Below are 115343 nucleotides of genomic sequence, written 5' to 3'. Positions count from 1 at the left end.
TAATGCGCTGGGCTTGGCGAAAGTCCAGCATACCGACGTTTTCTATACGCGGCTGGATAAAGTAATCCACCATCTCACGATTCGCCTTCTGCCGCTGAGCGCTGGCCAACATGGAAGAACGCAGTAAGGTATGCAGTATTGATGGCACCTTGGGCTGTTCTCTGCCTAGCAATTTATTAACCAGCAATTGCCAAGGCGACGGCACCTCACTGAGTTGGGTCAGATAATCCTCTTCTGGACTAACGTCAATGGCGGCGATTGGCCCGCGATTGCGCTGGCGCATCAAATCACAGGGAAGATTGTTAAACAGGCCACCATCAACCAGATAATGGCCGCCGTCAATTACCGGGGCAATAACCCCAGGAATAGACACACTGGCGCGAATCGCACGCCACAATACCCCTCGCTCATGATCACGTTCTTCAGCGGTACTCATATCCGACGACACACAGAAAAACGGCAACGGCAGTTCTTCAATTTGAATGTCGCCAAACCCTTCATGCAATAGCTTATCCAGACGCTGACTTTTCGATAGCGAAATCATCGGTAAGGTGTAATCCCCGAGCGGGTTGACCGACACAAAGAAACGCCTTATGGCGGCAATAATTTGCTCACTGTTCCAGCCCATGGCAATCCAGCCGCCCATAATAGAGCCCATACTGGTGCCTCCCACCCAATCCACATTAACACCAGCTTCCTGCATAGCTTTAAAAATGCCAATCTGAGCAAAACCTCGGGCACCACCGCCGCCTAACACTAAACCCAGCGACTGGTCAGTCAGATAGCGACTTAGTCGTTCCACATCCAGGCGGCTGTCCTGCTGCAGATGAAAATGCTGACGAATGCCCAGAACATCCAGCCATTGGCTGGTTGCACTGATATGGGCAACCCGAGGGTGGATAAGCACCAGATGTTTTCGCTGCTTTTGCCAGGAAAACATTTGGCTGAATTTAGACAGCCAGGCCTGTAGATTCTGAACCCCATGACTTTCTTCGGCTAGTAACCATACCTCATCGGCCCGTTCGAGGCAGATCTTGGTCCAGTCATCAGCATCCAGGCTGGAAAAATACAGATTGATAGCATTGTCTTGTTCGCGAGCATCCAGATGATCAATCAAGGTTGCATGGTTGATATCGCTAATCTGACGGTATGCAAATTTTCTGCACACCTCTTCTTCGCTGAATACGCCAAAGGCACTTTGCCATAAAATGGACTTAAGCTGCTTGGCTGTGTCGTGTGCGCCATCCCGGCCACATTCCAATACCAGGCGGTTAACCGGTTTTACCTTGCGACTGTTTTTCTCACTTTGCTTTTTGATGCGGTCAATCAAACTGGAGACGATGTAAGTACTGAGCCAGGGAAACTCCACAGACAGCCGATCAAACTGCTGTCTGTCCAGACTAATCAAAGCACAGGAACGTGTTGCCACCAAACGGACAGTTCGCACCTGGTTGCTGAACAGTGACATTTCGCCAAAGGCTTCACCATGGAAAATCTCCCCTACACGTCTCAGACTGTCCTTGTCACCGGCATAGACGTCTATTTTTCCGCTCAGTAAAAAATACATCACCTGAGCAGAATCGCCCGGCTCAAACAGGGTTTGATTTTCTTTTAGATGAGAAAAATGCGCACTTTGAATCAGCTCCTGCAGAAACTCGGCAGACACATTCGGGTAACTGCGCAAGAAGGTCTGCAGCACTAATCTGATGGTATGTAGCCTATGATGCAGAGGCTCAAAGTGGACGGCCACCTCATCCAGCTTGGCTTTGTCGATTAACGACCAATCAACAGATTCAAACAGGCACGAAGAGGTACATAGCAGGCTAAAACCGAGATTCTCTTCGCCTGCCAAAATGGCTTGGCCTACCCACTGTCCTGGTTGTAAATCCAGGGCATTCACTGTGGTGTCCTGCTGGCGCAACTGCAAAACTGCCGAACCACTCACCAGACGATACAAGGTGGTATTCAGATCGCCTTGGGCAAACAAATGATGCGCTTTCTCACAATTAACCATCACCCCATGAAGGGATGCGGATTGCTCGAGTAACTCGATGCCCTGCCCTTGCAACAACATAGCCTGACCCTGCTAAAAACTGGAACCTAGAGTATAGAATAAAACGTTAAATATTCAGCAACTTAACGCAAGCAGCGTAATTATGCCCTGAGTTACTCTTATTATTCTGATTTTCGCACAGACGCACTATCCATACGCCGACGGCTAAGCACTTGTGCCAGTTTCTTCATGCTCACGGCTTTGTCTTTTTCATCCACAATTTCAAGACCCAGCATAGCTTCAAGTAAGTCTTCCAGTGTCAGGATCCCTTCAAGCCCACCATATTCATCCACGACCAGCAGCATGTGCGCACGATTATTCAAAAAATGGTCGAAGGTCTGCACCAGTGGCATGCTGCTGAGCATTGTCACCATATCTTTGCGATACTCACCCAACGTACGCTGCCCATTGCCACGCGCCTGAGCCAACAACAGATCAGACTTGAGCACAAAGCCGGTAACCTGCTCCGGTTCATTTTCATACACAGGAATACGGGAAAAGGTGACATCGTCATGCTTATGAAAGAAGGTTTCCACCGTCATAACTTCCGGCAATGAAAACACCACGGTGCGATGGGTCATGGCTTCTTTGATTTTCATTTGATGCAAGTTAAGCAGGTTCTGCAGAATATGCGCCTCACGCGACGCCAGTTGCCCTTCATCCCGGGATAACTCAGCCATTGCCAAAAGCTCGGCGCGATTCAAACCTCGCTGAGAATTATCCGGCGATATATGTTTGGTTAGCCAGTTAGACATCACCACAAAGGGATACATGCCCCAGATCAGGTACTTCAGCAAGTAGGCTGTTATGGGCGCCAACTGGCGCCAATACGTCGCGCCCAAGGTTTTGGGAATAATCTCCGAAAAAATCAGGATCAGTAACGTCAACACCGCAGACGCAAGTCCCAGATAGGCATCACCAAATACAACGGCCGCCTGCGCACCAGCACCGGCGGCACCAAAGGTATGGGCAAAGGTGTTTAACGTCAGAATTGCCGACAAAGGCCGATTAATATCATCGGTTTGACTTCTCAGCAATTGGCCGGCCGGACGACCTTCCCCCTCCAGAACAGAGATGTAGGCGGAAGAGACACTCAGGATCACTGCCTCGGCGATAGAGCACAGAAACGAAAAACCCAGGGCAACCAACACATAAACTATAAGCAAAATCATTGGGCTTTTGGCTCCTGGCTGCCCCGATACTTATCAAACCACCATAGAATATACTGCACTTTGGTCATCAGGTTACTGGGGCGTTTGTAAATGCCGTGCGGTGCGTCTGGAACTCTGACCATGGCGGTGTCCACGCCTTGCAGTTTGAGTGCCTGATAATATTGCTCCGTTTCGGAAATAGGCGTTCTATGATCAGCCTCACCTGTCAATAACATGGTTGGCGTTTTTACATTACCCACATAGCTAATGGGTGAACGTTTCAGATAATGCTCAGGATCTTCCCAGGGTTTCTTAGCAAACCAATACTGGGTAAAAAATGGATACATATCTGCTGTTAAAACAAAGCTGTACCAATTAATAACGGGTTTAGCCACCACCGCGGCTTTAAAGCGGTCCGTATGACCCACAATCCAGGCGGTTAGCACGCCGCCACCAGAACCACCAGTCACAAAGAGCTGCTCAGCATCAATGAAGCCTTTGCCAATGAGCGTGTCCACACCACTCATAAGGTCATCATAATCCTGGCTGGGATAATTGTGGTGAATAGTCTGGGCGAATTGCTGACCATAACTGGAGCTGCCACGGGGATTGGTATACAGCACCACATAACCCGCGGCTGCAAACAGCTGAACTTCGGCAGAAAAGTGCGGGCCATAGGCGGTTGTCGGCCCACCATGGATCTCAAGTAGTAACGGATACTTCTTACTGGCGTCGAAATCTGGCGGATACACCACCCAGCCTTGAATATCCAAACCATCAGCTTGTGATTTGTACCAAATTTCCTCGACCTTCCCCAAGGTCTTATGGCCTAGGGCATCGTCATTTAAATGAGTTAATAACTGCGGTTCACCCTTTTTCAATACCGCGATATCTGCTGGTCTGTCAGGGCTAGAATAGGTAAACACCAGGGCGCCGTCTTCTGCTACATCAAACTCAGCACCGGTGTAGGGCCGCCCGTAGGACTGTCCGCCCAAACTGTCCGTCAGAACTTGGCGTTTACCATTAAGTCCCTGAAATGCCAGTAAGGTTTTACCTTGATTATCATATTGAATATATAAGCCTCGCCCTTTGGCATCCCACTTAAAATCACTGATGCTGCGATCCAAGTCAGCACTGATTGAACGGCTGTTACCACTTGCCAGCTCCAGGATATAGAGCTGGTTGTTCTCATAGTTAGTACGCTTGTCATCATAGCCAAGGTAAGCAAGATATTTACCGTCCGGCGATACCTGAGGGTTATTATCTGGCCCGTTTCTCTCGGTAATCGCCTGAATTTTTCCGGACGCCACGTCCAGTTGATAAATTTCGGTATTCACCGGTGCCGTGCGGAAGTCTTCATGCAGATTGGCGGAAAAATACAAAGACTCGCCATCCTTACTCCAACTCAAACCGCCACTGTGGTTGTAGTCGCCAAAGGTCAGCTGACGAGGACTCCCCCCCTGCGCATCAAGCACAAAGATCTGCACATACCCAGGTTCGGCATAGCCGCCACCGTCGTTTCGGTAAATAACGTCGTCAATAAATACCGCCGGTTCTGCCCATTTTGCACCAACAGGCATACCGCTCAGGGCCACTGGAGACTTGGCTTTTCCTTTGACAAACATCTTAAAGGCCAACTTACTGCCATCAGGTGACCACGTCAATCCACTGGGGGATGAGGTCAAATGGCTAATCTGCCCACTGACTTTCTTATCCAACCACTGCAGATGAATCTGCGGCTTTCCTGACTGAGTCGACACATAAGCTAAGCGCTTTTGATCCGGCGCCAAGGCTAACCCATAATCCTGATGAGCCCCGCTGGTTACCGGTAACATTTGCCCTTGTTTATCCACCTGCCAGATGTTGCCAAGCTTCTTATCTTGGTAGATGTCCATGTAATTACGAATAAAAAACACACTGCCAGACTCAGCACCAGCCGTGATCCCGGAGGCGTACTCCAAACTAAAAATGTCACTGGGAACTAGCATTGATTGAGGCTCAGCCTGGATAGCACCAGCGCCCAGCAGCAAAGATACGGCCAGAGATTTATAGGAATTCATATTATTTCCCTGAGTTAACAGACTGATATTCCCTTGGATTGTTGCACCTCCAGCACAGCCTGTCATCTGCCATTCAACGTAAAAACCGGAAAAATCTGCTCATTTATTAATCAAATGTGTCGATATAAGAGGTGGAGGTGAGTCATTATGAACATGTCCATTGCAATCGCATTTTCCCCCAACCAATCCTTGGTGGGGGACGTAAAGCCTGTCCAGCAAAGGCAAGATTCAGCTAACGGTTTGCTAGACGCGAAGGAACAGCGCTTGCCCAAGGAAAACAGCAGGCAAACGCTAAACACACTGGATGAGAATTACCGGATAACGCTGAAAATTGAACGAGAGTTACAACACTACAATCTGGAAACAGAGTTGAAGTACTATAAATACAATCATAGTGAACAGGGTCAGTTACTCGATACCCTTGTTTAAGCTGGATTTTACGCTCTACTCAAAACCACTGGCGGGTAAATACCTTGTCTAGTTCATCAAATGCTTTACGCAATAATCCCGCCAGTTCCATATATTTAGGTCTACGTTGAATATCCTGGAGCTGGCAACCTTGCTGGCGCATTTTAGAATGGATCTCCTGATACCAGGAAAAAATAGCCGGCGGTAGTGACTGGTTTGCCCTATGGCCAAGCCACAATAACCCCTGCAATGGCAGACTCAAAAAGAAAGCTGCCATAGCCAGCGCCTGAGGCAAGGCTTCATGGCCTAAAGTGCTTACATGGGCAAAGGCGACAATCACGGCCAGCGGGGGCATAAAGCGAATGGAAAAACGCGTAGCTGCGATAACACGACACTCAGGGAAAAGCCCGTACAGTTCAGGCTGCATTGGCCACAGTTGCATATAAGCCTGGCCATCTTTGAACATGCTGGTGATGGATTGCGCCATAACTGCCCCTCGGTTTAAAACACTACGTTTTAACTATATCAGCATTTACCCCAGTTAGCGGCAAAGATTTCTGTCATTCGCCGCCCCGCAATACCAGTAAGCTTATCTTATCGGTATAACACCAAGGTGCTGGTTAACCTGTCTCTACCGAAGGAGGCCATTTTGATAAATTCTTCACGGCTCACAGGCACATTGGTAAAGTCCATTTCCGTCTGCCAGCTTTCATAGTCTCGCTCGGGATCGGTAATAGAGACACAATTCTGGTCAGCGCCGGTCACTAACACCCAATGTGGAGCCTTGTCGCGCGTTAACCGCCACATGCTGATCAAACTCACTAACACGGCGCCTTGTTGCAGATATTCATCCAACTTGGCTAAGGTCAGTGGCGTATACTGAATATCAACTTGCGTTTCTTGCAACTGTTGAAGGAAGTGCTTGTGAACCTCTTCGATCACCACCTTTTTTTGTGGATCACGAACACTGTTGATAAATGGCACATTAGTCTGATTCACATACAAATGCACCTTGTAGTCACGGCGCCAGGCACTTAATGCCAAACCAAAGCCGCTGCATCCGCCATGACCGGACGTCATAAAGATAGTGGTCGCCTCACGCCAAATCTGAATCTCTTCGGCCATGGACATTTGATAGCGTGTATCGAGTTTATGCATAGCCATCATCAAACTCGCCGGGCCGCAGGTAAAGTCCGTCGTTTGTTGGTAGCGAATGCTGGGCTGTTTGCCTAGGGAAGTGGGACGCAAAGTACGCTCCATCTGCAGCGCATCGCCACCGTCTTCGTAATACCCTTCAACCCTGCCAATCGGACGGTACTTGAGTTTTTGATAGAGGTTGATGGCAGCCTGATTATCGACCCGAACCTCAAGACGCATAAACAAGCACAACTCTTCTGAAGCGCGCTGCTCGACGTCATTGAGCAACTGCTGAGCTACGCCTTTTCCGCGGCTAGCATCAGATACGGCAATGGAGTATAGCCTGGCGAGCTGAGTGCCATTGCGGTAGAGCACCAGCGCATAACCCGCCAGATGCTGACCATCGTAGGCAACTATCAGTGAGCAATGCCCTTTACGAATAAAATAGGTAAAACTGCGACGGGAAATTCTGTCCGTCGTAAAGCTGGCTTTTTCCAACGTGACTAAATCGGAGATATCAGTCAGTTGAGCAGGTCGAATAACAAGTGTGTTCAACAACATAGACTCGCAAAAATGCGTCGCGATAGTTTAGGCTTAAACGCAGAAACTGCAATATGCAAATACAAGACAAGCCAATCGTTTAAAACTATTATTCCAACACTTGTTTTAGTGTATTTTAGCGGTCTGCGTGATGTCCTTGTTGGGCACAATAAGCAGACGAATTTGTTATACCTCTTAATCTGACGCTAGTAGGCGTCTAAGGCATTAGTCAGCATGTCTGGATACTTTGTGGTCGTGGACGACCTGGACGATTGGGCTCCCTACTTCCCCAGTCGAGAAGTTATCTCCTTTGATCAATATCTGGCCAAAACCGATATCCCCGCCGATCAAACTGTACGGATCCTCAATTTCTGTCGCAACAAGCGGGCGCTGGGACGCGGTTACTACTGCTCTTTGCTAGCGGAGGCCAGGGGACATAAAGTGATCCCCAATATCAGCGTACTTAACGATTTGCGTCGTAAGAAGCTTTACACACTAAAGCTCGAAGAAGTCGCAAAATCCATTGCTAAGTTAAAGCCAGCGGGTAATGACACCCAGACCACGTTCCGCATCTTTTTAGGCGAATGTTTGCAAACCGAGTTTGCCGAACTGGCCAAAAACATTTTTGAACGCTTTGCCGCTCCGGTGTTGGAAGTCACGCTGGAATATGACGGCCAATGGAGCCTGGAAAAGGTTCATACTCTGTCATTAAAAGAAATCACCGATGAAGCCGAGCAGGAATTCTTAGCCAACACACTGGAGAAATTCAGTAACCGCCTGTGGCGTAAGCCTAAGACACGCAAACACTATCGATATGATGTGGCGATGTTGGTCAACGCTGAAGAAAGCATGCCTCCCAGCGACAAGAAAGCGCTGAACAATTTTATTAAGGCTGCAGATAAGCTGGGTATCAATCTGGAAACCATCGGCAAGCGTGATTATGTGCGCCTGGCGGAATACGACGGACTCTTTATCCGCGAAACCACCTCTATTGACCACCACACCTATCGATTCGCCAAAAAGGCTGAAGCAGAAGGCATGGTCGTTATAGACGATCCAACCTCTATTCTACGTTGTACCAATAAGGTTTATTTGGCCGATCTGTTGCGAACCAATAAGGTTCCCACGCCAAAAACCTTGTTGTTAAGTCGCACTGACAAGGAAAGTCTACAGCACGCCATTGATTATTTAGGCTTTCCAATCGTGCTGAAAATACCAGATGGGGCCTTTTCGCGCGGCATGTTTAAAGCCACCAACATGGATGAGTTGGTGGATGCCATGAAAAAATTAAGCAAGACTTCGGCCTTGGTTTTAGCGCAGGAGTTCCTATATACCGAGTACGACTGGCGTATCGGCGTGCTGAACAACAAGCCGCTTTACGCCTGCAGATACTTTATGGTGAAAGGACACTGGCAGATTTACCGCCATGATGACGGTAAAAAAGCTGCTACGGGCGGCTTTGAAACCATGCCAACCTATGAAGTACCACAGCCGGTCCTCGAAGCGTCCTTGAAAGCCTGTCGACTGATCGGTGATGGATTTTACGGGGTAGATGTCAAACAGACCAAAGACGGCCGGGTGGCGGTAATTGAAGTCAATGACAACCCTAGTATCGATTCGAGCGTTGAAGACAAGTTTTTAGGGCAAGCCCTTTATTACGAAGTGATGGCGGAATTTTTGCGCCGGCTTGAATCTCAATAGCAGGGGCACCGGTCCCTTGCATGAATTATGTAGTACAACTTTTTAGCTGGAGAATTTATGGCTGAAGCAAGACATAGCCGCCTGATGATTTTAGGATCAGGCCCCGCGGGCTACACGGCGGCCGTTTACGCGGCCCGTGCCAACCTTAACCCTGTATTGATCACCGGTATTCAACAGGGCGGCCAATTAACTACAACCACTGAGGTTGAAAACTGGCCAGGTGATCCAGAGGGCCTGACAGGTCCAGATTTGATGGTGCGCATGCAAAAGCACGCCGAGAAGTTTGATACCGAAATCATCTTCGATCACATCAACGAAGTAGACTTTTCTAAACGTCCATACACCCTCAAAGGTGACAGCGGCAGCTATACCTGTGACGCGCTGATTATCGCTACCGGTGCTTCAGCTAAGTATCTGGGCTTACCCTCTGAGCAAGCCTTTATGGGTAAAGGCGTTTCCGCCTGTGCAACATGCGACGGTTTCTTCTACCGCAATCAAAAAGTAGCGGTGATCGGTGGTGGTAACACCGCGGTTGAAGAAGCGCTGTACTTATCCAACATTGCCTCAGAAGTTCATGTAATTCACCGACGCGACAGCTTCCGCAGTGAAAAAATCCTGGCTGACCGCCTGATGGAAAAAGCCAAGAATGGTAACGTTGTATTGCACCTGAACAAAACCCTGGACGAAGTGCTGGGTGATGAGATGGGTGTGACAAAAGTACGCATTCGCGATACGCAAAACGACAGTACCGAAGAATTGGACGTGATGGGCTTATTTGTGGCTATTGGCCATAAACCTAATACCGATATTTTTGCCGGCCAACTAGATATGAATGATGGTTACATCAAGATTAACAGTGGTCTGAATGGCAATGCCACCGCAACCAGCGTACCTGGTGTTTTTGCTGCCGGGGATGTGTGTGACCACGTTTACCGTCAGGCCATTACTTCGGCCGGTACCGGCTGTATGGCCGCACTGGATGCAGAGAAGTATCTGGACGGTCTGGAATAAGCCTCGAAGGCAGGCATAAGCCTGCCTCTTTCCCGCCTATGAGCGAACATTTCTATAAACTTGACCAGCGCCTGCAGTTTCCTGATCCGACCCTGGCATTACTGGACCCGAATGGCTTACTGGCTTTTGGTGGTGATTTAACTGTCGCTCGCCTCTTGTTGGCCTATAGCAATGGCATTTTCCCTTGGTTCAGCCAGGGCGAGCCCATCTTATGGTGGTCCCCTGATCCAAGGGGTATTTTGGAACTGGATGAATTCATTTGCAGTAAAAGTCTGGCCAAACTGGCCAGGTCGAAACGTTATCAAGTCACCCTGAATAGGGATTTTGACGCAGTCATCCGCCACTGTGCCTCGGTACCAAGAGATATTAACGGTACCTGGATCACTGAGCAGATGATTCAGGCCTATATGGCCATGCATCGGGCAGGACACGCACACTCAGTGGAAGTGTGGGACAAACAGGAACTAGTTGGGGGATTATACGGCGTTAGTATCGGCAAAATATTTTGTGGTGAGTCAATGTTTCATTTGCGAAGCAACACCTCCAAACTGGCATTTTTTCACTTAGTTCACTATCTAAAAGGGATGGCATTTGACTTGATAGATTGTCAGTTGCAAAACTCTCATTTAGCTAGCTTAGGCGTGAAAGAAATACCCCGTTCACAATTTCTAAGCAGACTCAAACCAGCCATTGCTTCGTCGGTTAGCAGCGATTGCTGGCAGAAAAAATGCCTTAACGAATAAGTGCAAGAATGAAGTTTGCTCTCACCCATCCCTTTACCTGTAGTTACCTGCCAGAGGAAGACGAGCAGCTTATCGTCCTGACCGATGCCGATCCGGTGAGTGTAGAACATTATCAATATCTGCTCGGCGCAGGATTCAGACGTAGCGGTGAGCATGTCTATCGTCCCCACTGCCCGCAATGCAATGCCTGCCAATCTTTACGCATTCCCGTTGCGCAATTCAAACCCAGCCGTGGACAACGAAAACTAATAAAAGCCACGCAGCACATAGAACACCGGTTGTCGGAAACGAACAAAACCGAGTATTACCCTATGTACGCCCGTTATATTGCGGCGCGCCATCAAGACGGCAGCATGTACCCGCCTTCACAAGAGCAATATCATACCTTTACCCAAGCGCCCTGGGGTAATCCTCAGTATCTTGAGCTATGGTTGGATTCGCAGTTAGTCGGCCTGGCCATTACGGATGTTACCGAGCAGGCATTGTCGGCCTTATACACTTTCTTTGAACCCGACCTGTCAACACTTTCATTGGGCACGCTTGCCATATTGCGACAGATTGAGGTGGCGAAAAGCTTGGGTAAGGCACATCTTTATCTGGGCTACCAAATAGATCAATGTGACAAAATGAACTACAAATCCCGCTTCCACCCTCACGAGAAATTTATCCGTGGTAACTGGTACCGAGAGCAAGATCAGGGCTGAAAAAGTAAAAAAATCCAGAGTACGCTTTACAGTGGCGGTATATTTGGGCAAAATCTGCGCGGCATTTCTCTGGGTACCAGATAGGATAAATTTCCCTGGTAATAAGGAAACTTCAGGTAAACACGACTTTGCCCCCTGGGAACGACAATATTCATCACATTCTGCTTGGGAAATCTCCCAAACTGGAAAGTAACTAGCGATAAACAAAGGTAATTTTTTTAGATGGCGAAAGAAGACTGTATTGAAATGGAAGGCACGGTATTGGACACCCTTCCAAATACTATGTTTCGTGTTGAGCTTGAAAACGGTCACGTGGTTACCGCGCACATCTCTGGCAAAATGCGCAAAAACTATATCCGTATTCTCACCGGCGACAAAGTCACAGTCGAGATGACCCCATACGATCTGACTAAAGGACGTATCATCTACCGCGCTCGTTAATTTTTTCGCGGAAAGATAAAAAAAGGCCCGTTATACGGGCCTTTTACATTTTTCAGGCTTCTGCCTTTGAGCTATTCATACTGTAATCAAAGCTCAGTTTGTCATCCTTCACATCAATTTTTACGCTGCCGCCTTCAGACAGCTCACCAAACAGCAACTGATTGGCCAGCTCTTTCTTCACGTGCTCCTGCAGAACCCTGGCCATTGGCCTGGCTCCCATCGCCTTGTCATAGCCTTTTTCAGCCAGCCAAGCGCGTGCATCAGAAGTAATTTCCAGCGATACGCCCTTAGCATCCAGCTGCACCTGCAGTTCAACAATGAACTTATCGACCACCTGCAGAATAATGTCAGCCTCAAGATGATTAAACCAAATGATGCCGTCGAGACGGTTTCGGAATTCAGGGCTGAATATGCGGTTAATCTCGGCTAGAGCATCATGACTGTGATCTTGCTGTTTAAAGCCAATAGATTTTCTCACCGTCTCATGCACGCCTGCGTTGGTGGTCATCACCAACACCACGTTACGAAAATCTACCTTACGTCCGTTGTTGTCGGTCAGGGTACCGTGATCCATCACCTGCAGCAGGATGTTATAGATATCACTATGTGCTTTTTCTATTTCATCCAACAGCACCACTGAATACGGATGCTTAATCACGGCATCAGTTAACAAACCGCCCTGATCAAAGCCCACATAACCAGGAGGGGCACCAATTAACCGGCTTACCGCATGACGCTCCATATACTCAGACATATCAAAACGTACCAGCTCCACCCCCATAATTTTCGCAAGCTGCTGGGTTACCTCGGTTTTACCTACCCCGGTGGGGCCAGCAAACAAGAAGTTACCAATGGGTTTGGTTTCGCTGCCAAGGCCACTGCGAGACAAGCGAATAGCGTTTGTAAGCGTCTCTATGGCATTGTCCTGGCCAAATACTACCATTTTGAGGTTGCGGTCCAGGTTCTTAAGCGTTTCTTTGTCAGAAGCCGACACCGACTTCTCAGGGATACGCGCCATTTTGGCAATAATCTGCTCGATCTCCGCCACGCCAATGGTTTTCTTGCGCTTTGACACAGGCAATAAACGCTGACTGGCACCGGCTTCATCTATGACATCAATAGCCTTATCCGGCAAATGACGCTCATTGATATACTTTGCAGAAAGCTCCGCAGCGGCGCGCACAGCCTTGTGTGTGTAGCGCACGCCATGGTGCTCTTCATAACGAGATTTCAATCCCATCAAGATCTTGGTGGTGTCATCCACACTAGGTTCTATCACATCAATTTTCTGGAAACGCCTGGCCAGCGCCCGGTCTTTCTCAAAAATACCCTGATATTCCTGATACGTAGTTGAACCAATACAGCGCAACTCACCACTGGAAAGCTTAGGTTTAAGCAGGTTGGATGCATCCATGACCCCACCAGACGCAGCGCCAGCACCAATAATGGTGTGGATCTCATCAATAAACAAAATAGCGTGCTCGTCACGCTCCAACTCTTTCAAGATGGCTTTCAAACGCTTTTCAAAATCACCACGGTATTTGGTACCCGCCAGTAATCCGCCCAAATCCAGGGAGTAAACGGTAGCGTCGGCAATCACTTCCGGTACTTCTTTTTGAACTATACGGTATGCCAAGCCCTCAGCAATGGCCGTCTTACCCACCCCCGCTTCACCAACCAGTAACGGATTGTTCTTACGGCGACGGCATAGGATCTGAATTGTACGCTCCAGCTCCATATCACGGCCGATTAACGGGTCAACCTTACCTTCCTTCACCATCACATTGAGGTTGGTGGAATACTTATCCAAGGTAGATGTGCCCTCTTCTACTTCACCCGGTTCGTCTTCACGTTCAACCTGAGAGGGACGATCTTCTTCCGATTTCGATACACCATGGGAAATAAAATTCACCACGTCCAAACGGGTCACATCCGACTTTTTCAGAATGTAAACCGCCTGGGATTCCTGTTCACTAAAAATGGCAACCAATACATTGGCCCCAGTCACTTCATCTTTTCCGGAAGATTGCACATGGAAAACCGCGCGTTGCAATACGCGTTGAAAACCTAAGGTTGGTTGGGTTTCACGATCAGATTCAGGTCCATCAAGAATCAATGGCGTGGTGTCTTTTACAAAATCGGTTAACTCAGCACGAATAACATCGATATTGGCACCACAGGCTTTGAGTGCCTCTCGAGCCGCTTTATTGTCGAGCAGTGCCAGTAGCAAATGCTCGACCGTCATAAATTCATGGCGATGCTCACGAGCGAAAATAAACGCCTGATTTAACGTTTGCTCTAAATCTTTATTCAACATACGCGACCCCTTACTACTGCGCTCGACGATTCAAGCTGGCTCCATGGAACACATTAATGGATGTTGATGCTTCCTGGAGTACTGATTGACTTGCATAACCTTGGTTTCAGCGATTTCCGCAGTGTAAATACCGCATACCGCTCGTCCCTCGTAGTGCACCGTCAACATCAATTGGTTTGCTTTGTCCGCTGTCATATTAAAAAAACGCATCAACACTTCTACTACAAAGTCCATCGGCGTGTAGTCATCGTTGTTCAGCAATACTTTATACATCGGAGGCGGCTGAACTTTGCGTTTTACCGCCTCGAGTTGCTTGTCATGACTAATGATGCTGTCTTTACTCATACTTCAAATAATAGCCGTTCAATTAAAATGCTAAATGGGAATTTCTGACTTTTTAGTAAAATGTTAAATTTACCCTTGACATATTCAGGTTAAAAAATCTACATTTTTTAGGTTCCCTTAATTTGCAGTAGTCAGGGAACCGTAATCCCTAAGTCTCATTGTGGGGATTATCACAGGACAGTTCAAGGGCTCTAGAGGAAGCAGAAGTATGGCAGTTGGCAAGGTTAAGTGGTTCAACAACGCTAAGGGTTTCGGTTTTATCGTACCGGAAGACGGCGGTGAGGATGTTTTCGCTCACTATTCTACGATCCAGATGGAGGGTTACCGCTCTCTTAAAGCGGGTCAGGAAGTTAAGTATGAAGTGCAACAGGGTCCTAAGGGACTACACGCTGAGAACATCGAGTTAGCTATCGAGCCGGAAAGATAAATCCGGCTTGGCAAAATAAAAAAAGCAGATACAGATTATCTGCTTTTTTTATTTCTGCTGTTTATGACTGCCCAGAATATAGACTAATTAAATCTGATTTATAGCTTATATTTATATTCTTTAGTCCATGATTGATTTGCTATTTAATTCAATTAGTTGGTGTTTTGTCTTATGAACCATAAAATAAATTATTCAGCATAATCTCACTATACTGAATAGGTTCTAGCAAGTTCAGCCAAGCATAAAAAAGCCCGGTCAATGCCGGGCTTCAATCATTTGCTTTTCAATTACAAGGTAGCCAGGACGCTCTTAAACACGTCACTTGGGAACATGGCTTTACTCACCTTAGCTTCTTCAGGGAGGTAGTAACCACCGATATCCAGCGGATTGCCTTGAGTCGCATCAATCTCAGCCAAAATCTTGGCTTCATTAGCTTGCAGGGCTTCAAACAGAGGTTTGAACTTAGCCGCCAGCTCAGCATCTTTGCTTTGGTTAGCCAAGGCTTCAGCCCAGTACATGGCCAGATAGAAATGGCTGCCACGGTTGTCCAGTTCACCGGCACGACGCAGCGGTGATTTATTCTCGTTCAGCAGCTTTTCAGTGGCCTGATCAAGGGTCTTAGCGAGTAGTTCCGCTTTGGCATTTTTCTGCTTAATAGACAGGTCTTCCAGCGATACAGCCAGGGCCAGGAACTCGCCCAGGGAATCCCAGCGTAAGTGCCCTTCCTCAACAAACTGTTGTACGTGCTTAGGCGCAGAACCGCCAGCGCCCGTTTCAAACAGGCCGCCACCGGCCATCAGTGGCACGATAGACAACATCTTGGCACTGGTACCCAGTTCAAGAATCGGGAACAAGTCTGTCAGATAGTCACGCAGCACGTTACCGGTTACGGAAATAGTATCCAGACCACGGATACAACGCTCCATGCTGTAACGAATTGCGCGAACCGGAGACATGATTTGAATATCCAAACCTTCGGTATCGTGCTCTTGCAGATAGGTATTTACTTTTTTGATCAACTGAATGTCATGGGCACGCTCATCGTCCAGCCAGAACACGGCCGGCATACCGGATTGACGGGCACGAGTTACCGCCAGTTTCACCCAGTCGCGGATTGGCGCGTCTTTGGTCTGACACATACGCCAGATGTCGCCTTCTTCCACATCATGCTCGATCAGTACATTTTCGTCTTGATCAATGATACGCACAGTGCCGTCAGCCTTAATTTCAAAGGTCTTGTCGTGCGAACCGTACTCTTCGGCTTTTTGCGCCATCAAACCCACGTTAGGTACAGTACCCATTGTGGTTGGGTCGAAAGCACCGTGAGTCTTACAGAAATTGATCACTTCCTGATAGATAGTGGCGTAAGTACTTTCAGGGATCACGGCTTTGGTGTCATAAGGCTTGCCGTCAGGTCCCCACATTTGACCAGAGCTTCGGATCATAGCAGGCATAGAGGCATCAACAATCACGTCACTAGGCACGTGCAGGTTGGAAATACCTTTGTCTGAGTTCACCATGGCAATAGGTGGGCGGTCAGCATAACAGGCGTTGATATCGCGTTCGATTTCGCTGCGCTGAGACTCCGGCAGGCTGGCAATCTTATCGTAAACACTGCCCAAACCATCATTAGCGTTCACACCTAGTTCGGCAAACAGGTCAGCATATTTCTCGAACAAATCTTTGTAGAACACTTTTACGCAGTGGCCAAACACAATGGGGTGCGACACCTTCATCATGGTTGCCTTAACATGCAGCGAGAACAAAATGCCCGTTTGCTTGGCATCTTCAATTTGTTCTTCGAAGAACTTGCACAGGGCTTTTTTGCTCATGTACATGCCATCAATCACTTCACCTGCCAACAGGTCAATACGAGGCTTAAGTACTGTCTTGTTGCCCTGCTTGTCGGTGTGCTCGATACGAACAAAGCCAGCTTTGTCCACTGTCACTGACTTCTCACGAGAGTAAAAATCACCACCGCGCATGTGCGCTACGTGCGTGCGTGAAGCCTGGCTCCAAGCTCCCATGGAGTGTGGATGGGTTTTGGCGTAGTTCTTAACCGCAGTCGGTGCACGACGGTCTGAGTTACCTTCACGCAGCACAGGGTTTACCGCACTACCCAAAATCTTACCGTAGCGAGCCTTGATGCTTTTCTCTTCATCGTTTTTCGGCTCTTCCGGATACTCAGGCAACATAAAGCCTTTGCTGCGCAATTCTTTAATGGCAGCTTTAAGCTGAGGAATAGACGCACTGATGTTGGGCAACTTAATGATATTGGCATCAGCGTGCTGAGTCAGCTCGCCCAATTCTGCCAGCGCGTCTTGCACTTTCTGATCATCAGTTAAAAATTCTGGGAAAGCAGCCAACATACGGCCAGCCAAAGAAATATCGCTTAACTCAACTTCAATATCCGCCGTTGACGCGAATGCCTTAATGATAGGCAGCAAAGAGTACGTAGCAAGAGCCGGCGCTTCATCGGTCTTGGTGTAAATAATTTTTGACTTGCTTGTCATGTGATACCTCTGTTGTTACGGCTGGATGCGGCCGGTTGGAACATTCCGGGGCAACAGGGGCCACTCACTATCTCCTGCTGAAAAACCCGGTTCCAACGTGACCGGGCCACATCCCCACCATGGCATCGGGAAGCATGCTTCCCGCAAAAAAGTGTCTGAATCATATATGGCCGAAACCGCCAAGTACAAGTGCTACTTGGGTATATACCCGCTAAAAGACTCAATCCAAACGCCTGTTTTAATTAGCTAAAGGCTTAGTTGACTGGCCGCTGGGCACCCGGATAATAAAGCCAATCACGCCAAGCAAAAGAAATCTTTCCTTATAGGTTATGCATACTCGAACTCTGTTACTTAATAAACCGTACGGCGTACTTTGCCAATTTACCGACCAGGAAGGCCGTCAAACCCTGAAAGATTATGTCGATATTCCAGGGGTGTATGCAGCAGGAAGGCTGGATATGGACAGCGAAGGCCTGCTGGTACTGACCAATGACGGCAAACTTCAGCATAAGCTGGCTCACCCCAAAAGCAAAACCAGCAAAACCTATTGGGTGCAGGTAGAAGGCATACCTGAAGAAAAGGCCTTGCAAGCTCTGCGTGACGGCGTGCAGTTAAAAGACGGCTTGACACTGCCGGCGAAAGTGTCGTTAATGCCGGAACCTGAGGTGTGGCCGCGCAATCCACCCGTGCGTTTTCGCCAGTCCATTCCTACCAGTTGGCTGTCCATTAGCATCAGTGAAGGACGTAATCGCCAGGTTCGACGCATGACAGCCCACATCGGTTACCCTACCCTGCGCCTGATCCGCTATCGGGTGGGCAGCTGGACCTTAGATGGCATTGCCCCTGGTCAGTTTCTGGAGATTTAAGTGTTTAAACCTAATGTCACCGTGGCCTGTGTCGTAGAAGCCCAAGGCAAATACCTACTGGTTGAAGAAAACATTAACGGCAAGCTGGTATTCAATCAGCCAGCCGGTCATTTAGAGGCTGGGGAATCGATTCCAGATGCTGCTCGCCGTGAACTGCGTGAAGAAACCGGTCTGGATTTCCTACCCACGGGTCTGGTAGGTACCTACCTGTATCCGGTGGAACGAGAGGGTTTGACGTTTTTACGTTTTTGCTTTGCCCTCAAGCTCGATACGCCTGTGGCAACGGCCCCACAAGACCGACAAATTCTGGCCTGTCATTGGTTAAGCCTGGATGACATCAAACAGCGTCAATCCCAACTGCGCTCCCCTATGGTACTGCGCTGTATCGAGGACTACCGGCAAGGGAAAATCACGCCCCTTAATCAATTCCACTATCTGCCCTAAGCCGTCCATAGCAGATGCGTCCGCCAGACAAGTCTGCTAGAATTCGCGCTCCGTAATTTAAGCGCAGTGTCAAGTTAATCAAGCCCATGCAGCAGAACAGTCAAATTAAAGTCATCGTCGGTATGTCCGGTGGTGTGGATTCCTCCGTTTCAGCCTATTTGCTTAAACAGCAAGGCTACCAGGTGGAAGGGCTGTTTATGAAAAACTGGGAAGAAGATGACGATGCAGAATACTGCGCTGCTGCCGAAGACCTGAAAGACGCCCAGGCCGTTGCCGACAAATTGGGCATCAAGTTACGTACTATCAATTTTGCCGCCGAATATTGGGATAACGTTTTTGAATATTTCCTGGCCGAATACAAAGCCGGTCGCACACCGAACCCGGATATTATGTGCAACAAGGAAATTAAGTTTAAAGCCTTTCTGGAGTTCGCCTTAGAAGATCTGGGCGCTGACTATATTGCGACCGGTCACTATGTGCGTCGTCGCGAGCAGGATGGTCATTGGCAGCTGTTGCGCGGCCTGGATGACAACAAAGACCAGAGCTATTTCCTGTATACCCTTAACGAGCAGCAGGTCGGCCATACCTTGTTCCCTATCGGTGATATCGAAAAGCCCCGAGTGCGTGAAATCGCTGCTAAGCAAGGCCTTATTACTCACGATAAAAAAGACAGTACCGGTATTTGCTTTATAGGTGAGCGGAAATTCAAAGATTTTCTGGGTCGCTACCTGCCTGCTCAGCCGGGCAAAATTGAAACTACAGAAGGTGAAGTTATTGGCGATCATGAAGGGCTGATGTATCACACCCTGGGTCAACGCAAAGGCTTGCATATAGGTGGTCTGAAAGACCACGGCGAACAACCCTGGTATGTGGTGGACAAAGACGTCGCCCGTAATGTGCTTATCGTCGGTCAGGGCGATGACCATCCACGCCTTTATTCCAAAGGGCTAATCGCCAAGCAACTGGACTGGGTTGACAGACAAGGCCCCACCGCGCCTCTTCGCTGTGTGGTCAAAACCCGTTATCGCCAGCAGGACATCCCCTGTGAAGTAACCCCCTTGGCAAACGGCCAGTTGCAGGTGCTGTTTGACCAGCCGCAAAAAGCCGTAACACCAGGGCAGTCAGCCGTATTTTACCTGAACGAAGTCTGTCTGGGCGGCGGCATTATCGAGAGCTACATTCGCTAATATGAACGACAGAGAATTTGACAAAAGTCTGGCCCTGGCCGCGGTTTGCCAATCAGCCGCCCTGGTGCAACAATTTGCCCGTAAAGGCAATGGCGATGAGGGTGCCTTCGTTGCCAGTATTCAAAGCTTGGTAGTTACTGATCCCCAAAGCACCGAAGAGATCTATGGTAATCTGGCCAATCTAAGGCTGGGATTTGTCACCCTTGAGGGCCAGCTATCCAATAAACCGGTAGCCAAAGACGCAGAAATCACCCGCTATATTGCCAGCATCCTGGGACTGGAACGTAAACTGGCTAAGCAACCAAATAAGCTGGCCGAACTGGGTGAGCGTATAGACCATATCAAGCGTCAGCAAAGCCTGTATGCCCTTACCGATGAACCCATGCTCGCCAATATGGCGCGCATTTATTCTGATGTTATCAGTCCCATCGGACCACGTATTCAGGTCGCCGGCGATCCCAATCTGTTAAAACAAACCGCCATTCAGCACAGAGTCAGAGCTTTGTTGCTGGCCGGTATTCGTTCCGCGGTGCTTTGGCGTCAGTTAGGTGGCAAACGTCGCCATATCCTGCTCAGCCGTCGCAACGTATTGGAAAACGCCGAGAAGGCGCTCAAACGCATTAACCACTAATCAGGAGCCACAGCATGGAACTCTCTGCATTGTCAGCTATTTCCCCGGTAGACGGGCGATATGGCAGCAAAACCCAAGAACTTCGCGGTATTTTCAGCGAGTTCGGTCTGATCAAATACCGGGTTCAGGTAGAAGTGCGCTGGTTGCAAAAGCTTGCCAGCATTGACGCCTTACAGGAAGTTCCTGCTTTTAGCGCCAAAGCTCACGCATTATTAGATGCTATCGTTGCCGATTTCAGCGAAGCCGATGCGGCCCGCGTGAAAGACATAGAGCGTACGACTAACCATGACGTAAAAGCCGTTGAGTATTTCTTAAAAGAAAAAGTCGCCGACAACGCAGAGCTCAGTGCAGTTAGCGAATTTATTCACTTTGCTTGTACCTCAGAAGATATCAACAACCTGTCTCATGCTCTGATGCTAAGCGAAGCACGTAGCCAGGTGATTCTGCCTTACTGTGACAAGCTGATTAGTGAATTGCGTCGTTTAGCACTGGAATACAAAACCATTCCCATGATGGCCCGTACTCATGGCCAGCCAGCCTCCCCTACCACTATGGGCAAGGAAATGGCTAACGTTTTAGTGCGTCTGCAGCGTCAACGTGAACAGATTGCCGGTGTGGAGCTGCTTGGTAAGTTAAATGGTGCGGTTGGCAACTATAACGCGCACCTGTCAGCTTATCCGGCGCTGGATTGGCCTGGCATTTCCCGCGAGTTTGTAGAAAGTCTGGGTATTGTTTGGAACGCATACACCACACAGATCGAACCCCACGATTACATTGCTGAGCTATTTGATGCGGTAGCGCGCTTTAATACCATACTGATCGATTTTGACCGGGATGTATGGGGCTATATTGCACTGGGTCACTTTAAGCAAAAAACCGTGGCAGGCGAGATTGGTTCTTCCACCATGCCACACAAAGTAAACCCCATTGACTTTGAAAACTCCGAAGGCAACCTGGGACTGGCCAATGCCATTTTTGACCACCTGGCCGCCAAACTTCCTGTTTCCCGCTGGCAGCGCGACTTAACTGACTCCACTGTGCTGCGCAATTTAGGTGTAGGCATGGGCTACAGCCTGATTGCTTACCAAGCCACCTTAAAAGGTATCAGCAAGCTGGAAGTGAACGAGCAAAGCCTGCTCAGCGAGCTTGATGCTAACTGGGAGCTGCTGGCCGAACCCATTCAAACCGTGATGCGTCGTTATGGTATTGAAAAGCCCTATGAAAAGCTCAAAGAACTGACCCGTGGCAAAAGGGTAAACCAACAGATGATGGCCGAGTTTATTGACGGCCTGGCATTGCCCGAAGAGGTAAAAGCCGAGCTTAAACAATGGACACCAGCGGGTTACATTGGCCGCGCGGTTGAACTGGTTGAGCAGCTGGTTGGCTAACCATCAAGGCTTTTAACAGCTATACTTAAACGCCCGGGGAACCGGGCGTTTTTATTTTTGATAAGGGGTACAGTTTTCCACGCAGTTTACGGAACGAACAGCCATAAGGAGCTTGGCATGATCACCGCGCTGTTGAAGACCTGGATTTGGGCCGGTATTCAAAAAAACGGCTGTAAAAATATCAGTCCTGCCCGCTTAACCAATCTCATTTCCCTGGTATTGTTTTGTGTCATGTTGCTGCATTTGCCTTTGCATTTGTTTTATTGGGCAGAGGGCGGTGATGTGCAAATTTTGATATTGCTGTTCCACGCTATGCTCTGCCCGTTGGTGCCGCTTTTCAGTAATATAGGCCAAACCAGATTAGCGCGCCGGGTGCTTATTGGTGGCTATGCCAGCTTTATTTCCCTGACCAGCCTTCACCTGGGTTATCAAAGTGCCAGCCACTGGTTTCTGATATTGGGCTTTCTGACCGTACCTTTTCTGTTTTACCGCGAAGAAACTGTGCTCCTGCTATTCGCAGCAGGCAGTTTTGCTCTGGGTTTTTATCTGCTCGAGCATTTTGAAGTGGCACCTCTGCTCGGATTAGCGGAAAACTACCAACAAAGGGTCAAGCAGATCACCAATCTCACCTTCCCACTAACTTGCATGCTATGTACCTATCACATCTTTTTGGATCACGCTAAAAGTTGGACACGCATTGCTAACGAACAACGCCGTTCAGAAAACCTGCTTTTGAACCTGCTGCCTGATCCTATTGCCGAACGCCTAAAGGATTCAAATAAACCCGTGGCCGAGCACTTTGCCAGTGCCACAGTGTTATTCGCTGACATTGAGGGATTCAGTGACATTGTCAACAACAGGGCACCGGAAGCCGTGGTGAATTATCTTAACGATTTGTACAGCGAGTTTGACCAGTTACTCAAGCGCTATGACATGGAAAAGATCAAAACCAATGGTGATGAGTATATGGCGGTATCCGGCGTGCCCGTTCATCACCCCAATCACGCCCAACGTGCCTGCGCTTGCGCCTTACAAATGTTACTCACCTTTGAACAGGTTAATCAGCGCCATCATATCAATAAGGGATTGCGAATAGGCCTGAATAGCGGTCAGTTAATTGCTGGTGTCATAGGTAAACATAAGTTCAGTTATGACCTATGGGGAGATAGTGTAAATCTGGCCTCCCGGATGGAAAGCCAAGGTCAAAGCCATAAGATTCAAGTGTCAGAGCACACTTATAGACTCAGCCGACATGACTTTATCTTTGAACCTCGTGGCAAACTCAGCGTACGGGGCATGCAAGAATGTGAAACCTATTGGCTTATTGGCCCAATAAAGACATCAGACCAAACAGGAGATTGACTATTTTTTGCTCAAATCATAGACTGAGGTTTCGGCACAATGAGGTGCCGATTTTGGAGGCAATACAGATGACGTTTACCGTTAAAAACGTCGACTGGAGAAGCGCCAAAGACAAGCTCACAAAGCTGAGAGAAAAGGTATTCGTTTACGAATGGCGAATTCCCAAAGATGTGGAGTTTGATCGCCAGGACAGTGCGGCCTGTCATGTTTTACTGTTGGATGACGCAGGCATAGAAATAGCAACCGGACGTATCACCGCCGACGGTGAAATAGGACGGATTGCTGTATTGAACAACTGCCGTAAACCTGAGGTATATCAACAACTGCTGACCGCTTTGCTGGCGATTGCTAAGCAACAAGGTATGCAGACTGTCTCAGTGCAGTGCGAGTTGGAAGGTGTCAACTACTACCAACAACAAGGATTTCGTCCTGTCGGTGCAGTTTATATGGATGCAGGCATAGCTCGTCAGAGATTAGCTTGTAACATAGAACAGTTCTCACTCCCGAAAGTGGAGTTTACCCACTAGGGTGCCCCAAAAGGGCGCCCTAGGGCGTATTTTCAGCCGGCTTGCCAGAGATCAGAGCGTTCAGCTAAGTCGTATATTCCTTCTGCACGACTAATCAATATATTTACAAAGTCCCGCTGTGTTTGGTCAGGATTTTCTGCTCGTGACAGATTCTCTGCTTTCAACTGCCAGTGCAGCGAAAAATGCTTAAGTACCGCTCTGGCGTCTTCTGCCACACTGGCTGGTGCGACATCGGAGGGTAAATCGCCACCAATGGCCCAATACTGTTTGCCATCGATGGCTTTCACTTTCCATACGGTTAAAAGTGGCTCCAATACCCTGCTTTGTTCCAATAGAACGCTGTCGATAATCACCCCTTTCTCAGCGAGAAATTTGGCCACCTTTTGGTACTGATCCCTTACCCAGGTCGAAGATTGTTGTTCTGTCATTGTTATTTTTCCTCTAGTAGCGCAACCAGAGCCTGCAGCGGGTGCTTAGGTTTAACCCCTTGCATTCTGGCCGTTTGGCTGCGACAAGAATAGCCGGTGGCCAATACCTGTTCAGCTTTAAAACCTGCCAACGCTGGCTGCCAGCTCAGCTCAAATATTCCTTTGGAGTGCTCCAAATGCGACGTCTCGTGTCCATAAGTGCCGGCCATGCCACAGCAACCTACCGATACCGGGGTCAAATCCGCCCCCATTCGTTTAAAAATTTGCTGCCATTGCTTTTCCGCAGAAGGCAATGCAGTTTTTTCCGTGCAATGGCCAAACAAAGCAAATGACCGTAAAGGTTGAGCAGTAGCTTCAGGCAACTCCACGCTTTCCAGCCACTCATGAATCAGTTGCACGTTGAAATCGCCACGGTCGCTGCCCAGGGCTTTTTTATATTCATCCCGATAACAAAGCACCAAAGACGGATCCACGCCAACCATTGGGATGTTAAGTGCCGCGAGCTGGTTAAAAAATGCGGCAGCATTTTTAGCGGTAGAGGCAAATTCGGCTAAAAACCCTTTCACATGCTGAGGTTTACCATTGGGTTTAAAAGGCAGTAGCACTGGGTGCAAACCAAGCTTGCGTATCAGCTTGACTAAATCTTCAATCAGTTCAGCTTCATAAAAACTGGTAAAGGGATCTTGTACGATCAGCACCCTTTTGCTTAGTTGCTCGGGATTAAGGGATCTCAGCACGGACAAGTCAAAAGCCTGCACTTCTTTGTCGAGTCGCCCGGCCAACGTGGGATAAGAGAGCTTTGGTGCATCCACATAGCCCACCCACTTACGCAAAGGCCACTCGCCTATCACCAGCGCTGCGTTAATCAGGCGCGGGGCCTTGGACAATAGTGGCGCCATCTTCTCAACATTAGCCACCAGATAATCTTTGAACGGTCTGGCATAGCGGCCGTAATACATATGCAAAAAACGCGCTCTGAAGCTGGGCACATCGACATTCACCGGACATTGGTTGGCACAGGCTTTACAAGCCAGACAGCCATCCATCGCTTCCATCACCTGATGAGAGAAGTCCGCCTTGTTGTCCTGCTTATAGGTGTTGTACATGCGGCTGAACCAGTTTTGCTTTGTGCCCACTTTATCCAGCTTGGCAACATCAACCCCTTGCTTGCTTAGCAATCTCAGCCATTCACGCATTAAACCCGCACGTCCCTTAGGACTATGGCGCCTATCTTTGGTAATTTTGCTGGAGGGGCACATGGGTGAGGTGCTGTCATAATTAAAGCACAAGCCGTTACCGTTACAGCTCATGGCTGGCTCAAAGGCCTCTCGCACCTTCAGTGGGATTTGGCGGTCATAGGAACCGCGTTTGGTATCCGATACTTTTACCAGCACTTCATCTGACTCATAAGGCGTACAAATTTTGCCTGGGTTCATGCGGTTAAAGGGATCAAACGCCGCTTTAATTTTACGTAGCTCAGTAAAGAGTTCTTCCCCGAAGAACGCCGGACCATATTCGCTCCGATAGCCCTTACCATGCTCGCCCCACATCAGGCCACCATACTTGGCCACCAATGCCACGACTTGATCGGACACCTCGGCCATCAGCATTTCCTGCAATGGGTCAATCAAATCCAATGCCGGACGCACATGCAACACACCGGCATCTACGTGACCAAACATGCCATATTGCAAACCTTTGGCATCCAGCAGCGCTCGAAACTCCATAATAAAATCGGCCAGTTTCTCAGGCGGCACAGCCGTGTCTTCGGCAAAGGCGATGGGCTTCTTACTGCCTTTGGTTTTACCCAGCAGGCCCACCGCTTTTTTGCGCATGGCATAAATTTTACCGATATCTGCGTTATCAGAGGTAAGCTGATAACCAATCACCCCAGACTTGCCGGTGGCTATGCAATCATCCAACATTGCCACTAAGCCCGTGATTTTATCCTGCATATCCTGCTCGGCTTCGGCGTTGTACTCCACCATATTCAGGCCTTGCAGGTCCTTACCCGGCACATCCTCAATCAGCGCTTTTACCGAGTGCCAGATAATATCTTCCCGGGCCAAATTCAGGACTTTGCTATCAACAGTCTCCACCGAGGTTGCCTGGGCCGCCACCATCGCCGGGGCATGGCGAAGGGCTGATTCAAAAGAATCGTATTTGACGTTTATCAGCGTTTTATAGCGCGCAATGGGCGTGACATTCAGCTTAGCTTCGGCCACAAACACCAGTGAGCCTTCTGAGCCGGTAATAATGCGACTGAGATCAAAGTGCTGCATATCAGCATCGAACACATGCTCAAGGTCGTAGCCGGTCAAAAAGCGATTCAGTCGCGGAAATTTCGCCAGGATCTGTTCACGCTTTTGCTCACAGCTTTGCAACACCTGTGCTACCACTTGGCCGATAACACCGCCCTGCCCCGCTAGTTCCCGTGCTTCATCAAGCCCCATGGGCGCGGTATCCAGCAGGCTGCCATCAGCAAGCACCGATCGAAGCGCCAACACATGGTCGCTGGTTTTACCGTATACCAAGGAGCCTTGCCCTGATGCATCAGTGTTGATCATGCCGCCAATGGTGGCCCGGTTACTGGTGGACAAGTCCGGGGCAAAGAAAAAGCCATGGGGACGCAGAAAATCGTTAAGCTGATCCTTTATTACACCAGCCTGCACCCGAACCCAACGTTCCTCAGCATTAAACTCGAGGATGTCGCGCATATGCCGGGACAAATCCACCACTAAACCATCAGTTAGGGACTGACCATTAGTGCCCGTACCGCCGCCGCGGGCCGAGAAGCGCACCTTGTTGTGGCTTTGCGTTAACTGCCCAATCAATTGCAGGTCCGCGACATCCCTTGGAAAAACCACCGCCTGAGGCAGGCGCTGATACACGGAATTATCCGTGGCTACCGCCAAGCGGCTGGCATAGCTGGTTTCTATTTCACCTTTAAATTGGGAAGTGCGTAAAGCATCCAGGTAATCAAGGTAATCCTGTTCAATACTGGCTTTGGAATCGACTAGCGGTAACATCCGAACAGACTGGCTGGAAAAATGTGCCGCTAGTATACACAAGGGTGCAACCTCCTGTAACAACTTGGCAGCTGAATATCTATTCCCTTTCTCTATACTTGATAGCCATATGCTGAATAAGGTCACAGGAGCTGAAATATGAAAAGTCTGCGAATTGGTTTGGGTGTGACCTTTACCCTGATAGGCACTGTGCTGTTTATTCTGCCAGGTTCCATCTTGTTCCTGCTGGCGGGTTTAGTGCTGTTAAGTGTGGACTTTCCGGTTGCCCGCCAGTGGTTGAAACGCTGCCAACGTGGCATGCATAAAGGCGCTAGCAGATTAGACAGTGCATTACTGAATCGTAAATTAAGTCGCTAGACGCTTTAATCCTTGCTGAATACAAAATCAGCAGTCAGACATAAAAGCCGAAAAAGCAGTTGCGCCGGGAATTAGGCGTCGTTATTATACGCGCCGTTCTCAGATGCGTAGCAAATCTGAAACAAATCATCAAAGTGCGTCCGTAGCTCAGTTGGTTAGAGCACCACCTTGACATGGTGGGGGTCGGTAGTTCGAGTCTACTCGGACGCACCATTCTTCTGATTGATTCCATATCGTTTCTATCAAGCTGGTGCAAGCACCACCGCTCTCTATGACCCGGTCCGATGGTCGACTGTTCGAACTTACTCAAAAGCACCCTTTTTCCGATTTATCCCAAAACGTTTCTATCAAGTCGGTGCAAGCACCACCGCTCTCTATGACCCGGTCCGATGGTCGACAGTTCGAACTTAGTCAAAAGCACCCTTTTCCGTTTTATCCCCAAAATGTTTTCGTCAAGCTGGTGCTGATATCGCCGCTCCGTATAACCGGGTTTAGATCTGATAACGCTTTTTTCAGTCCACAGCAGGATGTTCAGCAACTAGATTTTAACTATCCGCCAGTGGGCTCATCACGCCTGGGTTACTTCATACCCAGGCGTTTTGCCAATTTGTGCAGATTACTGGGATCCACTTCAAGCAACTTAGCGGTTTGCGCCCAGTTTTGTCCATTGGCATCTAATGCCGCCTGAATGGCATTTCGCTGGGTCTGGTCCAACAGTGTTTTTAAGGGCATCAGCAGTGACCCTGGTTGCGTATCGCCAATATGGGTTGTTGGGCGGCTATGCTCAATATCCAAATCCATCAGTTCCGGAACCAGCGTAGAGATATCACCACGAGCGGGATTACGCCCCAGGCATTTTATGGCGGCTCGACTTATGACATGTTCAAGCTCGCGAATATTACCCGGCCACTGATAGGCAAGTAAGGCGGATTCTGACTCTGATGAAAGACGCAAACTACGAAGTCCAAGTCGAGCCCGGTTTTGCTCCAGAAAATGGCCAGCCAGCAGCAACACATCATTGCCCCGCTCCCGAAGGGGCGGAATAGGCACAGGGTACACGGACAAACGATGATACAGATCTGCGCGAAAATCTCCCTGCTTAACGCTGTCTTTTAGCTGGCGATTGGTGGCAGCAATGATGCGTACATCCACCTTGCGTGGTTTATCCGCCCCCAGTCGCTGTATTTCACCGTTTTGCAGGGCGCGCAGTAATTTAGCCTGAACCGCTAGCGGCAACTCCCCAACCTCATCTAAAAACAAGGTACCGCCATTGGCCGCCTCAAATTTGCCAGCGCGCTCCTGATGCGCACCGGAAAACGCCCCTTTGACATGGCCAAATAGCTCACTTTCAGCTAAGGACTCAGGTAGTGCTGCACAATTGACATGAATAAGGGGTTTGTTGGCCCGGCGCGAGTGTTGGTGCAGACGCCGGGCAAACAGCTCTTTGCCGACCCCGGTTTCCCCCAGCAATAACACGGGTAATTCCGAATCTGCTACCGTATCCAACTCCCCTAACAACTGTTGAAGAACCTGGCTACGTCCAACAATTTCAGCATCTTCTGTGGCGCTTCCTTCCTGTCGCACAGCCGCATTGATCCGTGACTGACGTAAGCTGCGGTTCTCCATCTCCAGTCTGGTAGTGCGTACCGCTGCTTCCAGCAACAGTTTTTGTTGCTTGAGGACACTTTGGGCTGAGGTGGAAAAAGTACCAGGAAGCAGGCTGTCGAAGGTGATCACGCCCCAGACCTTACCGTCCTGCTCCAAACGCATTCCCATGCAGTCATGCACGGGTAAAGGTTGCCCTTCTATCTGATCCAATAAACCGTCGTAGGGATCCGGTAAGGCGCTGCTGTGTTCGAAGCACACCGGCTGGTGCTCGCTGGTCAGAATCGCGGCCAAACGAGGATGTTGAGCTGGCAGAAAACGTCGTCCCAGGGTTTCCTTGACCAGGCCTGTTACTGCCAAGGGTTTCAGTACCTCACCTTCCAACTTCAGTAGGGCTACGGCGCCACACTGAAATTCGGCCTTAAGGGTTTTTACCAGTCGTTCAAGGCGCAGTAAGTCGGGCAGCTCAACGGCTAAATCAGCCACAAGAAATTCATTCATCATGGTATTAATTACCATAAAAAAGGTTAATTACACCCTATCACGATAAGGTAAAAACAACCACACCAAAAATTACCTCTTTTTATTCAATTGGTTATGTTGTGGCATAGGGTTTGCGAAGACGGGTTGCACATTAAACAACAGGAAGGAGTTATTCCATGCAAATTCACTGTGCTCTCAGGGTTTTGCTTTATCCACTTTATCGTTATCCAAAGGGGAAAAACCATGGCTAATTATCGTCGCTTATGGTTTTTACTGATTGGTATTCTCGCCATCACCTTTGCCCTACTCGGCTATTTTGGCCGGGAAGTTTATCGACAGGCGCCGCCTATCCCAGAACAAGTTATCACGCCAACCGGCGAGGTACTCATGAAGGCCTCAGATATTCTCGATGGTCAAACCGCCTGGCAGTCCATTGGTGGTATGCAACTGGGATCGATCTGGGGGCATGGTGCCTATCAAGCTCCAGACTGGAGCGCAGATTGGTTACACCGGGAACTGATTGCCTGGCTGACGTTAGCAGCCGATGCAATCTATGGTCTCGACTACAATGCGCTTAACCCAGAGCAGCAAGCTTTACTGACCTTTCGACTCAAGCAGGAATATCGTAGCAATGGCCCGGACGCAGGAAATATTCTGGTGGTAAGCGAGCGTCGCGCCCAAGCCATGGCTTTGGTTGCCAGCTACTACGATAAACTGTTCAGTGACCATCCAGAGTTCCAAAGCAGTCGTGAAAGCTTTGCCATGAAGGAAAATACCCTGCCAGATGCCAGCAAGCGTGAACGCATGGCAAATTTCTTCTTCTGGACAGCTTGGGCCGCCGCCACCGAACGTCCTGATTCAGACGCAACCTATACCAACAACTGGCCCCATGAACCTTTAATAGGTAACCAACCTACCGGTGAGAACATATTGTGGTCGGTGGTGTCAGTAGTGCTATTGATTGCCGGTGTCGGCGGATTGGTCTGGGCCTGGGCATTTCTGCGACGGGAAGAGGCCGAACCTCATGCGCCGCCGCGAGACCCGCTGAGCCTGGTAACACTGACCCCGTCGCAAAAAGCCTTGGGCAAATATGTTTTTCTGGTTGTCGCCCTTTTTACCTTTCAAGTGTTTCTGGGCGGCTTTACCGCGCACTACACAGTGGAAGGCCAGCAATTCTATGGTCTGGATGTATCTCAGTATTTTCCCTACTCCTTGGTCAGAACCTGGCATATTCAGTCGGCTTTGTTTTGGATTGCCACGGGTTTTCTCACCGCCGGCTTGTTCCTGGCGCCTATAATCAACGGTGGCAAGGATCCTAAGTTTCAGAAACTCGGTGTAGATATTCTATTCTGGGCGCTCGTAGTCGTAGTGGCCGGGTCCTTTATCGGGAATTATTTAGCCATTGCGCAGATTATGCCATCTGAGTGGAATTTCTGGCTCGGTCACCAGGGCTATGAATTTGTTGATCTGGGCAGACTATGGCAAATCGGTAAGTTCACCGGCATTGTATTCTGGTTATGCCTGATGCTGCGCGGTATCGTGCCAGCCCTGCGCCAGCCCGGTGATCGCAACTTGCTAGCCCTGCTTACCGCTTCAGTCGTGGCTATCGGCCTGTTCTACGGTGCAGGCTTTTTCTATGGCGAACGCACCCACCTTTCCATCATGGAATACTGGCGTTGGTGGATAGTCCACCTGTGGGTAGAAGGTTTCTTTGAGGTATTCGCCACCACCGCATTGGCCTTTATCTTCTGCAGCCTGGGGCTGGTATCGCGCAAAATGGCCACCACGGCCAGCCTGGCTTCAGCTTCCCTGTTTATGCTTGGTGGTGTCCCTGGCACCTTCCATCATCTGTATTTCTCCGGTACCACCACCCCAGTGATGGCAGTCGGTGCCACCTTTAGCGCATTGGAAGTGGTCCCTCTGGTTGTACTGGGTTATGAAGCCTTTGAAAACTGGCGATTGAAACAGCGAGCCCCTTGGATGCAACAAATAAAATGGCCGCTACTGTGTTTTGTGGCCGTGTCGTTCTGGAACATGCTGGGGGCCGGGGTATTCGGTTTTATGATTAACCCGCCAATCTCTCTTTACTATGTGCAAGGTTTAAACACCACCGCCACCCATGCCCATGCCGCCCTGTTTGGTGTTTACGGCTTTCTGGCTCTGGGCTTTGCCTTGTTAGTCCTTCGCTATATCCGTCCTGATATGCAATTCAACGAACGATTGATGAAAGTCGGTTTTTGGTGGTTAAACGCCGGATTAGTACTGATGCTGTTTACCAGCTTACTGCCCATTGGCGTACTGCAATTTTATGCCAGTGTTTCACAAGGTTTCTGGTACGCACGCAGTGAAACCTTTATGCAAATGCCGCTGCTGGAAACGCTACGCTGGGTAAGAACCCTTGGTGACGTCATTTTCATTGTAGGCGCATTGGCCGTCGGTTGGCAGGTAGTTAAAGGCTTATTGGGCATAGGTGAAAAACCGGCGCTAACGACGGCGGTAACCGCTGAAGATTAATCAACCTATGGGCGGGGCAACCCGCCCTTTGGAGAGCACCATATGTTGAACTTTCCCCATCTCACCAGACTCGCCGAAGTGCTACTTATATTCGCTGTTGGCTTTTTGCTACTGACTATCTGGGTGGGATACCTGGATGCAGAACGCTTTAGCATCGCGGTACAAATCAGTGCCCATATCGGCCTTATCCTAGCCGCCACCCTGGTTAAAGTTGCTTATGTACTCAGATGTATTGGCCGGCATGGTCAACAATTGGAGGTTTAAGCCAGAAAAAGTTGGTGGCCATATGGACACCAACTTTTTACGTCTATGGGTACAGATTTCCCTCGACAGTAGCTTTGACTGTAGACACTTTAGCTCTCGCTAACACAACCTCGATTTTGCAACATAATGGCATTCAGAGAGAGGTGAAATGCCGGTCACACCGGCTTGAAAGAACGACTGAGAAATCTAGAGCGGGTTTGCATATTCAAAAAAATCGGGTGGCCAATACGACCAGACCACCCGATTGCTGGAAAGCCGTGTTTAGTGACAACTACCGCAACAGCTTCCTTCGCCGCTGCTACGATCAACAAACAGAATGTTATTTTCCAGATGAATGTGATCCATCAAGTCTTCTTTGAGTTCACGCAATCCCAGATATAGGGCCGTCCAGGTATTGCAGGCACCGGGCGGTAATTCCAGTTCATGGGCCAGTACCAGCATTTGCTCCAAGGCTTCCCCATGCTCAAGATGTTCCTCCTGCATCACAGTGATGGGGCCAGATGGCCGCATACCGCTCGACAACATAGGGAAGAGGATCTGCTCTTCTTTCATCATGTGGTTTTCCAGCTCCAACTGCATTTTTTCCAGATGCTCGGCCAAGCCGGTTGGGCAATCCAGTGATTCTCCATGTACCTGCTCAACCCGTCTGGCCAAACGAATAAGTTCAGGCAACTGTATTCTGTGCTTAGCATGGAATCGTTCCAGAATATGGGCAATTAACGCCTGATTACTGGCTGTTGCCCAATTTTGACCCGTCTCGCTTTTTTCTGAAAGGCGGGTCAGCTCCTCAACAATGGGCTGTGCGTCCAAACCTTTTTTATGCGCCGCCTCCGCCAAAGTGCGATGTCCTCCGCAGCAAAAATCCAGTTTATAGTGGTGAAAAACCCGTGTTGCCCCAGCAATTTGCGTGGCAAGATTTCCCAGAGATTGGTACAGCATTTCCATAATGTCTCCTGTTGGCTGTGTACTGGTCTACGTAACCAGTAAAGCAAACCCCAGGCCAAATATAACCCACTGTTTAATATAAGCATTTTGAAAATGCGGTAGTTTTCACCCTATTTTCAACAGGGTAAAAATCACCAATAGGGTAAAAAACACCACTAATCAAAAATTCGCACTAATCGGCTGGGGTCTGGGGCTACCAAACTGCGGCATTTCAGGATCTCAATATTGTCGGTATTTACCGGCAGCCCCTCACTTAGCCCATATTCCAGGCGTTCACGCAGCGCCTTGTCATTGTGCAAGTAAATAGGCAATGAATAATCACGGTAATGGCAGCTGCGCTTGGCAATCCGACCGGATACCAGCAGCCAGCGGATGAGTTCAACCGACAGGCCGGGCATATCCGGCGGAACACAAATCACATGGGAGTGTGTTTGATAAAAAAGTGCCGCGTGCAATGCCGATAGCACTCCTTGCTGAGGGTAAATATCCGGTACGTGACCGGCCGTAAAGCAGTTGCGACTGATCTTGATATCTTTGATACCACATTGGTTCAGTATGCTCTTAACTCTGCACAGTGCCTTATCAAATGCCTTAGACGCCAGCCAGACATCGCTGCATTGGTGGGTAACTACCATCCCTACCGTATTCATGCCTACCTCCGAGTTTTTGATTACCAGTTCACCAGTTAGTTATGCAGGACGCCATACTTCCAAATAGGTAGTAACCAAAGCCAAGTTGGTATTGCCAGCGCTGACGGGCAAGGTTAAAAAGAACAAAACCTACGGAGTATTTCAATGCATGACAGTCTCACCCGCCAGCAAGCACTGCGCTATAACCGGCAAATTTTGTTACCCGGTTTTGATCTGGAAGGCCAGGAAAAGCTGTTGGCAGGCAGTGCACTGATTATAGGCGTTGGCGGTTTAGGCAATGCGGCGGCGCAATACCTGGCAGCATCTGGCGTTGGCACGCTGACCTTATGCGACGATGACAAAGTGGAGCTGAGTAATCTGCAGCGTCAGGTACTTTTCGCACAAAGTGATATTGGCAAAAACAAAGTCGATGCCGCAGCAGCACGCTTGCAAGCCTGTAACGCAGAGACCAGGATTGTGCCGTTAGACCGTCGTGCTACGTCAGAAGAACTGGCAGAGCTGGTTATTCGGCATGATGTGGTACTGGATTGCACCGACAATCTGGACAGTCGTAACCTGATAAACAGGTTATGTGTAGCGCATAGTACCGCCCTTATATCCGGTGCCGCCATCCGCATGGAAGGACAAGTATTTTGCTACCTCCCCAGCGCAAATTTCCCTTGTTATCACTGCCTTTCCCACAGGTTCGGTGAACAAAGGCTCAGCTGTGTGGAGTCCGGCATTCTCTCACCTGTAGTAGGCATCATTGGCGCCATGCAGGCGCTGGAAGCAGTAAAGTATTTAGCCGGGCTGACAATCCAGGCCGGGGTGCTGAATCTGTTTGATGCCAAAACCACCCAATGGCAGCAGTTTCGACTGGCCGCCAGACCCGATTGCCCGACTTGTGGTCAAGCTACCCCGTAGCCGCCAACCAAGCTGCCCTGGCCTGCTCGTCGCCATTCTGACTGCGGATATATAGATTTAGCAGGGTTATCTCTCGACACTGATACTGACTTTCTAAACTGGCCTGAACAGAAATCAAGGTTATCCCCTGATTGTTTGTTGCCGCCTCAGCAAAGGCCTGGCAAAACTGTCCGACATCATAACAATGACTAACCCTGCCGCCATAAGCCGAAATCAGCTTATCAACATCAAAGGCTGGATCATTACAATAATATATTGGCGCATCACTGCTTTTGCCCAGGTGGAACAGGTTGTTGCGCATATAAATGATAATGACCGCAGTCTGGTCTTTTTGCAGCTCAATCAACTCATTGAGCTGAAAATGCAGCCCACCGTCTCCCACTATAACAACCACCCGTTCATCACCTTGCTTGCCCTTGATACAACGAGCAGCCTCACGGGCATAAGGTAGACAGGTGCCCATCGCACCATACCAGGGATTGGTCAGCCAACCGCGGCCGACAGTACCAAGCCGGTTACGCAATCCATAGCTGGCAAAATAACTATTGCCGACCTCTGGAAGATAAAGATAAGGGTGAGGATCCCGAGCTTGCAGGTAATTAAGGGTCTGGGCCAGATTGTGAAAGTCCAACTTCGCTTGTGGCTCCACTGCAGGCGCTGCCCAGTTTGGCAGAGTAAAGTCAAAAGATGGCAAGGGACAGGCTGTCAGGCAATCAAACAGCTCAATCAAGTCCCCCTCGCCAACCGACGTGCCTTTTAATACTGTTTTGTTCTGCATGGCGTGGATAAAATGGCTGCCGGTGGAAAACGCGGTGTTGGTGTCCTGACTGAAGATACTGCTGCCAACATCCAGCACATAGTCTGCCTGCTGCTCTATATAGACACGGCTGGGATTATCAGAAAATACCCCATTGTAAGCGCCCAGACAAAGGGGATGAAATTCGTCAAACAAGCCTTTAGCAAACCAACTGGTGGCAAAAGGAATAGACAAGCGCTCACAAAATGCCAGTAACTGCGCCCTGAGTCGCGGGTTATGCTTGACCGCATCACCAATAAAAAGCACAGGGTATTTACAGTCGCGTAAACGCCGGGCAATTTCCTCAGCAATAAGGCCTGCACCTGACAGCACTTGTTCGACTGGTCGTAATAACCCGGGATGCGCAGGCAGCGATAAGGCCTGAGTCAGGGCGAACACCTGATCGCGTGGCACCTCAACAAACACAGGTTGGCGATGCTGCCAGGCGTGATTCACTAACTGTAAAAAATGCTCGCCAGCCATATTCGGCTGGCCGCTGTTTCGCTGCCCTTGCAAGCGCTCTGCACGCATTCCCAGCCCGGCGAAGGCCTGCAACGCAGCATCCAGTCTGGTTTGCCAGGCACTGCGGCCATGTACCGTATGATGAATTGCCACATCACCGATTTCGCTCTCCCCCGGCGCACCAGAAATAAAGACCAGGGGTAGGTTCTCCGCCATGGCCAGCGCCGCCGCTGACATACAAGGTAAGCTGCCCACCGTATAGGTCGTCAAACAGACGCCCAGCCCCTCCAACTCTGCCTGGGCACAGGCACTGAAAGCGGCATGCATTTCATTGCTGGAAGGACATAGCTCCAGACTGGTTTCAAAAGCACTAATCAGGTTGGCGGCAAAATCGCCGCCTACACCATAGATGCGCTTTACACCAAAAAAGCCTAAAACCTCGGCCATAGATTGCCCAAGGGTCGGTAAACGCGCAGCGTAGGCTTTACCTAAATTTTGCTCGTAACAATACATAGTTACACCCAAAGAGAGGTTAGGATCTCAGGTCAGCTTGCTCCGATTTTCATACCTACCAGACAGCAAATCTTCAACCAGGCTTGCCATCGACACGCGGTCTTGTCAGCACCGGCCAATAAACAAAAGTAAAAATGGCAAAGCCCAAACACCACAAAATACTGGCCAGCACGAATACGGTCAGGATCTGCTGGTGCAACAACCAACTGCCCAGTGTCCGTACCAGAGCGGCCATAAAGATCAGCGCAAACGCCAGGCTCATAATGGGGCGAGGTTGCAGCGGGCGGCCGGAATGTCCAAGCGACACCCTGGCCATCATTGCCATAATCATTCCGCCCATGCCACCAACAGTGAGCAGATGTGCAGCAGTGCTTTGGGGCAACCAATCACCCAGGTAGTGACCGGCCAGTGCAAGCAGACCAAGGGGAATAAACAAATAAGCGATATGCAATGACCACAAGAGGGGCACTGCCAAGGTCAACCATACCCGCCAGCGCCACCAACGACACAGATGCAAACTGCCAGCAAGCAGGCAGAGTAAGCCCTGCACATTGGCAGGCAGCAGGTTGCCAAACAGTACATTCAGCACCAACAACCAGATACAGAGTAAAGCCGCTTTATCAAGCCAGGCAATGGGCAGTACTTTCGTTGTGCCTGTGCCATTGGCGGTAAACATGGGAATAACCCGACCACCTATCACTGCCATTAGCAGCGTAACCAGCATCAACATTAAGTAACTGCCCTGTTTAAACCAATGCGCCTCGCCACTTATGACGCTCAGGTGAGTAAGGAAGTTAGCCAGGGTCATCAGCGCCAGCACAGGAACAAAGAACAGATTACGCCATTGGCTGACCTTAATCAGTGGATAGGCCATAAACCCGGCTACCATGGGTAAGAACAACAGATCCAGCGAGGCCACCAGCCAATGTGGCCAGCCGGGTCCCCACCACATCAATACCCTACCCACCACCCAGACCAATACCAGCAGGGCTAATGGCTTGCCCTTAACGCCCGGTACCCCTGTCCAATTTTGCACCGCGGTGAGCAAAAAGCCGGTTACCACGGCCGCGACAAAGCCAAACAACATTTCATGGGCATGCCAGAAATAACTGCCGCCATAAGGGGTCAGCCCCCACCATCCGGCGAAGGTCCCTCCCCAGGCACCGATTGCCACTATGGCAAACAGCGCCGCTACCAGAAACATCGGCCTGAACCCCAGTCTGAATAGAGGTGCAGGTAATCCATGAGGAGCAGAAACCGTCATATCAAAACTCCATTAACAAGGGATGGGAGCCTGCTTCCTGGCGTAGTACCACCAGGTAATCAGCACACAGCTGATATAAAACACCACAAACCCGTATAAGGCCATGGCCACCGAACCTGTGGCAGCGATAGATGAACCGTACGCCTTGGGGATAAAGAATCCACCGTAGGCCGCAATGGCCGAGATAAAGCCCAATACCGCCGCACTCTCACGATTGCCTTCCACTTCCGCCTGTTTTGCGCCGCTGGCGCCCAGGGCGCGGCTTCGCAACGTCAGAAAAATCAGTGGAACCATCCTGAAGGTCGAGCCATTACCTATACCGCTGGCAATAAACAGCACAATGAAAGAGGCAAAGAAGCCCACAAAGCTGCCGCTTTGCTGCGCATCGGGTAAGAAATGCAGCACCGCCATCACCCCTAACGCCATGATGGCAAAGGTCCACAAGGTCACTTTAGCACCACCCAAGCGGTCGGAGATGATGCCACCAAATGGCCTGGCCAATGCACCCGCCAAAGGGCCGATAAAGGCGTACTTAACAGGGTCTACATCAGGGAACAACAAGCCACACAGCAGGGGAAAACCGGCCGCAAAGCCGATAAAGCTGCCAAAGGTGCCCAGATATAACCAGCACATGATCCAGGTATCAGAGCGCTTAAACACCACCGCTTGTTCTTTGAAGGACGCCTTGGCATCAGCAATATCATTCATGCCAAACCAGGCCGCGATAGCGCCAAACAGGATAAAAGGGATCCAGATAAAGGCCGCATTCTGCAGCCACAGCGAATGGCTGGCACCGGTACTGTCTAGCAATACCAGCGGCTCGCCGCCCATCTCACCAAACAGACTGGCAGAAATCGCCAACGGCCCGATCAGCTGCATGGCAGACACCCCAAGGTTGCCCAATCCGGCATTCAACCCCAGTGCGGCGCCCTTCTCCGCCTTGGGATAGAAAAAGCTGATATTGGCCATACTGGATGAGAAGTTTCCACCACCTAAACCGCACAGCAGTGCCAGGATCAACATGACCAGATAAGGGGTATCGGTATCTTGTAAGGCGATCCCCATCCACAAACAAGGCAGGATAAGTGACGCTGTGGAAATAGCGGTCCAGCGCCGACCGCCGAATATAGGCACCATAAACCCATAGAAAATGCGCAAGGTGGCACCCGATAACGCGGGCAAAGCCGCCAGCCAGAACAATTGATTGGGGCTGTAGGTAAAGCCCAGCTTGGGCATTTTCACGACCATAATGCTCCAGATGGACCATACCGCGAAGGCCAGGAACAGGTTGGGAATGGAAATCCACAAATTACGGGTCGCAATACCTCGCCCTTTGTCCTGCCAGAAGCCTTTGTCCTCTGGCCGCCAGTCTTCCAGCAGCCAGCTGTCTGTGGTCATTTCAGGCAGGTCAGTCACTTCCTCACCGGCCAGCCACTCACGACGTTCAGCGCGACGAATGGCGAAATGCATCCACCACAAGGCCAGCGCGCAAACCAGGAACAACAGCATAAAGCTGCTCTGCCAGATACCCACCACGTCGTTTAACATGCCAAAGGTCAGTGGCAGGAAGAATCCTCCCAAGCCACCGACCATGCCGACGGCACCACCAACTACCCCGACATGCTTGGGATAATAAACCGGGATATGTTTAAACACGGCGGCCTTACCCAAGGACATAAAAAAGCCCAGTATAAAAGTCAGCAGAACAAACATCGGCAGACTGGTATGCAAGGAAAAGCTCAACTCACCGCGGATCCCCTGCACTTGATACTCAGTAGGTGGATAGCTAAGTAAAAAGGTACAAATGACGGAGGCGATCAGCGTCCAGTACATGACCTTCCTTGCCCCGTATCGGTCAGACAGCCAACCACCTAAGATGCGAAACAATGAGGCGGGAATAGTATATAGCGCCGCCAATATACCGGCCGTAGCCAGATCCAGATGGTAAACTTCCATCAGGTAGTGAGGCAGCCATAGCGCCAGGGCCACAAATGCACCAAACACAAAAAAGTAATACAAGGAGAAGCGCCAGACCCGCAGTTCGGTCAGCGGCATCAATTGCGCCGTCAGACTGGTTGCGCTTTGTTGACGCTGATTGTGGCTGGGATCGGCCTTGGCAAACAGAATAAAGCCAAGCCCCATGGCAGCCATCACCGCAGCATACACCTGTGCGGTACTTTGCCAGCCCACCGCCAACAGCAAAAATGGTGCGGCAAAGTTAGTCAGCGCCGCCCCCACATTGCCCGCCCCGAAAATACCAAGGGCCGTACCTTGTTTACCTTCCTCATACCAGTTGGAAAGGTAGGCAACACCGACGATAAAACCGCCGCCAGCTAATCCAATGCCGAGTGCTCCCAACAGCAGTAGCACATAGCTATCCGCCAGACTGAGCATAAATACCGCTGCCGCGGTGGTGAGCATTAACAGCCCAAATACCCAGCGACCGCCGAATCTGTCGGTCAACAGCCCTAGAAACAAGCGACTGATAGAGCCTGTCAAAATGGGGGTTGCCATCAGCAATCCCAGTTCAGTATCGGTCAGGCCAAGTTCATCCTTGATCTTAATGCCAAGAATGGAAAACAGCGTCCAGACCGCAAAACAAAGGGTAAAGGCCAACGTGGTCAGCCACAGGGCGTGACGTTGGTCTTTGGGGGAAACCGTACCTGCCTCAATCATGTTATTACTCCCGGTTATCTCTTCTTGATCATAGAGATAGGGAGCCCGCGGCACTATACAGACAAAGGGGCAGCAAGCAGGCTACCCCCTACCCCGCAAGGAGTAGCCCGGTTAGGTCAGGAGGCGCTGCTGGACGTTGTGTGCATACCGGCTATGGCGTGCCAGTAGCCGTTGCAGCTTTTTGCTACCTGTTGCGGGTGTAGACCTTGTTCGTTGCACCTGAATTGTTCAAGCCAGTCCAGGGTGTCCAATCCCAGCGGACTCAATCGCACAATATCCACCAGGCCTTGCATGCTGCACAAATCATTTATCAGGTTGTAGCACTGCCCGGATTGAGTCTGAATACCGTTTAAGGTGAACAGTGCCTGACCTTCCTGACTGCGAGTCAGACGGCCGTTGGGATAATGGATGCAACAAAGCTGACAGTCATCTTTGGGGCGGTTTTCTGAGCGGGCAGTAAAACAGCGTGCCGAATAAGCCAAAGGCAAATAGCCATAAGCAAAAACCTCCACCTCAAAGCGCTGTCTTATGCCCAGCTCTTCTGCCTTATTCAGCATATTCACCAGCCAATCCCGGGACAGCTCAACCGGCATCACCCAGCGCTGCATGCCCATATCCAGCAAGGTTTTCAGTCCATAATGGTTGTAACAGTTGATGGCAGGACCTGCCACAAAAGCTTTGTTGTTTTCACGAAGGAATTGAATAGCCCCCATGTCATTGGCCTCAATAAGAATCTCGCCATTGTCACAATAGCTTTTCAGGGTGGTTACCTCTGAGGGGGCTTCCAGCAGCGCCATGGTAGACAGCACCACTTGTTTACCGCTACCGGCCAAGGTTTTTGCCAATGCCAGCCAGTCGCGGGTGCGCAGCTCCCGACGTTTGGAGCAAACGGTTTCACCCAGATAGAGAATATCGGCACTACTGCTAAGCGCCGCCTGATAAAAGGCTTCCACATCGGCCTTAGGCCAGAAATAAAGAATAGGTCCCAGTGCGTATTGCATAATTTACTGCCATTTTCTGTGATAAGCGCCGAGTGACGTCTGACTGCCTTCGGACAGTCCCTGCAATTGCTGCTGCCAGGCTGCGGACACCTGATATTGCTGTGGGTCAAGCAGACAGCGGTCAATGGCTTGTCGCCATACAGACGTTACCTGCTGCACATAAGCCGGGCTGCGCTGACGGCCTTCAATTTTAACCGCCTTGATCCCGCAATTAACCAGCTCGGGCAACAAGTCGAGGGTGTTAAGACTAGTGGGCTCTTCCAGGGCATGATAGGTCTGGCCATCCACGTCAAAACGTCCTTTACATAGCGTGGGGTAACCGGCTTTTTCCTGCTTGCCGTAGCGGTCAATCAGCACCCCGTTTAGGCGCGACTCCAACCCTTGCGAGGTTTCCTGCCAACGCACATGGGCCGCGGGCGAGCAGGCCCCGGCGGTGTTAGGCGATTCTCCCGTCATATAGGACGACAGATAACAGCGCCCCTCGGCCATAATGCACAAGCTGCCAAAGGCAAACACCTCCAGTTCAACCGAGCATTGACGCGCCAACTGTTTAACCTGATGAATAGACAGCACCCTTGGCAATACCACCCGGCGCACATTAAATTGTTGCTGATAGAAAGTAATGGCCGCGGTGTTGGTGGCTGACGCTTGCACAGATAAATGCAACTCCACATCAGGATACTGTTGGCTGATGTAAGATAAGACCGCAAGATCGGCGACGATAAGTACATCTGCGCCATTTTTCACTGCCATATCTACAGCATAACGCCATCTTTCCCAGCCATCCGGATGCGCAAAGGTGTTGATAGCAATATGCAGCTTACGCTGATGATGATGCAAAAAATCGGCGGCCTGTCCGACCTTATCATCGGTGAAGTTTAACCCGGCAAAATGCCTGGCATTGGTATCATCCTTTAAACCCAGATATACCGCATCCGCCCCTTGCTCGACGGCACGTTTCAGGGCCGGCATGCTGCCGGCGGGACAAAGCAATTCCATAAATACTCCAAAATGGCCAGAGCTTGCAGCCTTTGTGCTCGCAAACTTCATCTAACTGACCAGGTTGTAACCGCCATTTGACCGGGGCCGAGTGTACGACCCCGCACTTTTAATGCTATCCACCATTGGGAGTACCCATTCTGCCCAGCGTCATTCTGCACATCTTTGATGTAGATTAATTTTTACTGCCCAAGGCGGCGTAGTCTTAAGGCTCAGAATAACCACGGAAAACACCATGCATGCATTACTACGCCAATATGGCACGACGTTACTAAAACCGGGCTTACAGCTATTCGGGCTGACCCCCGTAGCGCTGCAACGAGCAATCACCGAGCGCTTGTTCACGCAAGTGCTAAAGCCGCTGCTGATAGAGGGTGAATTGGACTTTATGGCCTCGGCCTGTGTAGAAGTGCATATCACCGATATCAACCAACGTTGGTATTTTCAAGTTGTTCAACAACAGATTCAGGTACACAGGCATGGGCCGGCACAGGTATGTTTCAGTGGCGATCTAGAAAGCCTGCTGCTCATGGCCAGTCAAGCGGTGGATCCCGATACCCTGTTTTTTCAACGCAAGCTGTCCATCAGTGGCGACACCGAATTGGGTCTGGCCCTTAAAAATCTGCTCGACAGCCTGGAGCTGACCCAATTGCCGGTCTATGTACGTACCCCTCTGGCCCATTACGCCAGTGCTTATCAATCTTTGCGCTGAGGTATTTATGTCAAAAATCATCACCCAACTGTTCAATACCAATTTGCAAGGGCTGGAGCTGTTGTTTATTGCCTATCGACGCTTGAAAAAGGACGATCCGGTGATGTCCAGACAACTGTTCGATAAGTTCAAAACCGGGCTGGAATTACATATACGTCATGAAGAGCAGCGCTTGCTTCCCGAGCTGGCATTGGCATCTGCCGCGCCTGAGTTAATCAGCAAGGCACAACAGGAACACCAGCAGTTGCGTCAGCAGTTAGAGTGGATTGAGAACCTGCTGGACAAGCGCATTGATAGTTTGGAGGACGACCGCACCTTGGAGCTGATGCTGGTTGACCATATTGAAAATGATGAATTTGAGCTCTACCCCACTTGCGACAAAATGCTCAATACCGATGCCGTGACGCGTGTGCTAATGGAGCTTTATCCATGATGGAAGATCGCGCACACCTGGTGTTGTGGTGTGAGGTCAATATGCCCATAGGGATCCCTGAGATCGACTACCAGCATCGCCAGTTGCTGGATACTATCAATCTGCTGCACGCCGCCATCCGGCAAAATTGGCCGAATCCTAGCGTATTGCCGCTGGCGACCAACCTGCTGGAGCAAACGCAGCGCCATTTTCTGACCGAGACGCCCTATCTGCAAAAACTCTGCGACCAACAACAAAGGCTGCATCAGCTTAACCACAAGCATTTCTTGCAAGCCATGCAAGCATTTATCGATCGCTTGGGGTCAGATATTCATATGTCCGCGCTGTCGGTTAATGAACAATTGGCTTCGTTGGCAGAGTGGTACAGCTCCCATATTCTTAATTCAGACCGGGAGCTGCAGCTGGCCTGATCCCTCAGGCCGATTGGCGATGATAGTGGCGCAGCTCATGCTCATGCCGGCGCCCCTGACTAAACGCCGACACACGCTTTAGGTAACCTATCACCCGGGTACCGTGATCAACATCTGTGGTACCGCACGCACTGCAATGTTGCAAGGTACGCTTATCAATATGCTCACAAGCGTTGCATATGGTAATACGCACGTTGATACAGAAGTAATTACAACCGGTTTGGGCCGCAATATTGTAAAGTTTAAGGAAGTTTTCCTCCGTTAAGCGCTCTTCCAGATTCAGATGCAGCGCCGAGCCACCATCCAGATAACGGGTCATCTGCTCACCGTGCAGCACAAACTTATCCAAATGGTTGATACGCTCGTCTTCCACCGCATAGAAATAGCTGTTGTAGCAATCACGGGGCACAAAATAGCCGTCTTTTCGGTCCCATTTGGCATTTTTAATGCCCAGATTCTCAGCCGGCACAAACTCGGTATTAAACAAATAACCCCAGGTCTCACGAGCCTGGCGGTTTGCCTCGTATATCACCCGTAACTGGCTGTCGACAAATGCCTGATAATCAGGGTTTATACCAGCCTCTATACCTAAAAACTCGGCGGCTTCCACCATGCCGTTGATACCTATAGTCAAAAACTGTTTATCCAAGCTGATAAAACCCGCATCGTAGACGCTCAGCAAGCCATCCTGATGATACTCTTCCATTAATTGACGATAGGCCACTTGGTATTTATGCAGCTTTTCAACTTCCTGAGCCAAATCCCGACCGTCCTGAATAAGACGGTTCATATTCAGGGTGATCACATTGATTGAGCCTGTGGCCACCCCTCCGGCCCCCAAACTATAAGAAAAGGTATGGTCGGTTATTTCATTGCGTAACCGGCAGCAGGAGGCCAACGAGTCGGCACTTTGTGACTGGTAAATAAAGAATGAACCGCCTTCACTCATATTCCGGGCACAGCAGCGGGCAAATGTTTCATCCTTGACCTTGCCTTTTTCCGTCAGCATGGCGGCCGTCACCACCGGAAAAGTCAAAATAGCCTTACTGCGCTCAGCATTAAACCAATCGAGGAAAAAGCCTTGCAAGGCATTGACCGATGTCCAGCTGGGTGCGGTCATATCCGGAAACACAAAATGACCGAACATGGCCTCAAAATAATGGCGATCGTACAAAGATATGTTCCAGAAAACACTCTGATAGCCCCTGGCTGCCGCTGGCTGGTTCAGGGCATAGACCACATGTTGTAGGTGGTTTTCAATGGCTTTGCTGTGTGTGCTCAGATAGTTTTCGCCGTAGTCGCGACGGGCAAAGTAGTCAAAATAAGTCAAGAATTCCACCGTCGCCACTGCCCCGGCAAATTGCGCGCTGATAGCAAACACCAGATTGACGAAACTGCCGCAGAAGGACTCCAAATGTTGCGGGGCTTTGGACTCCCCCCCCAGCTTGGTCAGGCCATCCAGTAAAAACGGGTACATAGTAATGGAAGTGCAATAAGGCTTAAGACTGGTTTCGTCGTGCACATAAATCTCGTGCTGCTCAATCTGGCGAACGTATTCTTCGCCTAATGCATCCCCGAACAAGGCGGCAATTTTGTTTTTCACTAAGGCTCGATTTATCTGGATCACACAGTCTTTCATCAGCTCGGCTTCCAGCGTCGCGATGTTCTTATGGGTAACATTGGCATTGGCATCCAGTTTTGAACCGTCTGCCGCATTAACGGCATGCTGGTAAGCCTGGATAAAATCCAGCTTGTCTTGTAGTTGTTCATCATTAAGCTGCAGCATGATCTCTCTCCATAAAACGAAAGTTAAGGAGGTTGCCTGACGCAAGCTCCATGAAACGTTGATTGGTGTTGGGGCTGGACAAACCGCCCCGGTTGGCAAGCCAGCGCCCGGTTTTCAGATAATCCAGGCGGCGGGTAAGACGTGCCGGTACTTTATCCATACCGGTATACAAACAGGTTTTCAGGCCCTGTTGATGGGCAATATCCAGTAATGTTTGCAGCGCATCGGGGTGCCATTCACCACCGAAGAACAGCACACAATCAATCAGATGTTGATAGCGACTAAGATAAACACGAAAGCGCGCCGGCGTGAGCGCCTCGCCCACCTTAGGGTCCCAACTATCCTGACTGTGACAGCCACTGCACCGCAGTGGACAGCCTGTTACGCTAAAGGCCAGTGATACCTGATCCGGCACTTCCTGAAAGCAAATTTGGGGAGGAAAGCTGTTAAACGGCTTTAACCATACATTTTGTGTCATTTTTCCCACCAAGGCACAACATATTGTGTTTAAAGGTAGTCTCAGACACAAAATACACCTTGATCTGGATCAATAAATCACACACCCAAGGTTTAGCTTATAACCAAATAAACCAAGAACTACTCCCTTTGCCCTTGTACACTGCCGCGTCTGTTGCTTGCCCTGCTCGCCGCCATACCCACCGGCCGGGATAGCGGGCCACCGGGTGGTGTTATGAAATCCATGTTGCGCAAAATTTTTAGCCCGCTGTTGACGCGGCTGGGCATTATCAAAGCAGATAGCCAGCGCTTATCCAGTATTCCTGTCGCCCAGCGACTCAAAGTCGCAGGTGCCGCCTGTATCGCACTGTTTGTTGTTACCTTTAGCAGCCAACACCTGGCGGATCCTGCCAGTACCGTGGTGCTGCTAGCCTCTATGGGGGCATCAGCGGTTTTGCTGTTCGGCCTGCCCTCCAGTCCATTGGCCAAACCCTGGTCATTTGCTGCGGGTCACTTAATTTCCGCCGCCATTGGTTTGCTTTGCTCACACCTTTTTACCGATATGGCGGTGATGGCCGCCGTGACTATCGCCTTGGTGCTGTTTGCCATGTATTTGTTTGAATGTATGCACCCACCCGGCGGCGCTACGGCCTTAGTACCGGTTATTGCTTCAAGCGAGCAACTGCTGGGCTATGAGTTTTTGTTTTTGCCGGTCGCGCTAAATGTCATGGTGATGCTGATGATGGCCTTGTTGCTAAATCGTCTGCTACAACCGCGTCAACATCGTAATTTCGATCCTGTTCATCTGCACAAAGACGTCAGTCCGATGAAGCGCATTGGTCTGCAACCAGAGGATTTACTGCACGCCCTGAACCACTATAAAACGGTGGTGGATGTTAGCGAAACCGACCTTGAGCAGATATATCAACAGGCGCAGTTACACGCCTACCAGCGCCAGTTGGGTGCTATTTTGTGCCGGGATATTATGTCGCAAGATCTTATCTGCGTCAGAGCCGATACACCCCTGGCCACGGCCTGGCGGCTGTTGCAAAAGCATAAAATTCGCACCCTGCCGGTGGTCACCGACAATAGACAATTGATTGGTATGCTGTCGGTCACTGACTTTTTGAAAGATATCAGCGTGCCTCACTACTGGGGGTTACTGCGACATATGATTAACCTTAGCCTGCACAGCAGCGCCAAACGTCAATGGCATAAGCATCATCGCAGGCAGGTGGCGGATATAATGCGAAGCGCCGTCACCGCAATACGCGACGATGAACATATCATCGAGCTTATCCCCAAACTGTCAGAGCAAGGACTGCATCAGGTCCCGGTATTAGACGCAAACCAGCAATTGGTGGGCATGGTCACACAGTCGGACTTAATTGCCGCATTGTATGCCAACAGTCGCCAAGGCCAGGCCGTTGCCTAACAACGCACTACCTAACAAGAGTTAAGCCACTGCCTCTTAGGGGGCAGTGCTGTGCACAACAACCAGCGTTACACTGGCCAGTCTCCACCGACGAGAGACAATGTCATGCAGATTAACAGTTACTCAGCCCTGATCAGTGCGGCCCTATCGCAGCCAGAGCCACAACGTTTGTTATTTGTGTTTGCCAAGGCAGAGCTGCCTACCGGCCATACCGATAAACAAAAGCAGCAATTTGAACAAGGCGACGGCGGCACCTTAAATCCGGTGCTCTGTGTGGACAAGCTGCCCAATGAGGTGCCTGCCTTTCAGACCTTAGTGGATGAGTCATTGCATACTGGCATCAGCTGGGATGTCGCCTTTGTGGCCGCCTTGGCAGGCCGCGCAGGACAGGCTCCTAATAGCGATGAAGCAGCACAACCCTTGCATCTGATGATGAACAAAATCAATAGCGGACAGATCACCGACTTTTTGGCCTTTAGTCGGCAAGGGAAGATCCTGAACTTGCTGCCGGGTTGAGGGGCGGCCTTCGCCGCCTCCCCCTATCGGATCATTTTTGCTTGAGTTTTTGCTGGCTGAAATAGGCAGCCAGATCAGCTGCATCCTGATCGGTCAGATTCGCCGCCATAGGCGCCATCATCGCAGAGGTGCCTCCGGTACGTTGGCCATCCCGATAAGCCTTAATGGCGCCTTCCAAATATTGTGCGTGCTGACCGGCCAGATTTGGATACATAGGCGCTAAACTATTACCATCAGTACCATGACAGGCCACACACATCCCAGACTTGGCTTTTCCCGCTTCGGCATCACCTGCCGCAACAGCAGTCTGACTACCCAATACCAGCAACGCTGCACCTAACAAAATTCTCTTCATTACTACACCTCTATGTTTTATGGCTTAACTGTCTACATGCTACGCCAAGGCCTTGCATTGCGCTGCAAGACCTTGTGAGTACCCCAAAAGGGGTAAATCGTTATTCCTGATCTTTGTGCTCCAGGCTTGATGCCCGGCGAAAGCCTTTGATGGCACCGCCCAGGTCGCTGCCGATATGGCGCAATTTACCGCTACCGAACAGCAGCAACACAATTAACAGCACAATGGCGAGCTGCCAAATACTGATGCCCATACAATCTCCTAATGATGGCCGTGATGCGCGGAGCCATGCGCGTCGCTAAGTCTTGCGACCATTTCATCCAAGGTCAGCACCTCACTGTCCTGCGCGTCGGCAAATTGCTGTGCCGCTTGCTTGTCAGAAAAGCTGCCCAGCGAAAGGCCCATGGCACCCGGCAAATCTGGCGCTGGTACATAAAATGCCTGTGCAGCCGGGATAAGATGCGCGTCATTAGGTTTATCCCACTGACTTTTACCCATATCGTGTACATACAAGGTCAGATTGGCCTGACGATTTTCAGGTTGCATCCACCAGCTCAGCATCTCAGAGGCTGAGCAAAATTTTCTTACCTGTTGCGCCGCAGCATCCAATGCCTGCCCCTTCGGTCCTGGGAAGCGCGTAATCACCATGCCGCACACATGACATTCATCATCACTGTGAAACCCTGTTGGTTGCATCATCTCGTTTTGTGCGGCTTTATCACCGCAACCGCTGAGCAACAGGGTTACGGCCGGTACCAACCAGACTAAATTTGCTAATCGCACTGTGTTTCTCCTACATCTTTGATTAAATCGATCTGCGCATAAAACTGCGCTGTGCCAGCACCAGGCAAAGCACCATCCAGCCAAGTAGTGCCGCCCATAACGTGCCACTGGCACCGGCCAAATCCTGTCCCAGCGACATCACACCGCTTAGCTGCAGGGAGCCATCCAGGCCACTGAGATTCAGTTGGCGGAAAATATCGGCGGGATTGAGCAGTAATAACCAGGGCAGCCAGTCTGGGTTAAGCTGGCCTTTACTCAGCACCAACAGGGCCAATAAGGCCAGGTCAAACACCAGCACAAACAAAAACCAAATACCCAGCGCCATACCCGCGGCGCTGGATTTCTCTCGCGCCCGACTACTGAGCACATAGGCCATGGCGATAAACACCCAGCCGAGCAAAATGGCTGACGCGATAAAGCGACCAAAGGCCACAAATAATTGCAGCTTGTCGATATCGGGCACCAGTAAGCCGATGGCCAGCGCCGCACCACCAAAGCCTATCAGGGTGGCCAGTGCCAAAATCAAGCCTTGTCCAACAAACTTGCCCAGTAATAACTGACGCTTGCCCAAGGGGTAAGTGAGCAGGAGCAGCAAGGTGCCGCCCTCGTCTTCCCCCACAATAGCGTCGTACGCCAGCAATAAGGCGATTAACGGAATGATAAAAGTGGCCAGGCTGGCCAGACTGGCGATGGTGGATGAGATGGAACTAAAACCCACTTGACCGGCGGCTGCCGCACCAAACCAGGCAATACCCGCCGCCAGCATCACAAACAGCAAACTGATGGCCAGTAACCAGCGATTGCGCAGGCCGTCTTGCAACTCTTTTAACGCGATATAAAAAATGCTCTTCATGGCACATTCCTATGAGCAGATGGCTGAGTCATAAAATGGCTGTATATCTCTTCCATGCTGGCCTGGCGCACTTCGATATCCTCGGCATCGCCCTGCTCTAACAGAAGTTTCAGCACCTGTTGCTTGGCGCCGTTATGGGTGGCCACTTCAAGGTTATCCTGCCCCACCAGACGAGCCTGAAAACCTTTACTGTTAAGTTGTGCCTGCCAATGACTGGCCTGTAGCAGGCCATTGACTCTAATCAGACTGGGCAAACCCACTTGGCTGCGCAGCTCGCTCAGTGTGCCTTCAGCCTGTAAGCAACCGCCAGCCATAATCGCCGCACGGTCGATAAAGGCTTCCACACCAGCTAGCACATGGGAGCACAGAATCACTGCCGTTCCCCCTTCACGTAATTGCTCGATCATGGCGTACAACTCACGGGTGGCGATAGGGTCCAGGCCCACCGTGGGCTCATCTAGCAGCAACAAGCGGGGTTTTCCCAGCAATGCCTGCGCCAGCCCTAGTCGCTGACGCATGCCCTTGGAATAGGTTTTCACTTTACGTTTACAGGCCTGGGCCAATCCTACCTGTTCGAGCAAGGCCTCAACCTGCGCAGACGGCGCGGACTTAAGCCGGGCGAAGTAGCGCAGGGTTTCCAGCCCGGTTAACTGTGGATAAAAAGACACATTCTCCGGCAGATAGCCTAACTGCTGTCGCACCTTAGCTTGCTGTGGCGAGGCACCAAACACACTCACTTGCCCGGCACTGGGACGCAATAGCCCCAAAATAAGCTTCATGGTGGTGGTTTTGCCTGCACCGTTATGCCCAAACAGCCCTAACACTTCGCCTTCGTTAAGGCTTAAGGTCAAATCATGCAGGGCTTGCAACTTCCCATAACAATGGCGAACACTGTGTAACTCAACCAGTTTCATTAGCCTTTATCCTGTTTTTCTGGTGTGGCAGACATCAGCGGATAACTGTCTCTGACACCAGGAGACTTAATCACCGGGAACATCTGCTGCACCCAGCGCAGCAGCTCCACGGCGGGGCTGTGCATCAATAGCTTCATTTGCGGATACATCCAGACCAGACGGTCAATATTGTCATTTGGCTCGTAGAGCACATCGCCAATACCGTCGGCATTGCGATCCCAACCCAGATAATCGCTCCAATAGTTACCCCGGCCATCCAGCGACCATTCCTGAGTACGGGTCGCCACATATTTCACTTGCTGGCGATTGGCCACAAAGCGATTACCGCTGAGCTGGTTGTCTTCTGAGCCTGCGGTCAGATGAATGCCAAGGGCACTGTGGGCAAAATAATTGTCGGTAATACGGTTAAATACCGAGTTGTAGATAAACAGTGCCTTGCCTTCGGCCCCCTGAATCATGCTGTCGCCGGTACTACCGCTTTTCACCCCGCTGACATAATTGCCGGATAGTGTTGAGTAGGTAATGTAATTCATCAGGATGCCGTAGTTCTGGTCATCCTCGGAGCGGTTATCGATAACGGTTAGCTGACGGCTTTGCATCAGCGCATAACCGGTACGGGTGCGCCGGGTGACATTCGCAATCACCTGATTATTATGGGAAAACATGTAATGGATGCCGTAGCGCACGTCTTCCAGCAGGTTATGTTCCAGCAGGTTGTGATTGGATGTATCAATGTAAATTCCGTCTCGTCCGTCCCGTACTTCATTACCTATCACCTTGGCGTCACGTACGGCATACAAGTGGATCCCATTGCCTCTGTCCTGAGAGCGTAAGCTGGTATCACCCTTGATATGGTTGTCCAGAATCTGCACCTGCGGCGCACCATCCACCCAAATACCAAATCCGGGGGTATTGATTCGGTTGCCTTGGATTACCGTACCCTGGGCTTGTGGGTGAACAAAGATGGCGGAGTGCATAGCGGTCAAGTCACGGCCACCACCGCGCAGTTCACAACCCTTAAGGGTGACATTGGCGGCACGGATTTCCAGTACATGGCCTTGCCCCTGTGCATCCAGAATTGCGCCGGGCTGACACTGAACAACCTGGCTTTGCACGATCTGAAAATTGCCGCTATACACACCCGCGGGCAATATCCAAACACCCTCATCTGTAGCAACCAGTGGCAAGGACTCGCTGGCTTGCTGCACTGCCGACAAAGGCGTACTTAAACTAAGCCCGAGTACACAAACTGCCAATAACGCTTTACGTCTGTTCATAGCAAAAGGCCGGTGAGTCACCCCACCGGCTCCCATTGTTACGCAGGCTCAACCAACATACGGCCGACCATTTCCATATGCAGGGCATGGCAGAACCAGTTGCAGTAGTACCAATGCATGCCGGGCTTGTCCGCCACAAAAGTAACAGAGGCCGTTTGCTGAGGACTGATTTCCATGCTGACACCGTGATTGGTCATACAGAAGCCGTGCGATACGTCCTCTATCTGGTCAAGGTTGGTGATCACCACAGTCACTTCATCACCCTGCTTAACCTTAAACTCGGTAATGCCGTAAGTCGGTGCCACAGAGGTCATGTACACACGAACCTTGTTGCCGTCACGGATAACCTTGTTGTCAGTTTCCAGTTTGATGCCGTCTTTTTTGGCCATTTCCACCGTTGGGGCAAAGAAGGGGTCATTACGGTCCCAAATCTTGCGCGGGTGGATCTGGTCACGACGAGCCAGAATACAGTCATGGGGCTCGGCATAAGTCGGGCCGTCATGCACCAGTTTCATTTCCTCACCGGAAATGTCGATAAGCTGGTCGTTCTCCGGATGCAAAGGACCGGTCAGCAGGAAGCGGTCTTTGGAGAACTTACACAATACCACCAGCCATTTACCGTCCGCATCGCGGGTCTCGGTCAAAGAGGCATGGTTGTGTCCCGGCTGATACTGTACGTCCAGCTTCTGACGGATGTAGCTGACATTCTGTCCCTGGTAAGCCTTGATGGCATCGGCCATATTCCATTTCACCACCTGACTGTCGATAAACAAGGTGGTGTATGCATTACCGCGTCCATCAAAGGTGGTATGCAGCGGCCCTAAGCCCAGTTCAGGCTCGGCAGCCACGGTATCACGAGGGTCACTTATCTTACCGGCAAACAGATCGTCGAGTTTATCAATGGCAATCATGGTCACGGTCGGCGACAGCTTGCCGTTGGCGATAAAGAACTTACCATCCGGAGAGGTGTTCAGACCGTGGGGGTTTTTCGGCACTGGTACATAGCGGGTAAAAGGACTGTCCTTGCCGTCTTTTTTACGTCCGTCTACCACAGGCACCTTGGAGTCACCCAGGGTGACAAATTTTCCGGCTTTCACCGCTTTTTCAATGGCCGGAATATTGAACACTACGACCCAGTCGCGCTCGTTACGCATCATACCGCCCAGATCATAGGCTTTTTCTGAGTTATAGCAGGTGGAAGCGGCATACTTACCACTGTAATCGGCGTCACAGTTATCCAGGTTGCCGTCTACCATGACCTGAAACGCCACTTCCATCTTTTCCGCATCAATTACGTTAAACATGGTGTAGCTATAGTCGGCCTGCAGGTCGAAGTGCTTGCCGTCGTTGGGATGCGGGATAACAAACTCAGCATTGGCAAACACATATTTGGTATGGGGCATTTTTTGCAGCCTCAAGCCATGAATTGCCTGCACATTAGGTACCGTCAGCATCTTATCGCACTTCATAATATCCAAACGGATACGTGCTACACGACTATTGGCCTTATCGTTGATAAACAAATACTTACCATCATATTGGCCATCGGTCATGGAAATATGCGGGTGGTGACAGTCGCCGTTTAAGAACTTGGCGCTCTCACCCATAATGGCCTTACTTTCATTGGTAATGCCCCAACCAGTGGCGGAGTCAATATTGAACACCGGAATGCGCATCAGCTCTCGCATGGACGGAATACCCAAAACTCTCACTTCGCCCTGGTGGCCACCGCTCCAGAATCCGTAATATTCATCCAGTTCACCGGGCGCAACATGGGCTTTTTGCTTGGCGTCCTTTACCGCCGCTGCCCAGCTTTCCTTGCTCATAACCGTTGAACCAATACCCACTGCCCCCAACACGGCGGCACCGGCCCCAGTCATGGCGGTCGCACCTAAAAAGCTGCGGCGGCTCATACCTTGCTTGTCGTTGTCTTTATTACTTGTCATGGTTGTCTCCTTTAGAAACAGGGTTAAGCTTGTGATTCAATCTGAACGACCGGGATTTGCCCCGCCTCCTGTTTGGCAGCGCGCTGACGTTTCTTGTTCTTCGCGACCAGAGGCGGGCATTTACGTTCGTTGTGATAGGTCATTTGGCAATCCAGGCAGTAATGACACTCGTTGTGGTCTATATGCCCGTCAGGATGAATGGCCTGGATTTCACATTCGATAGCGCACAGCTTGCAGGGGTTACCGCAGTCTTTGCGACGCTTCAGCCAATCAAACAACTTCAGCTTGGTAGGAATGGCCAGCGCCGCACCCAATGGGCAGATGTAGCGGCAGTAAACCTTGCGGGTGAAAATATTGATAATCAGCAGGATGACGGCATACAACACAAACCACCACTGACGGTCGAACTTCAAGGTTATAGCGGTCTTGAAGGGCTCAACTTCAGCAAAACGCTCGGCAGTGGCCAGGGATTCCAGCGAAATACCGAACAACAGCAACAAAATAATGTACTTGATGGCCCAGAGTCGCTCATGCACGGCAAACGGCAGTTCAAACTGAGGGATTTTCAGCTTACGTGCCCCTTCGTTTATCAGCTCCTGCAGAGCACCGAAGGGACACAACCAACCGCAGAACACCCCGCGACCCCAGAGCAATATGCAGGCGGCCGTGAAGGTCCATAGAATGAAGATCACTGGGTCAATCAGGAACAGCTCCCAGCGAAAATCCTGCATCATGGCGTGGACAAAGGTCAGCACGTTCACCACCGACAGTTGCCCCAGTGCGTACCAGCCGATAAACACCACAGTGAACACCAGGTAGCCCCGACGCAACCAATGTAAGAATTGCGGCTTTTGCGTGAACTTGTCCTGCAGGAACAAGATCACCATCAGTACCAACAGGGCAATCAGTACCACGCCAATTTGGAAGCTCTTCTGATACCAGATGTTGACCCACATGGGACGGTTTGCCGCTTCAATAGCCGCCAATTGCTCTGCACTAGGAGCTGGACGCTCAACATAGCGCTCGGGTAGCTGATAGCCCAGTTCAAAGCTGGTAAACACCCCATCCACCGGACCGGTTTGACGCCGTACTAACAGCTCCAGACTCCAGGGCGAACCGGGGTCGAATTGATGATGGTCACGGATGGTGAAAATGGACATCTCACTCAGTTCAGGTAACCCGTCAATATAAAGATCCGACAACCTTTGCTGGTCTAAATCGCGAAAACTGATGATGTCACCAAACTGACGCAACTGGATGCGGTCAAAAATACCGCCGCGCACATAGCCGGAGCCTTTAAAGGAATAATCGCCACTGGCCAGCACCGCAATGGCAAACTCGCCGTCTTTTAAATTCTCCTGCAGGTAAGCATATTGACGCTCACCCAACAGGTTGCGACCTATACTGGGGGGATCCAATTGCGCGACATACAAATCGATAAAAGTGCCTTGTTTGCCTTCACCTCCCTGCCTACGCTGATGCTGTCCTTCCCCACGGCCTTGTCTGTGCCCTTGTGGGTTTTTATCTGCAATATCAGCAAAGGCGTTATCAACCTGCTCCCAGGTCAGGTGTAAGCGCCGCACCGATCCATCGCCAGTTAGGCTTTGCCAGTCGGCCTCAGTAAACCCATCCGTTTTCACCACCGCAGGGGCGTGGGGGCGATTACTGACATCCTCGATAAGCCCCAAAGACACCGCCACTTCATGGGCGGAACGCATGATGACTTCGTTGACCACCATCACAGTCACTGTGGCACCAGTTACCGCGTCCACAGTGACAGCCTCAGGATCTGAGGTATTGCCCACCACCACACGCTGGTCAGCCATAACGCCCTGATATTTGGCGCTAAAGTCATGCAGCTTTTGCTCGGGGATCCCCACCAGTAAAATCGGCTCGTGATGCTCTAACACATAGGCATCGGCTATGCGCCCATCGGTATCCAGGAGTATTTGCAGATTAATGGGCTTACCTGAATAGGCCGGAATATCCACCACCTGCAGGCTTTGGAACTGATACCCCACTAAGCTGTCACCGGCCAACAGACGACGAACCTGATACTCGCCCTCGGGCTCAGACCAACGGGTAGCTGTTGGGAACAGTTGGCTGACACGCTGCCAACCGATATCGTCAAATGAAGCGGCATGGGCCGCAAAAGGTAGGCACAAGACTGCAAGGTGCAGCCAAACAGCAAGACAGCACCAATAACAACTGTTAATTATTGGCCATTGCCGGATAGGCTTCATGTTTCTTCTCCGCTTTGAACAAATGTTCCAAGGCATTGATGGATAGGGTTATTTTGGCCCTGACTGGGGGGCGCTGAAATACCCCTTAGTGGTTAGCCAAGGGGGGGAAAAGGGCTAGTTGGCAGTTGGCAACAGAGGGGAATACAGCTTTGCTGGGTCTAATCAGGCGTTAAATGCAGCCTCCACAGCTGCCACAGCGCCAGTCTGCCGCGTTCACGGCACGATAAAACCAGCGCAGATGCGGCTCGTCCAGAGGAACCTGATGTTGCTCAAATACCTCCGCCAGCCAATCAACATTGGCCACTATCCACTCATCTTCGGCTGTGCCTTCAACAAAGTCGTCTTCATCAGGGAAGAGGTAACTGAAATTACCACGGGTATCCATATCGTTTTCAGCCTTGCTATCAGGCAGATTCAGGGGTAAGCCCTGATAATGAATAATCCAGTGGCCCAGGCACAAGGTATGACCTTGTGCAGACCACTTGGCGGTGAAGGGATTATTCTGCATATCCAGGTGCAAGGCTATCTGGGGTGGTTATTGCATTAGCGGCGAACCATCCAGGCCAAAATCAAAGCCCTGAATATCCGATTCGCTGAGCAGCCTGGTAATATACTGAGCACTGGCTTTGCGCCTGACTTTAGTATCCAGGTAGCTTTGAATGTCAGCCCGTACTTGCTCAAAGGGCAAAGGATTTCCCTTTACCCGTCTGACCACCTCAACCACATGAAAGCCATAGCGACTTTCCACCGGTTTAGCCATGATGCCTTGGGCTGCACCAAACAGCTGGCGCTCAAACTCTGGTACGGTCTGACCTTTGCTGATTTGGCCAAGGTTCCCCCCCAGCCTGGCCGACGGACAGTTGGAGTACGCTGACGCCAGACTGGCAAAATCCCCTTCGCCATTGCCCAGACTTTGCAATATTTGCTCGGCCAGTTGCCTGGCTCTGTCCCTTTCCTGCAAGTCACGAGGATCGCCAGCCAGCAGAATATGCCTGACTTCCAGCAATGGCGCAGTGGCAAATTTGCCACGATTGGCCTCAAAATACTGACGACACTCGGCAGTGCTGGCCTGAGCCGGCGGACATTCGGCGGCCAGCAGTTTGTCTATCACCCATTGTTCCTGCTGACCATCAAGGGGGCCCTCGCCTGCATATAGTCCGAGCGCCACCGCACGTTGTCGCACTACTTCGTTAATAATCAGGGCCTGCGCAGATTTAACCGCCGCTTCACGGCGACTGGCAGCCGGGTGATACTGCATTTCAGCACTGATTTGCTCGGCGCTGATAACCTGCTGATTCACCGTCACGGATGGAATATCACTTATAACCATCATTTCTCACCTGTGAAAAAGGACACATCCTTGTGTCTGCTGAGTGAAACTAACGCTGACGCACGACCTGGTAATTGCGGCGCATGTACTTCACCGGCACGCTCCAGATATGCACCAAACGGCTAAACGGGAACAACAGAAACAAGGTCATACCCAGCAGCACATGCAGCTTGTAAATCAAGCCCACGTCAGCAATGGCCAGAGATGCTGCCTGCGCATTGAAAGTCACAGTATTTTGCGCCCAGGCCATCAGCTTAAGCATTTCCGAGCCATCCAGGTGGCCCATGGAAAACGGAATACTCAGCAGGCCAAGAATTAACTGCGCATAGAGTAGAACCAGGATCAGTATGTCCATGCGAGTACTAGTGGCACGGATACGCGGATTATGTAACCGGCGCTTAAGCAGAATCGTCATGCCGTACAAACATATCAGCCCGAACAGGCCCCCTGCTCCCATGGCGACCAACTGCTTGGTTGCCGGGGAAATACCCAGTGCATCCCACACCTGGTGAGGGGTCAGCAAGCCAACAAAATGGCCAGCCAGAATCGCCAGGATGCCGATATGAAAGGCAAAACTGCCTTTGCGTAGTTGTTTACTTTCCAGCATCTGACTGGAGCCGGTTTTCCAGCTATAGGGCTCGCGGTCGTAACGGATAAGACTACCCAGTACAAACACCGCCAGCGCAATGTAAGGATAAATTCCAAACAGCAAATGATTGATAAACGACATAATCCGCTCCTCAGTTCAGCCGGGCGCTATCGCCACTGGCTGCATCCACAAATTCGATGGGCACATGCTGGTCACGGCGCTGGCCGGACTCGGGCCGGTTCAATTGGCTGGGACAACCGCCATTAACGGCATCACCACCAAAAGTCACCGCCTCTTCCTCCCATACCTTATCCAGCGCCTTAGGCGTATGGTCAGCCTGCTCAGAGGCGATCTGCACTTGCAAGGCATCCAGATCCAAAGACACCTGACTGACTTCCAGCAAGGCTTCACAGAGCACGGCATAATCCGAACGACGTTTTTGCAAACGTACCGCCAGCAACCCAAGCACCGGGGCAATATCGGCAATCCAGCCGGTGGCCTGATGCTGCTGGGTAGCCGCAAATTCCAGGTACAAAGGCAGATAATCGGGCAACTCATGTTCAGCAATTTCAAGCCCGGCCTGGCGATACTGCGCCACCAATTCCACCATGGCCTGCCCGCGGTCGCGGGATTCACCATGAATATGCTCGAAAATCAGTAAGGACAGCGACCGCCCTCGTTCAAACAAACCGTCGTATTCCTCTTGCCAGTCCAATAGGTCGCCGTCCATGTGTCGTAATACAAACTGGCTTAACGCCTGCTGTGTGCTAGCGGTTAAGTCGGCGCTGGCAATCACCTCTAAGGCCTCGTCCCGGGCGGCCAGCAAGCCGGCCTGCGGGTAATCCAGTAATCTGGCCAGTAACGTCAGTATTTTCATGGCCTACTCCTGAATCTCAACGGGGATAACCTGGCGGACGGTCTGGCTCTTAGTCCCAAACAAGTTCACCTCGGAAGAACTGCCACAGCCGTTGCCAAAGCTGAAACCACAACCGCTCTTCATGTCGTAAGCGTCTTGGGCATAGGCGGTATGACTGGTGGGAATGACAAAGCGGTCTTCATAATTGGCCAGCGCCATCACCCGGTACATTTCCTCCACCTGCCAATCATGTAATCCGGCAGCAGCAATGACTTCATCATCTTTTACCCCTTCAACCTGCTGGGCTCGTTTATAAGCACGCATCGCCAGCATCCGTTCAAGGGCGCGGATCACGGGTTTCTCGTCACCCGCGGTGAGCAGGTTAGCCAGGTATTTAAGCGGAATGCGCAAGGATTTAAGATCAGGGATAACGCCATTCATGCCCACATGCCCTGACTCTATCGCCGTTTGAATAGGTGACAGAGGCGGTACATACCAAACCATAGGTAAGGTACGGTATTCAGGGTGCAAAGGCAGGGCAACCTTCCACTCCATGGCCATTTTGTAGACCGGTGATTGCTGCGCGGCTTCCAGCCAGGCATCTGGGATCCCCTCACGTTTTGCAGCGGCTTGTACGTCTTTGTTGAATGGATCCAGGAAGATATCGCACTGCGCCTGGTACAAGTCCTGATCATTAGGTACCGATGCAGCATCGGCTATCTTATCGGCGTCGTACAGCAGTACACCCAAATACCGGATACGGCCCACACAGGTTTCCGAGCAAACGGTGGGTTGGCCCACCTCAATACGCGGGTAGCAGAAAATACACTTCTCTGATTTGCCGGTTTTCCAGTTGTAGTAGATTTTCTTGTACGGACAACCCGATACGCACATACGCCAACCGCGACATTTATCCTGGTCAATCAGCACAATGCCGTCTTCTTCGCGTTTGTAGATGGCGCCGCTGGGACAAGATGCCACACAGGCCGGATTCAGGCAGTGTTCACATAAACGTGGCAGGTACATCATAAAGGTGTTTTCAAACTGGCCATAAATGTCGGCCTGCACCTTATCGAAGTTTTTGTCCTTACGGCGTTTACTAAATTCGGTACCGAGGATCTCCTCCCAATTCGGCCCCCACTCGATTTTCTCCATACGCTGCCCGCTGATTAATGAACGGGGTCTGGCCACCGGCTGGTGTTTACTTTCCCCGGCGCGGTGCAGATGCTGGTAATCAAAATCAAAAGGTTCGTAATAATCGTCGATATCCGGCAGATCCGGGTTGGCAAAAATGTTGGCCAGAATGCGGCGCTTGCCGCCCTGCTTGGGCTCCAGCTTGCCGTTTTTGCTACGGATCCAGCCGCCGTTCCATTTTTCCTGGTTTTCCCATTCCTTGGGATAACCGATGCCAGGTTTGGTTTCAACGTTATTAAACCAGGCATATTCCATCCCCTCACGGGAGGTCCAGACGTTTTTACAGGTAACCGAACAAGTGTGACAGCCAATGCATTTGTCCAGGTTCAGTACCATGCCTATTTGCGCTCTGACTTTCATGTTACTTCTCCTGCTCGTTCAGTTGGGCATCCAGGGCGTCGACACTGTCGTCATCCAACCAGTCCACTTTGCTCATCTTGCGCACAATCACAAACTCGTCGCGGTTACAGCCCACTGTGCCGTAATAGTTAAAGCCGTAAGCCTGCTGGGCGTAGCCACCAATCATATGCGTGGGTTTTAACACTGCGCGGGTCACGGAGTTATGAATACCGCCACGGGTGCCTGTGGTTTCAGCGCCAGGTACGTTCACTATCCGCTCCTGGGCGTGATACATCATGCTCATCCCTTCCGGCACCCGCTGTGACACCACGGCCCGGGCAGCAATGGCGCCATTGACGTTAAACACCTCAATCCAGTCGTTATCTTCAATCCCGGCTTTGGCAGCGTCTGGTTCGGCAAGCCACACAATAGGGCCACCACGGGACAAGGTCAGCATCAGCAGATTGTCCGAGTAAGTACTGTGAATGCCCCACTTTTGGTGTGGCGTGATCCAGTTCAGCACCAGCTCTTTGTTACCGTTACTCTTCTTGTTCAATACAGGCCGGACCGTTTTCAGGTTAACCGGTGGTTTGTACAGACAGTGCATTTCACCAAAGTCACGCATCCATTCGTGATCCTGATAAAACTGCTGACGACCGGTGATGGTGCGCCAGGGGATCAACTCATGCACATTGGTATAACCTGCGTTATAGGACACATGCTCGTCTTCCAAGCCTGACCAGGTAGGTGAGCTGATGATCTTGCGCGGCTGCGCGACTATGTCGCGAAAACGGATCTTCTCCTCTTCTTTAGGCAGCGCCAGATGGCGATGGTCTAAGCCGGTAATTTGCGACAGCGCATCCCAGGCCTTAACGGCTACCTGACCGTTGGTCTCTGGCGCCAGGGATAAGATCACCTCGGCCGCATCAATGGCTGTGTCAATTTTTGGCCGGCCCTGATTGGCACCAGCTTTGATATGACGCTGATTCAGCTCACCGAGAAAATCCACTTCCTTCTGGGTATTCCAGCTAATGCCCTTACCGCCGTTGCCCAACTTGTCCATTAATGGACCAAGGGAGGTAAAACGCGCATAGGTATTGGGATAGTCACGCTCGACCGTAATCATATTCGGCGCGGTTTTGCCCGGAATCAGGTCGCACTCGCCTTTCCACCAGGCCTGGCTGCCAAAGGGCTGTGCCAGCTCACCGGGGCTGTCATGCTGCATCGGCTGAGTCACCAGATCTTCTTCCTGACCAAGGTGTCCTTCACAGAGCTCTGAGAAAGACTTGGCAATACCCTTGAAGATGTCCCAGTCACTGCGCGATTCCCAAACCGGGTCCACGGCTCTGGACAAGGGGTGAATAAAGGGGTGCATATCCGACGTATTCAGGTCGTCTTTTTCATACCAGGTCGCAGTAGGCAACACGATGTCGGAATACAAACAGGTGGTGGACATACGAAAGTCCAAGGTGACAAACAAATCCACTTTGCCTTCCGGCGCGTCATCACGCCAATGCACATCTTCGGGCTTATCGCCGCCCTCTTCACCTAAATCCTTACCCATCAAGCCGTGCTTGGTACCCAGTAAGTGGCGCAGCATATATTCATGGCCCTTCCCGGAAGAACCCAGCAAGTTGGAGCGCCAGATAAACATATTACGCGGGAAGTTTTTCGGGTTGTCCGGATCAAGACAAGCAAATTCCAGCTCGCCGCTTTTTAATTGCTGCACCGCATAATCTTTGGGTGACATACCGGCGTCACGGGCCTCACGACAAAGCTGCAGCGGGTTCATACCAAGTTGCGGTGCCGACGGCAGCCAACCCATGCGTTCGGCACGGGTGTTGTAGTCGATAATCGCTCCGGTCCACTTGCTCTTATCCGCCAACGGCGAAATCACTTCCTGCATATGCAGTTTTTCATAGCGCCACTGGCTGGAGTGATTATAGAAAAAGGACGTGCCGTTCATATGACGGGGCGGACGTACCCAGTCAAGGCCAAACGCCAATGGGGTCCAACCGGTTTGTGGACGCAGTTTTTCCTGGCCCACATAATGAGCCCAGCCACCACCGCTTTGTCCTACGCAACCACACAAGATCAACATATTGATCAGGCCGCGGTAGTTCATATCCATGTTGTACCAGTGGTTCATACCCGCGCCGACAATGATCATCGAACGACCTTTGGTTTTGGCCGCATTGTCAGCAAACTCACGGGCCACTTTGACCACATCGGCGGCCTTCACGCCAGTGATGGCTTCCTGCCAGGCCGGGGTATAAGGCAGGTTCTGCTCGAAGGTTTTGGCACAGTTAGGGTCCTGATAGCCGTTATCCACGCCATAGTTAGCCAGGGTCAAATCAAATACCGTCGCAACTTTGGCCTGACGCCCATCCGCCAGCGTCACCAACCTGACTGGCACCTTACGCGGGATCACCGCGTCATGTTCGGTGTGCTGGAAATAACCGTATTCGTGTTCGCGGCTACCAAAGTAAGGGAAATTAACCGCTGCCAGCTCGTCATGACCGGCTTTCAGGCTAAGCTGCAGATGCAGGTTCTCGCCAGTTTTGCCGTCACGCTGGGTCAGGTTCCATTTACCTTTGCCAATGCCGCTTTGTGCCTCACCCCAGCGATAACCTATGGCGCCAGTGGGAGACACCAGTTCACCATTCTCTTCATTAAGCGCTATGGTCTTCCATTCGGGGTTGTTTTCCTGCCCGAGGTTGTCCATTAGGTCGGACGCGCGCAGAAAACGCCCCTGTACCAAACTGCCGTCTTCCTGCTCGTCGAGTAACACCAACATGGGCATATCACTGTAACGACGAACATAGTCAGTGAAATACTCTACCTGACGTTCAACATAGAACTCTTTGAGGATCACATGGCCAAAGGCCATCGCCAGCGCGGCATCTGTACCCTGCTTGGGTGCCAGCCACTGATCCGTCAGCTTGGCGACCTCGGAATAATCCGGCGTCACACTGATAACTTTTGTGCCTTTATAGCGAACCTCGGTGAGGAAGTGCGCATCCGGGGTACGGGTCTGGGGTACATTCGAGCCCCAGCAGATAATGTAATTGGAGTTGTACCAATCCGCCGACTCGGGCACATCGGTCTGTTCCCCCCACACCTGCGGTGACGCCGGTGGCAGGTCGCAGTACCAGTCGTAAAAACTCAGGCAGTTACCACCAATCAATGACAAATAACGAGCCCCGGCGGCATAGGACACCATGGACATGGCTGGAATAGGCGAAAAGCCGGTTACCCTATCCGGTCCATAGGTTTTGGTGGTGTAAATGTTGGCCGCGGCGATGATTTCATTCACCTCATCCCAGCGCGCCCGCACAAAGCCACCTAAGCCCCGCTGCTGCTTGTAGTCCTTGGCTTTGACCGGGTCTTCGACGATGGACGCCCAAGCCTCAACCGGATCTTTGTGCTGCATTTTGGCCTGACGCCACAGCTTCACCAAGCGCTTACGAATCTTCGGGTACTTGAGGCGATTAGCGCTGTAGATATACCAGGAATAACTGGCACCACGGGGACAGCCTCGGGGTTCATGATTAGGCAAGTCAGGCCGGGTACGAGGATAATCGGTTTGTTGGGTTTCCCAGGTCACCAGGCCGTCTTTAACATAAATTTTCCAACTGCAGGAGCCGGTACAATTCACCCCGTGGGTAGAACGCACTATTTTGTCGTGTTGCCAGCGACGACGATACCCATTTTCCCAACTCCGATCTTCGTCTGTGGTCACACCGTGGCCATTGGCGAACTGTCCTTTTATACGTTTGAAATACTGCAATCTGTCCAGAAATTGACTCATGCCGGACTCCTGTTGATAAATTAGCTACTGGTCTTGGCGAAATACTCGCTCTGCAGCTAGTTAAATAGATCGCCAACTGCCCCGCAATCCCTTATCAGGTAAGGGTTTCGAGGCGAGTACCCAATAATGGGTAGCTGTTAAATTGGGCAAAAATCAGTAATATCGCGGGATGAAAGGCAGGTGAATTCAAAAAGCCGGGAGCGAACACTACTCCCTGTTTATTGTGAGTACCACCTGTGCCCCTGGCAGGTAAGGTGATGTTAAAGCAACTTAATCGTTCAATTGTGTTCAGAGTTGGTCTGATGATGTTTGCCATCAGCCTGCTAGCGGTGGTCAGTATGGCCAGCTCGGTATTTATCAGCGACAGTGCCGAGAATGATGCCTACGCCATCAACCTGTCCGGCACCTTGCGGATGCAAAGCTATCAGATAGCTATCAGCCTAATGCGTGATGATCTCGACGCTGAAGCGCGTCAGCAACGCCTCACTAAGCAGATTCATCAGTTTGACCAAACCCTGCAATTGCCCACCCTGCAACGCCCGGCGATGGCCAAGCGGGCCAGCGAGCATTTTGAGCTTTACGAGTCTATTGTGGCGCGCTGGCAAGAACGCATCAAACCGGGTATTGAGTCTGCCATTGTAGAGCCTGAAGCTTTGCCAACACTGCTGAATGAAACCGATACCTTGGTAAAAGACATCGACCATCTGGTACAGCTCCATCAGCACCATGCTGAGCAGAATGTGGCCACCATTCGCCTGATTCAGGGCCTTGCGTTATTGCTAACCGCTCTGTTAATGATAGTGGCCATGTTTATCATCAGTCGGCATATCAAGCAGCCGCTGGCACAGCTGACCCAAATAGCCCGGCAAATAGGCAGAGGGGATTTTACCGGTCGTGCCCCCGACCATGGCCATGATGAACTGGCGCTGCTGGGCCACACCCTTAACCACATGTCAGATGCCATCAGTCGTTCCCACAGTTTGATGGAAAAGAAGGTGCAGGAAAAAACCATCCGCCTGCAACAAAGTAATCAGTCGGTGGAACTGCTCTACAACATCAGTAACAGCCTACAGGAGTCACTCAGTCATCCGTCGGAGTTTGGCCCCCTGCTAAATCGCCTGGCGAAGATAACCGGGCTTTCGGATCTGGACCTGTGCATGATGACGGCTTCAGGCAATACGCCTTACGAACACCTGATGACCAAGGATAAAATTTTACCCTCGCGCTGCATCAATAAAGATTGTAATGGGTGTATGAATACCAACCCACCTGCAGACAATAAACTGACCTTTCCACTGACCCGCGCTTCGACTAACTATGGCGTGCTGGTATGTCAGTTGCAGCCAGGGCAAAAGCTGGAAACCTGGCAGATGCGCCTGCTCAAGTCCGTAGCAGATCAGTTTGCTGTAAGTTTGAGCCTACGCGACCAGCAGGAACAAAGTCGCCGACTCGTGCTAATGCATGAACGTACTGTTATTGCCAGAGAACTACACGATTCATTGGCGCAGGCCCTGTCTTATTTGAAAATTCAGGTGGCCAGGTTGGAGAAGCTACTTAAACAGCCTAATGGCGCCGATAAAGCCGCCCCGGTTATTGACGAGCTGAAAACCGGATTGAGCTCAGCGTATCGGGAGTTACGTGAACTGCTTACCACCTTCAGACTGAAAATGGACGGTCAAAGTCTGCGCGCAGCCATGGAACAAAGCCTGCTACAACTGCAGGAGCGCTCCGACAGTATTCGCTTCTCGCTGGAATTTGATGTGGATAACCTGCCCTTTAGCCCCAATGAAGAGATCCACCTACTGCAAATCACCCGTGAAGCGCTGCAAAACGCTCTGCATCACTCCGGAGGCAATCAAGTGGTGGTGAGTTTACAGCGAACTTTCGATAGTCCGTCACATATCAAACTGAGTATTCGTGATAACGGCATTGGCATTGAAAACGACCCAAGCAAACTAAATCACTATGGCCTGGCCATCATGCGCGAGCGCAGCCGCAACTTAGGTGGTGAGTTGAATGTACAGCGCCACCCTGACGGCGGCACCCTGGTCAGCTTTGAATTTGAACCTGAATATTATGCCCAGCGCAAAGATGAGGTGGTTGGGGTTTAAGGGATGTTGTAGTTATATCAACCTATGCATAATGATTACGACAAACTTGAGCATTGCGCAGTCAGTTACACATCTAATCATAAAGGGCTGGTTTGCTGTACGCCCGAATAGAGGATTATTCACATGCAGCAAGGGTGGCAAATCTCCCTTGGTATTTCCGTCGGGCTGCCTTTACTTACAGTACTTGGCGTAATCTTTTACGCGGTATTTGAGTCTCTGGGTAATGGTCGTAAAAAACACGCCATTCTCACAGATACGCTAGCAGGAATATTCAGCTTTTCATTAATCACTCCTTTCGTTGCCCTGTTGTGTACTGTGCTGTTGTTTTCCGCCGTACACAGTGTAGTGAATTTCACGATTTTGCTGCTTAATCATGGGGTTACGATCATTAAAAGCGAAATAGCTTCGGGTGCTTTGAGTTTAAGACTGTGCTCGGTAATGCTGTTAATCAGTACACTACGATATCTAGGGCAGAGCAATAAGGAGATTGATACGGCAGGCAAGGACAAGGAAGCCGAAATGAATTCCAATACCCATAATGATGAATTTAGCATTTCACTTGCTCAGTCCATTAGTGAAATTGATGAACGTCCAGGTTATCAATACTCAAAACAAGCAAAATTCACTGGCAACATTGGCAATCTTTTTTTCTGCTCCGTGGTGTTGATGCTATGGATTGATCAGTTTCTCGCGGTTAACAGCCTGGCTTTCCCTATCATCGCCTGGATTTTACTGTTTATCATCGATGACTGGGCAATCCTGGCGCATTTTAAGTTGGAGGCGGCCAATGCGGTTACCTCAATGCACAATTATCGAATCTACGCTGCGGTGATAGCGATCCCAATCATCGCTGTCTGGGGGGCTTATGAAGCAACATCGACTATGGCATGGGCAAGTGCATTGGTCGTGCTAGCGCTTGGAGTATTTTTTGCTCTTGCGCTTCACAGCGAGAAGTCGCTGCTAAAAACCTGGCTAACGCACCTCGCCGATAAATAGCAGACTAACAGCTAACCTGAGTGGATTGCGGATCCTTGCCCCAAACATATCGCAAGGAGCGCACCAGAGGAGATAAAAAAAGTTCCTTAATGTGGAGCAAGGTGGCAAGCATAGTGCGGCAATAGGATACACACTCGCCAGACAATCAACGCAGCTCAAAACCTCTCGCAAGGTGTTAAGTATGAAAACCGCCAAAAACAACTACCCATTTAGAGGTACTCACCTATCTCCTGAGATTGGTTGGCATCCCTCCCCCTAAACGTTAGTCTTTGATGATTATGCAGATAAAAGCCGGAGCCCGAAATGTCTGAGTTAACCCCCGCTACCGTATTGATGGTCGATGATCACCCTTTGCTGCGTAAAGGGCTCACACAACTAATAGAACTGGAAGACGACCTGAACGTAGTAGGTGAAGCCAGTAGCGGTCAGCAGGCTATTGAGCTGGCCGAATCCCTCGACCCGGATCTGATCACCCTGGATCTGAATATGCAGGGCATGGATGGCCTGCAGACCTTAAAAGCCCTGCGCGAACGTGGCGTGGATGCACGCATTATCATGCTGACGGTGTCAGACAGCGATGAGGATGTGGTAGAAGCCATCCGTCTGGGTGCTGATGGCTACCTGCTTAAGGATATGGAGCCCGAAGCACTGATTGAGAAACTTAAAGAAGCCGTTCTGGGTAAGATGGTGATGAGTCCGAAGCTCACCGAAATCCTGGCAACGGCCTTGCGCCGACCGCAGCGACAGACCAACCGCGCACTGGCCAGCCTCACCAGCCGGGAGCTGGACATCCTTAAGCTTATTGCCAAAGGGCTGAGCAATAAGCTGATTGCCAGGGAACTGGATATTTCTGACGGCACGGTAAAGGTGCATGTAAAACACCTGTTGAAAAAGCTCGATTTGCGCTCGCGGGTCGAAGCCGCGGTGTGGATGGTAAACCAACAAAGCAAAGGCGACGCCAGGGTCTGAGTGGCCCCGTTCAATATCCCCTGACATTCGCCTCTACCCCTTTAGAGGCGAGGCATTAGATGCTTATGGGTAGCGCATTGCTTGAGTTGATTTATATCAATTTAAGCAACCAGGGTCCTTTTCATAGTAAGTCCGAGATTTATCAACCCGGACACTGAATATGAAACACATGGCCCTTTTACTGCTTCTCACACCGCTGATTATCACACCAAGTCAGGCAGACAACCTGCAAGATACCCTCACTAAGGGCAAGGTAAGCCTGAACCTGCGCTACCGCACGGAGTTTGTCGAACAACACAATATGTCTCAACAGGCTATCGCCAATACCCTCCGAGGCCGCTTTAGTTACCAAAGCGGCGCATATCATGGGTTCAGTGGTACGCTGGAAGTGGATGGCCTGTGGAGCCTTGGCACGGATAAATACAATTCCACACTGAATGGGATAAGCGACAGACCGGTGATTGCCGATCCCAAAGGTCAGGATCTGAATCAAGCCTATCTAAGCTATCAGCAACAACACTTAAGCCTGGATGCAGGTCGTCAGCGCATCAATCTCGATGACCAGCGCTTTGTCGGTGGCGTGGGTTGGCGGCAAAACGAGCAAACCTTTGACGCGCTTCGCGTTAAATTCACTCCCCAGGAAAATCTCAACCTCGACTATAGCTATATCAGCAAAGTGAACCGTATCTTTGGCGAGGATAGTCCCCAAGGACGCTTTAGCGGCGATACTCACCTTGTTAACGGACGCTTTGCCCTGGACGCCCAACAAAGTATTAGCGCCTTTGCTTATTGGATGGACTTTGAACAAGCGCCGCAACTATCAAATAAAACCTTTGGCTTGCGTTATCAAGGCAGTCTTCCCGCAATGCGTTTGACCTTGAGTCTGGCACGCCAGCAGGACTATGCCGAGCAGCCAGTTGATTACAAGGCCACCTACGGACTCGCGCAATTAGATGGCGAGCTCAGTGGCATAAGCTGGACATTAGGTTACGAAAAATTGGGGGCAGACAGTCAGGGCCGGGTTATCACGCCACTGGCCACCTTGCATAAGTTCCAGGGTTTTGCCGATCAATTTCTCAACACGCCACTAACCGGGTTACAAGACCGTTATGCCGGTGCTGGCACGACTTTGGCCGGAATAAAACTGCAACTGACTTATCATCGTTTTGACAGTGACAAACAAGCTATCCGCTATGGCCATGAATGGGACGCCTCAGCAGCCTATGCTGTTAATGCGCATCTTAAGCTGCTGCTGAAAATGGCTCGCTACCGGGCCAAACATCATGGTTCGGACACCGACAAATTGTGGTTAATGGTCACCGCCAACTGGTAATTATCCCAATGCACCGCCTGTCTATCCCTTTTGGGGAATAGCCTGGCGTCTGGTTTGCCGTAGCATTAATACGTCGGGACAACGCCCGGCCTGCCGAGCCGTTATCGCTAAACCTTCGGGCATGGGGTAACGGCCTATAGGGTTGATGGAGAAATTTGTCAGCCTCCCCTGTTTGGAAAGGTAAGGAATCATGTTGGAAGATAGATTTGGCCGACGCTTTCAGTATTTGCGACTGTCCATCACTGATGTTTGCAATTTTCGCTGTACCTATTGTTTGCCGGATGGCTATCAGGGTAACGGCAAAACGCGCTTTCTCAGTCAACCACAGATCGCCACCTTGGCAGGCGCTTTTGCCGGACTGGGTACCCGAAAAATCCGTATAACCGGCGGGGAGCCTTCACTGCGTAAGGATCTGACGGAGATTATTGCCATCTGTGCCCAAACTCAAGGCATTGACAAGGTAGCGCTGACCACCAATGGCTTCAAATTACCCGGCCAGGTTAAACAATGGAAGGACGCCGGACTGAGCGCCTTGAATGTCAGTATCGACAGTCTGGATCCCAGGCAATTTCATGCCATTACCGGGCACAACAAACTAGATATCGTGCTACGGGGGGTTGAGAGTGCCCTCACGCAGGGGCTTAAGGTCAAAGTTAACAGCGTGCTTTTGAAAGGCTACTCTCAGACCTTGCTCAAACACGCGCTGAACTGGCTGAAAAATACGCCGGTCACACTTCGACTGATTGAGCTGATGCAAACTGGCGACAATCAGGCATTCTTTGCCGAAAACCACCTGAGCGGTCAGAGCATAAAAGCCGAATTGCTGGCCAGTGGCTGGCTACCCATAATACGGGATAAAACTGCCGGACCCGCACAGGAGTTTTGCCACCCAGACTATCAAGGGAATATTGGTTTAATCATGCCTTATGACAAAGACTTCTGCACCAGTTGTAACCGGCTGCGGGTGTCTGCCACGGGCAATCTGCATCTGTGCTTATTTGCCGAGCAGGGGTTGTCTCTGGCGCCCTGGTTGCAAGAAGGCGATATTGCCGGTTTGCAGCAACATATGTTGCAACTGCTTGGGCAAAAACACAGCCGTCATTGGTTACAACAAGGTCTGACCGGTGCCACCCAACAACTGGCTATGCTGGGAGGCTAAATGCTGATTGGATTGGTGCTGGCCGGCGGGCGTTCCAGCCGGATGGGGCAAGACAAAGCGCTGCTCGAATACCATGGCCATAGCTTGCTACAACAAGCGCAGCAGCTTTTACAAAAAAGTGGCTGCGAACGGGTACTAATTAGCCGCAATCAGCTCGGATTTGTGCAAGATCTGGTAAAAGATGCCGGACCACTTGGCGGCATTCATAGCGCCCTCACCCAAGCCAACAACCTAGATGAGTTGTTGATTGTACCTGTAGATATGCCATTTCTGCGGCCATCTCTGCTGCATGACTTGTACCGCTATGGGCGCAAAAATGGCCGTCCTTATTATTTCCAGCACTGTTTTCTGCCTCTATATTTACCCATCACTGAGGTTTTGCGCAATTACCTTAAGCAACTGATGGATAACGAAGGACAAGGTTCGGTGCGCCATATGTTGGCGCATTTACAGGCTTGTGCTCTACCTTGCAAAGCCAAACACAGACTACGTAATTTGAATACCCCAGAACAGTGGCAATCCGCCATTGCAGGTTAACGGACATCCCCTATGAATACAGCACCATTGTCACCCGAAGCCGCATTGAATATCGCCATACTGACAGTTTCAGACAGCCGCACCCAAGAGCAGGACAACGCCGGGCAGTATCTGCAAGATAGGCTACAAAGCGCCGGACATACGCTAACCCAGCGACATCTACTGCCAAGAAATCGCTATCTGATCCGTGCCCAGGTATCCGCCTGGATTGCCAGCAACGAGGTACAGGTCATTCTTATCAACGGTGGCACAGGTTTTCATGCTAAGGACTGCACGCCCGAGGCGGTATCCGTGCTGTTTGACCACGAAGTAACCGGGTTTGGCGAGCTGTTCAGACAGCTCTCCTATCAGGATATTGGTCCATCGGCACTGCAATCCCGCGCCCTGGCGGGACTGGCTAACCATACCCTGGTCTGCTGTCTGCCGGGCTCAACCAATGCCTGCGCAACCGCCTGGCAATATCTGATTGCCCCCCAGTTGGATGCACGCCAGGGTAAATGCAATTTTCTCGGTCATCTCAATGCGGCCACTTTATGCGAGCAACGACTATGACTGGACTGACGCATTTGAACAGCAGGGGCGAAGCCAGCATGGTGGACGTAGGTAACAAACAGATCACCGCCCGCCAGGCCATGGCCGTCGGCTATGTGGAAATGCAGCCCGACACCTTGGCGCAAATTTGCGCCGGCATGCTACCTAAGGGAGACGTGTTCGCCGTAGCCAGAGTCGCAGGGATTCAGGCTGCCAAGCAATGCGCCAGTTTAATTCCTCTGTGCCACCCACTGATGCTGAGCAATATTCAGGTGGAGTTTAAGGTAGATGCAGAGAACATCAGAGTTGGTATTCAGGCCATATGCAAAGTGGCAGGGCAAACCGGCGTGGAGATGGAAGCGCTAACGGCAGTATCCGTCGCCGCCCTCACCCTGTTTGATATGTGTAAGGCTATCGATCCCGCCATGCGGATCGGCGGCATACGAGTTATCAATAAGTCCGGTGGCAAAAGTGGCTACTGGCAAGCGAGAGATGAACATGATTGAAGTATTGTTTTTTGCCCGACTTCGCGAACAGATAGGGCATGATAAGCTGGCGCTGCAAAATGCCTTTGCCGACATTGGTGCACTTCGCCAATATCTGATGGCGCAGCATAGGGAGTGGCAGGACTATCTGGCGCCGGATAATTCCCTGGCAGCAGTCAACCAGTGCTTAGTGGATGACGACCACCCCTTGCACGCCGGTGATGAGGTGGCCTTCTTTCCTCCCGTTACCGGAGGCTAGTATGCAAGCCAAACCACCGTCAGATTTTATCTCGGTACGAGAAGCCAACTTTAGTCAGGCAGAAGAATATCTGGCACTTTGTGCCGGTAACCGTCAGGACGGCGCAATCGTCAGTTTCGTTGGCCTGGTAAGAGACATTAATCCACAGCACAGGGTACAAAAACTGACACTGGAACACTATCCGGCCATGACAGAAAAATCCCTTAAGGAAATAGTAACAGAGGCCAGGAGTCTGTGGCCTGTTGGCCGCATCAGGCTAATTCACCGCGTGGGCGCCTTACACGCTTCTGAACAGATAGTGTTTGTCGGTGTGAGCAGTCGGCACCGTGGCCATGCATTTCAGGCCTGTGAATTCATTATGGATCAGCTTAAAACACGCGCACCATTTTGGAAAAAAGAGCAGGATGACAAAGGTGAATACTGGGTACAAGCCAGCCAGCAGGATCAGCAAAAAGCCAGACAATGGTTACCACAACCACTATCCCCATAGATGGTAAATGAGACAAACATGCGCATTTACTAGTTGTGGCCACTTCTCAATCTGATACTGGCTTACAGCAGAATGAATATCTTAATTCATGAATGACTTATTACATCAACATGAAAGCCTTGAAATCAAGATAGCGACTTAAGGAGAAACCAAGCCGCTCGACACTAAAGACTCCCCAACAGAGCGTTCCTCTCATATACAGCAGGAAAGCTGATTTCCTTGAGCCCCACAACAGTTGTATGATATCTCACCTCATATATTTAAGGAGCTAAAATGTCCATTAAGGTAAGACAGAATAATCATATATTGTTGTTACTGTATTTTTGCTTGCTCAGTTTAGCCAACTGGCGTGCTTCTGCCGATGAAGCATCTGATACCGCGTATTCTATTGCTGGCTTCCACCCATTGCCGTCTTCTTCACGCGAGCATTACAACTTCAACCAGGGATGGCGCTTCTCGCGCACTCATACTCAATCTCCTGAACAATACCCACAACAATGGCAGCTAGTTAACTTGCCTCATACTGTCAATCTTGTACCCAGTGAAGCCAGTGGTGGTGTCAATTATCAGGGGCCAGTCAGCTACACCAAGAAATTCAGCGTCAAGCCTGATTGGAAAAAACGCCGTATCGTTCTTCACTTTGAAGCGGTCATGGGCACAAGCCTCTTTTATCTTAATGGCGAACTGCTCAAACAACACACGGGCGGTTATTTGCCGATTAACCTTGATATCAGTGATAAGGTGCGATTTGACCAACCCAATTTGCTCACCGTAGTCGCGAATAACAGCGACGACCCCGGCTATCCACCGGGTAAGCCCCAGGAACTGCTGGATTTCACCTACTTCGGCGGTATCTACCGGGATGTCTGGATGATTGTCACTGACAAACTGCATATTACCAATGCCAATGAACAGCAGCAGATTGCCGGAGGTGGGGTGTTTGTCAGCTTTACCAAGGTATCCTCACAACAGGCCGAGGTAAGGGTAAAAACCCATGTGTTTAACCAAAATGAACGAGCCACACAAACTCAGTTAGTCACCGAGCTTTACCATCCCGACGGACATCTGGTATCTAGCCAACAAACACCGATAAACCTGCAAGCGAAGCAGCAACAGCACTATACCCTGTCCATTAGCGTTCCAAATCCAGCCCTTTGGACACCTCAGTCGCCCTTTTTATATCAACTTAAAAGCTATCTGCTCAAAGGTGGTAAAAAACAGGACGGTGTGGTTACCAAAGTAGGGATTCGCAGCATTGATTTTCGTGGCGAAGACGGCCTGTACCTTAATGGCAAACCTTACTCAGGAAAACTTATCGGTGTAAATCGCCATCAGGATTTTGCCTATTTGGGCAATGCGCTGCCCAATAGCGGCCAATGGCGAGATGCACTTCTACTGAAAAAAGCTGGCGTCAATATTGTTCGTGCAGCCCATTATCCTATGGATCCTGCCTTTATGGATGCCTGCGATGCACTGGGGATCTTTGTCATTGTCCCAACGCCTGGCTGGCAGTTCTGGAATGATGCCCCAAGATTTGCACAGTTGGTGCTTAGTGACATCAGCCAAATGGTACGCAGAGATCGCAATCGGCCCAGCGTATTACTGTGGGAGCCTATCCTCAATGAAACCAATTATCCGCTAGATTTTGCCAAGGCAGCCCATCAACAGGTGCATGCCGAATATCCCTACCCCGGCGCCTTTACCGCGGCAGATCATCATGCCAAGGGTAGTGAATTCTTTGACGTACTTTTCAAGCACCCACTGAGCAGCGATTCTTTCCAAAGTGATTTCTGGGTCAGTACGGTTATCCCAACTCACGAAACGATTCAGCAATACCTGGATAAACCCAATACCCCAAGCATCAGCTACTTTACCCGGGAATGGGGTGACAATGTTGATGATTGGAGTTCTCACGCGTCTACTAGCCGGGTAGCGCGTGGTTGGGGAGAGTCAGCACAACTGCAGCAAGCCGAACACTATGCTGGCACAACGCGCTTGTTCACCAGTCTGAATACTCTTAACCAAGCATCAAGACAATTTGTTGGCGGCACTCTGTGGCATGGATTTGATCACCAACGAGGTTACCATCCCGAACCATTCTATGGAGGAATAACAGATGCCTTCCGTCAGCCTAAATATGCACATGCCCTGTTTACCAGCCAGCGACCGTTTGCGGCTAACGAAACCTTCCCTGCTGGCACCGGACCATTTGTCTATATCGCCCATCAGATGACCCCGTTCTCGCCTGAAGATGTCACTGTATACAGCAATTGTCCACAAGTCAGGTTAACACATTACACCCAGCCAGCAGTTACATTGCAGCGAGAAGGCGACAATGGCTTTAACGCGCCGTTCGTATTTAAGCAGGTATTTGATTTTATGAATATCAAGCGCTTGCACCGCAAAGGCAAAGCAGATGAAGCTTTTATGTTGGCAGAATGTCTGGATAACACAGAGGTTGTGGCCAGCCATAGGCTCTATCCTGCAGCACGTCCCGTCGCCCTTAGGCTTTACCTACAGGACGAAGGGATACCACTTACCGCTGATGGTGCAGATACTGTCACACTGATTGCCGAACTGGTAGATGAACGCGGCACGGTCAGGCGCTTGAGCCAGGGTGAAGTCCAATTCAGTATCAGTGGTCCCGCCAGCATTGTGGGGGACAATCTATCCATTGGGGCAAACCCAAGGCAATTGGAATGGGGCAGCGCACCGGTTCTGATCAAGGCTGATAGCCTAGCAGGAGAAATCGTCGTCACCGCAAGCTTCCGTCCAGGCGGTATTCACAGACCACAAGCTGCCAGCCTGCGCTTCTTCAGTCAGCAGTCGGGCCAACGCTTCCTGCAAAGCGAAACAGCAGAACACTATTACTCAGTAGCAGAAGCGGGCATGTCTTACACAACCTCGCCTAATACCCCTGCTAAGAAATTAGATGAGGTGATTAAGGCGCAAAATGCCTTTGAAAAAGGTCAGTAACTTTACTATTGGCTTAAAATAACCAGTCAGACTTTTCGATAAATTCATTTAGCTGAGCCATAAACTTGTTATCCGCTCGGCTGAATGAATTGGCGTTTTTATCAATAACTGGAAGACCCTAGAAAAGCCACATAGTGTGTAATGAAGGCTTGCCTCTTGTGTTCTTATTTCGTATCAACGTAAAGCAGACTTCCAATGCAAAATTTGTGTCTTATTCCTTGCCTCGATGTTTGGCAGAGCTGCTATAGAAAATGGAAACTACAGAAAATTAATCGTTAGCGGCTTGTTTAGTCAAAAGCACTAGTCCCCCAAACTGCTTTAAACATAAAAAACCCCAGGTAGCCTGGGGTTGTTCATTTTTTACTAAAAGTCGCTCAGCTCAACTAACTATTTGTCTGGCCTTATGCTTTTCCTTCCCGCAACATTCTTGCCACGGTTAAGTGTTTATTGCGGCTGTTGGCCAGGTGAGCGCGGGTCGCTTCGCGAGCGAGCTGAGGTTCTTTTTCCTCAATCGCCCTGGCGATAGCAGAGTGCTCTTCATGAATGATTGCCAGATATTGTTCACGAGTGACGTTGTCGTGCTCACTAATCAGTGTTCTTCGGGGAATCGCACCCTGACCGATATAACGAATAAAACGGCCAAAATATGGATTGCCAGAAGCATCAGCAATCGCCAGATGAAAAGCTAAGTCCTGCTCTATGGCATCGCCACCGGCTTTTACCTCGGAACTAAATGCATCTAACGCCTGCCATATGGCCTGCATTTGTTCTTCGGTGCGATTTTTAGCCGCTAAAGCAGCCATCTCTAGCTCAACAGACATGCGCAGTTCAACGATGTGCACCGCATCTTCTACCGAAGCAAATTCTTTCTCATCTATGGAAAATGGTTTTTGATTTGCAGAGTCGGCGACAAACATCCCAACGCCTTGACGGCTGGATATCAATCCCTCCGCTTTCAGCGCTGCAATAGCTTCCCTGACAACACTGCGGCTTACACCGGCTTTCTGCTCAATTTCCTTTGCAGGAGGTAGCTTAGTTCCTGGTTGCAAATTTCCCTCAAGAATTTGCTTGCGTAAACTGATCACCAAATCCTTTGTCAGGTTACGTGAACTTTGCAGTTGCGAAATATTTAGTAATTCCAGTCCCATTGTCTCTCTTCCACACTTTCCCTCTATGGGGGTGGTTGTCAGCAAACCATTCATATGATTGTACTTTATACGATTATCGCTTAAATGGTAGCTTTTGATCATATGAAGTCGGATAACAATATATATTACCCATTATCCTTCATTACCACCAACTCAGATAAAACCCAGTCAATATCAGGGAGATTGCCACAGCGCTAAGATTAAACCCTGCGCCGGTCACAAAACCTGGTCGCTGAATCACGTCAGCCTTTACATCAGCCGACTGTCGTAAACTTACCCAGACACCCAGCAAACATGCCAGTAAAAACACTAGTCCCACTCTATCCATAAAAGGCAGAGTTGGCCACATCAGTTTAAACGCCAGTGAGGCTGATGCTCCCCCTAAGGCCATGACCAACGCCGCATTTGCAGTGGTGCGCGACCAGAACATGCCTAATAAGAACAACGCCACAATGCCCGGCGTAAACAAACTGGTAAACTCCTGAATATACTGAAAAGCCTGGTCAAAGCGGCCAAGCAACGGCTGTGCAACTAATACGGCAATAACCAAGGCAACAACACTGCTCAAACGACCAACAGCCAGTAACTGAGGGGGTTTCACCTCCCGATAACGGGCAAAAATATCCAGGGTAAATATTGTCGAAATACTGTTACACATTGAGGCGATAGACGACACAATAGCTGCCACCAAAGCGGCGAATAACAGCCCTCGTAATCCTTCGGGCATCAATTTCATCAACTCAGGGTATGCCTGATCAGGTTTATCCAGTTCAGGCAGCAGAACAAAAGCAGCAATACCGGGAATAACCACAATGAAAGGCACCAATAGCTTTAGAAAGGCCGCAAAGGCGATGCCCTTTTGCGCCTCGCTAAGGCTTTTAGCCGCCAACGTACGTTGGATAATGTATTGGTTGAAGCCCCAGTAGGAAATATTCATTACCCACAAACCACCGATTAACACCGATATGCCGGGCAAACTCTGGTAATGGGGATTGTCTGGAGAAAGGATCATATCGAATTTTTGCGGGGCTAATTCGGTTAAGCGGTTAAAGCCAGCCCAAACACCATCAGGGCTTAGCATATTCAGGGCCTGCCAGGACAAAAACAGCCCACCAGCTACCAGTAATATCACCTGAATGATATCGGTATAAGCAACGGCTCGAAGTCCACCATACAGGGAATATGCCATAGACAGCGCGGCAAGAAAGACCATGCCGAGCATCATATCCAGTCCCGTCATGGCATAAATAGCCAACGCGCCAAGCCACAGTACGGAGGTAAGATTCACAAATATGTATACGCCAAGCCAGAACAGTGCCATGACCATTTTCACTCGGCTATCAAAACGCTGTTCCAGAAACTGCGGCATGGTATAGATACGGTTTTTGATAAATACCGGTAACAGGTACTTCCCCACCAGAATCAGGGTGATCGCCGCCATCCACTCATAAGAGGCGATTGCCAAACCAATGGCATAGCCAGAACCCGACATACCAATGATTTGCTCAGCAGATATATTCGCTGCAATTAACGAGGCCCCCAATGCCCACCAAGGCAAGCTGTTACCGGCCAGGAAGTAATCTTTAGCATCCTGACTAGCTTTTTCACGGCGCGATACCCACCAGCCTAGAAACACTAACATCACCACATAGATACCAAGAATGGTCAGATCAAGCGTTGCCAATACCATCAGTTAAGCCCTTTTTCCATATCATTTTTCCAGTGCAGATAGATGCCCTGTAATTGTTGAAATACTTCTGGATTTTGGTCTTTCACGTCAGTGCGCTCACCCGGATCCTTGTGTAAATCGAACAACTGCATCCCCAATTCCACTTCAACCATTTCGTATTTTGCGTTCCAGTCATCAGACGCAGTTTTGAGTTTCCAACGCCCATAACGAACTGCCGTACCAATGCCGGTATCCCACACCAGAATGTCATGACCAAGATCGGGCTTTTCACCGCTCAACAGTGGCAAAATATTCTGCCCATCTACATAAGGGGGCGTATTAGCACCGGTAATGGCTGCCAACGTTGGCAGAACATCCATACTGCTGATGACATTGTCCAAAACAACTCCTTTGGGCAAACGTGCAGGCCAGCTCACCAAAAACGGCACACGTATGCCTCCCTCGTACAACAGATACTTACTGCCCCGCAACGGCCCATTGTTCGCGTAGATAGGGGTAGAGCCACCGTTGTCGCTTAGGAAAATCACTAGGGTGTTGTCCCGTAGCTTCAAATCATCAAGCTGCTGCATCAACTTACCGACTTCTTTATCCATGTAATCCAGATGGGCCAGATAATAGGCCCGCCCCTGAGGATTGTTGGGATAGCGACCTTTTTGATACCACTGGTAATAGTCCTCTTTAGCCGGATCCCAGTCTTTAACGGCATCTAAGCCATGTGCTTTGAGATACTCGGCTGGCAATTGATGGGTGAAGTTATGAACAGCAGTAAACGCCAGTTGTAGAAAGAACGGCTTATCCTGGTTTTCTCTGACAAACTCACGGGCTTTTTCGCCAAAAATTTCCGTAGCGAAGCCTTGCGGGGTCACCTTTTTACGGTCATCCCACATAGATGTCATCTCCAGATTTTGCCCTTTACGTTGATAACGATGAATCTTGTCTAAGAACGCCTGATGTTGCGCATCATCATGGATTAGGTAGTGTTTACGCCCTACCCCAGCCGTTCCGTAAAAACGGTCAAAGCCATGGTTAAGGGGAAAATCCCGACTCTGCGAGTCGTGATAACCATAGTGATACTTGCCTACGTAACCGGTTCGATATCCCTGTTTTTTCAGCATTTCAGCCATAGTCTCCAACTTGGGACTGATTGCTCCTTCTTCTCCGTAAAAATAACCTCCGGTGCGTTGCGTGTAGGTACCTGTCATTAGTCCTAAACGCGAGGTACTGCAAATGGGTGACGTAACATAGGCTTGGGTAAAACGGGTACCCTGTGACGCAAGCGCATCAAGGGATGGGGTTTGTACATCAGGCGCCAGACCACTAACCCCCATATCGGCATAGCCTTGATCATCCGATACGATCAAAACGATATTGGGTAATGACTCCTGAGCACCAGACTCAGTGGCCGAAACTGGCAGATAAAAGCTAACGCCAAGCGAGATCATTAAAGCGAAAAGCCGCTGACCATGCATAAACTAACTCCAGCAGATGTAAAAAAAAGGCACGCTCTGCAGCGTGCCGAATCGGAGGGCACCGATTTTAGAACTTGGCCCTAACCCCCAGGTTATAACGCGGACCGTAGTCCTCGTAATAAACGAAGTGGTTGGCAAAACGTCCATGTTTGTTAACCGTTTCACCGGTCACATTGATCCCTTCGGCAAATACAGTGAAGTTTTCATTGATCTCATAGCTGGCGCTAACATCAATCTGGTAGTAGCTATCGACAAACACCGGTTCGCTGCCATAGGCGGCGACCGCAGTTTCCAGGAACTCATCACGCCAGTTGTAGGCAATACGAGCCTGCAGTGGACCATCCTCATAAAAGGCAACCAAGTTGGCAGTATCACTCAAGCCTTCAATGGCAAACACGTTAGTGGTGTCTTTAACATCTATGGCGGCACTGGAGTCCACCAGGGTAATATTACTTTGCACACCAAAACCACTGTCCAGCGTATGTGTCCAGTTCAGCTCCAGACCTTTAATTGAGGCACTTTCGGCATTGCGCGGACGGTTAACATCAAACTGCTTCCAGCTCTCCTCAGCATCGACACCAAATAACTCAACATCAAAGGTTTCCACCCCATTTGTGCGGGCAATAAAGTCATCCACGCTTTTGCTAAACACCGCCGCCGCCAACAAACTGGAGGGGCTGTAGTACCATTCCAGAGAGGCATCGAAGTTAGTCGACAGGTAAGGTTTTAAATGTGGGTTACTACCGCGCGCTGAGCGCAAGTGAACTGTCGCACCACCAAAGGTCAAACTGGGCGCCAAATCCGTCAGATTCGGGCGGGCGATGGTCTTTGAAGCTGCCAGCCTGAAGACCAAATCTTCGCTAACATTCAAGTTGAAATTCAGTGAAGGTAACCAGTTTGTATAGTCATTCTTAACCGCTTCATCCGTGGCACTGGTTGAGAAGTTCAACAGCAAGTTATCCTTTTCCTCTTCCTGTTGAATAGAGGCTAAGTCAGTAATCCGGCCAATTGAACTTTGTGAGGTATCGGAATAACGCAACCCGGTAATCAGGTTCCAGCTCATGTCCGCCAAGGTACCGCTGAAATAGGCATCCACATAAAAAGAAGACACATCTTCTTCGACCGCAAAAGAATCCAGTTTCTTGGTCACTGTCCAGCCATTGTTCTGCAAAATAGCGGCACGAACCAGTTCACCGTTTTGGGTGAGCCTCAGGCTGGTTTCCGGGTTTTGGACTAAGTCCCACAGTGCCTGTTCATTCACTTCATAGAAATCGGCATTCAGCGATGTCGCACCACTGAATATGTTGCCGGGACGACGAATGGTTACGTATTCATCTGTCAGGGTAATATTGTCTGACCAATGCTGAAACGCTTTAATCAGATTGATTCCGTTGATGTTATCAGGGGTTTGGTAGCGGTTGTTGGTTTTGTCTCTACTGGTGTAATGAGCACCAAAATCGACTTTAACCAGATGCTCACCGTCAACCTCATAGCTGAAGTCCAATTTAAGCTGATCGTTGTTGGCTTCTACATATTCACCACTGCGTTCCTGATGGCGAGGCGTCAGCTTGGCGATATTGGCTTCTGATATCGAAGTCTCAACCGGATCACGCAAATACAGCGAAGGAATACTGCCACTAGTGTAATCGAACACTGCACCGGCCAGCTTGTTCATCGCCACGTCCTGACGACTATCAAGCCCTTTGTTGTTATTCTTCGCCTTAGAACTGGAGAGATCGAGGTTAACATGCAACTCGTCGGTTATCTGCCAGTCCGCGTTAAAACCCAGCATCGCCGTGGTGGAAGGACGATGTTTCTCGATTCGGTTAAAAGCGTAACCGGTGTATTCATCGGCATGCACCATTTTTACGACCGTACGGTTTTCATCCAACTCGCCAGATTCCGGCGCCCATAGCCACACGCCGGAGGCATTATTAACCGTGTCAACATCCAGCTTGGAATAAAGTGCATCAAGGGTTAACCGCAATGCATCCGACGCCTGGTACTGCAATGCTAAATTACCGCCCAAACGCTGACGCTGCTCATTCACAAATTGCTTACTGATGGCCTGGTGGAAGTATACATCTTCATGAACCACGCCTGTTGGCGTTTTCGGTGATCCGTCCGTCGGCCTGCCGTGCTCACGATACGCTAGCGTATTGTTAACTATTCCGTCATTTGCTACGCGGTAGTTTTCAGATTCCCTGTCTTGATAAGTCAGTGAACCCAGTACGCCAAGTTTGCCGTCCATAAAGAGGTTGCTGAGCAGCACAGAAGCATTGGGCGTTGTTTCACCACTATTCTCTTCATAGTTGGCTTTAACACTTCCCGCAGCGGTAAAGCCGTCGAAATCAAAAGGTTGAGCGGTACGTATATCCACATTACCACCTATACCACCTTCCAACTGAGACGCTTTGGATGACTTGTAGACGTTTACCCCTCTAACTAGCTCAGCTGCGAGGGTGTCAAAACTGAATGAGCGGTTTTCGTTCTCACTAGCTATTTCCCGGCCGTTTACAGTAACCGTACTGAAGGTTGGCCCTAATCCCCTGATGCTGACAAAACGTCCTTCACCACCGCTACGGTCGATAGACACACCGGTCACCCGTTGCAACGCCTCAGCCACATTAGAATCTGGAAACTTGCCGATATCCTCAGCAGAAATACCATCCACGACCTGAGCCGAGAAACGCTTTTCATTCATGGATTTAGCCAAACTGGCACGAAGCCCCTTAACCTGAATGGTTTCAATATTCTGGTCAGCGGTCTGTTCCTGGGCAGCGACATTGGCGCTAAAGCCGGTTACCGCAGCGGTAACGGCCAGTGCAAGGGCACTGACTCTGAAGTGGCTGTTCATAGTGGGTTGCTCCTGTAGACGATTCTTATATTTACTAGTTACACGACGGACACCGTGAGTTTGGGTAAGCACAACACAACAACAGCATTCACCCTCTCACTTTTAAGATATCATACATGTTACATGTTAATTGAACAACCTAATAACCCACATTTATTAACATCCCTTAATCCAACGCATGAGGAAAACTGCCACAATAACAGCCAAAGCCTGCAAAACGTGCCTTTCAAAGCAACTAACGAATTGGAAAATAAATATATTTAGTGATGCTCCCATCCACTAGATGGGAGCATCAGATATCTTATTTATATGAAAATCAGAGAGCACTTTTCTGTAAACGAATGACTTCTGCGCCAGCACTTAAGAACGCCCCAACACCGTAAACTTCCGTTTTCTTTGGACCAGAGTCACCCGGTGCAGCACCTACCGGCTGTACGTAGCCCAGCATACCATCAGCTTGAATGGATGTTTCCAGCGCGTGCCAGCCACGGATAACAGTATCTAAGTACTCGTCTTTATCTAACAGACCGGCGTTTATCCCCCACGCAATGCCATAGGTGAAAAAGCCGGTGCCACTAACCTCCTTGTTAGGGTAGCCCTCGACTCCACCCAGCAATCCCATCGGCCAGCTACCATCAGGTTTTTGCAAACCTTTTAAACGCTCTGCCATCTGCTTAAACAATCCCACGTAGAATGGTGTGTGCTGCCAATCAGCGGGTAAGTCTTGCAACATAATGGCCAGGCCTCCGAATACCCAACCGTTACCACGTGACCAAAACACCTTCTCACCATTCTTTTCGCGCTCGTCGAAGTAGCTGGAATCACGGAAAAACAGGCTTTCCTGCTTGTCCCACAGATAGTCATAAGTCGCCATGTATTCCTGATGCATGAAATCCAGATATTTCTGCTCTTTGGTAATAGCAGCCAAACGTGCGAATACCGGTGGTGCCATAAACAAAGCATCGCTCCACCCCCAACGATTCAACCTGTCGGTGCCTTTTTTCCACTCTAAGGAACCGGTTTTGGGATTGGCCATGATCCAATCAAGATGATTCTTCACCGGCTCCAACATCTTCTTGTCACCAGATTGCAGATATAAGTCAAAGTACGCCTGCCCTACCGCATAATCGTCCGCATGATATAAACGGTCATAGGTCATATCGCGTTGCCACTGGGCTTGTTCACCCCGAGCAATCACCCAGTCCTGGTATTTTTTATCACCTGTGATATCAGCCAGTTCAAGCATGCCCACGTACAAGGTGGCATTTGTCCAGTTTGCAACACCGTGTTGGTTGGTTAGCACCCCGCCCTTGTTCCAGTCAATTCTTTGCTCCCAGTTAGCAATCTGCCAGTCAGCAACCCGCTTCATGTCGGTTTGAATACGCTCAACATCGGCCAGCGGCGGCGTTGAGTAATGACCGCTACACGCACTTAATGCAAGTGCAGAAGACAGCAGCAATAGATTAATTTTCTTAAACATGATCAGGTCTCTCAGTGTTGATTATTAGCTTGTACTACGCCCTTGACCTTAAAGGCATAGGCGTACATATGTTCTGGTTGGAATTGTTCTGGATCGAATTCAGGTAAAGCGACCTCTAGGTTATCGCCGGCATTACGCCAGGACAGGACACGATTTCCAGCCAGCAATGTCACTTGTCCTTTAACCGATAAGTTCAGCCCTTTAATCAGCAACGTCTTGCCTGGCCACCTTGGGGTAATGGCGAACAGTGCTTCATCATTTTGGGTGAAGAACACCTCTTTAGTGGCGTAACCGGGCTCAGGGTCTACGGTCAGCTTGAGAATATGTTCGCCGCTGACATAGCGTTCGTCGGATTTATAACCTCTGTCTCCCTCGGACCACTGCACAGGTGTATGCCAGTTGCGGGTATCGTATATCGCCTCGCCATTGACTTTCAGCCACTGGCCAATCTGCAACAAACGCTCCTGCATGATCACCGGTATATTGCCCCGGGCATCCGGCCCTATATCTAATAGCAAATTGCCGCCGTGGCTGACGATGTCAATCAGGGTTAATACCAAAGCCCGGGTTGAGGTGTAGTCCTCAATATCCTCGTTCTGGTTGTATCCAAAGGAGAATCCCATACCACGGCACTCTTCCCACACCCTATGCAAGCCGCCCGACTCATATTCTGTGGTCAGAAAACCACCATGTTTCTTGTAAGTTTCTTGACCCCAGCGATCATTCACCACCACCTTGTCAGCCACTGGTGATTCGTTGTAGAGCCAGGTTAACAGCTCGGGGGTTTTCCACTCAGCGGATGACATGCTCCACTGCCCATCAGCCCAGATAAGGTCGGGCTCGAAGCGCTGTACAAGATCTTTAAACTGTGGATAGAAATGCTGGTCAACAAATTCCCCGCGCTTGCTCTTATCCTGCCAGAGGGGGTGATACCACTCATACAGGGAGTAATACAGACCAAGTTTAAGGTCGGTCTTGCGTATTGCCTGACTAAACTCCCCAACCAAGTCACGCTTAGCGCCCACTTCCATACTGTTCCAGGCAAATCCCCTGGAATTAGCTTCTTTACTGGGCCAAAGCGTGAAGCCGTCATGATGCTTAGTGGTTAACACCACATAACGAGCCCCTGCCTGACTGAATAATTCGGCCCAGGCATCGGGCTCAAACAAGTCAGCAGTAAAATGCTGTGCCAGGTCATAGTAGCTGGTCTGTTCGCCAAAGGTTTTTGCATGGTAGTCGGGGATTTCTGCACCGCTGAATTCACCATTGCCAGACAATTTCCGCTCTTGCAGCCAATACTGATACCACTCGGCATAAGTACCTTTGGGGGAATAAGCCGGCACAGAATAAGGGCCCCAATGAATGAAAATGCCGAACTTTGCCTGGGAGAACCATTGCGGTAAGGGCCTGGAATCAAGCGAAGGCCAATTAGCACTGTACTGATGCGTAGGAGTCAGCGCTTGCCCTTCCAGGGTAACGGCATTAGCAGGCGCACTAACGTTGGCTAACACCAGCTTGGTCACCAACGCCAGCCCAATCTTCTTTTGCATGACTTATTCATCCTTTCTGTATGCTTTTCTGCCAAACCATACGTGGTGGCTTGTTTTTATTTTCGGATTACTAACAGCGTTCCCATCTACCAACACGAAAGGACGGTCCAGCCAGATGTCACATTAACGGGGACACATCAACATGACCCAGGCTGGACCTAAAACGTGAAAATAGATGACCCGGAAATTAGAAGCGATATTGCAAACCCAGGTTATATTTCGCCCCGGCATTGCCAACATAGTTGGTCAATTGGCGATATTTCAGATAGCGCTCAATATCCTGATTGTCGACGTTGACGGCTGAGAATGTCAGCTTCAGTGCCGGGGTAATATTGTAATTGGCGGAAATGTCTAGCTGGCCTCGCGCATGCTCCATCTCAGGCAGGAACTGGCCTGTACCATAGCCCAGCACCAGATTGGCATTTCTGACAAAGGTATCTCGCCAGTTATAGGCCAGACGTAAACTGAACGTACCGTCATCATAAAAAGCGGTCAGGTTATAACTGTATTTAGACAGCCCAACCCGGGGAATGGCGCTGCCCTCATCATCAACCATCTCACTGTCTTCGTGACTGTAGGTAAAATTAGCGCTTAGACCACTATGCTCAACATAAGGGATATCAGTGAATCCAAATGACTGTACCCAGTTAGCTTCAATGCCTTTGATCTGGGTGCCTGGTAAATTGACCTTCTGATTGACCTTATACAGCAGCCCGTCTATGACCATGTCCAGCTCATAGGCCGGATAACCTATGCTGCTGTCGATATCTTTAAAAAAGACCGCTGTAGCCAGCATGCTCTCTTCGCTGAAATACCATTCCAAAGATAAGTCCAGGTTATCCGCCAACATGGCCTGAAGATTCGGGTTGCCCGCACTGCCGGAACCATCATAACCAGGAATACTGTCTTCACCGTCAAGGGTGACACGTAAGCCGGGTGACAAATCTGTTACTGCAGGTCTGGCGATCGCCCTGTAATACGCGGTGCGTAGCAATAAGTCTTGGCTAAAACCCAGATTTATATTCAAAGTAGGAAGCACGTTGTCATAGCTCCCCTTTAACGTTACCGGATCCCATTGGTCGCTCTTGACCTTGTAGTAACCACTCGATGTGGTATCAGTCTTCACATAGCGTAAACCAGCATTACCGTAAATCGGGTAGCCCCCAAGCTCAGTACTGAAATCAGCACGCATGTACAGAGCCGTGGTCTTTTCTGTTACTTCATAGCTGGAATTCAGATATTGATAATATCCCACGCCAGTTTGCGGATTGACGGCGCGTAAATCCGGCAAACCGAACAGATCCTGGAAAAAGTCAAAGGTACAGGTCGCATCTGTAATAGTACGGCCTATGTTTCCGCTTTTGTCTGACATGACATTGTCATCAATGACCTCATGGCATTGCAGAGCCTTCTCGGCGTACTCTCGCAGTTGCGGATCGGTATTGGCCTCGGGATTCACTTTGATAGAACGAGCCGCAACTTCAACCCGCTGGTCACCAATAAATTTATTGTTGCTGCCGTTGTAATTAGCAAATACCTCATTGCTGAACGAGCGTTCTGCCACTCTGGCACCGGCTTTTAGCTGGGTAAAAATATCGCCGTCAAGCTGGTAAGTGCCATCGAACTTAAATGACACATCTTTGTTACGCACATCAGTACCAGCACGATCCATCTTTACGTACAAGTAATGAGGATCCATGATATTGGCCGAATCAAACGGCACTAGAGTGTCGGGAGTGTCACTGTAAAAAGGTGACTCATAGGCAGTAAAGTCGACTATATCTGATTTAGTCAGGTCAAAATCAACGATGCCAGACCAATCCGCAGCTCCAAAATCACTGTCATGATTCCAATCCACCATCATATAAGTGGAGTTAGAATTGGTTTCCTTCGTTCCCTCAGAGAAAGATAGTTCAGCGCTCAGCAACAAGCTTTCGCTGTATGCATAATCACCACCCAGGGTGTATTTTTGCGACTTTGAATCAGAGAAGCCATTAGATGGCAAACCGCCCATTCTAGAGTTTGCGCCACTCACCCGGCCCTTGGTCATATAGTAAAATTCACCATTAGGTTGATCAGCCAGCAACATATACTGATTGTCACCACCGGCAACTGGCATGGCCTGGGGTCTTCCAAGCCGCATACCGTGGAACTGCGAGTTACGCGACCAGCTATCGCTGGCTGTATAAGTCGCATCGAAGAATAGGTTGATGGCATCAACCGGCTGCCATTGCAAAGACAAACCCAATGAGTCACGTTCAGATTCTTTTTGCAGCACACTGACGATATAGAGCTGCTTCATGTAAAACACGTCTTTCTCATCTGATACACCATCGCGATTGGTATCAATAGCATCATCGTAACGCCAGTTACCCGCAGCAGTACCAGTATTAAAAGGCGCGGCAGGCACCATATCTCCAGAGCGTCTTAACCATCCGCCTATACCGTCATCAGTGCCGTCAGAGCTCTCCGTATAAGAGCTTACGGTTTTCCGTCCTGCAGACAACATCACGCCAACATCACCAAACGCAGTGTCATGCCATTGTTGCCCGGCAAAGAAGTTAACGTCGGGATCGACCTTGTCATTTTTGTCCAAATACTTGGCTGAGGCAGACAGGCTAACAAAGCTCGGTTTGCTCATCTCTAGCACACGTTTGGTTTTCAGATTGATAGTTCCGCCCAATGAGCCTTCGATACGATCAGCCGTGGGGGCTTTTAACACTTCAATGCTGGAAAACAACTCAGAGGGGATATCCTGAAAATTTACACTTCGGTTAGCGCTGGTACCGGCCAGAGTCTGGCCATTAATCTCAACGTTGTTGTTGGAGATCCCACGAATTTGCACCGTTGAGCCTTCACCATCAGAACTACGAGACATTTGAATACCGGTAACTCGCTGTAGCGCTTCGGCAATGTTCTCATCGGGCAACTGGCCAATATCCTCTGCGGAGATGACATCTTTTACTTCTTTGGCAAATCGCTTCTCATTCATTGATGCCTTGATACTGCGCTTGATGCCATTCACTTCGATAACTTCAACCTGCTCGAGGCTCTGTTCCTGGGCCTGAATCTGAAGCCCCACAGGACTTATAAAACACAACATAAGCAATGTGGCAGCGTTAGGGTGAGATGTCTTCATGTTACCTGTCCTTATTGTTGTTAAAGCAATGTCAATGTTCTTATTGTTTTTGGTGACACTTGTTAATTAATCAGATATCTGACAAGAGTATGCCATTAAAAGAAACAAAATGAAAACACATAAAAACATCTTCGCAACATTTTAAAAGCAATGAGCAAATAAACATAAGCCAAAAAATCGCCTAAGACCCTAGATAACAATGCGTTCTACAAGCTTCAACAACCAATAACTAACGCGCCTTTTGGCTGGTGTTGTAACCTAGGGATTTTTTGGTTCTAGTGGTTCAGCACCAACAAAATGACATCAGTTATCTTACATGTGGGAGGTGGATGCGCTGAGAGTATGGAGGCGTCAAGGCCTTAAAACAGCAGCAATCGCTAGTCAAACAGGAGAAGGTTAAGAGAGTCGATGGGGATCTAACTACTTTTACCATGATGGCAGCGGATACAACTATTGGTTGCACCATTTCATTCAAGAAAGCCCCAACTTAGAGTAGATTGGGGCAAATCGTTATGTTTAGCGTGCAAAAGTGGCCCCCAGGAGAGCCACTTTATCCCACCATTTAGAACTTAAAGTTCATACCTGCGGCATAGCGCGGGCCATAGTCAGAATAGGACAAGAAGTGCGTTTCAAAGCGACCGTAGCTGTGGTTGGTTTCTCCATTTAAGTTTACCGCTTCTGCGAACACGCTTAGATTGTCATTCACTTCGTAGCTAACGCGAGCGTCTACCTGCGCATAGGCTTTGACAAAAACTGGCTCTGTACCAATCCCACTCAGATACTTATCGCGCCAGTTATAGGCTACTCGCGCCTGCCATGGACCTTTGTCATAGAAGGCGACGAAGTTAAAGGTATCGCTCAGGCCAGTCAGGGCAAAAGAAGTCTCGCGTGTAGTCAGGTCAGGTTTAGCATCAGAATCTACTGTGGTGTAGTTAATGGTTAAACCAAAGCCGCTATCGAAACTATGTGTCAGGTTCATTTCCAGCCCTTCGATGGTGGCATCCTCACCATTACGGGGACGCGTCACCTCGAACTCTTTCCAACTGTCGTTAGCAGCCACACCTGTTACTTTGATATCAAACACTTCGGTCGCCGTTGTAGTGATGATGAAATCCTCAACATCTTTACGATAGGCAGCGATAGACATCATGCTGGACGGTGCGTAATACCAAGCCAAAGATACGTCGTAGTTGCTTGAACTGTAAGGCGTCAGCCTCGGGTTTTTCCCTGACGCATAACGGTGGGTAATTGTGGTGTAGCCAAAACTCATTGAAGGTGCCAGTGAAGTTAAACCAGGGCGCGTCAAGGTTTTGGAATACGCAGTTCTGAAGATCAGGTCATCCTTAAGCTTCAATGTGAAGTTAGCCGAGGGCAGCCAGTTGTCATAGGCGTTAGTTGCCCCATCAGCACTGGCACTGTCTGCATATATTTTGGTTAGGTTATCCTTGTCGTCTTGCTGCACCAGCTCAGCCAGGTCAGTAATCAGACCGATAGAATTCTGATCGGTATCTGAGTACCTCATCCCTGTTGTCAAATTCCAGTCCATGCCTGCAACTTCACCTTTAAAGAAGAAGTCCGCGTATAGCGACAGAATTTTCTCTTCAATGGTGAATGCATCCAGTCGTTTTTGCGCTGTCCACCCACCATTTTCCGCAACAGCCTGCTTGATCGCCTCACGCATAAGAAGGTTTTCTGCGTCGGATTTCTTCGGGTCAGTCAGTAAATCAATAGTCGCCGGGTTTTCCAGTAAATCCCACAGAGCCTGGCTGTTAACCACATAGTGATCAGCTGATAATTGTTGAGTGTCAGGGAATAAATTGCCCGGCGTAACAACGCTTATCTGCTCGGACGTAAGCTGTACATTCTGGCCATAATGCTGATACACCTTGTTTAGGTCATAGCCGTTCAAATTGGTCGGCGTGCCATATTGCTCGTTAATTTTGTCTTTTTTGACATAGTGCGCACCAAAGTTGGCTCTCACCAAATTGTCCATGTCGAACTCGTAGGTGAAATCTAACCTCGCCTGCTCATTGTTACCCTCGTAATAAGAACCCGAGCGGCTCTGACCACGAGGCTGCAGTTTGGCGATATTAGCCTCATTGATGGCAACCGAGTCTGGGTCACGCGGGATAAGCGAGGGATAATCACCAACAGTAAAGTCCACCTCGTAACCGGCGCGGCTGACCATTTCCACAATCTGAACGCTATTTAGGCCCTTGTCATCATTTTTGGCTTTTGAAATGGCCACATCAGCATTTAAACGCAGCGCATCCGTCAGTTGCCATTGGGCATTCAAACCCAACATTGCCGTTGTTGAAGGACGGTAGTTATCCGAACTGCGAAATCCGTATCCTGAATAGCCGTCGGCATGCACAAACTTACCTATGGTACGAAGATCATTGCCGTGATCGATCACCTCTGCACTTTCCAGTGCCCAGAACCAGTTATCCGAGCGCTGTCCCAAGGTATTGACGTCGAGCTTTGAATAAATGCCATCTAGTGTCAGGGTAAGATCGTCATTCACCTGATACTGCGCGGCAAAGTTTGCTCCTAGTCGTTTACGGGACGTCTGATTATAATTGCGGTACAACTGCTGCGGGCGGTAAACATTGGTCAAGGTTTCGTCTTTCATCACCGTCGGTCTGCCGTGTTCACGCAGCGGCACACTGGTGAAGTAACGCATTACAGCACTAACTCCGTAGTTTTCAGACTCTCGCTCCTGATATGTCATGGAGCCGAGCAGACCAAGTCGGCCATCCAGAAACTTATCTGTGACAAACAACGAACCATTCGGCGTATATTTGCCACTATTCTCTTCCAGAACACCTTTTACATTGCCGGCAATGGTTGGCTTATCAAAGTCAAATGGCTTGGCGGTGCGAATATCCACCAGACCACCTATCCCCCCTTCTATCAAATTAGCATTTGAAGTCTTATATACATTCACCTTCCTCACCAGCTCTGATGCCACGGTATCAAAACTGAAAGAGCGACTGCCGTTATCCGTTGCGATTTCTCGACCATTAACAATAGTGGTGCTAAATGACGGACCCAAACCGCGAATGCTTACATAGCGCCCCTCACCTCCACTGCGGCTGATTGACACCCCGGTTATACGCTGTAATGACTCAGCCAGGTTGGTGTCTGGGAATTTGCCGATGTCTTCAGCGGATATACCGTCCAAAATGGCATCAGCAAAACGCTTTTCGTTCATGGAATTGACCAGACTGGCGCGGATTCCTTTAACCTCGACGCGCTCAATTTGCGGATCGACAGCTTCTTCCTGTGCCTGAGCGAAAGAACTGATAAGTGCCAGATTTATGGCAACGCCCAGCTTGCCAAGTGTAAGTTTGTGTTGCATCTCATTTTCTCCTGCGACTAATAACGGAATTTTATTGACACAACTCAAGTCATCTTACGTATCACATCTTCTTATATGACAACTAGGGTTGTGCTAATCCCATGAAAAAAGCGATCTCACCGAGGTAAGATCGCTTCTTAATTTCCTACTGTTCTACCGGGCTGATAACCAGTTTGTACTGATAATCGCTGTCTGTCAGACTGTACTCGTCCAACGTTGGGGTTTGCCAGCTATCTACCCCGCCGACCCCGGTTTGCCCATAATCCAGATTGAGGCTGACAATATCTCTGGGTTGCAAGGTACCTGAGTGGTGGTTCAGCCGCTCAATACCTGGATCCAGGTCGCTTATACGGTAATTCAGCGCACTGAAATCAAATGTAGGTTCGCCACTAATTCTGACCCCCACACCGCTGGCATTGACCAGCTCCAGATAACGTACATCGGTACGATTGCCATTCTCCTGCGGCCTGACATAAGGGTGGAATAATCCGGCAACCGACGACTGATACAGTCCAACATGGGCAGCGTATTGCCTGTCGATATAATTTTCATGGGGTCCACGACCAAACCAACTGGCCTGTGATAAGGCGCCATCAACCTCGAGGTTCAGTCCTACTCGGGGGATCCGTGGCATTTCATCCAATTCAGAGTTGAATTGATAATCCACGGATACGCGGCCCAGGCTGTCGACCAGATAATCTATGGCAAGTTGCCCTTTAACATCTGGCACAGTAAAGCGTGTTTTAAACAGAACCTGGGAGTCAGATAACCGCTCAACCTCTACACTTTCAAGTGTTTGGCGTTCACTGGCAGCTTTCCATACGTACAGTTTGTCCTGCATGCCGGCACCGAAATCATTGTCATTGGGGGCACGCCAGAAATTGGCTTTTGGCGCACGTCGAATGATCTCCTGACCGTGGTAATTCAATCCGGTTAAGCGGCCTCGATATTTGTTAAAACGGACCTCGAAGCCCTCACCAGCGACTGTAATCACTCTTTCAGTGTCAAATATCTGCAAGGGTGCGGTGGCAGCCATGGTTTTTGCCGACTGGGTAGCCGGTAACATAAATTGCTCTTCAGCAACTAAGTGACCTTTCTCCAGCAGCGGCAGCGCCTCTTTGGTTCGCACTTGTATATTGACGAAGGTATCAAACTCGCTATCCGGGGCTTTGCTAACCGGGATACTGAATTTCATCGATTGCTGTGGGCCGACGCTTAATTTATCTATTTTGCCTTCTTTTAATACCTTGCCATCCTGCATTAGCTGCCAATCAAGGGCGTAACTGCCAAGATTGGAAAAGAAGTGTTCATTAAACAGTTCAAACTGGCCTTTGGCTAAATTCACTGCATTGAACTGAACAGGTTGATGGACCTTCTTCACTTCAAATAACGCCGGGTTGGGCGTGCGGTCTGGCAGCACCAGTCCATTAGCCAGAAAGTTGCCGTCCGAAGGGGTCCCAGGAGGTCCGTAGTCACCGCCATAGGCAAAGAAGCTGTTACCCTGGGCATCCTGCTTGCGCAACCCTTGGTCAACCCAATCCCAGATATACCCACCCTGTAATTTGGGGTAAACCCTAATATGATCCCAAAAATCTTTAAAATTGCCGACGCTATTGCCCATAGCATGTGCATACTCGCTCATGATCATCGGTCGGTCAGCGTCAGATTCTGCATAGTTTTTTAAATCAATAGGTCGCGGGTACTGTGGCACATACATTTCCGTATTCCACTCAAAAATAGCCCTTTCATATTGCACCGGACGCTGCGGGTCGCGCGCTTTTACCCAGTCAAATGCCGTATAAAAGTTGTAGCCATTGCCCCCTTCATTGCCCAGTGACCAGGTAATCACAGAGGGATGATTCTTATCTCGCTCCACCATGGCTTTAATCCGCTCCATGTGGGCATGATTCCAGTCCGGGTTATTCCCTAAACTTTCGCCTTTCGATAAGCCGTAATAGAAGGCGTGAGACTCAATATTGGCTTCATCGATTACATAGATGCCATAGCGATCACACAGCTCATAGAAGTATGGATCATTAGGGTAATGGGCCAATCGCACCGCATTGATATTGAACTGCTTAAACAGTTGAATATCTTTTAGCATGCTTTCACGACTGACGGTCTGGCCGGTATCTGGATCATGCTCGTGGCGATTAACCCCTTTGATCAGCACAGGTTTGCCATTCACCAGCAACTGAGCATTTTTTATCTCGACACTACGAAACCCAATATCACGCTTAACCACTTGCTGTGTGTGACCTTTGCGATCTTTTAATGTCAGTGTCAGGCTATATAAATTGGGTATCTCAGCAGACCACTGCTTGACGTTAGCCACCTTGGTGGAAAAGTGCAGACGACTATCGGTGCCGCGCTCACTGTAGGCTTGCTCCTGTTCCCACACCAGCTTGCCAGCAGCGTCTTCCAACCTGGCCAGCACCTTACCTTCAACCAGATCCTGGGTTTTGTTACGTAAATCAACATCCAGTACCAATTCACCCTGTTTATAGTCGTCACTTAGATCAGCTTGAGCAAAGTAGTCACGGATGCGGACATTCGGTGTGGAATACAGGTACACATCGCGGGTTATGCCAGACATCCGCCAGTAGTCCTGGTCTTCCAGATAACTGCCATCACTCCAGCGAAATACCTGCAACGCGATTTGGTTAGTACCAGACTGAACATAAGGTGTCAGGTCGAATTCCGCCGGGGTTTTACTGCCCTGGCTATACCCTACCTTTTTACCGTTAACCCAGATGTAGAAGGCTGATTTCACCGCACCGAAATGGATATAGATCTGTTTTTCCTGCCAATCAGCAGGAAGAATAAAGTCGCGGCGATAGTGGCCAATTGGGTTATGATGCTGCTGAATAAACGGCGGATTTTTTTCAAATGGCATGGGAATATTCAGATAGATTGGCGTACCAAATCCCTGCACTTCCCAATTTGACGGCACCTTTATACTATCCCAATTTTTATCTTCAAAATCAGGCTGATAAAACTCACCCAGGGCCTGGCTCTGAGCAAGATTTTCTACGTAGCGGAACTGCCAGATGCCATTCAGATTAAGATAGTTTTCCGCCTGCTGAGGTGTATGCAGAGCAGCCTCACCATTGGTATAAGGGAAAAAACTAGCACGAGGCTTCAGCTTATTGATAGCAACAATGTGCTGATTTTCCCAGTCATGCTGAACGCTTTGCCCGTCAGCCTGTGCCTGACCAATTAACGCCAACAACAGTGTCAGAGCGACATTTCTCTTATTCATCATTTAATCATCTCTTTATCTAGCAGTTGATACAGCTCACTGCCGGTCAGCAGAAACGCGCCAACCGCATACATCTGCGTGTCTTCAGCGTCTACAGAGTCAGGTTTGGCGGCAATTTGCTGGACCCAGCCTAGCTTGCCATCGGACTGAACAGCACCGACTAATGCTTTCCAGGACTTTTTCAATACCGGAGTAAAGGTCTTTTTATCTAAAACACCATGGCGAATGCCTGATGCATAAGCGTAGGCGAGTAAAGCGGTACCACTGCTTTCCTGATATGGCTGCGACTCTGGTGCCAATACCGATGGGCGCCAAAACCCATCGCTCTGTTGTGCATCAGCCAGACGAGTCATCATTTTGCGGAAAATATCTTCGTATTTATCGCGACTGGCATGGTCGGCGGGAAGCTGTTCCAGAATTCGCGCTAAGCCTGCGGCAACCCAGCCCACGCCTCTGGCCCAAATTACTTTCTCACCATTTTTTTCACGCTTGTCGAAGAAGCGTGAATCGCGGAAAAACAGGTGGTCGTCTTTATCCCAGAGTAAGTCCACAGTTGCCCAAAATTCCTGATCAGCAAAATCAAGATAGCGTTTATCCCCTGTTATCCGTGCTAAATGAATCCACACCGGCGGTCCCATAAAGAGTGCGTCAGCCCAGCACCAGCGATTCTTGCAAGGGGTATGGTGGAATCCCCGGGTGCCAAACCAATCATTGACCTTTTTTCCTGTATTCGTTGAGCGCGTCTCAACCCAATCGAATGTCAGACCCACAGTAGGAGGGTTGAGCAAAATCTGATCGAAAATAACCTTAAGCGGAGTGATCATCTTTTCATCACCGTACTGTTCATACAGATCCAAATAGAGTTGGCCTATGGCATAGTCATCGGCGTTATAGATCCGGGGAGCAAATAGATACTGATTGCGTTTAGCAACGTAAGCCAATTTTTGGTAGTAGCTGGCATCACCCTGATTGTCCGCCAGCTCCGCCCAGCGTGTCATGCCAACATGTAATGCGGCATAAACCCAGCCCTGAGGATGACTGTCTCCCGAGCTCGGATCCATATGCGCGCCTTCCTCATAGCCGGTAAACTCATTTTTTTCTGCATCGTATTGCTGCCATTGCCAGTCTGCCACGTGCCGCATTGCTTCATATACATCCTGCTTATCCATGTCGGATGAAAGCTTCTGTATGCTTTGAGCCTGTAAATTGCCACTTAGCAAAAGCATTGCTGCACCAAGTAAGCTGAGCTTTTTCATTGTTGTGCGCTGCATGAGTTCCTCTATCTGTCACGCCATTTATAAGATATCATACAAGTAAACGAAATAGATTGCTATATTAATCAAATGTTATCGAAAGGATAATACTTACGAAAGGTGTAATATGACATCTTACATGATATTAATAACTAACTTAGTTCGCTGGTAACGTATTTTTGCCATGCAATCACGCTCAGATTTGAAGAGGATAGGATGAAACAGACATTTTCCCGAGACCTGCACGCCCCCTTATTATTGATCGGTGTAACGGCTTTGCTGGCGGGTTGTCAGAATTCGCAACCGCCGCAGCAAGACAAAATAGAACTGACAGCAACAAATCCATTGCCTGTAGAGCGACCTGATGGGCAGATAGCACTTTCTGTAGATTTTCTTACCGAAAAACTCGGTTTAGCTCAGCCCAAACAATGGGTGCTGATTAACAATGGGCAAACTTTACCTCAACAGTGGATTGATACAGATGCAGATGGGCAAGTTGACCAGTTGCTAGCCTTAGCAGATTTCTCAGCTAATGAAAGCAAACACCTAACCCTTTCTCAGGGAAAAGTTAAAATGGTGCTGTCCAAACGAGTCAATGCTGAACTGGCTAAAAAATATGGTGCAGATAAGCAAGATGGCATTTATCAAGGGGGCGACTTTGTCAGCACCCGTAAGACAATAGTGCCAGAAGATCATACTGTGGGTGATCTGCTATACAAATTTGAAGGACTTGGCTGGGAGTCTGAATACGTGGGTTACCGCTTGTATTTGGACCAGCGCAATACCACCGACATATTCGGCAAAAAACGGCCAGAGATGGTACTTGAGGAAGTAGGTCAACCGGGTACTAACTACCATCAGTTGAATGATTGGGGTATGGATGTACTAAAAGTTGGGCCTTCATTGGGAATCGGCGGAATAGGCTTTTATCATGATGGACAAGTCAAGCGCGTAGATAGCGCCCGAGTGATTGACGCCTCGATAGTTCAGGACGGCCCTTTGTACGCGAACAGCCAAGTGAGACATCTTGGCGCCACTTATCAGCAACAGCCCTTTCATCAGACAAGCCGTTACGGTATTTATGCCGGTAGCAGACTGACATGGCATGACGCTTCGGCAGACGGCGCACCGGTTGAGTTTGTCACGGGGTTGGTGAAGCACCCCAATACAGAAAAGTTAGTTTCTGCGGACGCACAGAATAGCTGGGCGTATCTGGCCAGCTTTGGTACCCAGCAAAGCGAAGCAAAAGACGCCTTAGGCATGGCGGTATTCTATCAAACCGCAGATGTGTTAACCGTTATGGAAGATAGTCACAATTACTTCGTTAGGTTTAAACCTAATCTGCAAAGGGTAAGCTACGGGTTTGCTGCAGTCTGGCAGCAGGATGTATCTGGCATCAGCTCTAAAGCTGAATATAGGCAGTGGTTAGATGGCCAACTGCAGCGATTAAACCACCCTATCCAAATCAGCCTACCCGAGTAATCATTACCACGCTATTGGCCCGGCAAGGAAGGCCAGCCAATGGCGTGCGACAAATCGTTGCCACTCAATAACACAACGGCTTCTCCCATTCTTCACGTACTCAGGCTGGCTACACTCAATATTCCTAACCAAGTATTTATATTGATAGACTAGGCGTAAAAGTCATCTAGACCCGCCACAATGCTGATTCTCTGCAATTCAGTAATATCTTCGCAGTGATGGCCCAACAGACAAGGTATCTAGCAAAACTGTCTGAACACCAAAGTACCAGCCATGAATAGTACTCGCACATCTATAAATAGTCAGTTGTAGGAGCTTGCAGATGAAAGGTGAATACGATGCGCTCATCATCTTCGACCTCAAGCAGACACATACCAAACTCTCTGCGTATCGTATGAACAGCTGTAAACAGAATGGGCTTTGCCTATCTTACACCTGCAAGTTGATGCCGCCAGGGAGTGCAATAAGCACCTCCCAACCGACATCAAGGGACAAGCTCAAGGCTTGTCTTTGTAGGCATGATCACGCATCACCTGAGGCTGGCCCTGCCAAATTTGCTGCTGGGTCCAGGGGCCGGCAGGCTGCGTCCAAAAGGGGTGATCGGCATTTAGACCCAAAGGCAGAAAACCTAGCGCATGCATATACAAACTGCCGCTCGATATGTATGGTTCTGCCATGTCAATTTGCTCCCCTATTACGCCGATTTTTAACCATCCTTTATCGTCAAAGCTAGACACCGGCGATTTCACGTGGAAGCGCTGCATAACAGCTTGCATAGCCGCACGAACCTGACCCGGTTGCAAAGACGCCGGCAGACTGTCAAATAGCGCCATTTGACCTAATGTCTGAAAAGCCCCGAACCGATAAATGGCAGAGCGCCCAATGACAGGATACGTGCCTTCTGGGGAAATCTGACGTTCAAGTACTTCAGCATAGCGACTGGAGCGAGCCAGCACCTTATCGTAGTGTTTACCCAACGAGTGACCATGCTTTTTCAACACCACCAGAATATCCACCAACATGGGCTGGATGACGTATGAATTGTAGTAATCGTGATGCAAATTGGGACCATCGGAGTACACACCGTCACCGGCATACCACTCAAGATGTTTTATCACGCCGAATTCAATGCGGGCAATCTGCGCCTGGCCGGTGGTTTCCAGTAAAAATGCCTCAACCATGGCCCCAAACAGCAGCCAGTTGCTGTATGGCGTATCAACAATCTGGCTGACCTTACGCATCGCCTTGATAACGCGCTGTTTATCTTCCTCAGGCAGGTTGCCCCAAAGCTGATTCGGTGCGCGCAGGAAGCTTTGGGCTAAATAGGCACTGTCCACCAGAGGTTGATTAAAAAAATCAAAATTCATGTAGTCTGCAGATGCAGGATCCACGGCATTGTGTACCGAGGCGAGGGCCAGATTTAGATATTTCTGCCTAAGCTGACCTTCTTTACTATCATCGGACCCCAGTTCCAACCAAGGTGCCAAACCCGCCATTAACCTGCCGAAGGCTTCCAGAGGCGCAAACTTGCTGCGATCGCCGTATCCCTCTTCGAAAGGTCCCTGCTGGCGGGGTAGGCGCATCTTCAGTTGCTGCTGACTCAGTGCACTCAATACCGGGTCGGCGGTGCTGATCAGGTTATCAACCCATATCTGTCTTGCGTCTTTTGCGCTCGCGGCGAAACTGCCAAGCACTAGCGCTACAGCAAGAAGTGCACCAGAGATGGTTATTTTCATCATGGGGTTCCCTATTTAATTGAAGTTGCGACAGTGCTGCCCAACAGCGCCGTATCCTTTGGAGTGGAAAGCGTTACGCTTTGCTTATGACCTTTGTTGCTTATCGTTACCTTGACCTGTGCTGCGGTCCCCGGCGTCGACAGGTATACCTTATTTGCAGCCTTATCCAGCAGCAGCACACAGGTTGTGTCGACATTAACTTCCACACCATCAGGTAAGTTCACGCTACCTGGCTGATAGAATACCGCCTGCAACTGATGTTGAGTTTTATGCCAGATTGCCTGCTGATCAGCAGTATTGGCGAGAATGGTAATGGGCATCGCTTGCGCATAAGCTGAGGTTTGTTCGGCGGATTTGCCAGGATAAAGAACATAGGCGTAGTGATTTTGCTGCTGATGACTTAAGGTCAGTTCAAAAATCTCATGACGTTGCATCGTTTTGCTAGCGTTGTTGTTTATTTGATACCAGTTCCCTACTTTAGGCAGCAGTTCCAAATTACCCGAGGCGCCTTTGGGGAAAAGATAGCCGGTTTGATTATGATGCACCCAGGAAGCGTGGTTCAGGCTGTATCTTCCTGACGCCAGTACCTGACCATCCGCGGTTACCTGACCATGCAAAAGATTCTGCTCTACGGTAGTCAGCACAGGTTCGCTGCCTTCGTAGGCAATATCCGCCCCCAGCGCTACGATTTCAGCGTTAAACATAAACCAGGCTTTGTTAGCCTTTAGGCCTTCCTGATTCAGCTGCATCACAGCAACGCCGTTATTGCCGTTACTCAGGCCACCGACAAAGTCAGAGGCAGGGTATTTCTTACCCCAGGATAACCCTGGTGCTTCAATGTCCGGTGCGGTTACGCCAGGCAGCCGCGCCCAGTTCCAAACCGGAAAAATGCCTTTGTATTCATCGCCGCTCAGGCGTAAAAAAGTGTTACCAAACCCTAGCCATTTTCCTTTCAGGTTCTCACCGTTACCCGTTTCAGTTGGTCTTACCCGGGTAGAATGCATATGCACGGTAAACTGGTAGGCAGGACGCTGCACTACGGAATAGTCAGAACGCCAATAGTGACGAACACCATCCAACCCTACGGGGCCACCTGCGAGATAATCAGCAAAGGCTTGAGCGTCCTGTCTGCGATTGGGATCCAACTCCGCCAAGTAACGAGCAGCCTGACTGACTGCGCCAAAATTGGAATTGGGTCTGGAAATAGCCCGCCCCATTGTGGAGTAATCAATAGTATCACCGCGCGTCATCCAGCGATCGCCGTCAAGAATGTAAGCGCTGAGAATATTCACTTTGTCGGTGGCAAAGGCCCACTTTAAGTCGCGGACCTGATAAGCCCAATAAAGGGCGGTGTGCATAAATACCTTGCCATAAGAGCCATTGTGCAAAAGCGGGCCATGCTGATGAAAGGAAAAGTCCTGCTGAATCCCTTCCCCTTCAGTGACGGCAATGGTTTCTTCAATGGCGTCCAGCGCTAATTCAATAGCAGACTCGTCATCGGTCATCAGCCCTGCATGTAACACGGCCTTGGCAATGTCCGTACGATTAGCCCCAGCGTGTTTTGGTGTATTGGCCGGTACTTCCAAAATGCTATGTGGGGGTAAACTGGCGAGAATCTGCTGCTTGAGCGTATCCGGTAACTTGCCGTCGAGTAATAAGCCTATCGGCCCAAGTTGCAAAGGAATGCCGATACTCGCCCACCACCAGTTGGTGCTGGTTGGCTTAACCTTAAACCAATAATCCAACGCACGGAGGCTGGCATCCAGATAGCGCTGTTCACCAGATAAGGCATGAGCCTTTGTCATGAAAGTCAATCGCTGGAGGTGCTGAATGGGTGGCCATCCGGCACGCCGGGTATCGCGATAATCAATATCAGCCCAAGAGCCGTCAAACCCTTGTTCAGATAACCACTTGCTAGCCTGAACGAAAATTTCATGCTCTGGCGCCTTTGCCTTAATGCTGGGCAGGAAGTCCCCTAGCACTCGCGTTTCCAATCGTTGCAAATCGCTATCGGCCAAAGCCTGCTGGTTGGCACTCAATAACAAGGTAATAAGCAGCGCGCGACGATAGGCGCCTTGGGTAAATAAACGCATAGATAACTTCCCGTAACAAAACAACAAGGCCCCAACACTTTCATGTGTTGGAGCCCAAATAAATATCATCTTGTATGATATCTTACAAGATATTTACTTATTTAACCGGATGAATACAAGATTGACGCAGACGAACTAACAAAAATGCACTTGCCAACATGAACAATACCGTGCTGGCTGGTTCTGATACTGCCGTTACTGCCAGATTAGTCACAGTTTCTGGCTGAAATAACTGACTGTCTTGATCCAGTAGTTCTCTGACACTACCTATGTTGAGCCAGGTACTGCTTGCCGTTGGCAATGCACTGATATCAAACACCAAGCTTGCCAACGCAAACGAACGAGTTTGTACCGACAGGTCCGCCCAGAACAGTGATACCAATGACAATGACAATACGCCGGGCTGGTTTTCCCCATCCAGCCCAGGCAATGCATCGATGTTCACCTCTCCCAACATTGAGGTATAGCTGAACGACAACAAGGACAGCACTGAGCTATCAAATGCCACATCCAGATCGAACCCGCTCAGTCGTTGACCGGCTGCATCATTCAATTCACCAATCATCAAATCGACACTAAGTTGGTCTCCGTCAACAGCGGTTTGTTGTAACCACAACATGGCGCCTTGCGCCTGCGAACAGAAAAGTAGCATCAAAGCCAGTATGGTTTTCATCTTTTACTCCTTTGCAGGCGCAGCTTCGGTGAATGCTGCGCCTTGCGAGGTTATTGCTGTATTGCGCAGCGTGAATAAGTACATTGGGCAGAACACAATCTCGCATCAGCAAGACCAATCTGCCCATCCTGATTGATATCCAGGTGCGAGTCTTGTGAGGTTCCAGTGCGATTTTGCTGAGAAGCAAGGCTGCGGATGTCGTTAGTATCCACTTGAGCGTCACCATTGGTGTCGCATTGCAGTGGTGCTACGCTGGGCATGGTAATAATCAGTTCAGCGGGGTCACCCCGTTCTTTACTGGCAAAAGCCACATAGTGATTAACACTGATCGGGCGAAGCAACAGACTGACTACCCCGTCACCGAGTAACTGCTGGTTGATATAGTCGGTCACATCCACTTCCATATGCGTATTACCAATGCTGACAGATGTGGATGCCACAGGTGTGTCGCCTACTGGCGCATTACGCCAGGTCAGGCTGCTTTCCAGCCAATTGTCGGCAGTACCTTCGACCGCAACTTGGCTATCATTGTTGGTGATATTCACAATAGCGATTCGCAGCACGGCTTGTGCTACCTGATTGGTGCTAAGTCCACCCAAGTCCCACTTCACATAAGCTTTACGGTCATAATCAGGTGCCACGTTTTTCAATGGCATGTAGGTGGTACTACCATAGTTGGTGTCCTGGTATTGACCGCCGCGTACAAAGGCATCAGCAACTGGATTAAGTACTACCGTGCTGGGCGGAGGGCTACCGTTGAACGTAAAGGTCAGGGTTTTACCCAGTTCACTGGCTCCACTGGGGCTTACCACCGTCTGTTGCAAACTTGTGCCGTTTTGCTCCAACCTCACATTCACCGACACACCGCCCGCACCTGGCGTGCTGAGGCTGATTACCGGCTCAACGCCGGTTAAATCCAACAACAAGGCGGCGGGCTTATCTACCGAGACGGCTAGATTTGCATTGACAACCAAGCGTCCAGCCTGATGGAAAATAACGCCTGTCTTGCCCAGTCCATCGTGCGTCACAGCCTGAATTTGAGCTGAGTTTTCAAGCAAGTGTACGGCCGGATTACTGGCATAGAGCTGGGTTTCCGAAGCACTGCGTCCAGGATAGAGCACATAGGCATAATCGCGATTCAGCGGGTTCCAGCTATGACCGATACGTAGCTGAAATACACCGGCAGTAACAGGATCAGCAGACAGGTTGGTATTGATTCTTGCCCAACTGCCAGATTGGTCCTGATTGTATTGGTGGCCGTACCAATTTTGTAAAAACAGGTAGCCGACCTGATTGTGGTGAACCCACTGAGCATTCACCAGTTCGCGCGCCCCCACAGGCTGTACCACACCATCCACCGTAACCGGGCCGTTAAGCAAGCTTTGTTCAACTGTAGTATTCACATATTCACTGCCGCTATAGCTGATGCCGGCGCCCAGCGCGACAATCTCGTCATTAAACATAAACCAGGCTTTTTTAGCTTGCAGACCATTGTGGTTGATATCCATCACACTGGCTGCCACCTGCCCGTCGGTCACACCGCCGACAAAACTGGTTGCCTGATAGGATGCTCCCCAGGATAAGCCCGGCCCTTCAATTTCAGGGGCGGTGATACCTGGCAATCGCGCCCAGTTCCAGACGGGGAAAATATTGTGGTATTCATCTCCGCTCATGCGCAGAAAGGTATTACCATACCCCAACCACTTACCCAGCATATTTTCGCCATTGCCGGCTTCTGTTGGCCGTACCCGGTTGGAATGCATATGTAAGGTAAATTGAAACTTGTCGCGCTGCATCACACTATAATCCGAGCGCCAGTAATGACGAATACCGTCTAATCCCACTGGACCGCCCAGAGCGTGAGCGGCAAAAGCGTTAGCCTCAGAGGCGCGACTGGGATCGATAGCGGCAACATAATCCGCATATTGCGCCAGCGTGTTAATTGAGCCAGCTTCTCGGGCGATACTGCGTCCACCGGTACTGTAATCGATCCGAAAACCCCGGGTCATCCAGCGATCACCATCCAGAAAGTAGGCACTTAGCACTTTGTTTTGTTCGGGACTGAAGGCCCAGGACAAATCCCTAACCTGATAAGCCCAGTACACCGCGGTATTGAAAAATACTTTGCCATAGGACGCGTTGTGTAGCAGCGGGCCGTGTTGATGAAAAGAGTAATCCGGTTGAACACCTTCTGCTGTCGTCACCACAATAGTTTCGGCAATGCCACTTAATCCTGCCGCAACCCTGGCACTGTCGTTGTCCAGTAATCCGCCCCAAATGACGGCTTTAGATATATCGGTGCGATTTGCCCCGGTTCTGTAGGGGGATGTTGGAAGATCAGCTAGAATAGCGGACTTATTTTCAGCTGTGAGCTGACTCCCCAACAGTAGAGAAGCCGGACCGTACCTTAATTGGATGCCAATCTCACGCCACCACCAACTGTTTTCTGGTTTAGCCTGATTCTGATACCAATAGGAAAGTGCACTATTGGCCGCATCCGCCATGACCTGGCGACCGGAATCATAATAAGCTGCGCTCAAGATTAAAACGTTGTCTAGGTGAGTAGACGAAGACCAACCTGCAAGAGTCGTATTGGTCTGATAGTGAATGTCGCTCCAACTTCCATCAGCTTGCTGACTATTAATCAAGGTATCAGCCAGTTGCGATAAATTTGTACCTCTGGCCAAAGCACGACGCTGCTGGTCAGCAACAAAATCTGGCGTAATACGTTGTTTTAATAAATCAATTTCACTGGCTTGGGCGAGCACACCTGACGGTAGCACCATCAGTAAATAAACGCTCAGGCAAAGCACCCAGCCGATTAGCCGGTGCCGAGTCCTTATCAAAAAATCTTGCATGAGTGACTCCTGAAGATGAATGCTAACGCGTTCATCTAATTGGTTTAGTGGATGAGACGAAAGTCGATTGCACCGACACCACATCGTCCAATAATTAACCTATCATGTCATCATACATCTTACAATTATTTTACAATTCAGAGCAAACTCACTATAACCGGCTTGAGAGATAGAAGAATAAACATTACATTTCAGTTACTTAATAATTTTTAGGTGATATTTTTGAAGACCGAAAAAGTTAATTATTATTAACACAGCATCTTATATGATATCTTACCAATATGTGTAAATTCATGATACCAGGTTCTATATCTGACCTGGCATTATCCAGGGAGCTATTGATGATAAAGATGCTGTTACTTTCGCTATGCTGCATAAGTGCTGTTGCACAAGCTACACCTAAACCGCCTAATATGGTCCTTATCGTCACGGATGATCATGGCTACGCCGATGTTGGGTTTAATGGCAACAGCCAAATCCCAACCCCCAATATTGACCGTATAGCAGCAGAGGGGGCACGTTTTACCCAAGCCTATGTCACCCACCCGGTATGTGGCCCCAGCCGTGCGGGATTATTAACCGGTCGCTATCAGGGACGATTTGGTTTTAGTGTTAACCCGACGAACGACCCTTCAGACCCCATTGCCGGACTGCCATTTTCTGAAAAAAACCTGGCTGAGCTGGTAAAGCCAATGGGTTATCACACCGGCATTCTGGGTAAATGGCACATGGGTAACCACCCTGACCAGCACCCAAACAATCGCGGCTTTGATTACTTCTGGGGTTTCTTGTCCGGCGGGCATCGTTACCTGCCGGATGAATTGGTCGTAGAGGACATCGCTGACAGCCAGCACGGCTATGACTGGTATCTGACCCGAATCATCGAGAACCAGCAGAAAGTGAATATCCAAGACTATCTGACCGATGAACTATCAACAAAGGCAGTGGAATTTATCCAGCGCGAACAACACAACCCCTTTCTACTTTACGTTGCTTACAACGCCCCACACCGCCCTTTGCAGGCCACAAAGAAGTACCTTGACCGCTTTACACATATCAAAGACGAACGACGCAGAATTTATGCAGCTATGGTCAGCGCCGTAGATGACGGGGTTGGCCGTATTCTTAACACGCTGGACAATCAGGGACTAACCGACAACACCATAGTGGTATTTATGTCGGATAACGGCGGCTCAGCCTATAACGCTTCACGCAATACGCCATTACGCGGCTTTAAATCGGAACCTTATGAGGGAGGTATCCATGTGCCTCTTGCGGTTCGCTGGCCGGACCGGATTGCGGCCAATACTCTTCATCACCAACCGGTTATCTCTTTGGATATTGCCGCTACGCTTGTCACCCATAGCGGCGCTATTACCCATCAGCCGCTGGATGGCCAGGACATGCTCGCTCAACTTGACGGAACCGCCCCGGAACGCCCCTTATTCTGGCGGGATTATCGGAGTGGTTGGTATGCAGTGCGCATGAAAAACTGGAAGTATGTTGAGAATTATAATGGTCGAAATTACTTGTTTGATATGACCCAAGAAAACCCAGAAAGACAGGATCTCAAAGCGCAGCACCCTGATATACGTGCGGCTCTGGCTAAACAAATTGAAGGCTGGCGGCAACATCTCACGTCCCCTCCCTTCCCTCATTTGAGTAGCTGGAACGGAAACAAGCGCTAAGCAGAGTAAATAATGTAGCTGGCCACATGGGCCAGCTTTTAGCTAATTGACAAGAAGTTGAAGATGTCCGACATGGCCTGATTGAAAGTACCATGGTCAATGATGGCACCAGGATGCTGAATCACCACTGCCGCAGTCGAAGCGCCCAAACCAACACAATCCTCAATCGACATGCCTCCCAACCAACCAAACAAAAAGCCGCTGTTGAATGAATCACCAGCTGCTGTGGTATCGACAATTTGTGAGACCGGTTCAATGGACACTGTTAACTCTCCCTGTATGCCTCTATACAACACCGCAGCCCCGCCATTTTTGATAATCAGTTCCGAGCGAGTATAGGCAGATAGTGTCTGTACCAGAGCGCTTGAACAGCCAACGGTGAAACTAAATAAGGGTTGGCAATCTTCAACCCCGGCAAACACGAGATCAGCAATCTGCAAAGCGTTGATAAATTCACGCCTTGCTTGGTGCACATCCGGCCATAAAGAGGCTCGGTAGTTACTGTCAAATACAATCTGCACACCCAGTGCTTTCAATCTGTGTAAAAACGCCCACATTCTATCTCTGACACTGTCCTCAGTTATCGCAAGACTGATACCCGACAAGTAGAAATAACCATATTCTGCAGCCAGCTTCTCAGCCATCGAAACACAGGCATTCACAAACACATGCCGAGCAGCACTGTTTTGACGCCAGTATACAAAGCTACGCTCCCCAGTTCTGTCTAGCTCAATACTGTACAGACCTATAGTACGAAGCGGGTCACGCAACACCCAATCGGCTTCGATGTCATGCACCCGGCAAGCATCAAACAACAGGTTACTTATCTGATCATTGCCGACACTACACAGCAAGCCAGCCTTCAGTTTCCTGTCAGACAGAGTTTGAAGCCTTTTCAGATAAACAGCGGTATTAAATACATCTCCGGCCACCTGCGTAGAAAACACACCATCCGAATTGTGTGTAAGTTCAAGTAAAGGCTCACCAAAGAAACACACAGCCTGCCCTTTATGACCGCGGTGTAAAGATGTTGAGCGTGTCTTGTGCACCATTATTTCCCCAATTATCCAGAACCGCCCAAGACTATCTTGGACTAAAACCATTAGTTGTATGATAACTTACAAGATGATATCTTAACATCAAATACACATTTGTTCTTTTAACTAACGTAAGGATAACCATGCAAGCCAGCACGCTATTCTCGCTTGAAGGTAAAACTGCCTTGGTAACCGGCGCCAGTCGCGGTTTAGGCCAGGCAATGGCCATAGGGTTAGCCAGCGCCGGTGCCAGGGTGATCTGCCACAGTTCATCCGACAACGGAGCAGATCAAACCAGAGACAAGATTTTGGCGGCGGGCCAGCCAGCCATTTCTGTCTGTGCTGACCTGAGCAACATGGAAGGCGTGGCATCCTTGGTGGAACAGGTGGAATCTTACTGCGGCACTTTGGATATATTACTCAACAACGCAGGCACCATTGCTCGGGCTCCAGCCGTTGATTATCCGCACGATAGCTGGAGCAAGGTCATGGATGTCAATCTCAACGCCTTGTTTGCGCTGTGCCAGAAGTTTGGCCGTAAGATGGTGGAAGCCAAACATGGCAAGATCATTAATATCGCCTCCATGCTGTCGTATACCGGCGGAATAACAGTGCCTGCCTACACTGCCAGTAAGCATGCTGTAGTGGGTGTAACTCGCGCGCTGGCCAATGAATGGGCGTCTGCCAATGTGCAAGTTAATGCTATTGCCCCCGGTTATTTTCGTACCGACAACACACAAGCCCTGCAGGATGATCCCGTCCGCAATCAGGAAGTTGAAAAACGTATTCCAGCTGGTAGCTGGGGTGAGCCAGAACAACTGATCGGCGCTGCCATATTTCTGGCATCTCCGGCAAGCAATTACGTCAATGGCCATGTACTGGCTGTGGATGGTGGCTGGCTTGCCCGATAATTTCTTCCTCTTCGTTTCTTTACAACTCAGGTAGTGCAGTTATGAGTACCCTATATACCAGCCGTCATGCAGTCGGTCCAAATGAAGCCAAGCGATTTGATACCGAAGCATTACGCGAAAATTTTCTTATTGACGACTTGTTCAAGAAAGATCAGGTCAACATGGTCTATACCCACTATGAACGCATGATCATTGGTGGGGCTTTGCCCGTAGATCGTATTCTTCCCCTGGAAACTATCGATCCACTGAAATCCAGTTACTTTCTGGCTCGCAGAGAGCTGGGAATCATTAATGTGGGCGGTCCTGGTGAAGTCGAGGTCGACGGCCAGATTTATGCACTGGATAATAAAGAGGCACTATATGTTGGCGCCGGTGTGGAATCCGTGGCATTTAAAAACAGTGCTCAAGGTCAACAGGCCTGCTTTTATTTTAACAGTGCCCCAGCTCATACCAACTATCCAACCAAAAAAGTTGGTCGGGAAAACGCCACAGTGTTGGAAATGGGGGCACAGGAAACCTCTAACGAGCGCAGCATTTATCAATTGATCATCCATGGTGTAGTCGAGACCTGCCAGTTACAAATGGGGGTAACCTGCCTTAAGCCAGGCAGCGTGTGGAATACCATGCCCGCTCACCAACACGACAGACGCATGGAAGCCTACCTGTATTTTGATCTGGCAGATGACAATGCCGTCAGCCATTTTATGGGAGAGCCGGACCAGACCCGCAACCTATGGGTGAAAAGCCATCAGGCAGTTGTATCGCCTGCCTGGTCGATCCATTGCGGCGCGGGTACTTCAAATTACTCCTTTGTCTGGGGTATGGCTGGTGAAAACCTGGACTACGGCGATATGGACAAGTATGGTCCAAGCGAATTGAAGTAAGTCGCCAGATTCAAGAGCTAAAGACTATGTTGCCAAACTTCACCCGCATTATTTTTGCTGCATGTTTCACCTTGATGCTGGGCGCATGCAGTGAATCCTCCTCACAGCATGTGCTGCGAGTTGGACACAACCTGGACACCCGACATTCCGTTCATCAGGCACTGGTGTATTTAGGTGAGCGTCTAGCGGCATATTCTGACGGCCAGATGCAGTTGAAAATCTACCCCAGTGGTCAACTGGGCAGCGAGCGTGAAATGCTGGAGTTGCTGCAAATTGGCTCGCTAGCTATGACAAAAGTGTCTGCCGCCACCCTTGAAGCCTTTGTGCCGCAAATGCAATTGTTTGGCTTACCTTATGTATTTGAAAATTATGAGCATCGCTGGCAAGTGCTGGACAGTGATATCGGCACCCAGATGCTCGACTCGCTGTCTGTTGCACGGCTAAAGGGCCTGGCCTTTATGGACGCCGGTAGCCGCAGCTTTTACAGCTGCCATGGCGCCATTCTCAGCCCCGAGGATCTAGCTGGCAAGAAAATCCGGGTAATGAACAGCCCTATGGCCGTTAAACTGGTTACCTCACTGGGCGGTGCAGCCACGCCCCTGTCCTGGGCTGAACTATATGGTGCATTGCAACAAGGGGTTGTAGACGGCGCGGAGAACAACCCACCTAGCTTTTACTCATCCGGACACTATGAGCTTTGTAAAGACTTCAATCTGAATGAGCATACATCAATACCGGATATAGTGATCGCCAGCGCTCACACCTTTAATCAGCTCACGGAGCAACAACGTCTCTGGCTATTACAAGCTACCCAAGATGCCGCTAAAGAACAGCGCCGCCTATGGCGCCAGGCTGAACTCAAAGCACTGGAGGAAGTAAAAGCCGCTGGTGTCCGAGTAACACAAGTGGATAAAGGCCCATTTATGGCCAAAGTTGCCCATATGTATCAACGTTTTGAAAACACGCCAACAGGTACCCTGCTTACTCGAATCAAAGCGATGGCCACCCACACCGGACAAGAGGAGTGAATATGTTGGAGCGTTTTGCCTTTCTCTCGCAGCGCCTGCTTGGCCAAACACTGGCCGCTCTGCTGGCTGCAATCGTATTGACCGTAATCTGGCAGGTCTTATGTCGCTACCTGTTCAATAGTCCCAGTACGGTATCTGAAGAGATTGCCCGTTTTCTGCTGATTTGGATCGGACTATTAGGTGCCACCTATGCCTACATGACCAACGCACATATTGGTATGGACTTTTTGGTTAACAAGCTCAGGCCAACTCAGCAATATCACGCCAAATTGCTAGGTCATCTATGCGGGCTGTTCTTCGCCAGTTGTGTGTTGCTGCTGGGCGGCCTGAATCTGGTCGACCTGACCCTGAATCCGGTGCAACGCTCGGCGGCACTGGGCATCAAAATGGCTTACATCTATGCAGTGCTTCCCATTTCTGGGCTATTAATGAGCATTGCTGCGTTAGCGCATATTCATCGTTGTATCGATTCCCGGAGGCACTGAGATGGAACTAACCTCATTGGTTCTGGCTGGACTGTTTTTTCTACTCTTGTTGATGAATGTTCCCATCGCAGTCGCTATTGGTGTGGCCACCCTGATAACCATGATTTTCAGCATGGATTTCATCCCTGCCGTGACCACCTTGGCGCAGCGGATGGTTGGTGGACTCGACAGTTTCGCACTACTGGCCATTCCATTCTTTGTCTTGTCCGGCTTGATTATGGGTCAGGGCGGTATTGCCAGGCGTCTTATCGATTGTGCCTTGGCCCTGGTCGGCGCTTTACCCGGTGGATTGGCCATGGTTAACGTCCTCTCCAGCACATTATTCGGCAGTATCTCCGGCTCGGCAGTTGCCGCCACCAGTGCCATTGGCAGTTTTATGGTGCCGCAGATGGAGCAAAAGGGCTATGACCGCGCCTTTGCCTCGGCGGTAACAGTCACTGGTGCCACTACAGGTATGCTGGTTCCACCCAGTAATATTCTTATACTCTATGCCATCGCCAGCGGCGGAGTATCCGTATCAGCCTTATTTCTGGCCGGCTACATTCCAGGTTTATTGCTGGCTGCAGGCCTAATGCTGGTAGCTGGATTCTACGCATCGCGTCGTGGTTATCAACGCGGTCAGCGCTTGCCGCTGGCGCAAACCATACAGGCAATTTGGGCCGCCATTCCCAGCTTGATGTTAGTGGTCATCGTTATAGGTGGCATCATCGCAGGCATCTTTACGGCCACCGAAGCCGGAGCCATTGCGGTTGCTTACTCTTTACTGCTGGCCATGGGCGTATATCGGGAAGTTAAGTTCCAGCAATTGGGCGATCTGTTGCTCAAAGCGGTGGAAATTACCGCCATAGTGCTGTTTTTAATTGCGGTTTCTTCTGCCATGTCCTGGCTGTTGTCCTACGAGCAAATTCCACAAACCATCACCACCGCGTTACTGGCCCTCAGTGACAACCCCTGGGTATTACTGCTGTTAATCAACCTGTTACTGCTGGCAGTCGGCACCTTTATGGATATGACTCCGGCAGTCCTGATTTTCACGCCAATATTTCTGCCGGTAGCCCAGTCGTTAGGCATTTCCGACTTGCACTTTGGCATCATGATGGTGATGAACTTGTCCATCGGCCTGTGCACACCGCCCGTGGGTTCCGTGTTATTTGTCGGTGCCAGTGTTGCTAAGTGCCGTATCGAATCCATGCTTCAACCCATGCTGCCACTGTATGCCGTGATGTTAGTGGTTTTGGCACTGGTCACATTATTCCCGGCACTAAGCGAAAGCTTGCCAGCTTTGTTTATCTCCTAATACTGTTTAACAACGGATCCGCTCATGACTGACAACTTTGCTGCTGCAGACCATCCACACCGGCGCTACAACCCGCTGACCGGAGATTATGTATTGGTTTCGCCTCACCGGGCGAAACGCCCCTGGCAGGGTCAAACAGAGCCAACAGAAGCAACTTCAGCGCCAGCTTATGTCGAAGACTGTTTTTTGTGTCCTGGGAACCTACGAGTGACAGGCGAGCGTAACCCTGTTTATCAACGTCCCTTTGTGTTCACTAATGATTTTGCTGCATTGAAGGCCGATACGCCTGAATATCACAACGATGATCCGCTGTTTAAACTACATGCAGAACAAGGGGAAAGCCGGGTCGTCTGTTATAGCGCCGATCATAGCCTGACCCTCCCGGAATTGCCTCTGCCACAAATCAAGCTGGTGATAGAGGAATGGATTAATCAGTACCGAGACCTTTCAACGCGCTACCAGTGGGTTCAGATATTTGAAAATAAGGGGGCAATTAACGGTTGCTCCAACCCGCATCCACACGGACAGATATGGGCCAGTGCCAACTTACCCAGCCTGGTGGCCACCAAAGACAGACTGCAAAAGGACTATTTCATTGAACAGGGAAAGGTACTGCTGCTGGATTACTTAAACCGGGAACTGACACAACCCGAGCAACGCGTCGTCGTGCATAACCCTCACTGGGTGGCTTTGGTGCCATTTTGGGCAGCCTGGCCATACGAAACCCTGGTGTTGCCGCGTCGACACATCACGCAAATGACAGAGCTCACGGAAGAGGAAAAGGCCGCACTGGCAGATATTCTCAAACAGCTAACGATACGCTACGACAACCTTTTCAACTGTAGCTTCCCCTACTCCATGGGCTGGCACTGTGCGCCCTTTAACCAAAATGATCATCAACACTGGCTGCTGCATGCCATTTTCTATCCGCCATTGCTACGCAGCGCCAGCATAAAAAAATTCATGGTGGGTTATGAAATGCTGTGCGAAAGCCAGCGGGATATCACGCCCGAGCAAGCCGCCGACCTGCTTC

At 50.0% G+C, this 115343-nt stretch carries 91 protein-coding genes, 1 tRNA gene and 1 riboswitch (2 of these 93 cut by a window edge); of the genes, 43 read left to right on the top strand and 49 right to left on the bottom strand.

From position 1 onward, the window contains the following. The 3 genes from KJY73_RS07685 to KJY73_RS07675 form a co-directional block, all read right to left on the bottom strand. Window positions 1-2074, bottom strand: partial view of a patatin-like phospholipase family protein gene (locus KJY73_RS07685; protein ID WP_214342311.1) — the 5' portion only. It extends 77 nt beyond the left edge of the window; the window shows 2074 of its 2151 coding nt (coding positions 1-2074); the start codon lies at window positions 2072-2074; its stop codon lies beyond the left edge, outside the window. A gap of 101 nt (window positions 2075-2175) precedes the next feature. After that, the gene (locus tag KJY73_RS07680; RefSeq protein WP_214342309.1) at window positions 2176-3225 is read right to left on the bottom strand and encodes a CNNM domain-containing protein; all 1050 of its coding nucleotides are present in this window, start codon (window positions 3223-3225) and stop codon (window positions 2176-2178) included. Beyond that, the gene (locus KJY73_RS07675; protein WP_214342301.1) at window positions 3222-5264 is read right to left on the bottom strand and encodes a S9 family peptidase; all 2043 of its coding nucleotides are present in this window, start codon (window positions 5262-5264) and stop codon (window positions 3222-3224) included. The genes KJY73_RS07680 and KJY73_RS07675 overlap by 4 nt, the downstream gene beginning before the upstream one ends. A 147-nt stretch (window positions 5265-5411) precedes the next feature. Here KJY73_RS07675 and KJY73_RS07670 point away from each other — a divergent pair, with 147 nt between their 5' ends. Further along, window positions 5412-5693, top strand: a complete 282-nt coding sequence (locus tag KJY73_RS07670) for a hypothetical protein (protein WP_214342299.1) — start codon at window positions 5412-5414, stop codon at window positions 5691-5693. Between the two features lie 19 nt (window positions 5694-5712). On the opposite strand, the gene yfbV is transcribed toward KJY73_RS07670, so the two are convergent. Beyond that, window positions 5713-6159: a terminus macrodomain insulation protein YfbV gene (gene yfbV, locus KJY73_RS07665; protein WP_214342297.1), complete on the bottom strand. Its 447-nt coding sequence runs from the start codon at window positions 6157-6159 to the stop codon at window positions 5713-5715. A gap of 107 nt (window positions 6160-6266) precedes the next feature. Then, window positions 6267-7370, bottom strand: coding sequence for a GNAT family N-acetyltransferase/peptidase C39 family protein (locus KJY73_RS07660; RefSeq protein WP_206595730.1), 1104 nt, complete (start codon window positions 7368-7370; stop codon window positions 6267-6269). A gap of 213 nt (window positions 7371-7583) precedes the next feature. On the opposite strand from KJY73_RS07660, the gene KJY73_RS07655 reads away from it, so the two are divergent. The 5 genes from KJY73_RS07655 (at window position 7584) to infA (ending at window position 11949) form a co-directional block, all read left to right on the top strand. Next, a complete protein-coding gene (locus tag KJY73_RS07655) occupies window positions 7584-9050 on the top strand; it encodes a RimK family protein (RefSeq protein WP_206595729.1) in 1467 nt (488 codons plus the stop codon). Window positions 9051-9107: 57 nt separating this feature from the next. Then, window positions 9108-10061, top strand: coding sequence for a thioredoxin-disulfide reductase (gene trxB, locus KJY73_RS07650; RefSeq protein ID WP_206595728.1), 954 nt, complete (start codon window positions 9108-9110; stop codon window positions 10059-10061). 38 nt (window positions 10062-10099) lie between these two features. Beyond that, window positions 10100-10804, top strand: coding sequence for a leucyl/phenylalanyl-tRNA--protein transferase (gene aat / locus KJY73_RS07645; protein ID WP_214342286.1), 705 nt, complete (start codon window positions 10100-10102; stop codon window positions 10802-10804). Between the two features lie 8 nt (window positions 10805-10812). Further along, window positions 10813-11508 carry an arginyltransferase gene (locus KJY73_RS07640; protein WP_214342283.1) on the top strand — a complete coding sequence of 232 codons (696 nt, stop codon included), beginning with the start codon at window positions 10813-10815 and terminating at the stop codon, window positions 11506-11508. A 222-nt stretch (window positions 11509-11730) separates the two neighbouring features. Continuing rightward, window positions 11731-11949, top strand: coding sequence for a translation initiation factor IF-1 (gene infA / locus KJY73_RS07635; protein WP_008844395.1), 219 nt, complete (start codon window positions 11731-11733; stop codon window positions 11947-11949). 52 nt (window positions 11950-12001) lie between these two features. Here infA and clpA read toward each other — a convergent pair whose 3' ends face one another. Both clpA and clpS read right to left on the bottom strand, forming a co-directional pair. Next, on the bottom strand, window positions 12002-14266 hold the full coding sequence (gene clpA, locus KJY73_RS07630) for an ATP-dependent Clp protease ATP-binding subunit ClpA (RefSeq protein WP_214342280.1): 2265 nt from the start codon (window positions 14264-14266) through the stop codon (window positions 12002-12004). A 30-nt stretch (window positions 14267-14296) separates the two neighbouring features. Continuing rightward, the gene (clpS, locus tag KJY73_RS07625; RefSeq protein WP_206595724.1) at window positions 14297-14611 is read right to left on the bottom strand and encodes an ATP-dependent Clp protease adapter ClpS; all 315 of its coding nucleotides are present in this window, start codon (window positions 14609-14611) and stop codon (window positions 14297-14299) included. Between the two features lie 208 nt (window positions 14612-14819). On the opposite strand from clpS, the gene cspD reads away from it, so the two are divergent. Continuing rightward, entirely contained in the window at window positions 14820-15038 is a 219-nt protein-coding gene (gene cspD, locus KJY73_RS07620) for a cold shock domain-containing protein CspD (protein ID WP_206595723.1), read from the top strand. A 287-nt stretch (window positions 15039-15325) separates the two neighbouring features. On the opposite strand, the gene KJY73_RS07615 is transcribed toward cspD, so the two are convergent. After that, window positions 15326-17551 (bottom strand): NADP-dependent isocitrate dehydrogenase, encoded by a 2226-nt coding sequence (locus KJY73_RS07615; protein ID WP_214342277.1) that lies wholly within the window; start codon window positions 17549-17551, stop codon window positions 15326-15328. Window positions 17552-17880: 329 nt separating this feature from the next. Here KJY73_RS07615 and KJY73_RS07610 point away from each other — a divergent pair, with 329 nt between their 5' ends. From KJY73_RS07610 to KJY73_RS07580, 7 genes are all read left to right on the top strand, one after another. Next, window positions 17881-18417: an rRNA large subunit pseudouridine synthase E gene (locus KJY73_RS07610; RefSeq protein ID WP_214342274.1), complete on the top strand. Its 537-nt coding sequence runs from the start codon at window positions 17881-17883 to the stop codon at window positions 18415-18417. Then, window positions 18418-18861 (top strand): NUDIX hydrolase, encoded by a 444-nt coding sequence (locus KJY73_RS07605; protein WP_214342271.1) that lies wholly within the window; start codon window positions 18418-18420, stop codon window positions 18859-18861. 86 nt (window positions 18862-18947) lie between these two features. After that, window positions 18948-20048: a tRNA 2-thiouridine(34) synthase MnmA gene (gene mnmA / locus KJY73_RS07600; RefSeq protein ID WP_214342268.1), complete on the top strand. Its 1101-nt coding sequence runs from the start codon at window positions 18948-18950 to the stop codon at window positions 20046-20048. A 1-nt stretch (window position 20049) separates the two neighbouring features. Continuing rightward, a complete protein-coding gene (hflD, locus tag KJY73_RS07595) occupies window positions 20050-20679 on the top strand; it encodes a high frequency lysogenization protein HflD (protein WP_214342265.1) in 630 nt (209 codons plus the stop codon). Between the two features lie 14 nt (window positions 20680-20693). Beyond that, a complete protein-coding gene (gene purB, locus KJY73_RS07590; RefSeq protein WP_214342263.1) occupies window positions 20694-22067 on the top strand; it encodes an adenylosuccinate lyase in 1374 nt (457 codons plus the stop codon). 117 nt (window positions 22068-22184) lie between these two features. Continuing rightward, window positions 22185-23429, top strand: a complete 1245-nt coding sequence (locus KJY73_RS07585) for an adenylate/guanylate cyclase domain-containing protein (protein ID WP_214342261.1) — start codon at window positions 22185-22187, stop codon at window positions 23427-23429. 68 nt (window positions 23430-23497) lie between these two features. Then, window positions 23498-23956 carry a GNAT family N-acetyltransferase gene (locus tag KJY73_RS07580; RefSeq protein WP_206596046.1) on the top strand — a complete coding sequence of 153 codons (459 nt, stop codon included), beginning with the start codon at window positions 23498-23500 and terminating at the stop codon, window positions 23954-23956. 32 nt (window positions 23957-23988) lie between these two features. Here the strand turns inward: KJY73_RS07580 and KJY73_RS07575 are convergent, their stop codons facing one another. Then, window positions 23989-24384, bottom strand: coding sequence for a DUF4826 family protein (locus KJY73_RS07575; protein WP_214342258.1), 396 nt, complete (start codon window positions 24382-24384; stop codon window positions 23989-23991). A 2-nt stretch (window positions 24385-24386) separates the two neighbouring features. Continuing rightward, the gene (gene ydiJ / locus KJY73_RS07570; RefSeq protein WP_214343301.1) at window positions 24387-27413 is read right to left on the bottom strand and encodes a D-2-hydroxyglutarate dehydrogenase YdiJ; all 3027 of its coding nucleotides are present in this window, start codon (window positions 27411-27413) and stop codon (window positions 24387-24389) included. 138 nt (window positions 27414-27551) lie between these two features. On the opposite strand from ydiJ, the gene KJY73_RS07565 reads away from it, so the two are divergent. Beyond that, window positions 27552-27770: a PGPGW domain-containing protein gene (locus KJY73_RS07565; protein ID WP_206596044.1), complete on the top strand. Its 219-nt coding sequence runs from the start codon at window positions 27552-27554 to the stop codon at window positions 27768-27770. Window positions 27771-27906: 136 nt separating this feature from the next. After that, window positions 27907-27983: transfer RNA gene (locus tag KJY73_RS07560), tRNA-Val, on the top strand. A 366-nt stretch (window positions 27984-28349) separates the two neighbouring features. Here KJY73_RS07560 and norR read toward each other — a convergent pair. Continuing rightward, window positions 28350-29879: a nitric oxide reductase transcriptional regulator NorR gene (gene norR / locus KJY73_RS07555; protein WP_214342256.1), complete on the bottom strand. Its 1530-nt coding sequence runs from the start codon at window positions 29877-29879 to the stop codon at window positions 28350-28352. A gap of 222 nt (window positions 29880-30101) precedes the next feature. On the opposite strand from norR, the gene KJY73_RS07550 reads away from it, so the two are divergent. Both KJY73_RS07550 and KJY73_RS07545 read left to right on the top strand, forming a co-directional pair. Continuing rightward, on the top strand, window positions 30102-32372 hold the full coding sequence (locus KJY73_RS07550; RefSeq protein WP_214342253.1) for a nitric-oxide reductase large subunit: 2271 nt from the start codon (window positions 30102-30104) through the stop codon (window positions 32370-32372). Between the two features lie 42 nt (window positions 32373-32414). Beyond that, entirely contained in the window at window positions 32415-32636 is a 222-nt protein-coding gene (locus KJY73_RS07545; RefSeq protein ID WP_214342250.1) for a hypothetical protein, read from the top strand. 261 nt (window positions 32637-32897) lie between these two features. Here KJY73_RS07545 and ytfE read toward each other — a convergent pair whose 3' ends face one another. Next, window positions 32898-33581 carry an iron-sulfur cluster repair protein YtfE gene (gene ytfE / locus KJY73_RS07540; protein ID WP_214342246.1) on the bottom strand — a complete coding sequence of 228 codons (684 nt, stop codon included), beginning with the start codon at window positions 33579-33581 and terminating at the stop codon, window positions 32898-32900. A gap of 155 nt (window positions 33582-33736) precedes the next feature. Further along, on the bottom strand, window positions 33737-34231 hold the full coding sequence (locus KJY73_RS07535; RefSeq protein ID WP_214342243.1) for an NTP transferase domain-containing protein: 495 nt from the start codon (window positions 34229-34231) through the stop codon (window positions 33737-33739). A gap of 144 nt (window positions 34232-34375) precedes the next feature. On the opposite strand from KJY73_RS07535, the gene KJY73_RS07530 reads away from it, so the two are divergent. Next, entirely contained in the window at window positions 34376-35134 is a 759-nt protein-coding gene (locus KJY73_RS07530) for a HesA/MoeB/ThiF family protein (protein WP_214342241.1), read from the top strand. On the opposite strand, the gene KJY73_RS07525 is transcribed toward KJY73_RS07530, so the two are convergent. The 5 genes from KJY73_RS07525 to ubiU form a co-directional block, all read right to left on the bottom strand. Further along, window positions 35124-36905 carry a thiamine pyrophosphate-binding protein gene (locus KJY73_RS07525; RefSeq protein WP_232848420.1) on the bottom strand — a complete coding sequence of 594 codons (1782 nt, stop codon included), beginning with the start codon at window positions 36903-36905 and terminating at the stop codon, window positions 35124-35126. The two genes, KJY73_RS07530 and KJY73_RS07525, sit on opposite strands and share 11 nt — an antisense overlap. Before the next feature lie 73 nt (window positions 36906-36978). Next, window positions 36979-38169, bottom strand: coding sequence for an NnrS family protein (locus tag KJY73_RS07520; RefSeq protein ID WP_214342238.1), 1191 nt, complete (start codon window positions 38167-38169; stop codon window positions 36979-36981). Window positions 38170-38181: 12 nt separating this feature from the next. Continuing rightward, window positions 38182-40845: a nitrate/nitrite transporter gene (locus KJY73_RS07515; protein WP_214342235.1), complete on the bottom strand. Its 2664-nt coding sequence runs from the start codon at window positions 40843-40845 to the stop codon at window positions 38182-38184. 116 nt (window positions 40846-40961) lie between these two features. Then, window positions 40962-41846 carry a U32 family peptidase gene (locus tag KJY73_RS07510; RefSeq protein ID WP_214342232.1) on the bottom strand — a complete coding sequence of 295 codons (885 nt, stop codon included), beginning with the start codon at window positions 41844-41846 and terminating at the stop codon, window positions 40962-40964. Window positions 41847-41849: 3 nt separating this feature from the next. Further along, a complete protein-coding gene (gene ubiU, locus KJY73_RS07505) occupies window positions 41850-42845 on the bottom strand; it encodes a ubiquinone anaerobic biosynthesis protein UbiU (RefSeq protein WP_214342229.1) in 996 nt (331 codons plus the stop codon). Window positions 42846-43080: 235 nt separating this feature from the next. Here ubiU and ubiT point away from each other — a divergent pair, with 235 nt between their 5' ends. The 3 genes from ubiT to KJY73_RS07490 are packed head-to-tail and all read left to right on the top strand — an operon-like array spanning window position 43081 to window position 44400. After that, window positions 43081-43557: a ubiquinone anaerobic biosynthesis accessory factor UbiT gene (gene ubiT, locus KJY73_RS07500; protein WP_214342226.1), complete on the top strand. Its 477-nt coding sequence runs from the start codon at window positions 43081-43083 to the stop codon at window positions 43555-43557. Window positions 43558-43564: 7 nt separating this feature from the next. Continuing rightward, window positions 43565-43990 (top strand): hemerythrin domain-containing protein, encoded by a 426-nt coding sequence (locus KJY73_RS07495; protein ID WP_214342223.1) that lies wholly within the window; start codon window positions 43565-43567, stop codon window positions 43988-43990. After that, window positions 43987-44400, top strand: a complete 414-nt coding sequence (locus tag KJY73_RS07490) for a bacteriohemerythrin (protein ID WP_214342220.1) — start codon at window positions 43987-43989, stop codon at window positions 44398-44400. Before KJY73_RS07495 ends, KJY73_RS07490 begins: the two co-directional genes overlap by 4 nt. Window positions 44401-44404: 4 nt before the next feature. On the opposite strand, the gene nrdD is transcribed toward KJY73_RS07490, so the two are convergent. Together nrdD and nrdG are read right to left on the bottom strand one after the other, a co-directional pair. After that, window positions 44405-46186, bottom strand: a complete 1782-nt coding sequence (gene nrdD / locus KJY73_RS07485) for an anaerobic ribonucleoside-triphosphate reductase (protein WP_214342217.1) — start codon at window positions 46184-46186, stop codon at window positions 44405-44407. Beyond that, window positions 46173-46664, bottom strand: coding sequence for an anaerobic ribonucleoside-triphosphate reductase activating protein (gene nrdG / locus KJY73_RS07480; protein ID WP_214342214.1), 492 nt, complete (start codon window positions 46662-46664; stop codon window positions 46173-46175). The genes nrdD and nrdG overlap by 14 nt, the downstream gene beginning before the upstream one ends. 213 nt (window positions 46665-46877) lie before the next feature. Here nrdG and KJY73_RS07475 point away from each other — a divergent pair, with 213 nt between their 5' ends. Both KJY73_RS07475 and KJY73_RS07470 read left to right on the top strand, forming a co-directional pair. Next, window positions 46878-48077: an HPP family protein gene (locus tag KJY73_RS07475; protein WP_214342211.1), complete on the top strand. Its 1200-nt coding sequence runs from the start codon at window positions 46878-46880 to the stop codon at window positions 48075-48077. Window positions 48078-48128: 51 nt separating this feature from the next. Next, window positions 48129-48593, top strand: a complete 465-nt coding sequence (locus KJY73_RS07470) for a ribonucleotide reductase subunit alpha (protein ID WP_332874165.1) — start codon at window positions 48129-48131, stop codon at window positions 48591-48593. A 31-nt stretch (window positions 48594-48624) separates the two neighbouring features. Here KJY73_RS07470 and KJY73_RS07465 read toward each other — a convergent pair whose 3' ends face one another. The 14 genes from KJY73_RS07465 to KJY73_RS07400 all read right to left on the bottom strand — a co-directional run bounded on the left by KJY73_RS07465 (window position 48625) and on the right by KJY73_RS07400 (window position 65083). After that, window positions 48625-48948, bottom strand: coding sequence for a c-type cytochrome (locus tag KJY73_RS07465; RefSeq protein WP_214342208.1), 324 nt, complete (start codon window positions 48946-48948; stop codon window positions 48625-48627). A gap of 100 nt (window positions 48949-49048) precedes the next feature. Next, the gene (gene tatA, locus KJY73_RS07460) at window positions 49049-49201 is read right to left on the bottom strand and encodes a twin-arginine translocase TatA/TatE family subunit (protein WP_206596024.1); all 153 of its coding nucleotides are present in this window, start codon (window positions 49199-49201) and stop codon (window positions 49049-49051) included. Between the two features lie 8 nt (window positions 49202-49209). Beyond that, window positions 49210-49731, bottom strand: a complete 522-nt coding sequence (locus KJY73_RS07455; protein WP_214342206.1) for a nitrous oxide reductase accessory protein NosL — start codon at window positions 49729-49731, stop codon at window positions 49210-49212. Window positions 49732-49753: 22 nt separating this feature from the next. Further along, window positions 49754-50584: an ABC transporter permease gene (locus tag KJY73_RS07450; protein ID WP_214342203.1), complete on the bottom strand. Its 831-nt coding sequence runs from the start codon at window positions 50582-50584 to the stop codon at window positions 49754-49756. Next, entirely contained in the window at window positions 50581-51498 is a 918-nt protein-coding gene (locus KJY73_RS07445) for an ABC transporter ATP-binding protein (protein ID WP_214342189.1), read from the bottom strand. The genes KJY73_RS07450 and KJY73_RS07445 overlap by 4 nt, the downstream gene beginning before the upstream one ends. Next, window positions 51498-52775 (bottom strand): nitrous oxide reductase family maturation protein NosD, encoded by a 1278-nt coding sequence (locus KJY73_RS07440; protein WP_214342185.1) that lies wholly within the window; start codon window positions 52773-52775, stop codon window positions 51498-51500. The genes KJY73_RS07445 and KJY73_RS07440 overlap by 1 nt, the downstream gene beginning before the upstream one ends. 38 nt (window positions 52776-52813) lie before the next feature. Beyond that, window positions 52814-54721, bottom strand: coding sequence for a TAT-dependent nitrous-oxide reductase (gene nosZ, locus KJY73_RS07435; RefSeq protein WP_214342182.1), 1908 nt, complete (start codon window positions 54719-54721; stop codon window positions 52814-52816). A 23-nt stretch (window positions 54722-54744) separates the two neighbouring features. Further along, window positions 54745-56964 (bottom strand): transcriptional regulator NosR, encoded by a 2220-nt coding sequence (gene nosR, locus KJY73_RS07430; protein ID WP_214342180.1) that lies wholly within the window; start codon window positions 56962-56964, stop codon window positions 54745-54747. Window positions 56965-57133: 169 nt separating this feature from the next. Further along, entirely contained in the window at window positions 57134-57472 is a 339-nt protein-coding gene (locus tag KJY73_RS07425; protein WP_214342177.1) for a hypothetical protein, read from the bottom strand. 27 nt (window positions 57473-57499) lie between these two features. Next, entirely contained in the window at window positions 57500-58297 is a 798-nt protein-coding gene (locus tag KJY73_RS07420) for a peptidylprolyl isomerase (protein ID WP_232848419.1), read from the bottom strand. 46 nt (window positions 58298-58343) lie between these two features. Continuing rightward, on the bottom strand, window positions 58344-59024 hold the full coding sequence (gene narI / locus KJY73_RS07415; protein ID WP_214342174.1) for a respiratory nitrate reductase subunit gamma: 681 nt from the start codon (window positions 59022-59024) through the stop codon (window positions 58344-58346). A 10-nt stretch (window positions 59025-59034) separates the two neighbouring features. After that, window positions 59035-59760, bottom strand: a complete 726-nt coding sequence (gene narJ / locus KJY73_RS07410; protein WP_214342171.1) for a nitrate reductase molybdenum cofactor assembly chaperone — start codon at window positions 59758-59760, stop codon at window positions 59035-59037. A 3-nt stretch (window positions 59761-59763) separates the two neighbouring features. After that, on the bottom strand, window positions 59764-61293 hold the full coding sequence (narH, locus tag KJY73_RS07405; RefSeq protein WP_214342168.1) for a nitrate reductase subunit beta: 1530 nt from the start codon (window positions 61291-61293) through the stop codon (window positions 59764-59766). Between the two features lies 1 nt (window position 61294). Continuing rightward, complete coding sequence (locus KJY73_RS07400; protein ID WP_214342166.1) at window positions 61295-65083, bottom strand: nitrate reductase subunit alpha; 3789 nt, start codon at window positions 65081-65083, stop codon at window positions 61295-61297. Between the two features lie 257 nt (window positions 65084-65340). On the opposite strand from KJY73_RS07400, the gene KJY73_RS07395 reads away from it, so the two are divergent. From KJY73_RS07395 to KJY73_RS07345, 11 genes are all read left to right on the top strand, one after another. Continuing rightward, window positions 65341-67194 carry a type IV pili methyl-accepting chemotaxis transducer N-terminal domain-containing protein gene (locus tag KJY73_RS07395; RefSeq protein ID WP_214342163.1) on the top strand — a complete coding sequence of 618 codons (1854 nt, stop codon included), beginning with the start codon at window positions 65341-65343 and terminating at the stop codon, window positions 67192-67194. A 123-nt stretch (window positions 67195-67317) separates the two neighbouring features. Further along, a complete protein-coding gene (locus KJY73_RS07390; RefSeq protein WP_214342160.1) occupies window positions 67318-68190 on the top strand; it encodes a hypothetical protein in 873 nt (290 codons plus the stop codon). 303 nt (window positions 68191-68493) lie between these two features. Continuing rightward, window positions 68494-69159 (top strand): two-component system response regulator NarL, encoded by a 666-nt coding sequence (gene narL / locus KJY73_RS07385; RefSeq protein ID WP_214342157.1) that lies wholly within the window; start codon window positions 68494-68496, stop codon window positions 69157-69159. Between the two features lie 160 nt (window positions 69160-69319). Next, on the top strand, window positions 69320-70492 hold the full coding sequence (locus KJY73_RS07380; protein WP_214342154.1) for an alginate export family protein: 1173 nt from the start codon (window positions 69320-69322) through the stop codon (window positions 70490-70492). Between the two features lie 79 nt (window positions 70493-70571). Continuing rightward, window positions 70572-70692, top strand: a riboswitch (molybdenum cofactor riboswitch). Beyond that, window positions 70683-71651, top strand: a complete 969-nt coding sequence (moaA, locus tag KJY73_RS07375; RefSeq protein ID WP_214342151.1) for a GTP 3',8-cyclase MoaA — start codon at window positions 70683-70685, stop codon at window positions 71649-71651. (Overlaps the previous riboswitch by 10 nt.) Then, entirely contained in the window at window positions 71652-72188 is a 537-nt protein-coding gene (mobA, locus tag KJY73_RS07370; protein ID WP_214342148.1) for a molybdenum cofactor guanylyltransferase, read from the top strand. A gap of 12 nt (window positions 72189-72200) precedes the next feature. Further along, window positions 72201-72740 (top strand): molybdenum cofactor biosynthesis protein B, encoded by a 540-nt coding sequence (gene moaB, locus KJY73_RS07365; protein ID WP_214342145.1) that lies wholly within the window; start codon window positions 72201-72203, stop codon window positions 72738-72740. After that, window positions 72737-73225, top strand: a complete 489-nt coding sequence (gene moaC, locus KJY73_RS07360; protein WP_214342136.1) for a cyclic pyranopterin monophosphate synthase MoaC — start codon at window positions 72737-72739, stop codon at window positions 73223-73225. Before moaB ends, moaC begins: the two co-directional genes overlap by 4 nt. Continuing rightward, entirely contained in the window at window positions 73218-73463 is a 246-nt protein-coding gene (gene moaD, locus KJY73_RS07355) for a molybdopterin synthase sulfur carrier subunit (RefSeq protein ID WP_214342133.1), read from the top strand. The genes moaC and moaD overlap by 8 nt, the downstream gene beginning before the upstream one ends. A 1-nt stretch (window position 73464) precedes the next feature. Beyond that, window positions 73465-73953 (top strand): molybdopterin synthase catalytic subunit MoaE, encoded by a 489-nt coding sequence (gene moaE / locus KJY73_RS07350; protein ID WP_214342130.1) that lies wholly within the window; start codon window positions 73465-73467, stop codon window positions 73951-73953. Between the two features lie 273 nt (window positions 73954-74226). Beyond that, the gene (locus KJY73_RS07345) at window positions 74227-76929 is read left to right on the top strand and encodes a glycoside hydrolase family 2 protein (RefSeq protein WP_214342128.1); all 2703 of its coding nucleotides are present in this window, start codon (window positions 74227-74229) and stop codon (window positions 76927-76929) included. Between the two features lie 401 nt (window positions 76930-77330). Here KJY73_RS07345 and KJY73_RS07340 read toward each other — a convergent pair whose 3' ends face one another. The 10 genes from KJY73_RS07340 to KJY73_RS07295 form a co-directional block, all read right to left on the bottom strand. Next, window positions 77331-78077, bottom strand: coding sequence for a FadR/GntR family transcriptional regulator (locus KJY73_RS07340; protein ID WP_214342126.1), 747 nt, complete (start codon window positions 78075-78077; stop codon window positions 77331-77333). 142 nt (window positions 78078-78219) lie between these two features. Next, window positions 78220-79767 carry a sodium/sugar symporter gene (locus KJY73_RS07335; protein WP_214342125.1) on the bottom strand — a complete coding sequence of 516 codons (1548 nt, stop codon included), beginning with the start codon at window positions 79765-79767 and terminating at the stop codon, window positions 78220-78222. Next, window positions 79767-81236: a sulfatase family protein gene (locus tag KJY73_RS07330; protein WP_214342123.1), complete on the bottom strand. Its 1470-nt coding sequence runs from the start codon at window positions 81234-81236 to the stop codon at window positions 79767-79769. The genes KJY73_RS07335 and KJY73_RS07330 overlap by 1 nt, the downstream gene beginning before the upstream one ends. A 67-nt stretch (window positions 81237-81303) precedes the next feature. Beyond that, window positions 81304-84093: a TonB-dependent receptor gene (locus KJY73_RS07325; protein ID WP_214342121.1), complete on the bottom strand. Its 2790-nt coding sequence runs from the start codon at window positions 84091-84093 to the stop codon at window positions 81304-81306. Between the two features lie 316 nt (window positions 84094-84409). Beyond that, window positions 84410-85573, bottom strand: a complete 1164-nt coding sequence (locus KJY73_RS07320) for a glycoside hydrolase family 88/105 protein (protein WP_214342119.1) — start codon at window positions 85571-85573, stop codon at window positions 84410-84412. An 11-nt stretch (window positions 85574-85584) separates the two neighbouring features. Then, entirely contained in the window at window positions 85585-87123 is a 1539-nt protein-coding gene (locus tag KJY73_RS07315) for an alpha-L-fucosidase (RefSeq protein ID WP_214342117.1), read from the bottom strand. Window positions 87124-87310: 187 nt separating this feature from the next. Beyond that, window positions 87311-90262, bottom strand: coding sequence for a TonB-dependent receptor (locus KJY73_RS07310; RefSeq protein ID WP_214342115.1), 2952 nt, complete (start codon window positions 90260-90262; stop codon window positions 87311-87313). Between the two features lie 562 nt (window positions 90263-90824). Then, window positions 90825-93623 carry a TonB-dependent receptor gene (locus KJY73_RS07305; RefSeq protein ID WP_214342112.1) on the bottom strand — a complete coding sequence of 933 codons (2799 nt, stop codon included), beginning with the start codon at window positions 93621-93623 and terminating at the stop codon, window positions 90825-90827. Window positions 93624-93768: 145 nt separating this feature from the next. Continuing rightward, window positions 93769-96888, bottom strand: a complete 3120-nt coding sequence (locus KJY73_RS07300) for a glycoside hydrolase family 2 TIM barrel-domain containing protein (RefSeq protein ID WP_214342110.1) — start codon at window positions 96886-96888, stop codon at window positions 93769-93771. Continuing rightward, the gene (locus tag KJY73_RS07295) at window positions 96885-98156 is read right to left on the bottom strand and encodes a glycoside hydrolase family 88/105 protein (RefSeq protein WP_214342108.1); all 1272 of its coding nucleotides are present in this window, start codon (window positions 98154-98156) and stop codon (window positions 96885-96887) included. The genes KJY73_RS07300 and KJY73_RS07295 overlap by 4 nt, the downstream gene beginning before the upstream one ends. Window positions 98157-98354: 198 nt before the next feature. On the opposite strand from KJY73_RS07295, the gene KJY73_RS07290 reads away from it, so the two are divergent. Continuing rightward, window positions 98355-99620 carry a DUF4861 family protein gene (locus tag KJY73_RS07290; protein WP_214342107.1) on the top strand — a complete coding sequence of 422 codons (1266 nt, stop codon included), beginning with the start codon at window positions 98355-98357 and terminating at the stop codon, window positions 99618-99620. A 497-nt stretch (window positions 99621-100117) separates the two neighbouring features. Here the strand turns inward: KJY73_RS07290 and KJY73_RS07285 are convergent, their stop codons facing one another. From KJY73_RS07285 to KJY73_RS07270, 4 genes are all read right to left on the bottom strand, one after another. Continuing rightward, complete coding sequence (locus tag KJY73_RS07285; RefSeq protein ID WP_214342105.1) at window positions 100118-101359, bottom strand: DUF2264 domain-containing protein; 1242 nt, start codon at window positions 101357-101359, stop codon at window positions 100118-100120. A gap of 8 nt (window positions 101360-101367) precedes the next feature. Continuing rightward, window positions 101368-103449, bottom strand: coding sequence for a polysaccharide lyase 8 family protein (locus tag KJY73_RS07280; protein ID WP_214342103.1), 2082 nt, complete (start codon window positions 103447-103449; stop codon window positions 101368-101370). 97 nt (window positions 103450-103546) lie between these two features. Beyond that, window positions 103547-104122 carry a hypothetical protein gene (locus KJY73_RS07275; protein ID WP_214342101.1) on the bottom strand — a complete coding sequence of 192 codons (576 nt, stop codon included), beginning with the start codon at window positions 104120-104122 and terminating at the stop codon, window positions 103547-103549. A 50-nt stretch (window positions 104123-104172) separates the two neighbouring features. After that, window positions 104173-106980, bottom strand: coding sequence for a polysaccharide lyase family 8 super-sandwich domain-containing protein (locus tag KJY73_RS07270; RefSeq protein WP_214342099.1), 2808 nt, complete (start codon window positions 106978-106980; stop codon window positions 104173-104175). 341 nt (window positions 106981-107321) lie between these two features. Between KJY73_RS07270 and KJY73_RS07265 the strand changes: the two genes are divergently transcribed. Beyond that, complete coding sequence (locus KJY73_RS07265) at window positions 107322-108668, top strand: sulfatase family protein (RefSeq protein WP_214342097.1); 1347 nt, start codon at window positions 107322-107324, stop codon at window positions 108666-108668. A gap of 38 nt (window positions 108669-108706) precedes the next feature. Here KJY73_RS07265 and KJY73_RS07260 read toward each other — a convergent pair whose 3' ends face one another. Further along, complete coding sequence (locus KJY73_RS07260) at window positions 108707-109720, bottom strand: sugar kinase (protein WP_214342095.1); 1014 nt, start codon at window positions 109718-109720, stop codon at window positions 108707-108709. Between the two features lie 128 nt (window positions 109721-109848). Between KJY73_RS07260 and kduD the strand changes: the two genes are divergently transcribed. The 6 genes in view from kduD to KJY73_RS07230 are tightly spaced (at most 41 nt apart) and all read left to right on the top strand, a layout consistent with a single transcriptional unit that may run on beyond the window. Continuing rightward, the gene (kduD, locus tag KJY73_RS07255; RefSeq protein ID WP_214342092.1) at window positions 109849-110616 is read left to right on the top strand and encodes a 2-dehydro-3-deoxy-D-gluconate 5-dehydrogenase KduD; all 768 of its coding nucleotides are present in this window, start codon (window positions 109849-109851) and stop codon (window positions 110614-110616) included. A 41-nt stretch (window positions 110617-110657) separates the two neighbouring features. After that, a complete protein-coding gene (gene kduI, locus KJY73_RS07250; protein WP_214342089.1) occupies window positions 110658-111500 on the top strand; it encodes a 5-dehydro-4-deoxy-D-glucuronate isomerase in 843 nt (280 codons plus the stop codon). Between the two features lie 26 nt (window positions 111501-111526). Further along, on the top strand, window positions 111527-112528 hold the full coding sequence (locus KJY73_RS07245; protein ID WP_214342087.1) for a TRAP transporter substrate-binding protein: 1002 nt from the start codon (window positions 111527-111529) through the stop codon (window positions 112526-112528). Window positions 112529-112530: 2 nt separating this feature from the next. Continuing rightward, complete coding sequence (locus tag KJY73_RS07240; RefSeq protein WP_214342084.1) at window positions 112531-113013, top strand: TRAP transporter small permease; 483 nt, start codon at window positions 112531-112533, stop codon at window positions 113011-113013. Between the two features lies 1 nt (window position 113014). After that, window positions 113015-114310, top strand: coding sequence for a TRAP transporter large permease (locus tag KJY73_RS07235; RefSeq protein ID WP_214342081.1), 1296 nt, complete (start codon window positions 113015-113017; stop codon window positions 114308-114310). A 24-nt stretch (window positions 114311-114334) separates the two neighbouring features. Further along, on the top strand, window positions 114335-115343 hold the 5' portion of the coding sequence (locus KJY73_RS07230; RefSeq protein WP_214342078.1) for a UDP-glucose--hexose-1-phosphate uridylyltransferase. 35 nt of this gene lie beyond the right edge of the window; the window shows 1009 of its 1044 coding nt (coding positions 1-1009); it begins with the start codon at window positions 114335-114337; the stop codon falls past the right edge of the window.

This window comes from Bowmanella yangjiangensis (genome assembly GCF_018531185.1).
Classification (GTDB): Bacteria; Pseudomonadota; Gammaproteobacteria; order Enterobacterales; family Alteromonadaceae; genus Bowmanella; species Bowmanella yangjiangensis.
Note: the sequence above shows the minus strand (reverse complement) of the source record. Positions and strands in the feature narration are given on the sequence as shown.

Coding starts and splice junctions, on each gene's coding strand:
- KJY73_RS07680 (WP_214342309.1), bottom strand. CDS start 3,225: ATGATTTTGCTTATAGTTTATGTGTTGGTTGCCCTGGGTTTTTCGTTT.
- KJY73_RS07675 (WP_214342301.1), bottom strand. CDS start 5,264: ATGAATTCCTATAAATCTCTGGCCGTATCTTTGCTGCTGGGCGCTGGT.
- KJY73_RS07670 (WP_214342299.1), top strand. CDS start 5,412: ATGAACATGTCCATTGCAATCGCATTTTCCCCCAACCAATCCTTGGTG.
- yfbV (WP_214342297.1), bottom strand. CDS start 6,159: ATGGCGCAATCCATCACCAGCATGTTCAAAGATGGCCAGGCTTATATG.
- KJY73_RS07660 (WP_206595730.1), bottom strand. CDS start 7,370: ATGTTGTTGAACACACTTGTTATTCGACCTGCTCAACTGACTGATATC.
- KJY73_RS07655 (WP_206595729.1), top strand. CDS start 7,584: ATGTCTGGATACTTTGTGGTCGTGGACGACCTGGACGATTGGGCTCCC.
- trxB (WP_206595728.1), top strand. CDS start 9,108: ATGGCTGAAGCAAGACATAGCCGCCTGATGATTTTAGGATCAGGCCCC.
- aat (WP_214342286.1), top strand. CDS start 10,100: ATGAGCGAACATTTCTATAAACTTGACCAGCGCCTGCAGTTTCCTGAT.
- KJY73_RS07640 (WP_214342283.1), top strand. CDS start 10,813: ATGAAGTTTGCTCTCACCCATCCCTTTACCTGTAGTTACCTGCCAGAG.
- infA (WP_008844395.1), top strand. CDS start 11,731: ATGGCGAAAGAAGACTGTATTGAAATGGAAGGCACGGTATTGGACACC.
- clpA (WP_214342280.1), bottom strand. CDS start 14,266: ATGTTGAATAAAGATTTAGAGCAAACGTTAAATCAGGCGTTTATTTTC.
- clpS (WP_206595724.1), bottom strand. CDS start 14,611: ATGAGTAAAGACAGCATCATTAGTCATGACAAGCAACTCGAGGCGGTA.
- cspD (WP_206595723.1), top strand. CDS start 14,820: ATGGCAGTTGGCAAGGTTAAGTGGTTCAACAACGCTAAGGGTTTCGGT.
- KJY73_RS07615 (WP_214342277.1), bottom strand. CDS start 17,551: ATGACAAGCAAGTCAAAAATTATTTACACCAAGACCGATGAAGCGCCG.
- KJY73_RS07610 (WP_214342274.1), top strand. CDS start 17,881: ATGCATACTCGAACTCTGTTACTTAATAAACCGTACGGCGTACTTTGC.
- mnmA (WP_214342268.1), top strand. CDS start 18,948: ATGCAGCAGAACAGTCAAATTAAAGTCATCGTCGGTATGTCCGGTGGT.
- hflD (WP_214342265.1), top strand. CDS start 20,050: ATGAACGACAGAGAATTTGACAAAAGTCTGGCCCTGGCCGCGGTTTGC.
- purB (WP_214342263.1), top strand. CDS start 20,694: ATGGAACTCTCTGCATTGTCAGCTATTTCCCCGGTAGACGGGCGATAT.
- KJY73_RS07585 (WP_214342261.1), top strand. CDS start 22,185: ATGATCACCGCGCTGTTGAAGACCTGGATTTGGGCCGGTATTCAAAAA.
- KJY73_RS07580 (WP_206596046.1), top strand. CDS start 23,498: ATGACGTTTACCGTTAAAAACGTCGACTGGAGAAGCGCCAAAGACAAG.
- KJY73_RS07575 (WP_214342258.1), bottom strand. CDS start 24,384: ATGACAGAACAACAATCTTCGACCTGGGTAAGGGATCAGTACCAAAAG.
- ydiJ (WP_214343301.1), bottom strand. CDS start 27,413: ATGTTACCGCTAGTCGATTCCAAAGCCAGTATTGAACAGGATTACCTT.
- KJY73_RS07565 (WP_206596044.1), top strand. CDS start 27,552: ATGAAAAGTCTGCGAATTGGTTTGGGTGTGACCTTTACCCTGATAGGC.
- norR (WP_214342256.1), bottom strand. CDS start 29,879: ATGATGAATGAATTTCTTGTGGCTGATTTAGCCGTTGAGCTGCCCGAC.
- KJY73_RS07550 (WP_214342253.1), top strand. CDS start 30,102: ATGGCTAATTATCGTCGCTTATGGTTTTTACTGATTGGTATTCTCGCC.
- KJY73_RS07545 (WP_214342250.1), top strand. CDS start 32,415: ATGTTGAACTTTCCCCATCTCACCAGACTCGCCGAAGTGCTACTTATA.
- ytfE (WP_214342246.1), bottom strand. CDS start 33,581: ATGGAAATGCTGTACCAATCTCTGGGAAATCTTGCCACGCAAATTGCT.
- KJY73_RS07535 (WP_214342243.1), bottom strand. CDS start 34,231: ATGAATACGGTAGGGATGGTAGTTACCCACCAATGCAGCGATGTCTGG.
- KJY73_RS07530 (WP_214342241.1), top strand. CDS start 34,376: ATGCATGACAGTCTCACCCGCCAGCAAGCACTGCGCTATAACCGGCAA.
- KJY73_RS07525 (WP_232848420.1), bottom strand. CDS start 36,905: ATGTATTGTTACGAGCAAAATTTAGGTAAAGCCTACGCTGCGCGTTTA.
- KJY73_RS07520 (WP_214342238.1), bottom strand. CDS start 38,169: ATGACGGTTTCTGCTCCTCATGGATTACCTGCACCTCTATTCAGACTG.
- KJY73_RS07515 (WP_214342235.1), bottom strand. CDS start 40,845: ATGATTGAGGCAGGTACGGTTTCCCCCAAAGACCAACGTCACGCCCTG.
- KJY73_RS07510 (WP_214342232.1), bottom strand. CDS start 41,846: ATGCAATACGCACTGGGACCTATTCTTTATTTCTGGCCTAAGGCCGAT.
- ubiU (WP_214342229.1), bottom strand. CDS start 42,845: ATGGAATTGCTTTGTCCCGCCGGCAGCATGCCGGCCCTGAAACGTGCC.
- ubiT (WP_214342226.1), top strand. CDS start 43,081: ATGCATGCATTACTACGCCAATATGGCACGACGTTACTAAAACCGGGC.
- KJY73_RS07495 (WP_214342223.1), top strand. CDS start 43,565: ATGTCAAAAATCATCACCCAACTGTTCAATACCAATTTGCAAGGGCTG.
- KJY73_RS07490 (WP_214342220.1), top strand. CDS start 43,987: ATGATGGAAGATCGCGCACACCTGGTGTTGTGGTGTGAGGTCAATATG.
- nrdD (WP_214342217.1), bottom strand. CDS start 46,186: ATGCTGCAGCTTAATGATGAACAACTACAAGACAAGCTGGATTTTATC.
- nrdG (WP_214342214.1), bottom strand. CDS start 46,664: ATGACACAAAATGTATGGTTAAAGCCGTTTAACAGCTTTCCTCCCCAA.
- KJY73_RS07475 (WP_214342211.1), top strand. CDS start 46,878: ATGAAATCCATGTTGCGCAAAATTTTTAGCCCGCTGTTGACGCGGCTG.
- KJY73_RS07465 (WP_214342208.1), bottom strand. CDS start 48,948: ATGAAGAGAATTTTGTTAGGTGCAGCGTTGCTGGTATTGGGTAGTCAG.
- tatA (WP_206596024.1), bottom strand. CDS start 49,201: ATGGGCATCAGTATTTGGCAGCTCGCCATTGTGCTGTTAATTGTGTTG.
- KJY73_RS07450 (WP_214342203.1), bottom strand. CDS start 50,584: ATGAAGAGCATTTTTTATATCGCGTTAAAAGAGTTGCAAGACGGCCTG.
- KJY73_RS07445 (WP_214342189.1), bottom strand. CDS start 51,498: ATGAAACTGGTTGAGTTACACAGTGTTCGCCATTGTTATGGGAAGTTG.
- KJY73_RS07440 (WP_214342185.1), bottom strand. CDS start 52,775: ATGAACAGACGTAAAGCGTTATTGGCAGTTTGTGTACTCGGGCTTAGT.
- nosZ (WP_214342182.1), bottom strand. CDS start 54,721: ATGACAAGTAATAAAGACAACGACAAGCAAGGTATGAGCCGCCGCAGC.
- nosR (WP_214342180.1), bottom strand. CDS start 56,964: ATGAAGCCTATCCGGCAATGGCCAATAATTAACAGTTGTTATTGGTGC.
- KJY73_RS07425 (WP_214342177.1), bottom strand. CDS start 57,472: ATGCAGAATAATCCCTTCACCGCCAAGTGGTCTGCACAAGGTCATACC.
- KJY73_RS07420 (WP_232848419.1), bottom strand. CDS start 58,297: ATGATGGTTATAAGTGATATTCCATCCGTGACGGTGAATCAGCAGGTT.
- narI (WP_214342174.1), bottom strand. CDS start 59,024: ATGTCGTTTATCAATCATTTGCTGTTTGGAATTTATCCTTACATTGCG.
- narJ (WP_214342171.1), bottom strand. CDS start 59,760: ATGAAAATACTGACGTTACTGGCCAGATTACTGGATTACCCGCAGGCC.
- narH (WP_214342168.1), bottom strand. CDS start 61,293: ATGAAAGTCAGAGCGCAAATAGGCATGGTACTGAACCTGGACAAATGC.
- KJY73_RS07400 (WP_214342166.1), bottom strand. CDS start 65,083: ATGAGTCAATTTCTGGACAGATTGCAGTATTTCAAACGTATAAAAGGA.
- KJY73_RS07395 (WP_214342163.1), top strand. CDS start 65,341: ATGTTAAAGCAACTTAATCGTTCAATTGTGTTCAGAGTTGGTCTGATG.
- KJY73_RS07390 (WP_214342160.1), top strand. CDS start 67,318: ATGCAGCAAGGGTGGCAAATCTCCCTTGGTATTTCCGTCGGGCTGCCT.
- narL (WP_214342157.1), top strand. CDS start 68,494: ATGTCTGAGTTAACCCCCGCTACCGTATTGATGGTCGATGATCACCCT.
- KJY73_RS07380 (WP_214342154.1), top strand. CDS start 69,320: ATGAAACACATGGCCCTTTTACTGCTTCTCACACCGCTGATTATCACA.
- moaA (WP_214342151.1), top strand. CDS start 70,683: ATGTTGGAAGATAGATTTGGCCGACGCTTTCAGTATTTGCGACTGTCC.
- mobA (WP_214342148.1), top strand. CDS start 71,652: ATGCTGATTGGATTGGTGCTGGCCGGCGGGCGTTCCAGCCGGATGGGG.
- moaB (WP_214342145.1), top strand. CDS start 72,201: ATGAATACAGCACCATTGTCACCCGAAGCCGCATTGAATATCGCCATA.
- moaC (WP_214342136.1), top strand. CDS start 72,737: ATGACTGGACTGACGCATTTGAACAGCAGGGGCGAAGCCAGCATGGTG.
- moaD (WP_214342133.1), top strand. CDS start 73,218: ATGATTGAAGTATTGTTTTTTGCCCGACTTCGCGAACAGATAGGGCAT.
- moaE (WP_214342130.1), top strand. CDS start 73,465: ATGCAAGCCAAACCACCGTCAGATTTTATCTCGGTACGAGAAGCCAAC.
- KJY73_RS07345 (WP_214342128.1), top strand. CDS start 74,227: ATGTCCATTAAGGTAAGACAGAATAATCATATATTGTTGTTACTGTAT.
- KJY73_RS07340 (WP_214342126.1), bottom strand. CDS start 78,077: ATGGGACTGGAATTACTAAATATTTCGCAACTGCAAAGTTCACGTAAC.
- KJY73_RS07335 (WP_214342125.1), bottom strand. CDS start 79,767: ATGGTATTGGCAACGCTTGATCTGACCATTCTTGGTATCTATGTGGTG.
- KJY73_RS07330 (WP_214342123.1), bottom strand. CDS start 81,236: ATGCATGGTCAGCGGCTTTTCGCTTTAATGATCTCGCTTGGCGTTAGC.
- KJY73_RS07325 (WP_214342121.1), bottom strand. CDS start 84,093: ATGAACAGCCACTTCAGAGTCAGTGCCCTTGCACTGGCCGTTACCGCT.
- KJY73_RS07320 (WP_214342119.1), bottom strand. CDS start 85,573: ATGTTTAAGAAAATTAATCTATTGCTGCTGTCTTCTGCACTTGCATTA.
- KJY73_RS07315 (WP_214342117.1), bottom strand. CDS start 87,123: ATGCAAAAGAAGATTGGGCTGGCGTTGGTGACCAAGCTGGTGTTAGCC.
- KJY73_RS07310 (WP_214342115.1), bottom strand. CDS start 90,262: ATGAAGACATCTCACCCTAACGCTGCCACATTGCTTATGTTGTGTTTT.
- KJY73_RS07305 (WP_214342112.1), bottom strand. CDS start 93,623: ATGCAACACAAACTTACACTTGGCAAGCTGGGCGTTGCCATAAATCTG.
- KJY73_RS07300 (WP_214342110.1), bottom strand. CDS start 96,888: ATGATGAATAAGAGAAATGTCGCTCTGACACTGTTGTTGGCGTTAATT.
- KJY73_RS07295 (WP_214342108.1), bottom strand. CDS start 98,156: ATGCAGCGCACAACAATGAAAAAGCTCAGCTTACTTGGTGCAGCAATG.
- KJY73_RS07290 (WP_214342107.1), top strand. CDS start 98,355: ATGAAACAGACATTTTCCCGAGACCTGCACGCCCCCTTATTATTGATC.
- KJY73_RS07285 (WP_214342105.1), bottom strand. CDS start 101,359: ATGATGAAAATAACCATCTCTGGTGCACTTCTTGCTGTAGCGCTAGTG.
- KJY73_RS07280 (WP_214342103.1), bottom strand. CDS start 103,449: ATGCGTTTATTTACCCAAGGCGCCTATCGTCGCGCGCTGCTTATTACC.
- KJY73_RS07275 (WP_214342101.1), bottom strand. CDS start 104,122: ATGAAAACCATACTGGCTTTGATGCTACTTTTCTGTTCGCAGGCGCAA.
- KJY73_RS07270 (WP_214342099.1), bottom strand. CDS start 106,980: ATGCAAGATTTTTTGATAAGGACTCGGCACCGGCTAATCGGCTGGGTG.
- KJY73_RS07265 (WP_214342097.1), top strand. CDS start 107,322: ATGATAAAGATGCTGTTACTTTCGCTATGCTGCATAAGTGCTGTTGCA.
- KJY73_RS07260 (WP_214342095.1), bottom strand. CDS start 109,720: ATGGTGCACAAGACACGCTCAACATCTTTACACCGCGGTCATAAAGGG.
- kduD (WP_214342092.1), top strand. CDS start 109,849: ATGCAAGCCAGCACGCTATTCTCGCTTGAAGGTAAAACTGCCTTGGTA.
- kduI (WP_214342089.1), top strand. CDS start 110,658: ATGAGTACCCTATATACCAGCCGTCATGCAGTCGGTCCAAATGAAGCC.
- KJY73_RS07245 (WP_214342087.1), top strand. CDS start 111,527: ATGTTGCCAAACTTCACCCGCATTATTTTTGCTGCATGTTTCACCTTG.
- KJY73_RS07240 (WP_214342084.1), top strand. CDS start 112,531: ATGTTGGAGCGTTTTGCCTTTCTCTCGCAGCGCCTGCTTGGCCAAACA.
- KJY73_RS07235 (WP_214342081.1), top strand. CDS start 113,015: ATGGAACTAACCTCATTGGTTCTGGCTGGACTGTTTTTTCTACTCTTG.